This is a genomic window from Bibersteinia trehalosi USDA-ARS-USMARC-188 (assembly GCF_000521725.1).
Lineage (GTDB): Bacteria > Pseudomonadota > Gammaproteobacteria > Enterobacterales > Pasteurellaceae > Bibersteinia > Bibersteinia trehalosi.
Window position 1 is genome coordinate 346,029 of the sequence record NZ_CP006954.1, and the last position, 115,343, is coordinate 461,371.

A 115,343-nucleotide genomic window follows, 5' to 3' on the forward strand; every position below is an offset into this window, starting at 1 on the left:
TTTATCTCCGTCGGCACGGCAGCCGTTAGAAAAGACAGTTTCGCCACAAATTCCTCGTTTAAAACCGTGCGAGGTATAGCCTGGACGATAATTAAGATAGTGTGTCCATTTAAAATTATATTGTGGTAAATCCGTGTTAATTTCTAAAAAGGCATTCCAGCGGGCATCAAAGTTAAGCGCTGGTAGTACACCTCGCATAGCATTAAAATCATCATAACTTTGATCGTTGTAAATATAATAATCACCACGGGTCTGTGAGTCATCGCTAATACTGGTTTCTTCGCTACTTGAGCTGTTCAGATAACCAGTTAAGCTATTGGACTTAATTTTCTGTAAATTAAAACCCAGTTGATAGCTTAATTCTAGTGCGCCCCAACGTAGAGGTTGCATATTACGCAGCACAAAAGTGAGGCTGTTGGAGTGGTTTTCACCATCATTGCTCATTACGGTTGCTTTGACTGTTCTGCCATTTAGGGTTATTAGATCATTTTGATCGGTATAAGACATAAATTGTCTTTGCCCATGACGATAAACATATTTGGCACTAAAGAGCTGATCCCAAAATTGCATGCTAAAACCGAAGTTAGCCTCATCACTATATGGCGTTTTGAGATGGCGAATATTGTTATAACGTATCCAGCGATTGTAATTTAACAACTCATATTCTGTGTTGCCAGCTTTACGATAGTGCAATTCATCGGGTGGAATAGTAGAACGTAATGCATTGGCTAAAATATTTCCCGAGTAGTAGCGGTTTAAGCCTCCTGAAATGGTGAATTTTTTCTCACCGATGATATCCCAATTAAACATAAAGCGAGGCGCAATGTTGAGGTTTTTTAAGAATGAATCATAGGTGACATTCATCGCGGGGTGTAATTCCCAACCGCCAAAAGTCCATTCATCATCAAAATACAGGCTATAATTATTTACTAGTGCTTTGCCATAATATTGTGGATAACGAATTAACATGGTCTGGAATTGTTCGTTCGGTAAGCAATCGGTACAGTCTGAAGGCACTACAATCTTACCACTTTCCCAATCGCTACGAGAGATTCCTGCTTTAGGATCGGTATTATAGTAAAAACGCGCATCATGTGGGCGCGCGGAAGTCGCTCTTGCCAAGCTAGCCGACCAACCAAAATCTAGTTGATGCGTTCCCCATTGGGTTTCGATAGGGAGCATTTCGTAATCTTGTTTGAGTGTCCATGTTTTCGTTTCAGTATTTAGCTCTCCTAGGCCTCCTTCACGCGAGAATGCACAATATGGCATGCCATTTTTACGCAAAACAGAGGAACACCAATCCAGAGACGTATTTGGCATATTCCCGATCCAAATATAGCGAGGTGCATTGGTATCATATTTCACACGGTTACGCTGGTAGCTATAGTCTAGAGAGGTTTTGACTTGACCGAAATGATCAATAAATAATTCAGAGCTTAATGCTGCTCGATAACCGCCGCCTGAAGTGCTATAACGCCCATTTTTTATGTTATCCGCGTAATAGACATTTTTATGCGGAGAGTAGATAAAACTGGCGTTGAGCTTATGGCTATCTGATGCCCAATGCGTTGCCTTTAACATATAAGTTTCGGCAAGACGCTTTTCTTCCACCCGCTGTCCGAGCAACCAATGATTTTCTGGAATGAATGATTGTGTGCGATTGTAAGAAAACAATAGCGCAGTTTTATCACTTAACGGCTGATTTGCAGTTAGATTATAGATATGTTTACGAAATTCAGGCTGAATATTATTCAATGCATCGTTATAGGCAATTTGTTCAGATTCTTGAGGATTGAAATGGAAATAAGTCCAACGATCACGCGTAGTTCGATAGCTAATCCGCCCGCTAGCCTTTTGTGGATCGGCATCTTTGAGTTCGGCATCAACTACCCCGCCAGTGAAGTTGGTGTATTTGGCTGGCACATTACTATCATAAATACTGATTTTACGCAGCAGAGCGCTATCAATTTGAAAAGATTCGGGAGAACCTGGGGCAAGATATAAATTTGCACCGACTTCAAAGGAGTTTTCTACCGAATTATAGCCGCCGTTGCTATACCCTGGGTTGATAATATCGTTGTTAGATAAACCATCGATTAAAAATAAGTTGTTATAGTACGGCTCCCCATGAAAACTGACCAGTTCAGGTTCAATCTCTCCACCTTTCACGGAGTTATTACTATTATTAGAATAGTGAATCGCGCCGTTTTTTCGCAGTAAGCTGTTAATCGTACTATTGCCTTTGGGAGTTCGTTTGATTTCTGCTTCGCTCAATTGCTGTGGTTTATTATTGTGAGAATGAACTTCCGCGACAACCTCAATGGTATCAAGCATTTCAATGTCATTATTATCGGGGGCATTTTCATTTGCCAAGGTGCAAGTGGAATAACTTGCGAGTGCGGTGAGCACAAGATGATAAATCGGGGAATAGGTAAAACGCATAAGACTCTCCCAAAGATAAATAATAAGAAAGCATAATGAGAATAGTTTTTGGAATCAAGGGGATAGCAAATTGGGAACGTTTTTTGCAAAAAATTCCTAAAAACTAACCGCTTGTTTTGTGATCTTGTTCGCAAAATTTCTAGCCAGAAACAGTGGTTTCTCACATGCCAAAATGCCATTTGATTACGCAATAGTGGGAAGGCCGGCATTTTTTGCGTATAATATGCCTCATTATTTTTGACGAGAAGTACAGATGAATAGCAGAATTTTAGCGACTGGCAGTTACATGCCAGCTCAGATCCGCACTAATGCGGATTTAGAAAAAATGGTAGATACCAGTGATGAATGGATTTTTACTCGTTCGGGCATGCGTGAACGCCGTATCGCAGCAGATGATGAGACCGTTTCGAGTATAGGCTATTTAGCCGCAAAAAATGCCTTAGAAATGGCAAACATAGATCCACAAGAGATTGATTTAATTGTGGTAGCAACGACCAGCAATTCGCATGCTTATCCAAGCGCTGCTTGCCAAATTCAAGGTATGCTCGGTATTGATGATGCCATTGCTTTTGATGTTGCTGCTGCTTGTACCGGCTTTGTATATGCCCTTGGTATTGCAGATCAATTTGTGAAAACTGGCAAAGTGAAAAAAGCCTTGGTGGTTGGTGCTGATATTAACTCACGCAAATTAAACCCAGAAGATCGTACCACCCTTGTTTTGTTTGGTGATGGTGCAGGTGCCGTGATTTTAGAGGCAAGTGAGCAGGAAGGGATTTTATCGACTCATCTGCACTCATCTAGCGATAAAACTAGCGCTTTAGTGCTACCAAATGAAAATCGCCAAGATAATCAATCGGGTTATATTTCAATGCAGGGACAAGCAACATTTAAACTAGCCGTACGAGAATTAGCGAATGTTGTCGAAGAAACCTTGGCTGAAAATAATTTAGATAAATCCGAATTAGATTGGTTAATTCCACATCAAGCGAATATCCGTATTATTTCAGCGACCGCAGATAAACTCGGCATGGATATGTCACAAGTAGTGCTGACGGTAGAAAAATACGGTAATACCAGTGCAGCAACTGTGCCGGTGGCGCTGGATGAAGCTGTCCGCGATGGACGTATTAAACGTGGACAATTGCTCCTTCTTGAAGCTTTTGGTGGCGGTTGGACTTGGGGATCAGCGCTCGTTCGTTTTTAACAAGCGCTTGAAATTATTCAATATTTTACAAAATCACTTAACAATAGGCGGAAGAAATTCCGCCTCTCACATTTTATTTACTATGTCAGAAAAAATTACCTTTGCCGATAAAAAACGTAAAACCGTTGAGCAAGCTGAATTTACCGAAGATGGTCGCTATTTGCGCAAAGTACGTAGCTTTGTATTACGCACGGGGCGCTTGAGCGACTATCAACGCGATATGATGAACAACAACTGGGCAAATTTAGGCTTGGATTACCAAGCGACACCTTTTGATTTTAAAACGATTTTTGGCAACGAAAACCCTGTTATCTTAGAAATCGGTTTTGGTATGGGGAAAAGCTTGGTTGAAATGGCAGAGGCAAATCCCGATAAAAATTATATTGGTATTGAAGTTCATACACCGGGTGTCGGTGCATGTATTGCTTATGCCTTAGAAAAAGGGATAAAAAATTTGCGTGTGATTTGCCACGATGCGACTGAAATTTTACGAGATAGCATTGCCGATAATAGCTTAGGTGGTTTACAGCTCTTTTTCCCTGATCCTTGGCAAAAAGCGAAACACCATAAACGTCGCATAGTGCAGCCTGCCTTTGTTGAACGTGTCATTGAGAAATTAACGCCAAACGGCTTTGTGCATTTTGCAACAGATTGGGAAAACTATTCTGAACATATGTTGGAAGTATTACGCCAATTTCCACAGCTAAAAAATCAGTCGGCCACTAATGATTTTATCCCGCGTCCAGATTTTCGCCCGCTTACCAAATTTGAAGCGCGTGGGCATAAATTAGGACATGGCGTTTGGGATCTCTATTTTGTGAAGAAATAGTGTTAGAATAAATCTGAACTTAATTCCTATAGGAGAAGAAAAATGACTCAACCAATCCGTAATCGCAGACAGCGTAAAAAAATGCACTTAGCTGAATTCCAAGAATTAGGCTTTTTAGTTAAATTCCAATTTAAAGATGGCACAGGTATTGATCAAATTGATGCCACTGTTGATCGTTTTATTGATGAAGTCATCAAAGCGAACGGCTTAGCGTATGAAGGTAGTGGTTACTTACACTGGGAAGGCCTAGTTTGCCTAGAGAAATTGGGTAAATGCGATGAATCTCATCGCCAACTCGTGCAAAAATGGTTAGAAGATAACGGCTTAACTGAAATTGAAGTGAGTGCGTTATTTGATATTTGGTGGGATTTACCAATTAATGAGTAAAAGCAAAGCAAGGGGCTTTAAGGCCCCTTGTGCAATTATTTAGGAGTAGAATTTTGGAGTTTCTCGCCCCTATTCTTGCCCTTGTTATTGGGCTGTTTAATTTCATTTTAATTTTGCGAGCATGGTTACAATATTGTCGTGTTGATATTCGTTTGCCAATTTCACAGACTATTCTGCGTCTGACTTCACCCATTGTTGATCCTGTCAGTAAATTTATTCCAACAGTACGTCGCATTAATTTTGCCGCAATCTTTTTAGCCGGTGTTATTGTGACGATTCAATTTTTGATTTTAGGTATCGACCCAATGAGTGCAGGCATTATTGGTGTACTCAGTATTTTGAAAACTTTCGGGCAAATCCTGTTTTATACAACATTAATTCGGGCGCTAATGAGCTGGGTAACACAGGGAAATCATCCATTGGATTACCTCATTGCTCAAATCACCGAGCCGGTATTAGGGATAATCCGCAAAGTGCTACCGCGCACAGGGATGTTAGATTTTTCAGTGATGGTGCTTGGCTTCGGTTTGCTATTGCTTAATAATGCTATGCTTCGTGTATTTGGCGGACTTTGGGTATTAGCATAAGGAAAGCATATGCAAGCGGTCGAAATGTGTGAAAATCCGCAAGGTTTACGTTTACGGATTTTTTTACAACCCAAAGCCAGCCGAGATCAGATTATCGGTTTACACGATAGTGAACTCAAAGTTGCTATTACTGCGCCACCTGTTGATGGGGCGGCAAATGCACATTTATTGAAATATCTAAGCAAACTATTCAAAGTCCCTAAAAGCAGTATTAGGCTAGAAAAAGGCGAGTTGCAACGGCATAAACAGATTTTTATTCCGCAACCCAAACAAATCCCTACGGAAATTTTGCAAATTTTAGAGCAAAATTAAGCGCTTGCAGAATGGAAATCCAGCCGTCTAGATTGCAAGATGGCTAAATTTTGATTAGAATGCCAGCCGATTTTAGTAACTAGAGTAGGAAAAAGCATGGCAGATTGGAATGGTGAATATATCAGCCCCTATGCGGAGCATGGTAAAAAAAGCGAGCAGGTTAAAAAAATAACAGTTTCTATCCCGATTAAAGTGTTAGAAATTTTAACTAATGAACGCACCCGCCGTCAAATTCGTAATCTACGTCATGCAACAAACAGCGAGTTGTTATGTGAAGCTTTTTTGCACGCGTTTACGGGGCAACCATTGCCAACGGATGACGATTTAATGAAAGAGCGACATGATGAGATCCCAGAAGAAGCCAAAGCACAAATGCGAGAGCTTGGGATCAATCCAGATGAATGGGAATATTAGTCCCATGCCCAGCCCTGCATTTGCGGGGCTATTTTTTAACTAAAAGGAGGAATGCAGATGAATCATCCGCAAATCATCAAAGAAGCACGTTGGGCGTTATGGCTCACATTCTTATATATACTTGGCTGGCTTGCAGCTTATTTCTTACCAACACAGCGCGGGCTATTTGGTTTTCCGCTTTGGTTTGAGGCAGCGTGTATTTTTGTTCCTGTGATTTTCATTTTGTTGATTTCTATTGTCATCAAAAAATACTTTAAAGAAATTGATTTGGAGGAAACAGAATGAATAATGCTATGCTCTTACCTTTAGTCGTTTATTTGCTCTTTGTATTTGGCGTGGCATTCTATGCTTACCGCCAACGTCAAGGAAGTAGCTTTATGTCCGAATATTATGTTGGCGGGCGCTCAATGTCGGGATTTGTTCTAGCAATGACTACCGCGGCTACTTATGTCGGTGCAAGTTCTTTTATTGGCGGCCCTGGAGCGGCTTATAAATATGGCTTAGGTTGGGTCTTACTTGCTATGATCCAAGTTCCAGCAGTATTGCTTACTCTTGGCGTTATGGGGAAAAAGTTAGCCATTCTTGCCCGCAAAACCAATAGTGTGACAATTAATGATATTCTGATGGCGCGTTATCAAAATCGCTGGGTCGTTTGGGTCTCAAGTCTTGCGTTATTGCTCTCCTTCTTTGCGATGATGACAGTGCAATTTATTGGTGCAGGACGTTTGCTGGAAACTATTCTAGGGATCTCCTATCAAAGTGCGATTTTAATTTTTGCGCTGACTGTAGGGCTTTATACTTTTATTGGGGGCTTCCGAGCGGTGGTTCTTACAGATACTATTCAAGGCTTAGTCATGACGGTTGGTACATTATTATTGCTCGGTGGTGTCATTTATGCTGCGGGAGGTATCAGCAGCGCAGTAGATAGCCTTGAAGCAATTAATCCTCAGCTTATTACTCCTTATGGCATTGATGAACGCCCATTAGATTTTACTTTTATGACATCATTTTGGGTTTTAGTCTGTTTTGGTTTAATTGGCTTACCGCATTTAGTTGTGCGTAGCATGGCGTATAAAGATAGCAAAGCACTCCATCGCGCATTGATTATTGGTACTATTGTGGTGGCAATTTTAATGTTTGGTATGCATCTTGCAGGTAGCTTAGGGCGAGCGGTCTTACCAGAACTGAAGGTTGCTGACCAAGTTATTCCAAGCCTTATGCTCGCAGTATTGCCACCTGTCGTTGCAGGGATTTTCCTTGCAGCGCCTATGGCAGCGATAATGTCTTCGATTGATTCAATGCTTATTCAAGCATCATCAACTTTAATTAAAGATCTCTACCTAGCGGTGCGCCCACAAGCGGTTGAAAATGAGCAAAAAATTAAAAAATTCTCTACGCTGACGACGCTGGTCATTAGCATCCTACTCATTTTTGCCGCAATTAACCCGCCAGATATGCTAATTTGGCTAAACTTACTTTCATTAGGTGGGCTAGAAGCAACCTTCTTATGGGTAATTGTATTCGGTCTATTCTGGAAAAAAGCGAATGCGACAGGCGCAATTTGCTCAATGCTGGCAGGTTTGGCGAGCTATATTATCATGACAACATTTAAAATTTCTATTTTGAGCTTCCATGCGATTGTGCCAGCGTTATGCATAGGACTTATTGCCTTCTTGATTGGGAATAAATTAGGAACGGCTACTAGAAATTAAGCATTAAATAAAGGGCAGGGGAACTGATCAAACACTGCCCTTTTACTTAGCCTGAATTGTACTAGTTAGCTTTATATTTTAGGATACAAGCACGGATGTTTGTGCCATGGAGCTAATGTTTCAAGACTGTGAGCGAAGTATTATATCGTTGCATGACAATTATTCGCCCACCAAGTTGCACCAATTAAACCCGCGTCCTGTGCATAGTAAGCTGTTGTGATTTCAGGGCGATAAATTTCAGGCATTTGTGCCAGAAATTTTTGTACACAATCTAAATAACCTTCTGCTAAGCCAATACTCCCACCAATCGCAATGCGTTGAATATCAAGATTAATAGCCAAGTCAGCAATGAGATTTGCTATCGCTTTTGCAGATTTTTCGACTAATTCGACCGCTTGTTTATCACCTTGTCGGAAGCGGGTAAACACTTCAGGTGGTTCACAGGGGGAATGCCATTTACTTGCTTCTCGGGCAATGGCTCGACCAGAGGCGATAGCCTCTACACAGCCTCTTCGACCACAGCCACACATTTCACCATTTGGATCAGCAAGGCTATGCCCAATGTGTCCAGCGACACCATTTGTGCCTGTAAATAGTTGGCGATTTAAAATAACACCGCCGCCAACACCGGTAGAAACCGTAATAAAGGCAAAATTCTCTATATCGCTGTTATGTAGATATTCAGCACAGGCTGCCGCTTGGGCATCATTAAGTAAGTAGAGCGGTTTGTTAGTGTATTTTTTGAGGCTTTGTTCGAGTGGGAAAAAGGCGAGGTCACCGAGATTTTTAGGATTAAGCGCGGTAAGTATGCCATTTTGTATAATCCCAGTTGAAGCCACGGCGATGTGTGTGAAACGAGCCTCAAAATGTCTTAGGATTTGACAAAGTGCCTGTTCAAGAGCTTCTGCTGTGGGGGCTTGCGGTGTATGAATTTGAATGCGGTCTTGAATTTCACAATGTGTTGTATCTAAGTTGATCAATGCAGCTGCAATTTTAGTGCCACCAATATCAATGGCTAAACAAGCGGTCATTTTGGCTTCCTTTTTTGCAAATTAGTTTTGACGATTTTCAATGGCGCGGACAAACCAGCTGACAATGTGTTCTAAACGGGTAAGCGCTGATCCGACTGTGACTGCAAAAGCCCCATTTTCTATTGCAAGTTTTGCCAGTTCTGGTGTGTTATAGCGTCCTTCCGCCATCACGCGGCAACCTTGTGCAACAAGATCTTGTACAAGTTGTAGATCGGGTTCAACAGGAATCTTGCCACCAGTATAGCCAGACATTGTACTACCGATGAGATCCACGCCAAGTTGCTGGCAATATATGCCTTCTGCAAAATTAGAGCAATCAGCCATCGACATTATGCCTAATGCTTGAATGCGTTTAACACAAGCTTCAATACTTGTTGGGCGTATGCGATCTGTGCCATCGAAGGCAATAATATCTGCACCAGCGTGATAGAGATCGTCAATATCTTGTAGAAATGGCGTAATCCGTACAGGGCTATCGGGCAAATCGCGCTTAACAATGCCAATAATTGGAACATTAACGACTTTTCGAGCTGCTTTTAGGTTTTCAATGCCTTCAATGCGTAGCCCCGCAGCACCACCTGCCACTGAAGCAGCGGCCATTGCCGCTACAATTTCTGGTTTGTCCATCGGACCATTATCAACAGGCTGGCAGGAGGCAATAAGCCCATGTTGGATCTGGGCTAAAATCTGCTCTTTGGATAATCTTGACATAAAAACTCCAATATTTTTTATAAAAACAGAAATTTGCTCCAAAGATTAATCTTGTAGACGAGGAAAAACAATTGGATTAGGTAAAAATTGAGAAGTAGATCAAATTTCTCACTATAAAATGCTTCAAAATGGAAAAGTGGTAAGATTTTATAAAAATAAATTTGTATAATGCGGGAACTTTTTCACACCGGTTGTTCATAATCGGTTTTTTTATCACAAGAGGTATCTTATGGGTATGTTAAACAGCCTGCTAGGCATAGTAGCATTGTTAGCAATAGCTTTCCTGTTATCAAATAATAAAAAGGCAATCAATCTGAGAACCGTATTGGGAGCATTGGCAATTCAAATTTCAATTGGTGCCGTGATCCTATATTGGGAAGCAGGGCGTCATGCTTTAAAAGCAACAGCGGAAGCGGTCAGTAAAGTGATTAGCTACGGTAATGAAGGTATTAATTTTGTATTCGGTGGTTTACCAGGTACAGGCGGCGAAGGTTTTGTTTTTGCATTAGGTGTACTGGCTCCAATCGTTTTCTTCTCTTCTCTTATTTCCGTTCTCTACTATCTCGGCATCATGCAGATTGTTATCCGTATTCTTGGCGGGGCATTACAAAAAGTATTAGGTACTTCTAAACCAGAATCAATGTCTGCGGCAGCGAATATCTTTGTTGGTCAAACAGAGGCGCCATTAGTGGTCAAACCATTTATTAAATCCATGACAGATTCAGAGTTATTTGCCATTATGTGTGGCGGTTTAGCTTCTGTATCTGGTGCGGTAATGATCGGTTATGCTCAGATGGTTGGTGCAGCAATGCCAGATCAAAAAGAAGCATTCTTAGCGTATTTAATCGCTGCGGCATTTATGGCTGCGCCAGGCGGTTTACTATTTGCGAAAATTTTACATCCTCAAACTGAATCATTTAAAGATGAGTTAGAAGATGCAGATTATGATGAAAAACCAACGAATATTTTGGATGCGGCAGCAGCTGGTGCATCGTCTGGTATGCAATTAGCTATGAATGTTGGTGCAATGTTATTAGCATTCATTGCATTAATCGCTATGTTAAATGCCTTTATCGGCTGGATTGGTGCATTATTTGGCTTTGAGGGAGTGACCATGCAGTCACTACTTGGCTATATCTTCCAACCATTAGCGTGGGTAATTGGTGTACCATGGGGTGAAGAAGCGCAAATTGCAGGTTCATTAATTGGTTCAAAAATTATTGTCAATGAATTTGTGGCTTATGCTGATTTAGTGAAATATGTAGGCCCTGAAGCGACAGTACAATTAGGTGCGAAAACAATCGCAATTATCACCTTCGCACTGTGTGGTTTTGCAAATTTAAGCTCTGTGGCAATTTTAATCGGCGGCTTAGGCGGAATGGCGGCTAATCGTCGTGGTGACGTAGCAAGAATGGGCTTAAAAGCGGTTGCTGCCGGTACACTTTCTAACTTAATGAGTGCGACTATCGCAGGCCTGTTTATCGGGCTGGGTGGTTCCATCATGTAATTCATTCACTCACAACACCGCAGGCAACTGCGGTGTTGTCGTTTTTGCAGTAGTAAAACGATTGCGTAAGGAGTAAATAGTTATGAATTTAAAACAGTATGCAGAAAAAGCATTATCATTAATGGATTTAACTACGTTAAATGATGATGATACAGATGCGAAAGTGATTGCATTATGTCAAAATGCTAAGACTTCATTTGGCACACCTGCTGCCGTTTGTGTGTATCCTCGTTTTGTGCCGATTGCGCGTAAAACGTTAAAACAGCTTGGCATTGAGCAGGTAAAAATTGCGACAGTTACTAATTTCCCACATGGTAATGATGACATTGAAATAGCGCTTGCTGAAACGCAAGCCGCGATTGCCTATGGCGCAGATGAGGTTGATGTTGTATTTCCTTACCGTGCATTGATGGCGGGGGATGAACAAATCGGCTTTGAGTTAGTAAAACGTTGTAAAGCGGCATGTGCAGAAAATAATGTATTATTAAAAGTCATTATTGAATCAGGTGAGCTAAAAACCGAAGCGCTTATTCGTAAAGCGAGCGAGATTTCGATTCAGGCAGGGGCTGATTTTATTAAGACTTCCACCGGTAAAGTTGCCGTTAATGCTACACCAGAAAGTGCGAAAGTGATGTTAGAGACAATTCGTGATCTTGGTGTTGCCGACAAAGTTGGCTTTAAAGCTGCAGGTGGTGTGAAAACCACAGAAGAAGCAAAACTATATTTAGAGCTTGCTAGCGAGATTCTCGGCAAAACATGGGCAGATTCTGCACATTTCCGTTTTGGCGCATCAAGCTTATTGGCAAATTTATTAGCCACATTAAATGATCAAGAGGCCACAGAAGTTACTGGCTACTAATGAAGCGGTTTATTTTGGTAAAAAATTTGCAAATTTAAACCGCTTGAACTCGACAATTTAACAGTAAAACAAGAGGAACAAAAAATGACTCCACATATTAACGCACCTGCAGGTGCATTCGCTGATGTAGTATTAATGCCTGGCGACCCACTCCGTGCAAAATATATTGCTGAAACTTTCTTAGAAAATGCAGAACAAGTAACAAATGTACGTAACATGTTTGGTTACACAGGGACTTATAAAGGCCGCCGTATCTCGGTAATGGGTCATGGTATGGGGATTCCATCTTGCTCAATCTATGCAAAAGAGCTAATTACAGAGTATGGCGTGAAGAAAATTATCCGTGTAGGTTCTTGTGGCGCTGTGCGTGCTGACGTTAAATTACGTGAAGTTGTGATTGGTCTTGGTGCTTGTACTGATTCTAAAGTGAATCGTATTCGCTTTAAAGATAATGATTTTGCTGCAATTGCAGATTTTGAAATGACGCAAGCAGCAGTACAAGCCGCAAAACAAAAAGGAGTAAATGTCCGCGTTGGTAACCTATATTCAGCAGATTTATTCTATACACCAGATGTTGAAATGTTTGACGTAATGGAAAAATACGGCATTTTAGGTGTAGAAATGGAAGCAGCGGGTATCTATGGTGTTGCCGCGGAATTTGGTGCAAAAGCACTAACTATTTGCACAGTTTCAGATCACATTCGTACGCATGAGCAAACGACAGCAGAAGAACGCCAGCTGACGTTCAATGATATGATTGAAATTGCGTTAGAATCAGTATTAATTGGCGATCAAGCTTAGTTTTCTAAATGAAAGGCAGTGTAAGAACACTGCCTTTTTTCTACTCTAATACCGACAATCCAGGCAAAGTGTTGAAACTTTCTCGCTTTACTGTATGGTGAAAATCTTCAAAGTAAGCAGTATTTTGATCATTTTCACGAATGGCACCATACAGCGTACTATGTAACCCCTGTTCCGTGATTTTACGTGCAACGACATAGCCCCGTTCTAAATAGGGTTTTACTGCCCAATATGGTAAGGTGGCAATACCGCGTTTGCTTGCTACTAATTGAATAATTGCAATTGTTAGTTCACTGGTACGGCGGCTTGGATTAATTCCCGCAGGAAAGAGAACTTTACGTAATAAATCCAACATATCATCAGGCACAGGATAAGTGATAAGCGTTTCATCGCGGAAATCTTCAGCCAGCCAAACCTCTTTTTGTGCTAAAGGGTGATCTTTGGAGCAAATACCCACCATTTCGTAAGAGAAAAGAGGCTGGAAGATAATGCCTGCAGTTTCTTCAATCTCAGCAACAACAGCCCAATCCGCACGATGATTTAGGAGTAAGCCTACTGTATCGGTATGGAAACCGGAAACAATATCTAGCTCCACCTGCCCCCAGCTCTGACGGAATTTATCCATCGCTGGCATCAGCCAGTCGAAGCATGTATGGCATTCAACTGCAATACGTAGCTCACCCGCCTCACCTTGCTTAATTCGGGCTAAATCCAACTCTGCTTGAATGACTTTAGGCAAAATATCATAGCCAAGGCGAATCAATCGTTCTCCTGCTGGTGTAAAGCGAATAGGCATACTTTTACGCTCAAAAAGCTGCAAATCATATTGATCCTCAATTAATTTGATTTGGTGGGAAAGTGCGGATTGGGTTAAATGTACTTGCTTTGCGGCGAGAGAAATACTGCCACTTTCTTTTAAAGCAATCAGCGTTTTTAAATGGCGGAGTTCAAGGAAAGTCGGTTTCATATATTGTCTTTGTGATCAAGGACTCAAAAATGAAATTATGATACCGCTTTTTATTGAAGATAATAAGGCTTTTATTTACACTGCTGTGGATTTTTCTGCTACAACAAATGGCATAATGAATGCCGAAACAGTGGATGTCATTAATCTAAATGCCAATATAAGCGGTAATAGTTTTACTGGTTCTGCAAATTCAGCCTCCTTAAGCGGAACGGCTAAAGTAGAAGGTAAATTCTACGGTGAAAATGCAAAAGAGCTCGGAGGCATGTTTAAAGCGGCGGATTGGGTTGGTGCATTTGGCGCGAGCAAATAATTTCTTCGCCTAAACAAGCGGTTGGATTTTGGGATAATTTTGCAAAAAATTGTAAAAATCTGACCGCTTATATTTGATAAAACCTGCTAAAAATTCGCCTTTCCTACGGTTATCGTGTAAAATCTCCGCCTTTTCTGAACAGTTCCATCTAAGTAAATTTATGCAACAAAAACCTTTGCGTGGCTTTCTCTACGCATTACTCGCATCCATGACATGGGGAACCTTACCAATTGCCGTTCAGCCATTGCTTGCGACTATTGATGCGCAAACCTTGGTATGGTATCGATTTTGGGTTGCTGGGCTAGGTTTGGCGCTATTTTTTGTTTTAACTAAGCGATTGCCTAGTGCCAGAGCATTTAGTCCACGAGTGTTTAAGTTAATCTTTTTAGGTGTGTGTGGCTTGGCGGCAAATTTTTTCCTGTTCAGTGAAGCCTTAAATTATATTTCACCGACCACCAACCAAGTTTTATGGCAGCTCGCGCCTTTCACCATGATTTTGTGCGGGGTGGTGATTTTTAAAGAGAAATTTGGGCAACATCAGAAAATGGGTTTAATTCTGTTGCTTATTGGTTTAGCCGCATTTTTTAATGAACGAATGGGCGAAATTCTGCAATTTGGTGATTATGCAGTGGGAATTCTTATTTCAGCTTCTGCTGCTATCATTTGGGTTTGCTATGGCATTGCGCAAAAATTACTTTCGGCAACGTTTAGCTCACAGCAAATTTTGATGATTATTTATCTTGGTTGTGGCGTGGCAATTTCTCCCTTTGTATCACCAAGCCAACTATTTGAAATTAATGGCTTTTTAATAGGCTGTTTTTTATATTGTTGCTTAAATACTTTTATAGGCTATGGCGCTTATGCCGAAGCATTAAACTATTGGGATGCCACTAAGGTGAGCGTGGTAACCATTTTATTGCCGATTTTTACGATGATCTTTTCCCATTTAGGGCATTGGTTAATGCCTGATTTTGTCCCTGAGCTAACCATGAATTGGCTGAGCTATCTTGGTGCTTTTATTGTCGTGGCGGGGACCATTTTATCGGCGATTGGGCATAAGATTTTTAAATAATTTAACTCTCTTTCTATGGTATTCAGCGAAAGAAGTTACAGGAGAATAGAATAATGAAATTTATTGATGAAGCACTAATTCGTGTTGAAGCTGGCGATGGCGGTAATGGTTGTGTCAGTTTCCGCCGTGAAAAGTTTATCCCGAAAGGCGGGCCGGATGGCGGTGATGGCGGTGATGGCGGTGATGTGTATCTAGTTGCAGATGAGAATCTAAATACACTTATCGATTACCGTTTTACCAAGCGTTTTGCCGCTGGGCGTGGTGAAAATGGACGTAGCTCTGACTGTACTGGGCATCGTGGTAAAGATATCACTTTGCGTGTACCAGTTGGAACGCGCGCAATCGATAATGATACCCAAGAGGTGCTGGGCGATTTGACTAAGCACGGAATGAAAATGCTGGTGGCCAAAGGCGGCTATCACGGTTTAGGGAATACCCGTTTTAAATCTTCGGTAAATCGTGCACCACGTCAAAAAACCAATGGCACGCCCGGGGAAAAACGTGATTTACAGCTTGAGCTTATGCTGCTGGCTGATGTGGGGATGCTTGGGTTACCTAATGCAGGCAAATCAACCTTTATCCGTGCGGTTTCTGCGGCAAAACCGAAAGTTGCCGATTATCCATTTACTACACTTGTACCAAGTTTAGGTGTAGCTCGCGTAGGCTCTGATCGCAGTTTCGTGGTGGCGGATATTCCGGGATTGATCGAAGGCGCGGCGGACGGCGCTGGTTTAGGGATCCGTTTCCTAAAACACTTAGAGCGCTGCCGTGTATTAATTCACTTAGTGGATATCTTACCAATTGATGAAAGCGATCCTGCTCAAAATATCTCAATTATTGAAAGCGAACTCTTCCAATACAGTGAAAAGTTATCAGAAAAACCAACGTGGTTAGTCTTCAATAAAATTGATACGATTGGCGAAGAAGAAGCTCGTGAAATTGCAGACAAAATCTGTGAAGAAATTGGTTGGGAAGGTGATTATTACTTAATTTCTGCCGCAACAGGGCAAAATGTACAAGATTTAACTCGTGATATTATGGACTTCATTGAGGCTAATCCGCGTCTTGAGGCAGAAGAAAAAGCAACTGAAGAAGTTGCGTTCAAATGGGATGATTACCATCAACAAGCAATGCAAAATCCAATTACTGAAGATGATTGGGATGACTTAGACGACGATGGTTGGACAGAAGAGGATGACGAAGGGGTAGAGATTATCTACGAACGTCGTTAAGTGCATTGAGATAACACAAAAATTAACAGCACGTATTTGAGTCATTTTCAAGTACGTGCTGTTTTATTTTCAAGTCGCTTGATTTGCTTTTTCTATCTGCTTAGAAGCACGAGCTTTAAGGGCGTACTTGAAAAGGTTACTATTTAAGAAAATAGCGATAAGCGGGACTTTGGCTAACATTTTCATAAGTATAGCCTAATTTAGCTAAATCTTGCTCGAAGGTGGTTTGATCTTGCTCCGGCACAATAAATGCAGCCAAAATATCGCCATAATCTGCACCGTGAGCCCGGTAATGGAATAATGAAATATCCCAGTTGATTAAGGTTTCCAAGAATTTGCGTAGCGCGCCTTTTTGTTCTGGGAATTCGAAGTTATAGAGCTGCTCGCGTACAATACTTTGTGGTCTGCCTCCCACCATATAGCGAATATGTGTTTTGGCGATTTCGTCATCTGACATATCGGTAACATCATAACCATTGTGTTGGAGATCGGTAATAATTTCGGCAATTTCTGTTTTGCCTGAAACACGTACCCCAACAAAAATACACGCTTGAGTATCATCTGAATGGCGATAATTAAACTCTGTGACGGCTCGATTACCCAGTACTTCACTGAATTTTAAGAAACTGCCGTTTTGCTCAGGAATGGTTACAGCCAGTAAGGCTTCGTGTTTTTCACCAATTTCGCAGCGTTCAGAAACATAGCGTAGTGTGTGGAAATTGAGATTTGCTCCAGAAAGCACGCAGGCTAAATTTTTTCCTTGTAGATGATGTTGCTCAACATATTTTTTCAAACCAGCTAAGGAAGTTGCGCCGCTTGGTTCGGCAATTGCGCGTACGTTTTCAAAAATATCTTTTAGGGCAGCACAAATTTCATCGTTGTCTACTAGCACAATATCATCTACATATTGCTGGCAAAGACGGAAGGTTTCATCACCAATGCGTTTAACCGCAATCCCATCGGCAAATAATCCTACACGCTCAAGATCGCAAGGAGCCCCCTTTTTTAATGCATGATACAGGCAAGCAGAATCCTTACTTTCCACTCCGATAATTTTTATCTCAGGAGCTAGTTGTTTGATGAGTGTCGCAATCCCTGCAATTAGCCCACCGCCACCAACGGGAACAAATATCATATCCAGATCGGAATGTTGCTGTAGTAGCTCCATACCAATAGTACCTTGCCCTGCAATGACCAGAGGATGATCGAAAGGTGGAATAAAAGTCATACCAAGTTCTTGAGATAATTCAATCGCCTTGGCTTTAGCTTCATCAAAATTTGCACCAAATAATAATGCTTCACCACCGTATCCTCGCACTGCATCCACTTTAATTGAGGGCGTGTTTTGTGGCATGACAATTAATGCGCGTAGCCCAAGATGCTTTGCTGAAAGCGCTACACCCTGTGCATGATTGCCGGCTGAGGCGGTGATCACCCCCACATTTTTTTGGGCAGGCGAGAGATTCGAAATCATGGCATAAGCACCACGTAGCTTGAAGCTGTGTACTGGCTGTCGATCTTCCCGTTTAATGAAAATAGTATTTCCCAAACGCTCAGAAAGTTTTTCCATTTTTTGTAGGGGAGTATGTTGGGCAAGATCGTAGATTTTTGAACTGACAATAGCACGTAGATAATCCGTGCCGTTCATTTGCTGGTTATCACTCATTTTGTTTTCCTGTGTTTGTATAGCTGAATATATTTTCCCTTCTAAATTCACTGTTTCAATACAGTTGTTTTTGAGAAGAAACATATTTTGATTTCGTTCAGAGATAGAAATCAGCAGGGGAGTAAGCTATAAATTGTTTCGATTTTTCTATTTTTTTATTCTGATCAAAAAACGGGGGACAAAATCCCCCGTCATTGAATAAAAATTACTGTTTATTGCATTTTTCATCAGCTGTGTGATGATGGTGATGATGTTCATCACAGCATTCACCATTATGATGATGGTGATGATGCTCATCACAGCAGCCTTCATGAGCTTCTTCGTGATGATGACCTCCGCAGCCACAGCCATTGTGGTGATGATGGTGGTGGTGACCGCCGCAGCCACAGCCGTGACCTTCTTCATCGCTGTCATGCCCACCACAGCAGCCACCATGCTCGCCGTGAATATGACCGTGAGCAATCTCTTCGAGGGTTGCTTCACGGATTGAGACTACTTCCACAGAGAATAGCAACTCTTGGCCTGCTAACATGTGGTTACCGTCCACCACTACTTCATCGCCATCTACTTCAGTGATAACGACCGGTAATGGACCAATGTCTGTATCTGCAATAAAACGCATACCCACTTCTAATTCATCTACGCCCATAAATACATCTTTTGGCACACGTTGCACCATATTGTCGTTATATTCACCATAGCCTTCTTCAGGTTTTACACGCACTTCAAAAGTCTCACCCACGGCTTTACCTTCTAAAGCATTTTCTAAGCCCACCACAAGGTTATTATGACCGTGTAGATACTCTAACGGTTGTTCAACAGGTGCTTCATCGACTAATACGCCATCTTGAGTACGAACTTGGTAAGCGATGCTTGGCACAAGATTTTTTGCGATTTTCATTTTAAATTCCTTTCTTTAAGTGTAAAAGTTCAAGCATTGTAACGGTTTGTTGGGGATTTGCAAATTTTCCCCAAAAAAAGACCGCTTGTTGCATAATCTACAAGCGGTCCGGTTTTTACAATTTGCTGTTAATCTGTGATATCCGGGGTAACTGCATCTACCACGGTAACAGCAGTACTCACTGCTGCGCCAGCAACTGAGGCTGCTGCACCAACTACCGAGGTAACTAAGCAGCCGCTTAACAAGCAAGTTGAGGTAATAAGAAAAATCAATTTTTGCATATCGAGTTTTAAACAAGAAACCCCATCAGCGATGGGGTTACAATCAAAGTGAGATTATTTTTCTTCTGCAATGAAACGGTAAACCAATGCGCCAATTACCGCACCAACGATTGGTGCAACCCAGAATAACCATAATTGTTCAATAGCCCAGCTACCTTGGAAGAGTGCAACACCAGTAGAGCGTGCAGGGTTTACAGAGGTGTTGGTGACAGGAATACTGATCAAGTGGATTAAGGTTAAAGCCAAACCGATTGCAATTGGGGCAAAACCTGCCGGTGCACGTTTATCTGTTGCGCCCATAATGATGATTAAGAAGAAGGCGGTTAATACGATCTCAATTAATAGCGCAGCAACTAAGCTATAACCGTGTGGAGAGTGCTCTGCATAACCGTTGCTTGCAAAACCAGCAGTTGCATCAAAGCCTGTAGCGCCAGATGCGATAGTATAAAGCACAGCGGCTGCCGCGATTGCACCTAAAACTTGTGATGCAATGTATGGTAGTAAGTCTTTGCTGTTGAAACGACCACCGACTAATAAACCGATAGATACAGCAGGGTTGAAGTGACCACCAGAGATATGACCAACCGCATAAGCCATGGTTAATACGGTTAAACCGAAAGCCAATGAAACGCCAGCGTAGCCGATACCTAAATCAGGGATACCTGCTGCTAATACTGCGCTACCACAACCACCAAATACTAACCAGAATGTACCGAAAAATTCGGCAAAATATTTTTTCATGTTTAAGTTCCTTTTAAGGTAAATGTTCAATACGTTTTTGCGTATCGTCCGAGTGAATTGCCGACTATCGGCATTATTAGCAAAGCAGGCTCCGCCTACTTATCTAATTCTATTATTCAAAAACCACTTTACCAGAGGCTGTGGCGCTGATGAGCTGTTTGCCTGCTTCTAGTGGCAATTTGTTCTCTGTTGCCATTTTGGCGCTACTTAATGCGTACATTCTACTCTCATCATGTGGTGCATAGCCGTTTGGCGTATTTAATTGCACCTCTGTCAGTGTATATTTTTGGGCATTTAACCCTTTTTGAATGATTTCGGCTTTATGTTGAAACTGTTTGATAATTTCTAATGTCATCTCATCCTCTAAAGCCGCAGCTTTTTCTGGTGAAACGCTAAAATCAATAGCAGTGATAGCAATTTCCTCATCTAAATGGTCAAGGATATTGGCTATAGCATCAAAATTCTTACTGATTAAGCGAATTCGCCCTTCTGCCACCCAGCCTATTACCTTGCCTTTTTGATCATAATCCGCGTAGTTTGAAATGCCTTCGGCAATTAGCTCAATATCTGCATTTTGTTTGGCTTGTTCAAGCACTTTGTTTAAGTTCGCTGAGACTGCTTTTTTCAATTCTGGTAGTTTTTTACCGGCTTTACGACTGAATACTTCGGCAGTCATTAAATCTTTCTCAACCGTACGACTCACTTGGGTTGAAAATTGAAAGGTCGCGCCTTTTTCATGAGGGGCAGGCTGTGCATGAGCATGTAGCGCGAATCCGAGAGTCATCATTGCAAGCATCAGAGAATGTGTTAATTTCATGGTTTGTCTCCTTATCAAAATTGCCGAGCTTAGAGTGATTTGATTAAGCTAAGTTCCCTCAGTTACGCTCAAAACAATGGCTTTGCCGAAATTTTCAGCATCTATTTGCCATTTAATATTACAGCCTGCCAAACTCATACCATAAATTCGCTGACTGGCTTTACCTTGTTGATAAGCGGGGCGCGGGTCTTGTTCTAAAACCTCACGGATAAAGTTTAGCGGATTGGAAATTGAAAATTTTGCAAAATTTGAACAATTTTGCACCGCTTGCTGTGCTTCGGGGCTAAATTCTACGCTTAATGTTGCAGGTGGCTTTTGTTGTGCAAAGCCGGAAAGTGCATTTGGCTCATTGTCTGCATAGGCGATATAAGGCTTAATATCTAAAATAGGCGTACCATTGACTAAATCTACGCTACCTAAATGTAACAAAACTTCGCCGTTACTGATTTCAACCTTACGCAGTGCCACTTTTGACAATCCAATCGGGTTAGGACGATGAGTGGCTCGGCTTGCGAAAACGCCGATTCGCTCATTTCCACCTAAGCGAGGAGGACGTACGGTTGCATGCCAGCTACGCTCAGGAATTTGATGAAACTGAAAAATAAGCCAGAGATGGCTAAATTGCTCAATACTACGCACAGCATCTGCTTGATTAAACGGCGGTAGCAAACGCAAAATGCCGTGACCTTCCTGCACTAAATTCGGTTGCCGAGGCACGGCAAATTTTTCATCAAACGGGCTTTCCATCACACCGATTGGCTGGATGGTCAGACTTGTGAATGTACTCGGCATAAAGTGTTAATTTTCTGCTAAAAATCAAAAACAAAGTCGTTATTTTGTAATAATATGCTTCGCTTTGAAAGTAAAAGCGCAGAAATTTGTCGTAAACGGGATAACAATGAATAAAAATTCAACATTTTCAATTTGGTTTAGTACTGCACGCCCAAAAACATTGCCATTAGCATTGGCTTCTATTTTAGTCGGTTCGGCATTGGCATATTGGGCAGGGCATTTTGATTGGCTAACAACCCTGCTTGCCTTACTAACCACGACTTTATTACAAATTCTGTCTAATTTTGCCAATGATTATGGTGATCATATTAAGGGCTCGGATACGGCAGAGCGTATCGGGCCAAAGCGAGCAATTCAGCATGGGGCAATTAATGGTGAGCAGCTTAAAAAATCACTTTATATCGTTGGGGCACTGAGCTTTTTGTCTGGGGTATCGCTTATTGCTTATGCCTATCAATCATTGCAAGATTTAGTCGTTTTCTTGAGTCTCGGCATTATCGCAATTATTGCTGCTATTACTTATACGGTCGGGAAAAAACCCTATGGCTATTTGGGGTTAGGTGATATTTCTGTGCTGATTTTTTTTGGTTTTTTAGCGGTATTAGGCACATTCTATCTGCAAGCTCATAGTGTGCCATTGCTGATTTATTTGCCTGCGTTAGGTTGTGGTTTACTTTCCGTTGCCGTGTTAAATATCAATAATCTGCGGGATATTGAACAAGATCGTAAAGCGGGCAAAACGACCTTGATTGTGCGGATTGGCAGCCAGAATGGTCGTTGTTATCACCTTGTCTTACTGGTATTAGCGGTATTGTCTTATTTCATTTTTGGTTTGTTTGCTTTTCAACATTGGTATAGTTTTGTATTTTTACTTGCTGTGCCATTATTAGCCAAACACGGATATTTTGTGTATCAACATAAAGATCCTAGTGAATTACGGCCTATTTTAGGGCAGATGGCAGGCTTAGCGTTGCTCACAAATGTGTTATTTAGTATGGGGTTGGTCTTTTAACAAGCGGGGGATTTTGCAAAATTTTCTGCAAAATTAACCGCTTACATTTAAATAGGAGAACTCAATGAAAAAAGTTGCACTATCTTTTCTCGCACTCTTACTTTCAGGCTGCGTAAATACGGAATTATCAACAAGCCAAAGTCAGTACAGTGTTGAAAATCAGGCAAGGATTCGTTTGTTTGGACAAAATGGCAGGCCTACAGTTATGGAAGTTAATCTTGCGGGTCAAAAAGAGAAAATCAGCGTGGGTGGTGGAATGGGGCAAGCGCTCTCTTCACTCGTTGGGCTAAAAGGCAATGAAAGTCTTGGTATGCCTGAGACAATATTTAGCAAAAATCCAAGCCAATTCTCGGTTATTGGTTCAACCCCTTTCTTTAAGGAGTTTATTATTCCTGCTAATGCTGAAATTACAGTAAATAACTCAATTTCTACCCCACCACATAAATTTCAAGATGCCGTAGGAAATGTGATCATCAGCTATGCTTATTGTACTGGTAATAAAATAACTTTTACTGCGAAGGCTGGAAAGGATTATGAGGTCGTGCCAAGCCAATCTAGCCAAGAATGTGGTGTAACACTTTACGAATTAAATTAACGAAATGCCCTCAAAGGATAGTTTGAGGGCATTGTTTTAGAATAATTAAGCGAGATCTGCACCGTTTGAAGCGATCACTTTTTTATACCAGAAGAAGGAATCCTTGCGTAGGCGCTGGCGGCTACCGTTACCATCATCATCAATGTCTACATAGATAAAGCCGTAGCGTTTGGACATTTCAGAGGTAGACATACTCACCAGATCAATAGGCCCCCATTCCAAATAGCCCCAAAGTTCCACGCCATCGCTAATTGCTTCTTGCATTTGTTCGATATGCGCGCGTAGATAATCAATGCGATAGCTATCGTGAATTTTGCCATCTTCCACAACATCGTAAGCACCTAAACCGTTTTCAACGATAAATAGTGGTTTTTGATAGCGGTCGTACATTTCATTTAAAGTGAGACGTAAGCCAATCGGATCAATTTGCCAACCCCAATCGGAGGCTTGTAGGTAAGGATTTTTTACGCCCTCAATTAAGTTGCCCCCTACTTTTTCCCCTTGATCTTCGTGTTGGGTAACACAAACGGACATATAGTAACTAAACGAAATAAAATCGACTGGGTATTGTTTTAAAATGGCATCATCGCCCAAGGCTTTTTGAATATGTACATTATTTTCTTGCCAGTGGCGAAGCATATATTTTGGATATTCACCACGTGCATGTACATCTGTATAAAAGAGGTTTTGTTGATTGCCCCATTGAGCTTTGCGCTGGTCGATAGGATCGGCGGTCAAAGCATAGTGTAACATGCGTGCAAGCATACAGCCCATTTTAGCATCGGGAATAATTTCATGTAGCGCTTTGGTTGCAAGGCTGCTGGCAATAAATTGATGGTGCAGGGCTTGATATTTTGCATTTTCACGTTCTGCAGGCGGAATGCGATCTAATATTACTCCCGCACCGGTATATGGGCTGTGCATGGTCACCATATTAATTTCATTGAAGGTGAGCCAGTATTTCACTTTATCTTTATAGCGGTGGAAGACGGTTTCTGCATAGCGCACAAAATGCCCAACAACGGCTCTATCTAAAAAGCCATTATATTTTTGCACCAGACCAAGTGGGATTTCATAGTGACAGAGTGTCACCATTGGCTGAATGCCGTGTTTGAGCAATTCATCAAAAACTTGATCGTAGAAAGCTAATCCTTCCTCGTTTGGTTGTTCATCGTAGCCGTTCGGGAAAATTCGAGCCCAATGTAGTGAAATACGGAACATTTTAAAGCCCATTTCAGCTAAGAGTGCGATATCTTCTTTGTAAGTATGGTAAAAATCGATTCCCTCGCGTTTTGGAAAACGTGCTTGGAATTTGCCTGCAAGAATATCTTCAATGCGTTGTGATGAGACCTCTATAGATGCACTATGTGCCCCTCGTTCCGCTTTAGGGACATAGGCAACCATATCTGCACTGGAAAGCCCTTTACCGCCTAAATCAAAGCCTCCTTCAATTTGGTTAGCAGCAGTTGCGCCGCCCCAGAGAAAATGATTTGGAAATGGTTTTAAACTACTCATGTTTTACTCCTGTTTGTAAAATTTTGTTAAAAATTGACCGCTTGTCTTATGCATCGATCTTATGCTTTATTGGCAACTACCTTCATCAACGGTTCGCCGTGATAGATATGGGGCTCGGTCGTGGTGATGACATCCAGATAATCATCGCTATTGGCGATAATAATAGGGGTCATGAGTGAATAACCTGCTTGGCTGATTTTCTCAATATCAAAACGGCTAAGTAGTTGTCCTGTGCTAATTCGTTCGCCTTCTTTGACAAATACCTCAAAATGTTCTCCGTTTAGTTGGACAGTATCAATACCAACATGAATTAAGATTTCTAGCCCGTCGTCAGAGATTAAGTTAATCGCATGTTTGGTTGCAAAAATAGAACTGATTGTGCCGTTTATCGGGGCATGTAATTCTCCTTTTTCTGGCAAAATGGCTATACCTTTGCCCAGCGCCTCGGACGCAAATAGCGGGTCTGCAATGGTGCTGAGTTTATGCACTTCACCTGCAAGCGGGCTAATTAAGCTATATTTTTGCAAAGGAATGGTGGAAACAGGAGAAGTCGTGCTGGTTTTGTCCGCTTTCATTGTGTTGGCATTTTTGTTGGGTAGCATGGTATCGCTATATCCGAAGAGATAGGTGAGTACTCCTGCTGCGATAAATGCCGTTAGCATACCTAAGGTGTAAGTAATGATATTGCTACCTTCACCAATAATCACAGGGTAAAGCAGTAAACCTGAGAAACCAAAGGCAAACATTTTAGTTCCTCCCCAACCAATCAGCGCTCCACCAATAGCTCCACCAATCACGCCACAGATAAATGGTTTTTTAAAGCGTAGGGTTATACCGTAGATCAGCGGTTCGGTGATTCCGAGTACCCCACTAAAGGTGGTGGAACCGGCCAGTGATTTAATTTGTGGATCACGGCTTTTTAAAAATACAGCGAATGTTGCCCCTGCTTGACCAAGCACAGCCGCTGCGGTTAATGGACCGATTAAATCAAAGCCAACTACCGCCATGTTGTTGATCATTATTGGCACAATGCTCCAGTGAATTCCGAAGATCACTAATACTTGCCAAATAGCACCAACTACAATCCCAGTTGCAATAGGGCTTGCGTCATACAACCAAGCTAGTACGGTTGCAATGCCACTACCGATACCACTGCCTATCGGGCCGATCACTGCAAAAGTAAAAGGCACTATTACCAAGAGTGTGCAAGCCGGAGCGAAGAAATTTCGGACAGACTCATGCCAAATGCTTTCAAAGAAACGTTGTATGTAGGCTTGTACAGACACAGCGATTAAAATTGGAATAACGCTATAGGCGTAGTTCATCATTGCTAATTCGAAGCCCAGAAAATGTAGCCCTTCACCTTTCGCCGTGATTTCTACGATATTTGGATAAAGTAATGCACCAGCAACGGCTACCGCAATATAAGGGCTGGCTTTTACTTTATTTGCACAGGTAATCGCAAGTAAGATTGGCAAGAAATAGAAGGTGGAACTGGCTGCCGCATCAAGTACTGCGTAAGTGCCATCGCTTGTTTCGAGTAAGCCTGTAACCTGCAAAATTGCAATCAGACCTTTTAAGATACCAGCCCCTGCCATCACGCCAATTAGAGGAGTGAAAGAACCTGAGAGGAAATCAATCGCACGGTTAATTAAGCTTGGTTTTGGCAAGTCGGTTTCACCTCCTGCTTCAATCTGGGCAATTTGCATAATTTGTGCATAGACTTTTGGGACATTATTGCCGATGACAATCTGAAATTGTCCTCCACTTTCTACTACACTAATCACCCCTGCGGTTTGATTAAGTGCATCTTTATTTGCTTTGGCTTTATCTTTTAGCACAAAGCGTAGTCGAGTGGCACAGTGTACCAGTGAATGAATATTTTGTTCGCCGCCGACTAATTTGACAATCTCTGCGGCGAGTTTGCTGAAGTCTTTTGCCATAAAGAGCTCCTCTGCTTGAAAAGCAAAAAAGCCTAAATTCCGCTCGCAGTTTGACTGTGGAGTGGAATTTAGGCTTGCCGAATAAACGTAACACCCTAAATGTGTTTATGGAATTCAAGGTATAAAAAAAGCCTGAATGGTTTGAATATGTAATCTTATCCAAACCATTCAAGCCTTGCCCTTAAGGTTACAACCTTGACAGAAGGGAATTTAGGTGATTTTGATGTTTAATGCAACGTATAATGTTTTAAATTGTGATCTGCTTCACATTTTGCAGAAAAATAGCAAAAATTTACCGCTTGTCTCCGATGACACGCTGAATATGGATAATTAAATAGAGTTGTTCGTCATGATTAAGGGCTTTATTAAATTGATTTTGTAGGTAGCGAGCAATTTTTTCAACACAGCGAAAAGCCTCTGGGTAAGCAATTTGTGTTTGAGTATAGAGAAAATCATCATGGCTACTGTAAATGGTTTGGGGCTGGAACAGGCGAAAAGCAAAGTGCTGCAAATGCGTAATAAAACGGGTGTAGTCGTAGCTTTCTTCGTTAAGCTGTTGATGAAAATGGTGGCTCACAATGTTGAGAATATCTTTAATAATTTGTGTGGTACGGTAGGTTTCTTGCATATCAGCATCGGTTCTGGCATTAAAAATATGCAGGGCAATAAATGCGGCTTCATCTTCGTCCATTTGGATATCAAATTGCTGTTGGATCTGTGCTACCGCATCTAATCCTATCTGGTATTCAGTACGATATAGGCGACGAATTTCATAACTGAGCCCTTTGCCAAAGTTTTGCCCCTTCTGTGCTCGTTGTACCGCATGGAAGAGGTGATCGGTAAGACTGACATATATCATCTGGCTGAGTTGTGTGCCAAGGCGCTGGTTGGCTTGATTGACGATTTGATTGGTGAGACGAAAATAGTCGCTAGGGATTTCTTCAAGAATTTCAAGTAGCCGAATGGAGAATGGATTTTTAGTAATAGCGAAAGTCTTCTCAACCAGCTGTTCATCAGCATAATCGCCAACTTTCTTACCAAAAGCAATGCCTTTGCCTAGGACTACTAACTCTGTGCCGAGTAAATCCGAGTAAATCGATGGTTTGCAATGCATTATTATTGAAAATTTTAGTGATTTTTAGCATAGCGTTTTCTCCCTTGCAACACCTCTTGAAGTTTACGCCAGAAAATTGCGATTGTAAAAGCAAAACCCTGAGGGGAAATCTCAGGGTTTTGCTTTGGGTTATTGTTAATGCTATTTAATTAAAATCCAGCTTGTTTTTCTAGCTGTTCAACTAAGGCTGGTTCTAGATCGAGCGCATTTGCCAAATCGTTTAAGAAAACGATCTCTTGACGAGAAAGTTCTTGGCAAACTAAGCGCGCAGCAAGATAAGCTTGAGCTGCTAGTGCTGGGTTATTGCCAACATTTTGGGCAATTTCTTGTACGCTTGCAGGCTGAGAAACTAATTCAGCTAAGGCGGGGTTATCTGCGGCTTCTTTTTCTAAGATTGCTTGTTCGCTGTCGTCTAATTCACCGTCTGCATAGGCGGCTGCAATCATCGCTTGTAAAATTACAGCATTCCCGATGTCGGTGGTTTCTGCTGCAAAAGATTGTGCAACATCCTGTGATGGAGCAACAGATTGTGCTTTCTGATAATCTTGGTAAGCTTTGTATGCCATGCTACCTAATGCTGCTAATGAACCTAGCTTGGTGAGGTTCGCACCGCCATTTCTTCCCAACACCATTGATAAAATACCAACTAACGCTGTACCACCGCCTAATTTCGTAATGGCATCGGTATTGCCAGTTTTAGCTTGCCCTACTGTACCTAATACCGCATTTAAGATACCGCCTAAATCAGATTTACCTTGGTTTGCGCTACTGCCCACCGAGCCTAAAACTGAATTAAGGATATTGCCTAAATCGCTTTTTCCTTGTTGGTTTGAGCCGTTAGTTGCAGCACCTAACACGCCTTTTAAAATGTCGTTGAAATTCATAGTAATTTCCTTATTGTGAAAAATGACAGGATTTGAGACCATAATCTGCCAAAAAAATTCCGATTTTCTGCTAAGATAGCCGAAAATTTTTAGGTTATTTTTCTATGGCATTAATTGAATATCATCCGCCACAAGATCCGTGGCTAGACGTAGTGTATCAAGATAATCACATTCTCGTCATTAATAAACCAAGTGGTTTGCTGTCTGTTCCTGGCAATCGCCCAGAATATTTTGATAGTGCGATGACACGTGTGCAGCAAAAATATGGTTTTACCGAGCCGGCTCACCGCCTAGATATGGCAACCAGTGGCATTTTATTATTTGCGTTGAGTAAGGTGGCAGAGAAAGAATTAAAACGCCAATTTCGGGAACGTGAGCCGAAAAAGCACTATATCGCAATAGTTTGGGGTAAATTGGGTGAGAAAATTGGTGATTGTGGTGTAATGGATTTCCCGCTTATTTGCGATTGGGAAAACCGCCCACGGCAAAAAATTTGCTATGAAAGAGGCAAAAAAGCCCAGACACACTATGAAGTATTAGCCCACTATCCGAATAATACGACACGGGTAAAATTAACCCCCATTACTGGACGTTCACACCAGTTACGAGTACATTGTTTGGCGTTGGGGCATCCTATTCTAGGCGATAAGTTTTATGCAAATCCACTGGCAAAAAGCCTAGCCCCTCGGTTGTATTTGCATGCAGAAAGTTTGACGATTACGCACCCGATTACGCATGAGGCGATAACATTTAGCGCTCAGCCCACATTTTAACAGCTACGGCTAATTAACTAAATGAACAGCAGGTTCTAACAAGCGGTTGTTTTTCTTCAACATTTTACAAAAGAGTCACTATGAATCTTCAATGGCATCGTTATCCACAAAATACCAAAAATTTATTTAAGCTTGCTTTGCCGATCTTTATTTCGCAACTTGCTTCCTCGGGCATGGGATTTGCAGATATTGTGATGGCAGGTATGATTAGCGATAATGATGTCTCTGCTATTGCAGTGAGTAACTCAATTTATTTCCCGCTTTTGCTGTTTGTAATTGGCGTGTTAAATGCCATTACACCAACGGTTTCTTATTTGAATGGTTCAAATCAGCGTCATCTAATTTCCCACCAAGTTAAGCAAGGTTCTTGGATCGCATTGCTATTTAGTCTGCCGTTATTTACCGTTTATCTTGGCAGTGATTGGATTTTACAAAGTATGGATACGCCAGCGGCTTTTGCGCATAAAGCGGCGGATTATATGGCGATGTTATGTATCGGGCTTTTGCCTGCATTAATGGCAGTGAATTTGCGTTGTTTTAATGATGGACTGTCTAATCCACGTCCTGCTATGTTGATCACCTTCTTTGGGCTTTTGCTCAATATTCCGCTGAACTATATTTTTATGTTTGGTAAATTTGGTTTGCCAGCAATGGGGGCTGTGGGGTGTGGGCTTGCCACTTCAATTGTAAACTGGGTAATGTTTTTACTGATTTTGCACTATTGCTATCGTAGCTCGTCACAAAAGGATATTGGTTTATTTAATCGTTTTTGGGAAAAACCAAATCGGGTTACGCAAGTAAAATTATTAAAACTCGGTTTACCAATTGGTTTTGCTCTATTTACTGAGGTGATGCTTTTTGCTACCTCATCATTAATTTTATCGCCATTGGGCGCGCAAGTGGTAGCAAGCCATCAAGTGGCATTACAAACCAGTTCGTTATTTTTTATGATCCCTCTCTCAGTTAGCATGGCGACTACCATCATGGTAGGGCAGACATTGGGAGCAAAGGATGTACAAGGAGCAAAATACTTGACGTTCCATGCTATCTTTACCTGCATCTTAATTGCTTTTGCCATGGCAGTTGTGATTTTAAGTTTAAAAGATTGGATTCCGCATATTTTCACGAGCGATCCTACTTCAATTACGATAGCCTCCAGTTTATTGATTTTTTCTGCAATCTATCAAATTCCTGACTCGGTGCAATCGGTTTGTAACGGTATTTTACGTGGTTATAAATATACTCGACCAATTTTAGGTGTTACGCTCATTTGCTATTGGTTGATTGGTATGCCGCTTGGAATTGTCTTGGCAAGAACGGATTGGTTAGTAATGCCAATGGCTGCCAGTGGTTTCTGGTTGGTATTCTGCATTTGTTTAAGCATTGCTGCGATGTTCTTTTTTTACTATATGCGGAAAATCCAATGCTTGAGTGATGAGGATCTACTTGCCAGATTAGAACGGATAAAATAATCAATAAGCCTTTCTCCATACAGAGAAAGGCTTATTTTTACTGCTCTTGCCACATCATAAAGCCAACACGATAGCGAGAATGAATACGACGTTTTAGTCGGTAAATATGCCGTAAGCGACGTAAAGTATTATTGTTTCTCAATCGCTTGGCTTTTTGTTTCTGTTTGCGTTTCTTCAACATGATGTTCCCCTTCAAGAAGTACTGGAATGTTTGTTGTGGTAGTTTGTTCGTTATGCGTTTGTTCTGCCGATAATCTGGCATTTAACTCTTGCTCAATCCGTTGATGGTTGATAATGCTGTTGTAATAGCGCCGAATGTTTTCTACATATTGTAATGCCTCAAAACCGCGGGCATAGCCATATTTTAGCTTGCTATAGTAACGTTTTTCTGCCAATAGCGGTAAATTCTTTTTCACATCTAGCCATTCATCAGGATCGCCGCCGAGCTGTTTGGTTAGCCGGCGTAAATCAAGTAAATGCCCGTTGCCCATATTGTATGCGGCTAAACCAAACCAAATACGATCTTCTGATTTAATTGTTTGTGGCAGTTGGTTCATCAGTAAATGTAAATATTCTGAACCGCCACGGATACTTTGCTCAGCATCTGTGCGGTTGCTTACATGCATACGATCAGCCGTATCTTTGGTCAGCATCATCATGCCACGTACCCCTGTAGGAGAGGTTGCATTCGGATCCCAGTGAGATTCTTGATAAGCAATTGCGGCTAACATTTGCCATTCTAGGTCACCTTTATATTTTTCAAACAGTGATTGATATTTGGGCAGGATTTTCTCAATTGCTCTTAAATAGCTTTGTGAATCAACATAGTCAAAGCGTGAAAGATGGCTAAAATACTTCTCTTCAATACGAGAGATTAAGCCACTTTCATTTGCTTGATTCATAAATTCTAAGACGGTAGCTTGTAATTCGCTGTAAACACTGTTCTGTAAATACCATACTACGGGTTTTTCATCAGTCAGATCAAAGCCAATGGCAATATTCGGTTTAATATGCTGTGCCGCAGATACATCCACTGATACGGCAACAGTATAAGGGATAGTGCCATCGGCAACTTGGAAGAGTAACTCTTCTTGGGTAAATTGATCACTTATGCGCCATTTTAGATTAGGCTGGCGCTCTGCTAGTGATTGCAAAATTGGTAATACGCTAGAGCCGGCAGGAATAACGAGTTCTTCTTTTAAATCATCTAGGCTATATGGGCGTTGTGTCCCCTTTTTATAGACAACTTGCCATGAGGTAGAATAATAACCAGCACCAATTTGGTAGTGAGTTGCAAGCTCTGTTTGAAAAGGTAAGCCTGCGGCAGCGATATCAATTTGGTTGCTATCAAGTGCATGAAACAGTTGCGCACTATTTTCAAATGGCTTAATTTCTAACTGTACACCAATAAAATCAGCGAATGCTTTTGCTAGTTCATATTCAATGCCAGATGTGCCTTCTGCGGCAACAAAATAGGAAATAGGGTGGTTGATCATGCCTAACTGAACCACTTGGCGTTGTTGGATTTGACGATAGCGGTTTTCTTCGGCTTGCATGGTTCGTTGCCAAGGAAAAACCATATCCCAAGCCCAAAGTAATAATGCAAGCCCCGCAGCTAGGCGAATTGCTAATCCTTTCAAACTATTTTCTCATTAAAAAATAAAGCCGAAGTTTAGCAAACTTCGGCTGGGTTACAAAAGTAACAAGCGGTGATTTTTTGCACTTTTTCTGCAAAAGATGCCCGCTTGCAAAGATTATTCAGGCAAGAACCCACCACTTTGGTGTGCCCAGAGTTTGGCATACACACCGCCGAGTGCGAGTAGTTCATCGTGTGAGCCTTGTTCTACGATTTCGCCTTTATCGAGTACGATTAAGCGATCCATTGCCATAATGGTCGATAAGCGGTGGGCGATTGCCACAACGGTTTTGCCTTCCATTAACTCGGTTAGGTTTTCTTGAATTGCCACTTCCACTTCGGAATCCAACGCACTGGTTGCTTCATCGAGTAAGAGAATTGGAGCATCTTTGAGCATCACACGGGCAATCGCAATACGTTGGCGTTGTCCGCCAGAGAGTTTCACACCTCGTTCACCAACGTGAGCATCAAAGCCTGTTCTGCCTTTGGCATCTTGCAGATTTGGGATAAACTCTGCAGCTGCCGCACGCTCAACAGCCTTAAGCATTTCTTCTTCGGTGGCGTTAGGTCTGCCGTACATTAAGTTTTCACGCACAGAGCGGTGTAGTAATGAAGTATCTTGGGTTACTAAACCGATTTGTGAGCGTAGGCTTTCTTGGGTAATATCTGCCACGTCTTGTCCGTCAATCGAGATTTGCCCATTTTGCACATCGTAGAAACGCAAAAGTAGATTAGTGAGTGTCGATTTACCTGCCCCACTGCGACCCACTAGACCCACTTTTTCGCCAGCTTTAATGGTTAAGTTGAAATCTTTAAGTAACGGTTTTTTCGGATCATAAGCAAAATTGACGTGCTCAAATTTAATTTCACCTTTTTCTACGGATAACGGTGTTGCATCCGCTTTATCTACCACCGTATGTGGTTTGGATAAGGTGATCATGCCATCTTGTACTGTCCCTAGATTTTCAAATAAACGTGCAAATTCCCACATAATCCATTGTGATAAGCCTTTGATACGCAGTGCGAGTGCGGTGGAGGTTGCAATTGCTCCTGCGGTAACAATGCTTGCTCCCCACAGCCATAGCCCAATAGCCGCAGTGCTCACAATCAAGAAAATGCTATTGAAGTAGGTGAGTGTTTCGATAGTGGTGACTAAACGCATCTGTTTATGTACTGTAACCATAAACTCTTCCATTGATTCTTTGGCATAGCGAGATTCTCGGTTGCCGTGTGAAAATAATTTCACAGTAGCAATGTTAGAATAGGCATCAGTGATGCGCCCTGTCATCAGGCTTCTTGCATCAGATTGTTCCTGTGCGGCAGTCGCGAGTTTAGGTACATAAATACGGATAACAGTTGCAAGTACGACAATCCAAATAATAAAGGGTAAGAATAGCCAGCTATCTAGCTGAATTAGGATAACACTTGTGGTGGTAAGATAAACAACCGTGTACACCAACATATCGGCACAGGTCATAATGACATCACGCACAGCGAGAGCAGTTTGCATCACTTTAGCGGACACTCGCCCAGCAAATTCATCTTGATAGAATCCCATACTTTGTCCAAGCATTAGGCGGTGGAAGTTCCAGCGCAACCGCATGGGAAATACACCTTGTAATGTTTGGAAACGGAATGAACTGCCTAGAAAAACAAATACTACGCTAAGCAGTGCGACAATGCCCATCCAGATAATTGACCAGCCTTTTGTATCCCAGAGTTCAGTAGGGGAGTATTTATTTACCCAATCGACGAGTTCTCCCATATATTGGAAGAGTACACCCTCAATAATGCCAATTAAGGCAACGAGAACAACAACCAATGCAAGATATAAACGCATACCTTTGGTTGCTTCCCAAATAAAGGGGACTACGCCCGATTTTGGCGTACTTGGCATTTCATCGGGATAGGGATCGATACGGCTTTCGAACCACGAAAACAGTTTATTTAGGATATTCATAAGTTGCTTTCCAATAAAACAAATAAATAAAACCAATAAGCTATCTATTGGTTTGAGGGGACTCCCCGCTTTTATAAAGCGGGGCTAAAAATTATGGATTTAACAATTTCTCATCTAACGCTAAATCTTCATTGTGGTTAATGCCGATTGGTTGTTTTAGCACGTTACGGGCAATTTCATGGGCATCGGCTAACGAATGCTCTTTATAGGAACCGCATTGGTATTCATTGAGTTCTGGAATATGTGCTTCATCCGGCACTTTATTTAGTGCATCTTCCATCGATTTTTTCCACGCATCAGCCACTCGTTCTGCTGATGGTGAGCCGATTAACGACATATAGAACCCAGTACGGCACCCCATTGGCGAAATATCGATAATTTCTACATCGTCTGCATTTAAATGATCACGCATAAAACCAGCAAATAAATGTTCCATGGTGTGAATGCCACGAGGAGAAAGAATTTCCACATTTGGACGAACAAAACGAAGATCGTAAACCGTAATAATATCGCCTTTTGGCGTGGTCATCGTTTTAGCAACACGCACAGCTGGGGCATGCATTTTAGTATGATCAACTTTAAAACTATCTAATAAAGGCATTTTTTAACTCCAAAAATAAAAGTAATGTTAAGTTATTGTGCAATTCCTATATCCCAACCTAAAGCACCTTCAGGGGTTTTACGCTGTAATCGGAAATGACGATTGGCTTCGGCTTGTGGTTGCACCACTTTACCTGAAGGGGTAGAGAAACTAATACCGCCATTAAGCAACTGTGACATCGTACCGGAATTCATACTGATACCACTTAAACTCACGTCCATGGTATAACCTGAGGCTGCCCAAAATTGCGAGTTTTTCCGAACAAGATGTTTGTGTTTATTCTCAATAAGCAAATGAATAAATACTCTGTCGCCTAACTCGCTTAAACTTAAGCGTTGTACCATACCCACTTGCATACCACGATACAATACTGGTGCATCAGGTGTAATGCCATCGGCATCTGTGGTTTCTACAATAATTGGAAAACCGTTACCATATTGACTGGTTTTACTGTGGCTATCACTCAGCGGGAAATGCCACTGATGCTGCCCATTGCCTGCCTCTACGCTAATATAATTTTGTAATGCGGCATCAAGGTTTTTAAAACCTGTAGTATCTACTTCAGGCGAAATAGTACGGAATATACTGCCTGCTTTGGCAATAATGCTGTAGTATTCCTTTTCAATAAATGCACGGACATTAATCTGTTTATGGGCGTTATCTAAAAGTAGATTTTCAACTTGACCAACTGTTAGCCCCATGTATTTTATTGGCATTCCTTTACTCAGTTTTGATGCATCTTTAGCTGTTAAAGTAATATATGTTTTAGTTGCTGTTGCTTTCTGGTAGCTAGGATAGAGAGTTTTATCACTTTTTGTCCCACCATTATCAAAACTGATTGCGCCTTTTAGCGTTCGCATTAACGGGGCTGCTTGCACCGTTAGGCCATTGAGCGAGAGATCAACTTGTGCCGCGGGTTCAATCCAAAATCGGCTTTTTTCACTTAGCAGTTTGCGCTGTGTAGGCTCAATAAAGAGTGAGACTTCAAAATGATCTTTTTTAGGCTCTATTTTCAAGATTTCACCGATTTGGAAGTTACGGTAAAGCACCAATGAGCCTTTATCAATACCGGCTATTTCCTTCGCATTTAATGTTAGTGTCACATGTTTCTCAGTATTAAGAATACCAGCTTCTGCGCTCTCAATATCTTTATAGAGTGGATAGCTGCTTTTTGCAGCAGTGGTTGATTTACTTGGCAGTAGACGAATTCCGCCCTTTAACCACTCGCTTGGTGATCCTGCATGCACTTTTAATCCGTCTAAACTCAGTGACATATCCAGATTTGAGATTGCAATAAATCTGCTTTCCCCACTTACTAAATGACGATAAGGAGGAAAAATAATTGCTTGAAAGCTTACATTTTCTAAATTCAGCTGGCGCTTTAAAATTTCACCAATTTGTACATCGTTATAATAAATACCCTGCCCTTGATCGACACCATAAGACTGAGCCGCTTCTAGATTTAGCGCGAGAATATTTGGATGAGAGAGTAGATAATCAGACTCTTTTTGCACATTAAATTCAAATTTGGGTTCTCCTTCACCTGCGCTGAGATCAAAATAAAGCCCGCGGAAGAGCTCGCCAATTTTACTGATCTGCTCTTTGTTTAAATTAAAACGTGGTTCTTTAAGCAAAATACGCGTATTACTCCGAAGTAAATCAGTGTGATTTGGATCGATCAATAAGATGCCACGCAACATGCCTTTGGGAATATCACTCTGCTCTTTATTTGGCATTTGTAGGCGAATTAATGTCCCGATTTGTACATTTTCATGATAAACCGCCGTTTCATTCACCTTTAAATTTGCCACCATTGGCAATAATACTTTGACTTCTTGCCCTCGTTGTGCGGCTTTTAAGCTCTCGAACAGTTCGAATTTTTGCCCTTGCTCAACAGTCGGTGACTCATCTGGTGAATCAAATGCTACAGCACCTTGCACAACAGAAGCCAAACTTTCTACATTAACATTTAGGCCTTTACTAAAGCTTGCATCTACATTAATTCCGCTAATGTTCCAGAAGCGGCTGTCTTGCTTTACAAGATTGGCATATTTTTTCTCAATAACTAGATCAATTTCGACTTTTTTCTGATCTGGAGTAAAGCGATAGTCAGCAATAGTGCCTACGGGGACTTTGCGAAAATAAACGCTGGCCCCAACAGTTAATGAACCAAGATCATGTGAGACTAGTCGAATTAATAGATCACCATCCGTAACGCTGATCGCTGGTGGTTCATCTTCAGCAATAAATTCATGCTGGCTTTTGGCTTCGGGATCTTCCGTTGGCATGAGTGTAATATAGTTACCCGAAACGAGAGCATCTAGCCCTGAAACACCTGCGAGAGAAGCGGTTGGTTTAACCACCCAAAATTTGGTTCCTTCTTTTAAGATAGATTTGGCTTCTGGGTTAATTTCTGCTTCAACCTCGACTTTTTTCAAATTTTCGACAAAGTAAACTTTCTTCACTTGCCCAATTTGTAATCCTTGGTAGCGAATTAAAGTTTTACCGGCACTTAAGCCATCACCTTCATTAAAGCGAATTTTAATTTTCTCGCCTTGCTCTTGAAGGATTTGAAAAAAAAGTAATGCACCAATAAAAAACGCAACTATTGGTAAGAGCCAAAAGGGCGAAATTTTACGTGGTTGGCGGATTTTAGCTGGTAGGCTTTGTTCAATATTCTCAGACATATTTTGCAATTTACAGATACGCATAAGCGGTGGAATTTTGCAAATTTTTTGCAAAATTCCACCGCTTGGTTAAATCATACTGGAAATAAAAGGCAAAAATTATTTTTTGTCTTTCTCATCACAGTTATGGAGATCACTACATTTACCATAGAGATACAGGCTGTGATTAGTGAGTTCCATGCCGTGTTTTTGGCTGATCTCACGTTGGCGACGTTCAATTTCAGGATCACTAAACTCAAAAATTTTGCCGCAATCTGTACAGATAATATGATCGTGTTGGTGATTGAAATTGAGCTCATACACAGCTTTATTGGCATCAAAGTTGTGGCGAGTTAAGATATTCACTTCCTCAAATTGATTTAACACGCGATAAACTGTTGCTAAGCCAATTTCCGAATGGCGCTCTAAGAGCAGTTTATAAATATCTTCTGCAGAAAAATGTTGCATTTCATCTCGAGTATCCTGCATTAACTGAAGGATTGTCAAACGGGGTTCTGTAACTTTTAAACCGACGCTTTTTAATAGTTTGATGTTTTCTTCTGACATGGGATTTCCTCCAAATTAGGCAAGTTCCGAGAGGTACATTTCATCAAAAATTTGTTTGCACCAACGGCTTACGCGTTCTTCCGTTAACTCAGGTTGACGATCTTCGTCAATACATAAGCCGACGAATGTATTTTCATCGACTAAAGCTTGTGATGCTTCAAATGAATAGCCTTCCGTTGGCCATAAACCAACGATAGTACCACCGTTTGGCTCAACAACATCACGTACAGTGCCCATTGCATCACAGAAATATTCTGCGTAATCTTCTTGGTCACCGCAACCGAAAATACCAACAATTTTGTTGGTAAAATCAATTTCTTTTAAGGTTGGCATAAAGTCGTCCCAATCTGCTTGAGATTCTCCGTAATACCAAGTTGGAATACCAAATAGCAAAAAGTCATAAGCTTCAATATCTTCTTTACTGCTTTTTGCAATATCACGAATATCAACTAGTTCTGCACCGAGTTGTTTTTGAATCATTTTTGAGACGTTTTCTGTATTTCCGGTGTCACTGCCGTAAAATAGACCGACCACTGCTGCCATTTAAATTACCTTTCCTAATTAAAACTCAACGATTAATCGTTGAAATATTCAGTTAAAATACGTTCAATCAATTGCCCCCGCGAAACCCCTTTGGCGATCGCCTCTTTTTCTAAGGCTTCAACCATATCGGCATGTAGCTTTAGCTCCACCCGTTTTAAGCCTGATGAACGGTCGCGTCGTAACTGATTACGCTTATTGATGCGCACTTGTTGTTCACGGCTGAGAGGGTTGGTGCGAGGTCGCCCCACTTTAGGTACGAGAGCAAACAGATCTTCGGTTATACAATCTGTGTCCTGTTTTGCCATTTGAGTTCGTGGGTTTTGCTCTCTTAATGAGAATGAGAGCTAACGAAAAAAATTTTGCGAACTATACCATAAACATTATTTGTTGAGAATAGCAAGAATTGCTATCAAATCGATTTTACTCACCTATCTCGCAAAAATTTGCATTTAATAAAATCTTTAGATCTTGTGGGGAAAGTTCAATATCTAAGCCGCGTTTACCGCCTGAGACATAAATGCAGGCAAACTGCAAGGCGGAAGCATCAATGATGGTGGTTAAGCGTTTTTTTTGCCCTAAGGGGCTGATTCCTCCTAACAGATAGCCTGTTGTTTTTTGAGCAATTTCTTTGTCTGCCATTTCCACTTTTTTTACCGAGAGGGCGTAAGCCGCTTTTTTGAGATTGAGCATTTTTGCCACAGGTACAACCATCACGGCCAATTTTTTTTGATCGCCATTTTCAGCGACTAGTAAGGTTTTGAAAGTTTGTTCTGGTGAAATACCTAATTTTTCTACGGCTTCTTGGCCAAAATTCGTATTATTGGGATCATGTTCGTAGGGATGTAATTTAAAATCAATTTTTTGCTTTTTTAATAGATTCACAGCGGGTGTCATCGTTTTTCCTCAAAAATAGCGTAAAATATGCCTTTATTTTGACGAGAGAAAAGTATTATGGCAAATCTTCATTTAGCAATTGCAGCAGATTTTTTATTAGCAGAAAAATTATTGGAAGCATTAGAGCAGAGTGAATTAGATATAGAGCAGATTTCTGCAGTGGAATTAGAGAGTTTTGGTGAAGAGCATTCGCTGCGCTTTGGCGCAAGAGCTGTCCCTCAGCTTGCATTAGATGAAGTTGATTGGTCGCAATTTAGTCACGTTTTATTTGCGGGTAAAATGGAGCAGGCAGAGATTTTAGCAAAAGCCGTACAGGCAGGGTGTCTTGTATTGGATCTCTATGGCATCACTGCTTTAATCGCGAATGTGCCGGTAATTGTGCCGAGTATAAATGATGACATGGTTGCTGATATACGTGAGCGAAATATTGTCGCGTTGGCAAATCCGCAAATTAGCCAGCTGGTTTTAGCTTTAAGACCATTGCTTGACCAACCTATCCAGCAGATTTTTGTCAGTTCATTACTCCCTTCAGCCTATTTTGGCGATGAGAAAGTGCGAGAATTAGCTGGGCAAACAGCACAGTTGTTAAATGGCATTCCACTTGATGATGATAAACCAAGAGTGGCCTTTGACGCCGTCCCTGCGAATGTGCAGGGTGAGGAGAAAGCGTTGCCGTTTTCAAAAGCCTTTGAACTGCAATTTGCAAAAATTTTGCCGAATCTAGCCGCTTGTACCACATTCCACAGTGTGCAAGTACCCGTTTTTTATGGTATTTCGCAAATGGTCTCAGTGCAAACAGAGTATCCTCTTGATGTGGAAAATTTAAGCCAGCAATGGCAAAGTCAGGCGTGGCTGGACTTTCATGAAAATGCGGTGATTACCGCAGTACAAAATGGTGAAAATGAAGAGAGTAATGCTTTACAAATTAGCCAATTACTGCAAAAAAATGAGCATAGTGTGCAATTTTGGAGTGTGTCTGATGAGCAGAAGTTTAGTCTTGCGTTTTTAAGTGTACAGTTACTGATAAGTGCACTAGATTATTAATAGCTTATAACAATTAAAACAATAAAATTAATTGGATTTTCTTTATAAAATAGCTCCCCTATAATCTGACCCCGGTGACCCATCGGGGTTATTTTGTTTATAGCGAACCCATTTTGAAGGAAATTCTTATGAAAGAGATGAAAGTATCAGGCTGCCCAGTACACGGCAGTAACACCATTGAAGGTCAAAGCGTGATGGCGTGGTGGCCAAAAACTTTAAATTTAGACATTCTTCACCAACACGATAAAAAAGTGAACCCAATGGGTGAAGAGTTTAACTACGCAGAAGAATTAAAAAAATTAGACGTAGAAGCATTAAAAGCTGATATTCGTGCTTTATTACGTGATAGCCAAGAATGGTGGCCAGCAGACTATGGTTACTACGGCGGTTTAATGGCACGTATGGCGTGGCACGCAGCGGGTAGCTACCGTGCAATGGACGGTCGTGGTGGCGGTAACACTGGCAACCAACGTTTTGCGCCATTAAACAGCTGGCCCGATAACGCAAACTTAGATAAAGCTCGCCGTTTATTGTTCCCAATCAAACAAAAATACGGTAACAAAATCTCTTGGGCGGATTTAATCATCTTAGCTGGGACATTAGGCTATGAAGCAGCAGGCTTAAAAACCTTTGGTTTCGGCTTTGGTCGTGAAGATATTTGGCACCCAGAAAAAGATACTTACTGGGGCTCTGAAAAAGAGTGGTTAGCGGCAACAGGTTCAGAAGGCAACCGTTGGAGCGATGATCACCAAGAATTAGAAAATCCACTTGCCTCTGTAATGATGGGCTTAATCTATGTTAACCCAGAAGGGGTGGATGGTAATCCAGATCCTGTGAAAACAGCACGTGATATGCGTGTGACTTTTGCTCGTATGGGTATGAACGATGAAGAGACAGTGGCATTAACCGCAGGTGGTCATACCATCGGTAAAATGCACGGTAACGGTAATGCTGCGAAAGTGGGAGCCGATCCAGAAGCGGCTGATATTCACGAACAAGGTTTAGGTTGGAGCTATGAAAAACCAGGAATGGTTACCTCAGGTTTAGAAGGGGCTTGGACAACTAACCCAGACCGTTGGGATAACGAATTCTTCAAATTATTATTCAAATACGAAGATAAATTTGTCAATGTAAAATCACCTGCTGGCGCAAAACAGTGGGAACCGTCTGAAATGGACGAAGAAGATATGCCAGTGGATTCTTTTAATCCAAGCAAAAAACGCAAAATTGCGATGACTGATGCCGATATGGCGTTAATCAAAGATCCAATTTACCGTGAGATTTCATTACGTTTCTTAAACGATCAAGCGGCATTAGACGATGCCTTTGCTCGTGCGTGGTTTAAACTGACTCACCGTGATATGGGGCCAAAATCTCGTTATATCGGTCCAGATGTACCAGCAGAAGATTTAATTTGGCAAGATCCAATTCCTGCGCCAAAACATGTTCCAACTGAGGCAGAAGTAGAAAGCCTGAAAGCGAGAATTTTAGCAAGCGGTTTAACAACGGCTGAATTAGTCGCAACCGCTTGGGACAGTGCGCGTACTTTCCGTGGCTCAGACTATCGTGGTGGTGCAAACGGTGCTCGTATTCGTTTAGCGCCGCAAAAAGATTGGATCGGTAACGAACCTGAGCGTTTAGCGAAAGTCTTAGCGGTGTATGAAAATATCTCTGCTGAAACTAACGTCTCTATTGCAGATTTAATTGTATTAGGTGGTACTGCTGCTGTTGAGCAAGCGGCACGTGCGGCTGGTGTGAATATCACTGTGCCATTTGCCGCAGGTCGTGGTGATGCAACTCAAGAGCAAACAGATTTAGAGAGCTTTGAGTTCTTAAAACCAATTCACGATGGTTTCCGTAACTTCCAAGAAGCACACTATGCGCCACAACCAGAAGAGTTGTTATTAGATCGTGCACAATTATTAGGCTTAACCGCACCAGAGATGACGGTATTAGTCGGTGGTTTACGTGTGTTAGGTGCAAACTTCGGTGGGGATAAACGTGGTGTGTTCACCCAAAACGAAGGCGTATTAAGCACTGATTTCTTCCGTGTTCTCGTTGATATGAACTACAAGTGGGAGCCGACAGGTCGCAACAGCTACAACATTGTTGAACGTAAATCAGGTGAAACCAAATACACTGCAAGCCGTGTGGACTTAGTATTCGGTTCTAACTCTATCTTACGTGCATACACAGAGCTTTATGCCCAAGACGACAGCAAAGAGAAATTTGTGAAAGATTTTGTGAAAGCGTGGGTGAAAGTGATGAACGCAGATCGTTTTGATTTGAAAAAATAATTAACGAATAGCGAAATAAAGGAAAACCTGACTGTGTAAGCAGTCAGGTTTTTTTGCAAATTTGTTAAATTTTTTGACCGCTTGTATCGGCAAACGGTTGCTTTTTGGTTTTTGCTTCACTAGAATGCGGTTTTTAACAACCTTTGGAAATTTCAATGCTTGAAAAACTCTTCCGCCTTTCCGAAAAAGGCACAAATGTGAAAACCGAAATTATTGCGGGGATCACCACTTTCTTCACGATGGTTTACATCGTTTTCGTTAATCCTTCTATTCTTGGTGTGGCAGGTATGGATACTCAAGTCGTATTCGTGACTACCTGCTTAATTGCCGCATTTGGCACGATTGCAATGGGCTTATTTAGTAATCTACCTATTGCGCTTGCGCCAGCGATGGGCTTGAATGCATTTTTTGCTTTCGTTGTGGTGCAAAAGTTGGGGTTCTCTTGGCAAGTAGGCATGGGAACCATTTTTTGGGGTTCTGTTGGGCTGTTTATTTTAACCGTATTACAAGTGCGTTACTGGTTTATGTCTGCAATTCCATTAGGGTTACGTGTAGGGATTGGCGCTGGTATCGGTTTGTTTATCGCCCTTATCGGTTTTAAAAATATGGGCTTAGTGGTTGCCAATCCTGCTACTTTAGTAGCGCTTGGAGAGCTGCATGATCCTAAAGTATTAATGGGGATTTTAGGTTTCTTTATTATAGTGGTATTAGCCGCGAAAAACGTACATTCAGGTGTCTTAATTTCGATTGTTGCTGTAACTACATTAGCCCTCATTTTTGATCCAGATGTGAAATTTAGTGGTGTAATCTCTACGCCTCCGAGTCTTGAGGCTGTAGTTGGGCAAGTTGATATTGCTGGCGCTTTAGATACAGCACTGCTGGGAATTATTTTTTCCTTTATGTTGGTAAACCTGTTCGATTCATCCGGCACATTGATTGCCGTAACAGATAAAGCCGGTATTGCTGATAAACAAGGTAAATTCCCGAAAATGAAGCAAGCACTTTATGTGGATAGCGTCAGCGCTATGGCGGGTTCTTATATGGGAACATCAGCAATTTCTACTTATATCGAAAGTGGTTCGGGTGTTTCTGTTGGAGGTCGTACAGGCTTAACAGCCATTACTGTGGGGGTATTGTTCTTATTAACGATTTTCTTCTCGCCATTGGCTAGCGTTGTGCCTGCATATGCTACCGCAGGGGCATTAGTGTTTGTTGGTATTTTAATGGCATCAAGCTTAATTGAGGTGCAGTGGGATGATCTTACTGAAGCCACTCCAGCATTTATTACTACGGCAATGATGCCATTTACGTATTCAATTACAGAAGGAATTGCGTTTGGCTTTATCAGTTATTGTGTAATGAAAACCTTCACCGGTCGTCTGAAAGAAATTAATCCAGCGGTTGCGGTGGTTTCACTTTTATTTGTGATTAAATTTGTCTGGGTTGGCTAGGCTATTCCCCCTGTTTTCTCGCGTGGGAATAAATAGTTAAGCAAGCGGTCTTTTTCTGTTAAAATTTTGCAAATTTTGAGTGGAAAAAGACCGCTTGTCTTGTTTATGAAGGAGAAATAATGAGTGAACAATTAACAGAACAGCAAATTGACCATTTAATTGATACGGCTTACGATATTTTTCTAGAGATGGCTCCAGAGAATCTTGAGCCTGCGGATATTTTACTATTTAATCTGCAATTTGAAGAACGTGGTGCGGTAGAAATGGTGGAAACCGGTGAAGATTGGGATCAAGAAATAGGGGTGCTAATCGACCCTGAAGCATTTGCTGAAATTTGGGTTGGCTTGGTGAATGAACAAGATGTCATGGATGATGTATTCGCTCGTTTTCTCATTTCGCTCGATCAGGAAAATCCTGAATATCACGTAGTTTGGAAGGAGTAATATGCAACAGCAATTTCGAGATGCAATGGCGCATTTGGCCGCTGCGGTGAGTATTGTTACCAGTAAAGGTAAAGCAGGAAAAATTGGGATTACTGTTTCTTCGGTGACATCGGTCAGTGATAGCCCTGCAACATTGCTATTTTGTATCAATAAAAATAGTGATTTACATGATTTACTGATTGAAAACGGCGAAGTTTGTATAAATGTATTGGCAGCTGAGCAAGCAGAATTAGCTAAACATTTTGCCGCTATGTTAGGTAGTTCTATGGCAGAGCGCTTTAGTTGGGATATTTGGAAAGATGATATTAAGCTCAAGGATGCGGTAGCTAATTTATCAGGTAGAATTGTTGCTACTCATTCTGTGGCGACACATTCTATTTTCATTGTGGAGTTAAATGATATTGAGGTGAATCCAAAATCTGCGCTTACCTATTTTGCTCGTCAATTTAAATGCTTAGAAATTTGATGGATATCAACCGAGTGACAAAAAGCCGATCTTTTGATCGGTTTTTTATTGGCAGAATTTTCCAGAGCGCTAGAATTATCCTACTTTTTTACTCAACTATTAGGAATAAAAATGGAAAATCTTATTTGCTACAAACAAATGCCCGTTTGGACAAAAGCAACTTTGCCACAAATGTTTCAAGAACAACATAATACTAAAGTGGGAACTTGGGCAAAATTAACTATTCATAAAGGCGCACTAAAATATTATGAGCGGACAGAAAGTGGTGAAGTTCTTAGCGAAGCGGTATTTGATGTTGAGCATCAACCTCCCTTTGTTGAACCTCAAGTTTGGCATAATGTTGAAGCGCTATCAGATGATTTAGAATGTCAGCTAGCATTTTATTGCAAACCGGAAGATTATTATGCGAAAAAATATAACTTAACGACAACTCATTCTGAAGTTTTACATGCGCTCAATTATATTCAAGGGGGAAGAGCGTTAGATCTAGGCTGTGGGCGTGGGCGGAATGCGCTCTATTTAAATTTACGTGGTTTCGATGTGCAAGCGGTTGATCATAATGCAGAAAGTGTTCACTTTTTGGATATGATTATTGAAAAAGAGCAATTAACCCAGTTACAAACTGCGGTGTACGATATTAATCAGGCGGATATTCAAGGCGAGTTTGATTTGATCGTTTCGACCGTGGTGATGATGTTTTTAGAACGTTCTCGTATTCCTGCAATTATCCAAAATATGCAGCAAAATACCAAAGTTGGTGGTTATAATCTAATTGTGTGTGCGATGAATACTGAGGCGTACCCTTGCCCAATGCCATTCTCATTTACTTTCGCAGAAGGGGAGCTGGCTAATTATTATCAAGGTTGGGAATTGGTAAAATATAATGAAAATTTAGGCGAGCTGCATAAAACAGATGCAAACGGCAATCGAATTAAAATGAAATTTGCGACAATGCTAGCTAAGAAGCTTGCATAATAGAAAAAAGGCACTTTAGTGGTATCCTAAAGTGCCTTAATTTTAGGTTATTCTGTTTCTGTTTCTACGGGATCGAGCAATTCTGGTGAAAGGATAATCCCAGTTAAATCTGCATAAACATAATCTTCTGGTAAAAATGTTACGCCACCAAAATTAACAGGTGTATCAACTTCACCATGAGTATCATCCTCTGCACCTACAGGAATTGGAGCTAATGCCTGAATACCAATATCTAGGGTTTCCAGAACATCTAATTGTCGCACAGCACCATTTACAATAATACCCGCCCAACCATTATCTACGGCAAGTTGAGCCAGCTCTGCATCAATTAATGCACGGCGAACAGCACCACCGCCATCAACAAGCAGAACACGCCCTTCACCATTTTCTTCGAGTACTTCTGCAATTAAGCCGTTACTTTCGAAACATTTTACGGTTGTGATTTTACCAAAGAAAGAAGATACGCCACCAAAGCTAGAAAAAATGGGTTCGACAACATCCACTTGATCAGAATAAATATCGCAAAGCTCTGAAGTATCAACACGCATAATTATGCTCCTTGTTTTTGTTATTTCGGGCAAAAGTATAAACCTTTGCACAATTTTGTTCAAATTTAGCCGCTTGTATGGGATTGATTCTCACGATGAATCCGCCATAACATTCTCGCATCAAGATAACTTGATGAAATCATGGTTAAGAAAACGGCTGCACCGAAATAGAATGCCGCCTCTCCTACAGAAAAACTAATAATTTGTCCACGTTCAACTAATGACATCATTAAGGCTAACACAAATAAATCAAGCATCGACCAACGCCCGACAAAATGCACATAGTGAAGTAATTTCATCTGCCAATGTATAGGATGCTTCCAACGATAGTGAATCGCTAATAATAAATAGAAAATGACAGCGATTTTGCTAAAGGGTACCGCAATACTGGCAATAAACACGATAGCTGCAACCGCATAACTCCCCATCGATAAAAAAGTCATCACGCCGCTCATTAAGGTATCAGCAGACTCTACACCTGCCAATTCTACCGATGAAATTGGAAAAATGTTGGCAGGAATCATCATAATTGCACCTGCGATTAATGTTGCCCATACGCGCTGTAATTTAATGTTATCGCTAATATCTAAATTGCTTTCACAGCGAGGGCAACGCTGATGCCCTTTTTTATCAACAATGGTTTCATCAAAGCTATATTCACACTCTGGACATAAGCTTACTCGCCCGTTGTGATCATGGGGAAGTGAGTGATATTCGGGATAAAAATCAGCCCACCAGCGTTGTGGATCGATTTTAATAAAAAGCAGCGTCGTTAAGAGAGCGGTAAAAATAAATGCAATAATGTGAATATCAAATTCTAACGTGGCATATTCACGCACTTTATAAGCTGCAACCGCAAGTCCAACAAGATAAACATCTAGCATTACCCACGGTTTTGATTTGGTGAGTAGCAGCAGGGTATAGCGAGGGCGTTGCCCAATAAGCCGTTGTATCCAAATAAGCACGACCAGACTGGCAAAGGAAATAGGCATAATAATCGCACAAAAGAGAATCATAAATGCCGTATATTGGAAACCTGCAGTCGCCATTTTCCACGTTCCCCCCCAGACCGAGGCATAAATTTTGATGCCGAGCAAGTCAATGTTCATTAAGGGTAACATTAAAGCAAATGGTAATAAGATCAAAATTGCCATGGCAATAATCGCACAGCGTTTTAATGACCAACGCTCACCTGCCTGCAATACATCGCCACAATTTGGGCAACAAGCGTGTTGCAGTGTTAAAGATTTCTTAATTTGCACGATGCTATCGCACTCGCCACAGCGTTGCAGGTAAAATTCTTCCTTTTTCATAATCTTTTTGCTACAGGTGCAAAACTTTTACGATGAAATGGGGTAACCCCAAATTGTTCTAACATTTCAAAATGTAGTTTGGTTGGATAGCCTTTATGTTTGGCAAAACCGTATTCGGGATACTGTTGATCCAGTGCTAACATCTCTTGATCACGTGAGACTTTCGCAAGGATCGAGGCGGCACTAATCTCTGCAACGAGACTATCGCCTTTCACAACCGCTTGAGCAGGCATTGGTAATTGGGGAATACGATTACCATCGACTAAAACAAAATCAGGCTGAATACTTAGACCTGCCACAGCTCGTTGCATTGCCAACATGGTGGCATGCAGAATATTGAGTTCATCTATTTCTTCTACTTCTGCACGTCCGAGCGACCAAGCCAATGCCTTTGCTTTAATTTCCTCAGCAAGAACAAGTCGGCGTTTTTCTGAAAGTTTTTTTGAATCTGCTAAGCCTTCAATCGGATTATTCGGGTCTAAAATGACAGCGGCAGTCACCACCGCACCAACCAAAGGCCCTCGCCCGACTTCATCGACACCCGCAATCAGATTGGCAAGAGGATATTGAAATTCTGCCATTACGCTTCAACCTCATAAGGGAGCGGATAAATGCAAAGATGGGTTTCGCCTAAACGGAATTGGCTGTCTGCTTCCAGCTCACGGTTTAACACAACTTGTACCCACAATTTATTTTCCGCCACGACAAAACTTAAAATTGTCCCTGTGGCACGCCAATTTTCGCCCAGCTGCATTTCAATTGCCCCCCCGATTTCCGGCAATATGCTTGGATTCTCGCCTACAAGGGTAAACATCGCTCGCTTGTTTGCTCCACGATATTTTGCTCTTGCGACCGTTTCCTGCCCAATATAGCAGCCTTTGGTAAAAGAGATAGCTTGATCTAACATTTGCAGATTGGTTGCCTGTGGAATCAGCTCAAATTGGTTGGCTTTATAAAGCAGAGGAATGCCTTGTTGAATATCCAATAAATCCCATACCGAAGGCTCTGCATTGGTATCTATAGTTAAGTCTTCGCCCCAAATTAAATAACGTTTTGGCTCGGTTTCCAACGTACAAGCGGTCGTTTCTTGGCAAAATTTTGCAAAAATTTCACCGCTTGTCGTGCCATAAATTGGCGTATCTAATTCGCTAAAACTTACTTTTGAGAAAACGGCATATTTTTTTAATTGATCCAGCGCTTCGGGTAAGAGATCTTTAGCGATAATAGCAAAAAAATGCTCACTACTTGCTTTATATAAACGGAACAAAGCACTCATTTTTCCTTTGGGATCGCAATGAGCCGCGAGAGTTTGACTGCCATCAGCTAATTTTGCCACATCGCAAGTCAGTTGCCCTTGTAGATATTTTTGTGCATCAACACCGTTAATTTCAATTAAGCGGTATTGAGAAAGTTGAATGGTTAATTGCATCTGTTTTTCTCTGTGATAAAAAATGTTGCTCATCATACCGCTAAAATCGTTTTTTTGCATTGACTAACGAAAGCGAACCGCTACAATCAATGCGTTTTTTTGCATTTCCGATAGGATAATAAAATGAACTTATACAACATCAAACACCCCGAAGAGCAAGTAAATTTTGCTCAAGCTGTCCGTCAAGGTTTAGGTAAAGATCAAGGTTTGTTCTTTCCTGAAACTATCCCTTCTTTCAATGAACAAGAAATCGAAGAACTGTTAGCACTACCATTAGTTGAGCGTAGCCAAAAAATTCTTGGTGCGTTAATTGGCGAGGAAATTCCTGCTGAAACCTTAAATGCGATGGTAAAAAATGCCTTCACCTTCCCTGCCCCTGTAGCAAAAGTGAATGAGAATATCTATGCATTAGAGTTATTCCACGGCCCAACACTTGCTTTTAAAGATTTTGGTGGTCGTTTTATGGCACAAGCGTTAAGTGCAGTGCGTGGCGATGGAAAAATCACGATTTTAACGGCAACTTCAGGTGATACCGGTGCAGCGGTTGCTCATGCATTTTATGGCTTAGAAAATATCAATGTCGTGATTCTTTATCCAAAAGGTAAAATCAGCCCGTTACAAGAAAAATTATTTTGCACCCTTGGCGGTAACATTCGCACTGTCGCAATTGAATCCGATTTTGATGCGTGCCAAGCCTTAGTAAAACAAGCCTTTGATGATGCAGAACTTCGCCAAGCAATTGGCTTAAACTCGGCAAACTCAATCAATATCAGCCGTTTACTCGCTCAAATCTGTTACTATTTTGAAGCAGTCGCGCAACTGCCGAAAGAAAAACGTTCAGAAGTGGTAGTGTCTGTGCCGAGTGGTAACTTTGGTAACTTAACTGCAGGTTTAATTGCCAAAAGTTTAGGCTTACCAATTAAACGTTTCATCGCATCAACCAATGCGAATGATACTGTGCCTCGCTATTTAGCAACGGGTGAATGGCAACCAAATGCAACAGTAGCCACCCTTTCTAATGCCATGGATGTAAGCCGTCCGAATAACTGGCCACGTGTCGAAGAGCTATTCAAACGTAATGGTTGGGCATTGAGCGAATTAGGTTCAGGTGCATTAAGCGATGTTGAAACAGAATCGGCATTAAAAGCACAATATGCAGAAGGTTATTTATGTGAGCCGCATGGTGCGATTGCTTATGATGTATTAAAAAATCAACTGAACGAAGGAGAAACGGGTATTTTCCTTTGCACGGCTCACCCTGCTAAATTTAAAGAAAGTGTAGAGCGTATTCTTGAGCTTGAGTTGCCACTGCCTGAAGCGTTAGATAAGCATAATAAATTGCCTCTGCTTTCAGATACTATGGCGGCAGATTTTAATGCATTGCGCAATTATCTTTTAGCTAAATAATTTGGGCAAATAAAAAATGGTTGTGAACTGTTAGCAATAACGATTCACAACCATTTTATTTTTAGCTATTGGCTATAGCTCACTTTTTCAAGAGCGAGCTGTTATATCAATTATCTTGCACGGAAAATAATACGACCCTTGCTTAAATCGTATGGAGTCATTTCAACGGTAACTTTATCGCCTGTTAAAATACGGATATAGTTTTTACGCATTTTTCCTGAAATATGTGCTGTTACAACATGACCATTTTCCAGTTCAACGCGGAACATAGTGTTAGGTAAGGTTTCTAAAATTGTTCCTTGCATTTCAATGCAATCTTCTTTTGCCATTTCTTCCTCTTTTGTTTGAATAGCGAATAAAATAAAAAAACGGGCGATATTATACGCCCGTTTGTCTGAATTTCCAACTTTTGCCGCGTATATTGGCTATTTTCGCACGAAGGCTCGGCGACGAGAATGGAATCGCTGAGTTTGCTTTTTCTCTGTCGCTCGCTGTATTTTACGATTATGGTAGACAATATGGATATTTTTACGACGAAAAATATAGAAACAGCTAACAAATAATCCGCCGGCTAAAAAGAGTATTAGCAGTTCTCCATAAAGGAGATGAAAGAGCGCATTAATTTTATTGCGAGTCGTTTGTCCATATTCTGCGTTAAATGTTACGCGTAAAAAACCAGATAATTCTTGTTGAATAAATATCGGTTCAACAATTTGCTGGGTGGTATTAATTTGTGCGAGTTCAGAGGCTTTAAAGCTTAATGCGTTACTACTTTGTGCAATAAGTGTTCCATTAGTGCTGTATAAACTTGCATCAATGACAAAGTCTTCTTTAGCAAAATGCTCTAATGCTTCATTAATTTCCTCATGGCGGGCATTTTTCATTAGGATTAATGAAAACAGATTGGCTTGTTGGCGAACCAGTAGATGTGACAAATGTGACACTTGATTAACCGTAGCGAGCTGAGAGCCGGCTTTAAATTGATTAATTCCATTCAAAATCAATGCCACGATGGCAAAACAAAAGACAAAAACCAAACCAATTATGCTGAATTTAATGGTTTTTTCTCGGTTTATATACATAGATTCCCCCAGAGTAGGGGCATGATTGTAGCATATTCTGGTTAAAGGAGACGAATATAGACAGATAACGATTATTTTTTTATCATCTCATCACTGTTTTCTCTAGTTTATCTCATCTATGCAACCTATCTTTTTTCTTTATGCTAAAACGCTGACAAACCAACAAGCGGTTAATTTTGCTGAAAAAACTGCAAATCAATTACTGGGTTTGTGTCACTATCTTGATTATTCAATTGCCTTTTTTACAGGAGAACTCAACGAAGAGGCAGTGCAGCAGGCTAATCATTTGAGAGCCGACTATAGTTTGCTTGAAGTTATTCCAAGCCTTGAGCAACCTGGGCTGCTTGTGATGGATATGGATTCTACCGCAATAAAAATAGAGTGTATTGATGAAATTGCTAAACTGGCAGGAAGTGGCGAAAATGTTGCCGCTATTACTGCAGCAGCAATGCGGGGAGAATTGGACTTTGTGCAAAGTTTGCGTAAACGTGTTGGCACACTAGCAAATTCTCCTGAGGAGATTTTGCAAAAAGTACGTGAAAATCTACCGCTTATGGATGGTTTTGAAACGCTAATCGTAGAATTGAAAAAATATGGTTGGAAGATTGCAATTGCTTCAGGAGGCTTTGATTATTTTGCGGATTATTTAAAAGCCAACTATGGTTTAGATGAAGCAGTGGCCAATAAACTTGAAATTGTTGATGGCCAATTAACAGGGAATATTTTAGGTCAAGTGGTTCATGCGGAATATAAAGCAGAAACATTGCAACGCTTAGGGCACGAATTTTCGATTCCGAAGCAGCAATGGGTTGCAGTAGGTGATGGCGCAAATGATTTACTCATGTTGAAAATGGCAAGCCTCGGTGTTGCCTTACACGCCAAGCCAAAAGTACAGGAACAAGCTAAATTTGTGGTAAACTTTGGCGATTTGGGTGCGTTGGCTGTTTTGCTCAATGCAAGAAAATTATTTAATGAATTAAATTAGGAGAGAAAAATGCCTTCTTTTGATATTGTGTCTGAAATTACCATGCACGAGGTGCGTAATGCAGTAGAAAATGCGAATCGTGTATTAAGTACTCGTTATGATTTTCGTGGCGTAGAAGCTACGATTGAGTTAAATGAAAAGAGTGAGAGTATTAAAATCACAACGGAATCTGATTTCCAACTTGAGCAACTGGTTGAAGTATTGATTGGTGCTTGTATTAAGCGAGATATAGATAGTAGCTCATTAGATATTCCAACTGAAAGTGAGCATCACGGTAAGTTATACAGTAAAGAAATCAAGCTCAAGCAGGGAATTGAAACTGAGATGGCGAAAAAGATTACGAAATTGGTGAAAGATTCTAAAATTAAAGTACAAACTCAGATTCAAGGTGATCAAGTGCGTGTAACGGGTAAATCTCGGGATGATCTACAAGCTGTTATTCAATTGGTAAAAAATGCAGAACTTGGGCAGCCGTTCCAATTTAATAATTTTCGTGACTAAAAATATAAGAGCGAACAATAGTTCGCTCTTATATTTTGTACAAAGTGAAAGAAAATTAAACATATCGCCTACTAACTCGACAACCATTTATTTTTCATAAAAAAAAATTTGACATATTTTCAGAACCTAGTAATATGCACGCCACAGACACAGTGAGTGGTGAGATGGCCGAGCAGGCTGAAGGCGCTCCCCTGCTAAGGGAGTATAGGGTTAAAAAGCTCTATCGAGGGTTCGAATCCCTCTCTCACCGCCATTTACTTTATCACGCACCCGTAGCTCAGCTGGATAGAGTACTCGGCTACGAACCGAGCGGTCAGAGGTTCGAATCCTCTCGGGTGCGCCATTTTATTTGATACTCTAGAATAAAATGGTCGCTGATAAACTAAATTCTCACAATATTTCAAATACGCACCCGTAGCTCAGCTGGATAGAGTACTCGGCTACGAACCGAGCGGTCAGAGGTTCGAATCCTCTCGGGTGCGCCATTTCACTTAAGTTCTTATTTTCTTCAATATTTAGATTCAATTGGGCTTTTATGCTTACATTTGCTCATCAAGAACATTTTCGTACCTATTACTCAGAAACGCGTAATATCCATTTTACCCTACCAAGTTTAACTGAAAAAATAACTGCCGATGTTTGTATTATTGGTGCAGGTTTTCTTGGACTTTCAACCGCTTTAGAACTTGCAGAAAAAGGCAAAAGTGTTGTGGTTCTAGAAGGTGCGAGGGTTGGCTTTGGGGCTTCAGGTCGAAACGGTGGACAGGCGATTAACGGTTTTGAAGATGGTATTGATGAGTACATTGAGCAGGTCGGCTTCGAGCAAGCTCGTAAATTATGGGAGATGTCGCTTGAGGCGATAGCGATCATTGATGAGCGTGTCAATAAGTATAATATTCAATGTGATTGGAAAAAAGGTTATGCAACCTTGGCATTAAACCATCGTCGTATGGAAGACTTAGTTGCTATAGAGCGAGCAAGCCGAGAACACTTTGGCTATTCACATATGCAATTGTGGGATAAAGCCCAGTTACAACAATATCTTGGCAGTGAAATTTATGTGGGAGGGCTTTATGATAGTCAATCTGGTCATCTTCATCCATTAAACTACTGCTTAGGATTGGCACAAGCTTGTTTATCACTTGGAGTAAAAATTTATGAGCATAGCCCAGCGATTGATTTGAATAATCAGGCTCAACACACAATCATTTTTACGCCAGAAGGGCAAGTTAAAGCACAATCTATCGTGCTTGCTACCAATGCTTATATTGATGCTAAGCAAAATAAACGGATCAGTTTTAATTTACCTCGTAAGATCTTACCTGTAGAGAGCTTTATTATTGCCACGGAGCGTTTAGAGCCAAAACTTGCAGCAAGTTTGATTAATAATGGGATGTCGGTTTGTGACAATAATATTTTGCTGGATTATTATCGTTTAACTGCTGATAACCGTTTGCTGTTTGGCAGTGATTCAAGCAGCAATGTCGATATGGTTGCTAAAATGCGTCGTAATATGCTTGAAGTATTTCCACAGCTTGAAAAAGTTAAAATTGAATATGGCTGGGGAGGACCTATTGATATGACGCTAAATGCAGCCCCTCATTTTGGAGAAATTCAACCAAATATTTATTTTGCCCAAGGGTTTTCTGGACATGGCGTTGCTTTAACAGGGCTAGCAGGACGGATTATTGCGGAAGCCATTCAAGGTAATAAGGAGCGTCTTGCCGTTTTTGAGCAATTAAAAGTCCCTAGTTTTTTTGGTGGGCGTTTAGTAAAAAAAATGGCGGTTAGACTCGGTATTCAATATTATAAATTTTTGGATAAATATCGTTAATAAAGTACGAAGCATTGTGATGCTTCGTGCTTTATTATATAGATGAGTTAATTTTGTGGATAAAGATCAAGTTTGTTCATTAATAACTGATCACGATCTTCTTCTGGATTTTCTGTAGTGAGCAGCTTATCTCCATAAAAAATAGAATTTGCACCAGCCATAAAACAGAGTGCTTGCATGGCCTCTGGCATATCACTTCTTCCTGCAGATAGACGTACATAGCTTTTCGGCATTGTGATACGTGCAACCGCAATAGTACGAACAAATTCTGTCCAATCCAGTGTTTCCGCATTGGCTAGTGGCGTGCCTTCTACTTTAACTAATTGGTTAATGGGGACACTTTCAGGCTGTGGATCAAGATTAGCAAGACTAGCAATTAAACCTGCTCGTTCAGCACGGGTTTCATTCATGCCAATGATGCCGCCACAACAGACTTTTAGTCCAGCATTACGAACCTTACCAAGTGTATCCATGCGGTCATCGTGGTTACGAGTGTGGACAATTTTATGATAACGAGCAGGATCCGTGTCTAAATTGTGGTTATAGTAATCTAGCCCTGCGGCTTTCAAATCTTCTGCCATTCCTGCTTCTAGCATGCCAAATGTGCCACAGGTTTCTAACCCTAACGCTTTTACCGCAGTAATAATTTGAGAGACAGTTTCAATGTCCTTTGGCTTTGGCCCCCGCCATGCAGCCCCCATACAGAAGCGGTTTGCGCCCCGAGCTTTTGCTATTTTCGCTTTTTCAACAATCTCTTCAATACAAAGCATCGTTTGACGAGCCAATCCTGTGTCATAACGTGCGGATTGTGGACAGTATTCACAATCTTCAGGGCAACCACCGGTTTTAATTGAAAGTAGTGTAGAAAGTTGAATTTCTCGTGGATTAAAGTGTTCTCGGTGAATTTGTGCCGCTTTAAAGATGAGCTCCATAAAGGGCATGGAAAAGAGTTCTTCGACTTGGCATTTACGCCAATATTGTACGGTGGGGTGCTGTGTTAGCTCATTTTTAGCTTTAAGATGCAGATTAAAAATTGTCACAGTCTCTCCTTTTTGCATGTTGGCCGATAAATTAAAGTGGGCATATTTGCCCACTCTATTTTAGTAACTGTCGTGAATTCTCAGCGGCAGCTAAAATTAATTTACGCTTTTTATTATTATGCTTTGCGATATTTTGAATGTTGTTTCACTGCTTTGCGGATTTGTCTAGTACTGGTACGGCGTCGATTTCGCACATCCAGTTTCGTTTCTGTTTCGGGTTTCAAACCAACTAAATCACGCAGATAGTTTACTTGCTCTAATGGCATTTCTTCCCAACCACCTCGAGGTAGCGTTTTTTCTAATTTGATATTGCCATAGCGAATACGAATTAAGCGACTGACTTGAATACCTTGGCTTTCCCATAAGCGGCGTACTTCACGGTTGCGGCCTTCGGTTAGCGTGACGTCAAACCATTGATTCAAACCTGTTCCTCCCACAGCTTTAATTTGCTTGAAATTCGCTGGTCCATCTTCCAATTGCACGCCTTTGCGTAAGCGCTGTAACATGGCTTCATCCACTTCGCCAAACACTCGAACAGAGTATTCACGTTCTACTTCGCGGCTTGGATGCATTAAACGATTAGCAAGTTCACCATCAGTGGTAAAAAGTAATAGGCCAGAAGTATTGATATCTAAGCGCCCTACTGCAATCCATCTTGCACCGTTTAAACGTGGTAAGCGGTCGAAAACAGTTGCGCGACCTTCAGGGTCTGAGCGTGTACAAAGTTCACCTTCTGGCTTATAGTACATTAATACTCGGCAGATCTCTTTTTGTGTAGGAGTTAAGCTGACTAGATGCCCATCAATCCGAATTTTGGTATTGGCATTCACTTGGACACGGTCACCAAGCTGGGCAATTTTACCATCAACACTAACGCGTCCTGCGGCAATTACTTCTTCTAATTCACGGCGCGAACCCTTGCCGGCATTGGCGAGAATTTTTTGCAGTTTTTCACCAAGTACTTTCACCTTTTTGTTTTGTTCAACAGGTGATTTTTCTATTGGCTTTACCGTTTTTTTCGGAGCAAATGGACGCACAGGTTTTTGCATTTTTTTCTCAGAATCAGAGCGCTTGTTGCTGCCTGATTGGCTGGGTTTACGAAATGTTGTCATTTAAAGTTCCTTTGTCGCTTTCACAAGCGTCGAATAGCTGATGGCTGAGCTTGTCGAAGCCATCAATGTTAAAGAAGAGCGTTTAGACAAGCTCAACGACCTATAAATTTATTGAAAGGGTGAAGGATCCCCTGAGCCTTGACGAATAAGACGTGGATTGTCTTCGCTTAAATCAATCACAGTTGTAGGAGATTCCCCTAAATAACCACCATGAATAACCAATTCTACTTGATGAGCTAATAAATCGTGGATTTCATCAGGATCAGAAAGCGTACGATCTTCTACATTAGGTAACATTAATGAACAAGATAGAATGGGTTCACCCAATGTTTGGAGCAGTGATAATGCAATCGCATTATCAGGTACGCGTAACCCGATAGTTTTACGTTTCGTCATGAGGCGACGAGGTAGCTCTTTAGTCGCCGGAAGAATAAATGTATACGGATTTGGTACGTTATTTTTAATCAAACGATAGACTTGGTTATTTACCATCGCGTAGGTAGCAATTTCAGAGAGATCGCTACATACCAAGGTAAAATTATGATTCTCAGGCAACTTACGAATAGCTACAATTCGATCCATTGCATGCTTATCACCAATACCACAACCTAACGCATAGCCAGAATCTGTCGGATAAACAATTACACCACCTTTTCTAATAATTTCCACTGTTTGATTAATCAAACGAGGTTGTGGATTTTCTGGATGAATATAAAACAGCTGGGCTCGGCTCATAGCAATTTCCCTTTAATAAAATTGGCTTGGAATTATACGCTTAAACAGGCTTGGGCAAAAGGCAACAAGCGGTGCATTTTTGCAGAAAAATTGCAAAAACATACCGCTTGTGGTGAGTGATGGATTATTCGCAAAAAAACTCATGAAGTACGTGGAGCATTTTTTCAGCTCGAGGATCAGTAATGAAATAGAGCCGTTCTCGATGCTTAATTTCACAATCTACCAGCCCAGCTTCGCGTAAAATTGTCAGCTGATTCGACAAAGCGGCTTGCGGAATATTAAGTTTTTGGCTTAGCTCAGTCACGTTATAACGGCGTTCTAGCAATGAGCAGAGCACCATAAGTCGATTTGGGTTCGCTAATAATTTTAAGAATGTGGTGGCCTCACCACATTTTGAGAACATATCTTCCATTTTTTGTTTCCCACCATATAAAGAGCTATTTTATCATACTCCTTTGGCGGTTTTTTGTAAAAATTTAAGATATTTATAAAAAACAAATAGCGTCATTATGATCGCGAATAAACTTTCTAGCCAAGCTAATGCGGTTAAAAAGGCTGAATTGCCAAAGAGAGACAAACTTTCCCAAAGACTATTGGCGCTAATAATGAATGGAAACGTTAATGCAGCATAACTTGGAAAAAAGCCATTTTTTAAGAAGTGTGGTACTTGATTTAATACGATGAAAAAGAGTGCTTGAGAAAGTAATAAGGCTAGGCTCAAATATATTGTGGAGTGTGCTAATGGCAAGCGGATATAACCCACAATCAATATTGCCAATGGCGCGGTGTAGATAGCAAATACCGGCTTGGCTGGAAGTTCATCAACAGGCAATTTCCAGTAGCGTAGCGATATAAGCCCAAACATTACGATAAATGCAGCGGCAGAAAAATTAAATAATGCATAGCGCCAAGTTTCAAGCATCGGATAGTGTTCAGCAAGATGGTGTGAAGTCATCACTGGCACACAAAAACCAACAAAAGGAATAAAAAATGCGGCAAATACATTTTTTAGTTGAAAATGTAAAAGATATCTCCAGACAAACCAACTCACATAAACTAGTGTTGCAACGCAGGAGATGAGCCACAAACCAAGCGCTAATGTTGGATAAGACGATGATAGATAACTCGCATCAAGCATTATTGTAAAAGGGATCACTGGCACAACAGCTGCTTGAATTGGGTGATTTAAATTTGCTTTCGCCACTTGTGGAAAATAGTAAATTTTAAGTAAAGCAATTAGCAACACCGCAAAGCCAAGTATGCCAAATAATGGCATAGCCCAAAAGCCTTGACCTAATTCAGCAAATAGTCCGCCTAAAGCGGTTAAACCAAATGCAAGACCAGCAACGGGCAGAGGGGTATTTTTTAGGATATTTTCTATTCCTGTGCGCATATTTTTTCCCTTTATTTATAGCATTTCTAATGCCTAAATTTATGCTTGGGAACTACCCTAAGCGAAAGAAAATATGAGTTTGTGTGGGGAGGGCATTTTCTTTCAAGAGCAGTTCCCAAGCATAAATTCAGGCGAATTTATTGATTCCATGGCATTTTGTCTAGCAGCATAGCCATTCCACAAAAACCTGAAAGCCCAGCAAAAACCAATCCCGCGCCAACAAAGCTGGCAAGTAGATAAAAAAATGGGCTAATAGCAGCACCTAACAACATACTGAGTAATATGAGTGATCCTGCTGCAATTTGTACTTGCCGTGTTATTGGTAAGACGTTGCGATTGCGAATAACTGACAAGCCCGCACTTTTCCAGCCAATTAGTCCTCCTTCTAAGATATAAATATTGCATTTGTTATCTACATTTAGTCGTGCTAACTGATGGCAGAGGCTTTGAGTACGCCCGCCTGATTTGCAATAAAAAATCAGACAGTGATTTGATATTCTTTCTGGCAAATCTTGCTGTAGTTGATCAGAAGGCAGACAAATTGCGCCATTAATATGCTCTCGTTGAAATTCAGCATGCTCGCGAATATCAATCAAGATTGCCCCACTGGCGAGCTTTTGTTGTGCAATATTTGGTGGGATAAGGTTAATCGACATTTAATCTCCATAGGTGGGCGAATGCCCACCTGCTATTATTTTTGACAACTTTTACAGCTAGAAGACCAGCCTAATAATGTATAAACGAGTAGTGTACTTGCGATAAAACCAGCAAAATAGCTGAACATAAGAATAAAAAGATCAATTGGCGAACTTAGATCATTTATATCGGATTGTGAGCCTAGGAAGAGCATAATTAAGGTGAGAATCCCGCCTACAATACCTGCTCTTTTTGCCCACGTATAACGTTTAGTCATAAGTTGGCGCTCTTTGGCAATTAATGTACTAAACGTGACCGCTAGCAAAGCCAGTAATAACAAAACAGGGTAGAAAAAAGCACCAAATAATTCTTGCATGATCGCCCAAAGCATTGAAAATTCTAATTGATTCATATAATTTCCTCTTAATTAAGTTAAGCCAGCCCGCGTAACATCGTTAAATAAGTTGATTTTAAACCGATAGTTTCTATCAGCCAGCTTGCCCATTGCTCTTCCAATGGCGCGATAACACCAGGGAAAGAATGATAGAGGTTATTTTCATAATCAAACTCGACTAACATGGCTTTACCAATTTGCGTAATGAGTGGGCAAGAAGTATAGCCCCAATAGCGAGCATCACTCTGCTTATCTTGTAAATCTGCCAGCAAATGCTCCACTGCAACAGGCACTTGCCATTTCACGCTGGCGGCAGTTTTCCCTTTTGGAACGCCGGCAATATCACCTATGGCAAAGACATTGCGATAGCGAACATGTCTGAGCGTTGATTTATCAACTTCAACCCAGCCTTCATCTTGCCAAATCCCTTGCCGCCAAGAAAGTGCTGAATTTTTTACTGCATCCGGTGCGGTCATTGGGGGAATAACATTGATAAAGTCATAATGATAATCCACTCTGCCTTGTGCTTTATCAGCAAAAGTAGCTACGCGGTTATGTGGATCAATGGCAACTAATTGGCGATCATAGTGGGTGTCTATTCCCCGCTGTTTAAAGAGCATTCGTACTTTTTCTGAAACGATTGGCACACTAAACAACGCTTTGTTATTCGAGTTGTAAATTATTTTTGATTTATTGAGTGTGCCACGGCGCCGTAGTACATCGCGTGTGATAAGAGTGTATTTGAGGGGCGCTCCTGCACACTTCATTTCTGTATTGGGGCGCTGAAATATAGCAATCCCACCAGTCTGAGCAAATTGATCAAGCATTTGCCAGGTTTTAAATGCACCTTCTGGGCTATGGTAAATACTACCCAAGCCATTTTTCCCAATAAGGTTCTCATCCATACCAGCAATTGCGGCATAATCGAGTTTTAAGCCCGTAGCTACAAACAGGTAGTCATACGATATTTTTTCGCCTTTATTGGTGGTAACAGTATTGCTATCTGGATCAAATTCGGCGACATGCGCTTGAACCCATTTCACATTTGGAGGCAGATAATTAGCTGTTTGGCTGATAGTGTATTCTGCAGGCTTTAACCCAGCTGCAACTAAAGTGAAACCTGGTTGATAATAATGCTGAATGCGAGAGTCAATAATGATAATTTCTGCTTTTTCATCTAGCCGAGCGGCAAGGTGGGAAGCGATGCTTAAACCTGCTGCCCCTGCACCCGCAATCACAATTTTGGCGGGAATCGAGATCTTGGGCAATGCTGCTAAGGCATTAGGGGGCAGCAATAAACTACTGACAGAAGTTAAGCCACCTGCGCTGATGGTACATAAACCGCTTTGTAGCAATAACCGACGATTTTTATTAACAGAGCGGTGGGCAACATAGCTATTCATGGTGCATCCTTATTTTTTGGTTGAACAGGTATTAATTCCAAGCAGGCTGTATAAGGCACAACGAGAAAAAATGCCTGTTGCGAGTGGAATAACGCCCAGCCAACCCCACCAGCCAACCGTGTCTGTAAAGCTTAGTAAAATTAATATTGCTCCGAGTGTGATTCGGACAGCGCTATCTACGCTACCTACATTTTTGTTTATCATAGTTGTCTCCTTTTATATTTTAAAATATTAATGTTTAATTATTTTGATATTATGAAGTGATAATGTCAATATAAATTTTTATGATTTTGTGAAAAATGTTTCATTAGTGTAAAAAAATAAAGAGCTGAAAATAATCAGCCCTCTTGATGAATTGAGATGATGATTTAAGTGCTAAGATTTGTTGAAAAAACAAGCAGGTATTTTAGCTAGTGCTATGTGATTTAATTGATAATGAGCTAGTGTAGTACCACGAGAATCGCGGCAAGAACCACCAAAATCAGCCCAGCAAAATCTTGAATTTTTAATCGCTCTTTAAAGATAAAATACGAGATAGCAAGAATGAAAAATATTTCAACTTGCCCGAGCGTTTTTACAAAAGCAACGTGGTTTAAACTCATGGCATTAAACCAGCCGAATGAGCCAAGGAAAGAGAATAGGCTTGTGAGCATGCCAAGTTTAGGATAGCGGAAAAATTGGCGCAAGGTTTGTGGCTGACGAATTGCTAAATACAAGGTTAAGCCGACAGCTTCTAATGTAATCACCGCAAAGAGTACCCAAGCGGCTGAAATGAGATAATGGCTTTGTAGTTGAAGGCTCGCTTCTCGCACCCACAAAGACGTCAGTGCAAAACATAAACCGCTTGCCACGCCTAAATAGAGCGTTTTCCAAGACAATTGGCGGAGATTACCACTGCCTGTCATTAAGAAAATTGCAATACCACCAATGACCACACCAAGCCAACCGAGTATAGAGATTTTCACCCCAAAGAATAATACACCAAGAATAGCTGCAATTACTGCTTCACTTTTAGCAAGTCCAACACCTATGGCATAATTTTTGAGTTGGAATAACTGTACCATTAAAGCTGTGGCAAGAATTTGAGCAAAACTGGCTCCAAATACATAAATGAAAAAGTACAGTGAGAAATAAGGCAAGGGCTGAGATGGGGTTTGAATATAGAGAAAGAGCAGATAACCGGTAGCGAGGGGAACGGCATAAAAAAAGCGCGCAAGTGTCACGCCTAAAACGGGGACATTTACACTTAATTGTTTCTGAAACGCATTTCTGCCAGCTTGGGCGGTTGCAGCAAGCAGAGTAAACCAAATCCACATAAAAACTTTCCGAATATTAATTTATATAAATAGTACGCTTTTTAGCCGAGTTTGCAAGCGGTCTAAAAATGACTAAAATTTGCAAGTAGGTATGTTAAAGAATAGGGTGTATTGATGTGGCCTAAAATTTATATTGGTACAGGGGGATATGCAGACAGTGATCTAATGGGGACACTTTACCCGTTTGGGACGAAAAAAGAGGATTTTCTGACCGTTTATAGCCAGCATTACGACACGTTAGAAATCAATAGTACTTTCTACGCGCCACTTGGCGCAAAGGCTTTTGCAGGTATGTTGGCAAAACTTGCCGAGCCACTACAATTCTCAGTGAAATTACATCAAGATTTTAGCCATAATCGGGTTGCTACCCGTGAAAATGCGAAAGCGTTTTTAACTGCGTTACAGCCTTTAATTGAAGCAAATTGCCTTGCTAATCTGTTTTTGCAATTTCCGAGTCAATTTGAACGCACACTTGCTAACCGCCGTTATCTTGCCGATTTGCAAAATTGGTTTGAAAATCAACCGCTTGCGATTGAGTTTCGTCATTCAAGTTGGCATATTCCCCCTGTGTTTGACACCTTTGCGAAAAGTGAAAACTTGATTTGGTGCAATGTGGATTACCCCCAACATATTGGCTTACCTGCTTTTCATTTTTACGCCAATCAACGTCGTGTCTATTTAAGATTGCATGGACGTAATCCTAATTGGTGGAAAGGACAGAGTGCAGCCGAGCGACACGATTATCGTTATTCAGATAAAGAATTACAGGAGCTAGCGAAATTATTAGCCGCACACAGAAATGAATTTGATGTGCTCTATCTCTATTTTGAAAATACCACGAAAAGCCATTCGTTTTACAATATTGCCATGTTGAAAGCGTTTCTTACTGAGTTAGGTTTTCAAATTAAGCCAGAGCCTGAAACATTATCAGGGCAGCAGTCGTTATTTTAGCCAAGAAAAAAACCGAATTTGAGCACCAAATTCGGTTTGTGAGATTAAAGCTGTTTAAGCAAATTCACCATCTCAATGGCAACCATTGCACACTCTTCGCCTTTATTGCCTGCTTTGGTGCCTGAGCGTTCAATCGCTTGTTCTAGGTTTTCAACGGTTAAAACGCCATTTGCAATTGGCACACCTGCTTGAAGACTGGTCATCGCAATGCCTTTTGCCGATTCGTTTACCACCACGTCGTAGTGAGACGTTGCGCCACGCACCACTGCCCCTAAGCAGATAATGGCATCATATTTACCGCTTTCCGCCATTTTTTTCGCTGCAATTGCAATTTCTAATGCACCGGGTACCCATACCGTGTCAATATCATTTTCGTTCACACCATGACGGATAAGTTTGTCTTTTGCACCGTGTAACAGTTGGTCAATGAAGATTTTGTGCCAGTTAGTTGCCACGATACCGAATTTTAAGCCTGTTGCAACGTAGTTGCCTTGAATTGTTGCCATTTGTTTTTCCTTTTTTTAAATGTAAAAATTGAATTCTGAACCTATTCATCGCTTTCTTAATTATCTTCCCTACTTTTCTTTGCTTGTGCAAAGAAAAGTAGCAAAAGAAAGCACACCCCAGAAAAATTGCTTATCTGAACTTTGTTTGAATTTGCTTAACGGAAAAAATCCAAACTCGCTTGCTTCGCAAGCTCAAACAAGGATTTTTTCCTACAAATTCAACGTCGTTCAGGCAATTTTTAGGGGGAAACGGTGCGTTATTCACCATTCAGTATGAAAATCTATTTTGTAAAAAAATTGCTAAAAACTACTGCTTGTTTGCGACCGTTAGAGATTCCCTTCTGAACCGCCCGAGCGTGTTTTAATTTGTAGGAAAATGTCTCTTGAACGAAGTGAATAGAAATTTTCCGTTAAGCAAATTAAAACTAAGCTCGGATAAGCGGTGAAGTAGGGTCGCCTTTCTTTTGGTTACTTTTACTCGCTTTGCTCGCCCTTTGGGCTGTTGCCTTTGGCAACATTCAAACGCAAGCGTTTGTCTTTGGCGAAGCAAAGAAAAGTAACACTAGAAGTTAAACATATGTCTCATTTTGATTTGCTTGACTTTTAGGTATTCCAAATCGTGTTTATTTGGCTCAACCATAATCGGTTCTCTTGCCACGATATTTAAACCCACCTCTTGTAATCCTTCAATTTTCGCAGGATTGTTGGTGAGCAAGCGGATACTTTTTACGCCTAATTTGCGAAACATTTGTGCACCGATGTGGTATTCACGTTCGTCATCTTTAAAGCCTAGTGCGCGGTTGGCTTCCACCGTGTCCATTCCCTGATCTTGTAGTTCGTAGGCACGTAATTTGTTGAGTAAGCCAATCCCACGTCCTTCTTGACGAAGATAGAGGAGTACACCTCGTCCTTCTTGTTCAATTTGGCTCATTGCTGCGGCAAATTGTTGTCCACAATCGCAACGTTGTGAACCAAAAGCATCGCCAGTTAAGCATTCAGAATGGATACGGCATAACACATTTTCGCCATCGCCAATATCGCCTTTTACTAGTGCAACGTGTTCTTTGCCTGAAATCACTTCCACAAAGCTATGCGCAACAAATTCACCATATTTAGTTGGCATTTTCACCACAGAAACTTGTTTAACCAGATTATCGTGTTTACGGCGATATTCTTGTAATTGGGCAATGGTGATAAACGGTATATCATGTTTGGTGGCAAATTTTTGCAGATCAGGCATCGTCATCATTGTGCCGTCTTCTGCCATAATTTCGCAACAAAGCCCAGCAGGTTTTAAGCCTGCAAGACGAGCTAAATCGACGGTGGCTTCTGTATGACCATTACGCACTAATACACCGCCTTCTTTTGCCACCAATGGGAACATATGTCCCGGACGGCGGAAGTCATCGGCTTTGGCATTCTCATCTAACAGTTTTAACGCGGTGAGTGAACGTTCAAAGGCTGAAATGCCTGTGCCTGTTTCAATATGGTCAATTGCCACAGTAAAAGCGGTTTCGTGATTGTCGGTGTTTTTGGGCACCATTGGGTGTAGATGGAGTTTATCGGCAATGCTTTGGGCAATCGGCATACAGATTAAGCCTTTACCATGTGTTGCCATAAAATTGATATTTTCTGGGGTTGCAAATTCGCCAGCACAGATAAAATCGCCTTCGTTTTCACGATCTTCATCATCGGTTACTAAAATAATTTTGCCTTGACGGATTGCTTCAATGGCTTGTTCTACGGTTGAAAATTGGAACATAAGTTGTTTCTCTTTGTTGTTTTCCCCCTCTCCCTGATTTTCACTTCTAAACGAAGCGAAAATCTGTCCCTCCCCCCACTGGGGGGAGGGTGGAGAAAATCCGTAGGATTTTCGGAGGGAGAGGGGAGATAATATTTAGAAATTAAAATCCTGCTTTTCTTAAAAATTCTTCGCTGATATTGCTTTTTGGACTATCGCTTGTTGGTGTAAGCAATTTTTCCACATATTTGCCGATCACGTCATTCTCTAAATTGACGATTGAGCCGACTTTTTTACTGCCTAAATTTGTGTGAGCAATCGTATGTGGAATGATAGAAACACGGAATCCTTGTTCATCACAGTCCACTACCGTTAGGCTAATACCATCAATCGTGATAGAGCCTTTTTCAATAATGTAACGCATAATTTTTGGATTAGTGTTGATGCGATACCACACAGCATTATCCTCAGGGGTAATACTTGCCACTGTGCCTGTGCCGTCAATATGCCCAGAAACGATATGTCCGCCGAAACGCCCATTTGCCGCCATTGCACGCTCTAAATTGACTGGGCTACCTACTTGTACTTCGCTCAGTGAGGTGCGGTTTAAAGTTTCCGACATTACGTCAGCGGTGAAAAAGTCGTTGCCAAAGGTGGTAACGGTTAAACACACACCATTCACCGCAATGCTATCGCCCAGTTGAACATCTTCTAATACTTTTGAACCGTTAATGGTTAGTACCGCAAATTCGCCTTGCTTTTGGATTTTGGCGATTTTGCCAACTTCTTCAATAATGCCTGTGAACATTTTATTCTCCGCTATTTATGCGGACGCCAGCGTGGCGTCCCTACTGTTCTACTTCGTAATCGATTAAAATATCTTCGCCAATTTGTGAAATTTTCGGATTTGTTAATTTCACTGCATGGGCAATTTCTGCAATACCCGCCCCACCAATTGGCGTTTTAGCATTCATACCGCCCACTAATTTAGGTGCGATGTAGCAATGCACTCGGTTTACTAAGCCTTGTTCCAACACGCTGAAATTCAGTTGTGAACCGCCTTCAATCAAGAGGCTATCTATGCCCATTTCGCCTAATTTTTGCAAAAGATCGCTCAAATCTATCCGCTTGTCTTTTGCTTTTGTGCGTAAAATTTCCACGCCACAAGCGGTATATTTTTCGCATTTTTTTGCATCATCGCAAAGGGTGGCGATAATGGTACGATACTGTTTAGCGGTTTGGACTAACTGGCTTTCCAATGGCGTGCGTAGTTGACTATCGCACACAATCCGCACAGGTTGTTTGGCGTTTTCCATTCGGCTATTGAGCATAGGATCGTCTGCCAATACGGTTTCCACCCCAACCATAATCGCACTGTATTCGTGGCGAGTGCGTTGCACATTTTTTCTTGCTTGTTCGCCAGTAATCCATTTGGATTGTCCACCGCTGGTAGCGATTTTACCGTCTGCGGTCATTGCATATTTGAGCAAGACATAAGGGCGTTTGGTTTGAATATAGTGGAAAAAAATCGGGTTTAACGCATCGCATTCTTCTTTCAAAAAATCTTCCACGACTTCAATCCCTGCTTGGCGAAGTTGTTTAGCACCTTTGCCAGAGACCAGCGGATTGGGATCTCGTGAGCCAATCACCACTTTTTTGATACCACGCTCAATCAACAAATCGGAGCAAGGTGGCGTTTTACCGTGATGACAACAAGGTTCAAGGGTAACGTAGGCCGTCGCACCGCTCAGATCTGCTTGGGCTTTTAAAATCGCATTGCGTTCAGCGTGCCAACCGCCACAGCGTTCGTGATAACCTTCGGCAATAATTTCGCCATTTTTGACAATCACACAGCCGACAAGCGGATTCGGATTTGTCCAACCACGTGCTTTTTCTGCAAGCGTGATCGCACGACGCATATAATCAAAATCGTTCATTGGAAATTTTTAAATGGGTGGGGCAGAATGGAGGTTTCTCCCCGCTTCCTCCGAAAATCTTAACGGATTTTCTCCACCTTCACCCCGTGGGGAGAGGGACTTTTTGCTTTACTCAAAAGCAAAACAGGGAGAGGGAAATATAAAAAACGCCTTGAAATCAGTGATCTCAAGGCGTGCGAAAGCATAGAAAATGCGCGCAACATTGCACACATTCTTACTCTTCTCCTATCCAGACTATACTGTCGGTTTTGGAATTTCACCAAATCCTGCAACCTTTTTCGTTGCTCGCGGACTTTACCGCCGATCGGGAATTTCACCCTGCCCCGAAGATTAAAAAATTGTTACAAATTCTACCCCGAATTTGTAAAGTGTCAAGCTATCGAATTAAAAGGCTCCAACGATGCTAGAGCCTTTAATTTTATTAATGTGAGCTATTTTGTTGTTGCTCAATAAATTCTTGGTTAATTTCAATTTTGGCACGATCACGCAGATCTTGTACTACATTATTAAATAATAATACTTGTTCTGCTGCAGCAAATTGGCTGGCAACCGTATCAAATTGCGCTTTATCCCCATCTTCAATTTTATCTAATGCAATAATAAGCATATCACCATGGCTGTCACGTGCTATACGGTAGCTTGGCTTATCTGTAGGTTTTGGCATTGAAAACACAGTATCAGCAATTTCTGGTTGTTGAATTTGTGCCTGTGCAAAGATGATTTCCAATGAAGGGGCGAAAGTAGCACTATTGCTTTCGCCTGCTTGCAATGCTTTTAGTTCGTTTTCAACTTTTGTTTGTAGCGCGATATTGGCTTTCTCCAGTTTTACAGCTTCGCTTACGGCTGTTTTTGCCTCGTCTAAGCTTTGAGTTCTTTCCGCTTGATATTGGCTAACACGTAAAAACAAGGTTTTCGCTTCGCTACCATTACCTAATTCAATGCCTTCAGAAACTTGCCCATTACGACGTAAATCACTATTAAATAGCACTTTTAATACTTTTTCATCGTTTAAGGCTGTTGGTACATTGTCAGCAGTGAATTCTTCAGTGGTTTGAACTGTAGCTCCGCCTAATTTTGCAATATCTGCTAAAGAGCCGCTGTTGTCATAGGCAGTTTTTGCCATTTCACGAGCCGTATTGGCATATTCGCTTTGAACCAGTTCTTGGCGGATTGTGTCTGCAATTTGTTGTTTTACTTGCTCAAGCGGGATATTTTTTTCGCCTTTGTGATTGAGTAATTTGATAATGTGGTAAGCGTTATCAATTTTTACTGCTTGGCTAGTTTCTCCGACTTTTAATCCGCTTGCGGCAGCTTCGAATGCCGCAGGGTAGGTGCCAGCCTTCGCCCAACCTAAATCACCACCTTGAGCGGCTGAGCCTTTATCAAGCGATTTTTCTTGGGCTAATTTGGCAAAATCTTCACCATTTTTGAGCGCTTGTAACACGGCATTTGCATCTTGCTCATTGGCAACTTGGATATGCGCGAGCTGTGATTCTGCGCTAGAAACATAGTTGGCTTTGTTGGTTTGGTAGTAGGTTTCAATTTGAGTGTCTGAAACTTCTACTTTTGAAGCAACATCCTGCGGGCTGAATTCAATATACTCCACGGTGAATTTTTCAGGCGTTTTAAAGCTGTTTTGATGCTTTTGATAGAATGCTTGAATTTCTTCATCCGTCGCACTTTGCTTGGCGATTTCATTTGCAATTGGGTAAGTTGCAATGCGAATGTGGCGTTTTTGTAATAGTAATTTGGCTAACAATTCTTGTTGGGCTGGTACACTAAAATTACTGGTAATAATACCTTCTTGTAACTGCGACATTAACATACCTTGTGCGACAATGGCTGCATAATGTTCAGCGCTGATGCCGTTGTTGCGTAGGGTTTGTAGATAAAGCGCATTGTCAAATTTACCATTTTGCTGAAATGCTGGTGTGTGGACGATTTGCGATTTAACTTGTTCTGCGCTGATATTTAGCTTGAGATCGCTGGCATATTGACGTAACAATTCATCATTAATTAATTGATTGAATACATCATTATTAAATGCTTGCACATATGCAGGATCGTCTAATTTATCCCAGAATTTTTCACCTTCTTGAGCATTGCGTAAATTCTGTTCACGGTTTTTCGCTTGGATAAACTGTTGTTGAGAGATCTCTTCGCCATTAACTTTGACTGCAGAGTGATCTTGGAGCATTAATCCCCCACCAATTCCCCCCAGTACAAAAGAGAGCGAAACCAAAGCAAAAATAATTTTGAACAGAGGGCTGTTCGTCTTATCGTGCATTTTCTCGATCATTATTCTTTCCTAATTAAAATAAAAATTTCGCAGATTATACGTTAAAGCAACCAATTCTCAAATTCGAATTTTCATTAGTACATTTGCAAAATTTTTGGAAAAAACGAGCGCTTGTCGTGGGAAATTTTTGCTTTTATAAGGGATTTTTGTTTTAATTCTCACCGTTTGGTTATTCATTTATAAGGATTTTTTATGGGAATTTACGCCTATATCTGTTTTTTATCGGCGTTCTCAATTTTACTCGGTTTTGTTACCAGCAAAATCAGTGATAAGGTGCAATCGACCATTGCAATTACTGCCGCCGCGATGGTGAGTTCTTTGATTGTTTTGCTATTTGGTGCGTTTGGTTGGTTTAATATTGATACTGTCGCGAAAGAAGTGATGGAGCAGATCGATTTTAAAAGTTTCTTACTCAACGGGATTTTAGGATTCTTACTATTTGCTGGTTCGCTCGGGATAAAACTGCCTTTACTGAAAGACCAAAAATGGGAAATTGCTACTTTTGCACTCTTTTCTACCATTGCTTCTACTTTCTTTATTGGCTCAATGATTTATGGTTTTTGCCATTTAATTGGGCTCCCGATTGATTTTATCTATTGTGTTTTATTCGGTTCACTGATTTCACCAAACGACCCGATAGCCGTGATTGCCATTATAAAAAATTTGCGCGCTCCAAAACGAATTGCGATGCAGGTAGAGGGGGAATCGTTGTTTAATGATGGGGTAGGTTTAGTGGTCTTTGTTACCCTGTTAGCTGTTGCTTTTGGGGGGCAAGAAGCCAGCTTCTCAGGCATTATGGGGTTATTCTTACATGAAGCGATTGGTGGAATTCTGTTTGGTTTTGTGCTCGGTTTTATTGCACATATTTTAATTGCTAACACCGATGATGGAAGTTTAGAAATTTTATTGACTTTAACCATTCCTACAGCAGGTTTTATGTTTGCAACCAATGTATTGCATGTTTCTGGTGCGCTCGCGATGGTTGTTTCTGGCATTATGATTGGTAACTGGACACGCCGTTCAGGCTTTTCTGAACAGAGCCAGCGTTACCTTGATCACTTTTGGGAGATGATCGATCACTTCTTAAATGCGTTGTTATTCTTTCTCATTGGTTTTGCATTGTTGCTGATTGATTTTAATATCTACGGTATTATTTTGATGCTTGTTGCGGTGCCTGTTTGCTTGGCAGCGCGTTATGCAAGTCTTTGGATTCCTTTCCAATTACTTAAACGAGTGCGTACCTATAATCCTTATACTTTAAAAATTATGACATGGGGCGGGCTACGAGGAGGGTTAGCACTGGCGATGGCGCTTTCGATTCCATCAAAAACCGCTTTTGTGAATGGGATTGACGTGAAAGAGTTAGTGCTGGTAATGACGTATTCAGTCGTCATGTTCTCAATTTTAGTGCAAGGTTCAACGGTTGAGCCGATGATTCGAAAAGCTAAAGCCGTAGATCCTAATCGAGAAGAGTATTTAACACCGCAAAGTAAAAATCATTGATTTTTTATCCGCTTGCCGTATAATCCGCAGCTTCCGTGTCACAGCTGAATTAGAGATCGGCTGTTGATGAATTTAAACATACTTTTTAGGAGTAAAAAATGTCTCTAAGCGTAGAAGCAAAAGCAAAAATCGTTGCTGAATTTGGTCGTGATGCAAAAGATACTGGTTCTTCAGAAGTGCAAATCGCACTTTTAACTGCACAGATCAACCACTTACAAGCACACTTTGCAGTACATAAAAAAGATCACCATGGTCGTCGTGGTCTATTAAAAATGGTTTCACGTCGTCGTAAACTATTAGACTACTTAAAACGTACTGATCTTGCTAAATACTCAGAAACTATCGCACGTTTAGGTTTACGTCGCTAATTTCAGATTTTGAAAACCGAGCTTTGGCTCGGTTTTTTTATATCTCCGTCTTTCCCTGCAAATAAGAAGGAGATATTGCTGCAAAAACAAAGCCACCCGAAGGTGGCTTAATTAGAATAAGTTTAAATTACAGACTTTCTGTGAAAGTACGTGTAATGACATCACGTTGTTGCTCAGGTGTTAGCGAGTTAAAACGCACGGCATAGCCAGAAACACGAATGGTTAATTGTGGATATTTTTCTGGATTTTTCACTGCGTCTTCTAACGTTTCACGGCGTAAAACGTTTACGTTTAAGTGCTGACCACCTTCCACTTTAATTGTTGGGGCAACATTAACAGGGACTTCACGATAGCTAATTTGACCTAATTCGCTGATTGCCACAACTTGATCTTCTGCGTAATCAGCTTTAGCCGCTAGACAGCGTGCTTCGTTTTTCTCTTCATCTAATAACCAGAAAGAGTTAAGCAGATTTTTGTTATCAGAGGCAGTAATTTGAACACCTTTAATCATAGTAGAGCTCCTAATTTTAAAAAAGTTGAAAGTTTCAAAAATTGTTGAGCATTTTACACTGTTTAAAAAATAACGCTAGTATTTTTTGAACTTTTCAACAAAAGTTGAGGAATAAGATGAAAACTTGGAAAGACGCCATTGGTGAAGAAAAACAGCAACCCTACTTTCAACAGATCTTGCAATTTGTACATCATGAACGACTCTCGGGAAAAATGATTTTTCCGCCGCAGAGTGAAGTCTTTAGCGCCTTTGCGCTGACTGAATTTTCAGATGTCAAAGTGGTTATTTTAGGGCAAGATCCTTATCATGGATTGAATCAAGCACATGGTTTAGCATTTTCTGTTAAGCCCAGCATAGCGCCCCCCCCGTCATTAGTGAATATCTATAAAGAATTAGCACAAGATGTTGGTTTTCAAATACCGTCTCACGGTTATTTAGTCGAATGGGCAAAGCAAGGAGTATTGCTGCTCAATACTGTTTTAACCGTAGAGCAGGGGAAAGCGCATTCTCACGCAAACATTGGTTGGGAGCGTTTTACTGATAAAGTGATTGAGCAACTTAATTCGCATCGGGAAAAGTTAGTCTTCCTACTTTGGGGAAGCCACGCTCAGAAAAAGGGGCAATTTATTGATCGTCATCGTCATCATGTATTAACAGCCCCACATCCATCACCGCTTTCTGCACACCGTGGTTTTTTGGGGTGTCGCCATTTTTCTAAAGCGAACGCATATTTGAGCTCGCAGGGAATTCGCGAGATCAATTGGCAACTTCCATTATAAAAATGCCTTTCAAGGCGAGCAAATAACCGCTAGAATATACTATGTTTTTTTACAGTATTTAATTCGTAATGATTGATGACATTTGGCTTTATGTGGCGATAGCTGTTTTGGCTTTTATCGCCCTTTTTCTGTTTTTCTTCCATTCTCGTTCACAACGTGATGCTTTTGAGCTTCAGCAAGATCTCACACAGCTTCAAACACAGTTTGAGCAACTTTCGCTACGCCATGAACAACTTAGTGTTGAGAAAAATCAGTTGGAGCAGTTTGCCATACAGCAACAGACCCTTGCTCAAACTCAGCTTGAGCGTTTAGGTGAGCGAGAACAGAGTATCGCCAAATTACAGCAGAAAATCGAATTGGCACAAGAGCAAGAAAATCAGCTTGAACGCTATATTAATGAACTCAAAGAGCGAGTGGGTGCAGCCGTTGCAAAATCGGAAAGCTTAGATGAGCAGTTACAGGCGGCAACACAGAGCTTACAACATAAAGATAGAGAGAATGCGGAGTTATACAATCGCCTTAGTCATGTTCAGCAAGAACTTGTTGAGTTACGCACCTCTTTAAGTGAAAAACAGGCAAATTTTGAGAGCCAACAACGCCATTTTCTTGAGGTGCGTCAACAGCTCAATGTGGAATTTCAGCATCTTGCCCAGCAGATTTTGGAAGAGAAAAGCCAATCTTTTTCGCAAAGTAATCAAACTGCTTTAGATCTCTTATTGAAGCCATTTAAAGAACAGATTGACAGTTTTCAGAAGCGGGTAAATGAGGTGCATTCTGAGGCAATAAAAGGTAATGCGAATTTGGAAGCTGAGATTAAACGTGTGCTTGAAATCGGTTTGTCAATGTCGGCAGAAGCCCAGAATTTGACGACAGCTTTAAAAGGTAATAACAAGGTGGCAGGGAATTGGGGGGAAGTGCAGCTTGAAAGTGCATTACAATCTGCAGGCTTGTTGGCTGGAGAACATTATCTGGCACAAGAAAGTTATCGAGATGCCGAAGGTAACCGTTTTGCGCCTGATTTTGTGGTGAAGTTGCCAGATAATAAGCATTTGATCATTGATAGTAAAGTTTCTTTAGTCGCTTATGATCAAGCGGTGCGTTCGGAAGAAAATTTTGCAATTTCTCAGGCACTTGATGAGCATTGCCGTTCATTACGGGCTCATATTGATGGCTTATCAAAGAAAAACTATAGCAACCTGATCGGCATTAAAAGCCCTGATTTTGTTTTATTATTTGTGCCGATTGAGCCTGCCTATATTGAAGCGATGAAACACGATAGCCAGCTGTTTAACTATGGCTATGAGAAAAATGTGATCTTAGTTTCTCATACAACGCTAATGCCGATTTTACGTACAGTGGCGAATTTATGGCGGATTGAGCGAGGTAATGCAGAGGCTCGTGAAATTAGCGAAAAAGCAGGGGAAATTTACAATCAAGTTTGCACCATTGCCGAGCGTTTAGCCAAATTGGGGAATACACTGAATACTGCAAGCAATCAATATAATCTGACAGTGACTTCATTGGTGGGTAAGCAAGGGTTACTAGGAAAAGTAGAACGTTTTCAGCAACTTTCAGCAAAAGCGAGCCAAAGTGTGCCGCAGATCGAGCTACTTGAAAATGATTGGGATACAAGTCGCTTAGAACTGATTGTAGAAAAACCGCCAGAACATTTAGCCAACATGGAATTAGCGGAGTAAAGCAATGTTGCTCATTATCGATAATCACGATTCCTTCACCTTCAATTTAGTTGAGCTGGTTCGCAAAATAGGTGTAGAGATGGAAGTCGTTAATATAGAAGAACTGGATCTTGATAGGGTGGAGAAATTCAGCCATATTATGATCTCGCCCGGCCCAGACGTGCCAAGTGCTTATCCGAAATTATTTGCGATGTTGTCACGCTATTATCAATGTAAATCTATTTTAGGGGTATGCTTGGGGCATCAAACCATATGTGAATTTTTTGGTGGCAAACTCTATAATTTAAATATGGTTCGCCATGGACAGCAGCGCCCTCTGATTCAGTTACGCCCCAATTTACTATTTAACGATTTACCTGTGCAATTTAAGATTGGGCTGTACCATTCTTGGGGAATTTTGCAAAATTCTTTAGAAAACACACCGCTTGTGGTTACCAGTTTATGTGATCAAAATGTGGTGATGGCAACCCAGCACCAATGTTTGCCTATCTATACTGTACAATTTCATCCTGAATCTTTTATCACCGAATATGGTGAGCAAATGCTGAGAAATTGGTTAAATAGCTAAGAAAAGCAAACTATTTTTGTGATCTTGCTCCCAAAACTCGGTGTAAATTCTGCCTTTCTTTTCACAAACTGCTAGGCTCTCAATAAAAAGGAGAGCCTATGTTTTTTGCAAAATTGCCTCAATATTTAAGCGCTTGCTTGCTGATTTTTTTATTCAGCGGTTGCGTAAACCTACAAACGTCAGCTGATTTTGATAGAGATGAAGCACTAATAGCGCGAGCAAGCCTTGCTCTTGCTTATCTTGAACAGCAGGATTTCTCAAAAGCGAAAGAGAATATAGAGAAAGCCTTGAGCCACAATAGCCAACATTATTTGGCGCACCTTGTCGCCGCTTATTACTATCAGCAAATTAGCGATGTTCAGCATGCAGAGCAAAGTTATCAGGCAGCGATTCGTTTAAGTCATCAGATTAAGCAAAATTCACCATTGCCTGAGGTGCTCAATAACTATGGGACATTTTTATGCCAACAAGGTAAATTTGTTCAAGCTTATACGCAATTTGAGCAAGCACTTACAGGAGAAAAAGCTTATCTACGCCAAGGCGATACATTAGAAAATATGGTATTGTGTGCCAAGCAGGCTAACCAGTTAGAGAAAATGGCTCAGGCACTAGCGCGCTTAGCGCTATTAGATGCAGAACGGGCAGCAAAACTTGCAAAAATTGTCAAATAGCGGGACTCGGAGTACACTGCTTTCTTTTGGTAAGAGCTCGACTAGGGAGTGTTGATGTTACTCGAATCGCTGCAATTTAGTTTAAATGTAACATTACCGACTATCTTTATGATTTTACTCGGTATTTTTTTGCGTCGTCGCCGTTGGATTGATGATAATTTCTGCAATATGGCCTCTAAAGTCGTATTTAATTTTGCTTTACCTGCAACATTATTTCTCAATGTGGCTCGTAGTCCATCGGATTATTCAGGGCAGATAAATCTGATTTTGAGTGGGGCGATTGGTACACTATTGGTCTATTTGATCGCCGAATGGTGGGCTGGTAAATATATCCAAACACGTGGTTTACGCGCGATTTTTACACAAGGGACTTTCCGCTCTAATGCGGCGATTTTGGGTTTGGCTTTAGCCGTGAATGCTTATGGCTCAAGTGCTATGGGGAAAATTTCAGTATTTGTGGCTGTGTTAGTGATTATGTTTAATGTACTAGGGGTTGTGACATTACTAAAATCATTATCAGATAAGAAGATGAACCTAATGAATTTAACCCTTTCCATTTTGAAAAATCCATTGATTCTCGCGGTGATGTCGGGAATTATTGTGAGTGAATTTGAGCTATTTCCATTTATTCCAACAGCACTTAGCAAAACAGCGGATTACCTCGCGCATATTAGTTTACCGTTGGCATTAATTTGTACAGGGGCGAGTCTAAATTTCAAGCAATTAACCAAATTTAGCTCAACGGCAACCGTAGAAAACGAAGGAAGCCGAGTCGTATTTCTATCGGCTAGTGTACGGCTAATTATTGTGCCATTGTTGATGCTTGCGATTGGCAAATGGGGCTTTCACCTAGATCCAATTTCGCTAGGTATTCTCTTTTTGACGACTTCTAGTCCTGTAGCATCTGCGGTGTATGCGATGGTAAGACATTATGGCGGCGATGCAACTGTCACCGCTAATTTGATTGGCATTACGACTATCGGATCAATTTTTACCTCTAGTATCGGTTTATTTTTATTGCGTCAAATAGGTTGGGTATAAGCATTGTGGCAAATAATCTCACTAATTTGCTTTAAGCCATTTAAGCGGGTGCTGGTTAAATTTTTTGCAATATTTAGTTGATTAAAGACCGCTTGTAAATCCAATTTAGCTAATTCTTGCTTAGGAAGCTCATTAACGAATGTTATCACAATGGCGAGTATTCCCTGCATTAAGCGAGCATCACTATAGGCTTGAATTAGGCGTGGCTCTGCTTGGAACTTGAACCATAGCCTGCTTTCACAGCCGTAAATTTCAGGTAAGTTGGCAAGCTCGCTTTCCGTGTATTTGGGTAAACTGCGACTAAGTTGAATAAGCAAGCGGTATCTTTCTTCCCAAGATTTGCAAAGGCTAAATTGTTGCTCAATTTCGTTGAATGTCATAGGCATCCCCCTAAAAGTAAAAGGCGCATTGTACTTTTCCTGCTACTTTATGCAACCTCTAAAGTTTGTTAGAATTGCACGTTTTTCATTATATGTAAGGAACCAATATGTCAGTTATTCCTATGGTCGTTGAGCAGAGTGCGAAAGGTGAACGCGCTTACGACATCTATTCTCGCCTGCTTAAAGAGCGAATCATTTTTTTAAATGGTGGAGTAGAGGATGAGATGGCGAAATTAATCGTGGCACAACTTCTTTTCCTTGAAGCTGAAGATCCTGAAAAAGATATCTATATGTATATCAACTCTCCTGGTGGTGTAGTTACAGCTGGTATGGCAATTTATGACACCATGAATTTCATTAAGCCAGACGTGAGCACGCTTTGCATTGGACAGGCTTGTTCAATGGGTGCATTTTTATTATCTGGTGGTGCAAAGGGTAAACGTTTTGCTCTGCCACATGCACGCGTGATGATTCACCAACCGCTTGGTGGCTATCGTGGGCAGGCAACCGATATTGAAATTCATGCGGAAGAAATTTTAAAAATCAAACGTACATTAACGCAACGTATGGCAGAGCATTCTGGTAAGCCGTATGAGCAAGTGGCGAAAGATACTGAGCGCGATAATTTTATGTCGGCCCAAGAAGCGAAAGAATACGGTTTGATTGATGATGTAATTAGCCATAGAGAGCAAAAATAATGAGTAATTTTGAACAAGAGCCGCATTGCAGTTTTTGTGGTAGAAACCGCAAAGAAGTTGATGCACTAATTGAAGGCACAGAAGGTTATATTTGTAATGAATGCATCAATGAATCTTATGCATTATTAAATGGTGAGGAAGAGCCTTTAATTGATGAGGAAGATCGTGTAACGCCAAGTAATTTCTTTGAAAATGTGCCAACGCCACATGCCATTCATGCGCATTTAGATGATTATGTTATTGGGCAAGAGCATGCTAAAAAAGTGTTATCAGTGGCGGTGTATAATCACTATAAACGCCTACGCAGTGCCTTATCTGAGAATAAGGAAAGCGATGGTGTGGAATTAGGCAAAAGCAATATTTTGCTTATCGGCCCGACAGGTAGTGGCAAAACTTTGCTTGCTGAAACCCTTGCACGCCAACTAAAAGTGCCATTTGCTGTTTCTGATGCTACTACCTTAACTGAGGCGGGGTATGTAGGCGAAGATGCAGAAAATGTGATCCAAAAATTACTGATGAAATGTGATTTTGATATAGAGCAAGCAGAGCGTGGTATTATCTTTATTGATGAAATTGATAAATTGACGCGTAAATCTGAAAATCCATCGCTGACACGCGATGTTTCGGGTGAAGGGGTGCAACAAGCGCTATTGAAATTGGTGGAAGGTACGATTGCTAATATTAATCCGAAAGGGGCGAGAAAGCATCCTAAACAAGAAACCATTCAAGTGGATACGTCAAAAATTCTGTTTATCTGTGGCGGCGCTTTTGATGGTTTAGATAAAGTAGTAGAAAAACGTACTCATAAACAAGGTAGTATTGGTTTTGGGGCGGAATTAAAACAAAAACGCGATAAGGTTGAGCTGACAGAACTGTTCAAACAAGTTGAGCCAGAAGATTTAGTCAAATTTGGTTTAATTCCGGAGTTAATTGGACGTTTACCTGTTATCACACCGCTTTCAGAGCTAGATGAAAAAGCTTTAATTAAGATTTTAACCGAGCCGAAAAATGCGATTATCAAGCAGTATCAAGCGCTGTTTAAAATGGAAGGCACAGAGTTAGTATTCACCAAAGATGCACTGATTGCAATTGCTCAAAAGGCAATTTCACGTAAAACGGGAGCAAGGGGCTTACGTTCTATTGTTGAAAATCTCTTGCTAGATACTATGTACGATTTACCAACCCTGAAAGCAAAGAAAGTCACGATTGGTAAAGGCTGTGTGGAAAAAGGTGACAAACCAAAGATTGAATAAAATAGCTCTCCTATTAACATCGCGCGCGTTCCTTTTAAGGGCGCGCGTTTATGGCATCATACAGTATTGAGCAACGAGCAAAGGGAAAACAAGCGGTGGTTTTTCTGCTGAGTTTTACAAAATTCTCTCTTTACTCATTATCAGCGGCTCAGCGCTTAGGCAGAATTATATGAAAATCTGGCAATCCTTTAATTTTTTTACCATTCTACTTTTTCCATTCTCTTTATTATTTTGGCTACTGAGCCAATGTCGTAAGTGGTTGTATGCAAAACATATTTTATATAGCTATCGTGCGCCTGTACCTGTGCTAATCGTTGGCAATATTTCTGTTGGTGGCAATGGTAAAACACCTGTAGTGATTTGGCTTGTTGAACAATTGCAACAGCATGGGATAAAAGTCGGAGTGATTTCGCGAGGCTATGGTGGTGAGAATAAAATTTTCCCACAATTGATTAGCGCAACAAGTAGTTCTCAGCAAATGGGGGATGAGCCGGTATTGATTGCGCAGCGTACTGGCGTGCCTGTTGCAGTTGCGCCTAATCGTCGGCAGAGTATTGAATTATTGCTCAACCAATTTGAACTCGATTTAATTATCGCGGACGATGGTTTGCAACATTACGCTTTACAACGTGATATTGAGTGGGTTGTCATTGATGGTACACGCCGTTTTGGTAATGGCTTTCTGTTGCCTGCCGGTGGGTTACGCGAGTTACCAAGTCGTCTGCAAGATGTACAAGCGGTAATTTGTAACGGAAAAAATGCAAAAGCAGGTGAACATTTAATGCAGCTTGAAACTCATATGGCGGTAAATTTAAAAACAGGAGAACATCTTGCCCTACAGGAATTTAGCTATAAAAAAGTGGTGGCGATAGCTGGTATTGGGTATCCGCCACGTTTTTTTGCTATGCTGGAAAATTTAGGCGTGACACTTTGTCAGCGCCATGCTTTTGCAGATCACCAAGCTTATGATTTGGCTCGTTTACAGCCACTAACCAAATCAGATGAAATACTGCTAATGACGGAAAAAGATGCGGTGAAATGTCGCCATTTTGCACAAGATAATTGGTGGTATGTACCTGTTTCTGCACAATTTTCTGCAGAATCTACCGCTTGTTTACTTAAACCAATTCTAAATCTCGTGAGAAAAAATGATGAATGAAAAATTAGTTGAACAGCTTGCTTGCCCTATCTCTAATGGTAAATTGGAGTGGGATAAAGAACATAATCGCTTGATTAGTCGCACTGCTAATGTGGCTTATCCAATTGAAAATGGTATTCCAGTGATGCTGCCAGAAAAAGCGGAGCAATTAGCTTAATCGTGTTGTAGTAAAATGAGAAAGAAGATTACATGCGATTTTTTGATTGCCATACTCACTTAGATTACCTTGCGGAAAGCTTAAATGTATCTATCCCACAATTGCAGCAAAATGCACAACAGGCGCTGGTTGAACGCTTGCTTGTGGTAGCGGTTTTTGCAGAAAACTTTGCAAAAGTTAGCGCTTGTAGCCAAGCCTGCCCTGAGCATATTGTATATGGCTTAGGTTTACACCCTCTCTTTATTCGCCAACATCAGCGTGAACATCTTGATTTACTTGAAAAAAAACTGGCAGAGGTGGATCCTGCTTGTACCGCAGTGGCAGAAATTGGTTTGGAAAAAAACGTTGCTGAGCTTTGTACGCCTATATTATGGCAAAAGCAGTGTGAGTTTTTAGAAGCCCAATTAGCATTTGCCAAGCGTTTTCATCTGCCTGTTAATTTGCATTCTCGCAAAAGTCACGATGTGCTTGCATCATTTTTACGTAAGGCTCAGCTGGCACGAGCCGGAGTTGTGCACGGTTTTGCGGGGAGTTATGAGCAAGCGAAACGCTTTGTTGATTTAGGCTATAAGATTGGCGTGGGGGGAACAATTACCTACGTTCGAGCAAATAAAACTCGAGAAGCTATTCGGAAATTGCCATTAGACAGTTTGCTGTTAGAAACAGATTCTCCAGATATGCCGGTTTTTGGTTTCCAAGGGCAGCCTAATCGTCCAGAACGATTACAGATTACTTTTCGAACATTATGTGAACTGCGCCAAGAGCCCGCAGAGCAGATTGCAGAAACCATCTGGCAAAGTAGTGAACAGCTATTCTGGAAAAGCGCGAGCCAATAAGGCTGGCCTATTAACCGATGCCTAAGCTCGAGCTAATGTCCAAACTAAAATCTCACGCACGCCTTGTTTTTTTAATTCGGCACAAATAGCATTAAGTGTTGCGCCTGTTGTGACGACATCGTCGACGATTGCAACACATTGATAGGGTTTAATTGGAGCATAGCGAAAAGCAGCGCGTAGATTTTGCCGTCGTTCTCGCGCGGTCAATTTGCGTTGTGGTGTTGTAGCACGGATACGCTGCAAACTGTGTGTATCAAGTGGAATATTGAGCCATTTTGCTAATGGACGGGCGATTAGTTCTGCTTGGTTATAGCCTCGAAGCCACTGCCGCTGCCAGAACAGCGGGACTGGTAGAATGGCTTCAGGCAAGTGAAAGTAACACACTCGTCGTTGCGTGAGAATTTCTAATAGGAGCAAGCGAGCAAGTGCTTGATCTAGCCAATAATCTCCTCTGAATTTGAAACGTTGAATCCACTGGGTAAGCGGTGCTTTATAGGTGGAAATTTGCAAAATACGTTGCCATTTCGGTTCGTTTTGTAGGCAGATACCACAATAGGGTTGATATTCAGTTAATGTGGAACCGCAATGTAGGCAGTAAGGTTTTTTTTCTAGTAATTTTACGCACTGTGAGCAAAAACCATGTGAAGCGATTGCAATTGGCCCAGCACAATGTAAGCAACGAAAAGCGAATAAGTTCATCCTATTATTTCGTTATAACACTATATTTAGTATTTACTGTAGCAGTTTTTTGTGAGTAGATTTGATCTAATTTTGGGATCGAGATCGAAAAAATCGCTAAAATAAATGCTACGACAAGAGGAGTATTTATGCTACAGACACAACCTAAAATTGTTTTTTTTGATATTGATGAGACTCTTTATCTCAAAGCCGAAAAACGTATTCCAAATTCCATCATCGAACAAGTCATTCCTCGTTTGAAAGCGAAGGGAGTGATTCCCGCAATTGCAACAGGACGCTGTATTGGCGCATTTCCAGAAGCGCTCAAGCCATTATTAAATGAAGATGGCTTTGAACTATTAGTTAGTGTGAATGGACAATATAACTGCTATCAAAATCAAGTCATTAGCCAATATCCATTACCCTTTGAACGCATTGAACAGGCAATTGATAAATTAAATACATTAGGTATTGCGTATGCGTTGGTGAGTCATGATGAAATTGCTGTGTCATGTGCAACAGAAACGGTACATAATGCAATTTTTCCAATCAAAACCGACTATATTGTTGAGCCCAACCTGCACCATCAGCAAGCAGTTTATCAATTATTAGCCTTTTTTTCTGAATCACAGGAACAGCAAGTTATTGAAAGTGGTATTTTAGGTGAGGATTTGAAAATTGTTCGTTGGCATACAGACGGTGTTGATCTGCTAAGCAAACACAATTCAAAAGCTAAAGGAATTCAAGATGTTTTACGATACTTTGGCTTTAGCTTGGGACAAGCAATGGCATTTGGTGATGGCTTAAATGATCTGGAGATGTTGAGCCAGGTTGGTATCGGGATAGCGATGGGCAATGCTGAGCCGGCATTGAAGGCTCTCGCAGATTATGTCACATTGCCAATAGATCAAGATGGTATTTTACATGCACTTGAACATTATGGGGTGATTTAATACATCGCTAGTTTTCTATTAGCTAATTTTAAGCTAAACTATTCTCATTTTTAAGTGGTTATGGAGGAGGCCTTGTCATAACCGCTTATCTTTTTTATACGGTAATACTATGCAAAAATTATTCATTTCATCACTTTCCTTAACTCTTGCATGTACAGTTTTAGCAAATGAGCAGCAGAAAATTAACGATCGACTAGAGGATTCTCGCATTCAAACTGAGCAAAAAATGCCAGATTTCCCAACAGTAAAGAAAACAGCAGCACCGCAGCAAAGTACGGCTAATCATAGTATTAGTATGACCAAAGAACAGCTCGCCCAACATCCTGATTTAGTCATACGGGCTTTAGAGCCGGCTTTACTTTCTGGTAATGCCGATACCTTATCGCTGATTTTTCCTATCTATCAACAATTGCCAGAGCAATATCGCCACCCTTTAGCGACTAAATGGGCAATGGCGATCTTAGCGCGAGAACAAGAGAATTATAGGCAATCTATTCGACTTTACCGTGAAATCTTGGCAGAAGATGCGAATAATGAGGTAGTACGCTTGCAATTAGCCACGGTACTTTTTTCAAATAACGAATTAGAGGCAGCGGAAGATCAATTTAAAAAGCTACGTGCTGAGCCATTGCCACAAACAATTCAAGTATTAATTGATAATTATCTTGAAGCGATCACTCGTAAAGATCGTTGGACATTAAGCGGCGGGTTGACTTATCTAAATGATCCAAATATTAATAATGCGCCGAAATCAGGGACGACTTATGGTAACTGGAGCGCACCAAAGCGTGAAAGTGCAGAAGGTATAGGCTTTAATCTTGCGCTAGGTAAGAAATGGTCTTGGGGCAATGGTTTTTACAATGAATTGCGCTTAAATGGCAGTGGAAAATATTATTGGGATAACCGTAAATATAACGAAGTGACTGGACGTTCAAGTTTAGGGTTAGGTTTTCAAAATGCCAAAACAAACTTGGTGATTTTACCTTTTATGGAGCAAACGCTATATGCTGGTGGTAGCCGCCAAAGTGAAACGTTAAAACGTTTTTCTAAAGCAGCAGGTGGAACGCTTGAACTACAACATTGGTTAAATTCAAAATGGCAGTTTAATAGTTCTTATGAATATGCTGAACAACGTTATACCAGCCGTAAACATCTTAATGGCAATTATCATTATGTTTCCATGGGAGGGGTATATTTAGTGAATGCTAAACAGTATTGGTTTAGCAATGTGAATTATACCCGAATGTCCACTCGAGATGCGGATGACAGTTACTTCCGCCGTGGAGTTAATCTTGGCTGGCAACAAGAATGGAATTGGGGACTTTCCACCCGTTTTAGTGTTAGCCTAGCAGAAAAACGTTATAAAGCACCAATGCCAATCTTCCAAATTACGCAGCGAAATAAAGAATATGGGTTGCAAGGTTCAATCTGGCATCGCGCTATACACTATTGGGGAATTACACCAAGATTGACTTATAGTTTTACTCGAACAAGGAGCAATCACGCATTTTATAGCTATGATAAGCACCGTGTATTTATTGATTTTAGTCGCTCATTTTAAGTAATAACACCGAGTATCAATATCTTTTTACAAGCGGTCTAAATCTTGCAAATTTCTGCAAAATTTAGGCCGCTTGTTTTTTTAAGAGAATAAATATGTGAGCAAGATCACAAAATGGGAATGTTCCCATTGATGGTTTTTAATGCAAAATCTATAATTTTGTTGATTTTTTAACTTTGAGAGGGAAGAGCGATGGCAAAGGCAAAGTTAGATCCACAAAACGTGGATAAGTTGATTGAAATGGTCGGCGGCAAAGAAAATATCGCAACCGTCACGCATTGTATTACTCGCTTACGCTTTGTGTTAAATGATGAAAGTAAAATTGACAGCCATGGGATTGAAGCACTACCTATGGTGAAAGGAAATTTCTCGGTAGGCGGGCAGTATCAGGTAGTTATCGGGCAAGAAGTGGGCGATTACTACCAAGTTTTGCTTGAAAAAACGGGGTTAGCCAGTGTGGATAAAGAACAGGTGAAAGCCGTAGCACGAAAGAATCAGAAATGGTATGAAAGTGCTATTTCACATATGGCGGATATCTTTATTCCGCTATTGCCAGCATTAATTTCAGGCGGTTTGATTCTCGGCTTTCGCAATGTCATCGGCGATATCAAAATGTTTGAAGATGGCACAAAGACATTGGTAGACATCAGCGCTTTTTGGGCAAGTATGCACGCATTTTTATGGTTAATTGGTGAGGCGATATTTTTCTTCCTCCCAGTTGGAATCTGCTGGTCTATTGCTCGAAAAATGGGGACATCGCCTATTTTAGGTATTGTGCTGGGCATCACACTTGTTTCATCACAGCTAATGAATTCTTACGCATTGGGCTCACAAATTCCAGAAACATGGGATTTCGGTTGGTTTGCAATTGAGAAAGTAGGTTATCAGGCACAAGTTATTCCAGCTATCATGGCAGGCCTTACTCTCTCCTATATTGAGCGCTTTTTGACAAAAATCGTGCCAGATTTTTTAAATCTAATTATCGTCCCTGTTTGTTCCATCATTCTAGCTGTTTTCCTTGCTCACGCCATTATCGGTCCAATTGGGCGCGAAATTGGCAATGGGGTTGCCTTTGTGGTGAAAAGTGCAATGACCGGCGAGTTTGCCCCGATTGGCGCAGCATTATTTGGCTTTCTTTACGCACCATTAGTTGTAACCGGCGTACACCAAACCTCGCTTGCCATTGATATGCAAATGATTCAAAGCATTGGTGGCACTCCTGTGTGGCCATTGATCGCACTTTCTAATATTGCACAAGCCTCCGCGGTGGTTGCAATCTTGATTATGGCGAAAAAAGCAACGGTACGAGAAGTCGCAGTACCCGCTGCACTCTCTGCTTATCTTGGGGTTACCGAACCGGCAATGTACGGTATTAACCTTAAATACCGTTTCCCAATGCTATGTGCCATGATTGGTTCAGCTTGTGCTGCATTAGTTTGTGGTTTTGCTGGGGTTCTGGCAAGTAGTATCGGCGTAGGCGGATTACCTGGCATTCTCTCTATTCAACATCAATTCTGGGGAACTTTTGCGATTGCGATGCTAGTCGCAATTATCGTACCGATCGTGCTAACAATGGTTGTGTATAAGCGCAAGGCGATAAAAGGTGAAATTGAGTAGCATCTTATTTTATCGCTTCTCTTTTCGTTGAGATAAACAAGCGGTTACTTTTTCAATATTTTTTACAAGGATAAAAATGAATAATTCTCCATGGTGGAAAAATGGTGTGATTTACCAAATCTACCCCAAATCATTCCAAGATACTACGGGCTCTGGTACTGGCGATATTCAAGGTATTATTAAGCGCTTAGATTATTTGCAAACGCTAGGTGTTGAGGCTATTTGGATTACGCCAATGTATGTCTCCCCTCAAGTAGATAACGGCTACGATATTGCGGATTATCGTAATATTGACCCAAGCTACGGTACGATGGCTGATTTTGAACAACTGATCAGTGAAGCTCATCAACGCAATATCAAAATAGTGATGGACATGGTATTTAACCATAGTTCCACGTCGCATGAGTGGTTTAAGCAGGGCGAAGATCCACAAAGCGAATACCATGACTACTATATTTGGCGGGAGAATCCAACTAACTGGCAATCCAAGTTTGGAGGCTCTGCTTGGAAATGGTCGGATAAAGCACAAAAATATTATTTGCACCTTTTTGCACCAGAACAAGCAGACTTAAATTGGGAAAATCCTGCCTTACGTCAAGAGCTATTTGATATTTGCCGTTTTTGGGCAGAAAAAGGTGTTGATGGTTTACGCTTGGATGTGGTTAATCTGATTTCTAAACCTGAAACCTTTGAAGATGATTTGGAAGGAGATGGACGACGCTTTTATACGGACGGGTATAAAATCCATCAATATTTACAAGAACTCAATCAAAAAGCTTTATCCCCATACGGTTTAATGACGGTAGGCGAGATGTCTTCGACCCAGCTAGAACATTGCCAACAGTATGCAAATTTAGCGGGTAGTGAATTATCGATGACTTTCAATTTTCACCACTTAAAAGTGGATTATCCTAATGGGGAAAAATGGACACTCGCAAAACCCGATTATGTTGAGCTGAAGCGCATTTTTAACTATTGGCAACAGGGAATGTACGGCAAAGCGTGGAATGCACTATTTTGGTGTAATCATGACCAGCCAAGGATTGTCAGCCGCTTTGGCTCAGAAGGCGAACTGCGCACAAAATCAGCAAAAATGCTGGCGATGCTACTACATGGTATGCAAGGTACACCTTATATTTATCAAGGTGAAGAGATAGGAATGACAAACCCGAATTTTAGTCATATTGCGCAGTATAGAGACGTTGAAAGCTTAAATGCGTTTAATATTTTGCAGAAAAAAGGTGTAAATACACCGCTTGCATTACAAATTCTTGCTCAGAAATCGCGCGATAATAGTCGTACTCCTGTGCAGTGGGATTGTTCAAAGAATGCGGGATTTAGTACCGGAACACCGTGGATTGCGGTAGCTGAAAATTATCGTGAAATCAATGTAGAACAAGCATTGGCTGATAAAAATTCGGTATTCTATACCTATCAACACTTAATTCGTTTGCGTAAGGAATTAGCAATATTTACGGATGGAAATTATCGCGATCTTTTACCCGAACATCCGGCTGTTTGGGCATATCAGCGTAGTCATGCAGAACAAACGTTATGGGTTGTTGCAAACTTAAGTGCCACAACGCAATGTGTTGAACTAAATTTGGCTGGACAAGTGCTATTGAATAACGACTGTGAACTTTGTCTGCAAAATGGGCAAGTCACGTTGCAGCCTTATCAAGCGGTGTATCTGCTAAGCTAAATCAGTGTTTTATCATGGCTGAATGGTATTTATCCATATCAGCCTTTTTACATTGTGGGGCTTATGTAAGTCGTTATGCCATTTGCGTTGAACTGTTATGCTCCCCTAAAATACTGTAGCTAAAATGCCAATTTCCTTGAGCTATTTGTTGGCTGTAAAAATAGGGTAAATTGACATCTACCACGAATTCGCCTTCTCTTTCTTTGACTGGGGAAATATAAGAACAGATTTCCTGATTCTGCTGGTTTTTTAAGTACCAACGAACTTTATTAACATGACTTTTCTCTTTTAAGCTAAAACTCGCAGTGTTAATGCTAGAATCAATCATCCCAATATGAAAATATGGGAGCTTTTCAATATCGGACAGCGGATAATCTGGGAATACATGGCTATCAGGATCAAGCAGATAGTTATCATGAATTAATACGCTTTGTGCCACAGTGGGATATAGCGTACGTAAGAAATGCTGATCGATAGTTTTATTCAGAACTTTTAATTTGCGATAGAATTTTTCAGATAAATTTTCAATACTGCCGAAAATACCGCTATAACCCCCCCACATTCCGGCAAGGATTAATTCGGAATGTTCTAATGCATCACGCATAATATGAAACCATTTGCCTGAGCTAAGCCATTGCTCGACTGCTGCTTTCTCTTTATAAGAAAGCATTGAATCTGCATCTCGAATAATAAAACACTGCACTGATGGATCATCAAAAATAAAGAAACGCCAAAATAGCCCAGAGATTTTTTTCTGCGCGGGGGTGACTTTGATAATTTCAGCCCCCGCTTTTTCTAAGCGTAGCACAACCTCAGCTGGTACGCTTTCATCTAAATAAAAACGGCAAGTCCATTCTGGGTAGATTTTTTTGGCCAGTTCTACATTTAGCACGGACGTTTCGCAGTAGCGGGGGGAACTGCCAAACAAGGAAAAGCAGATGATATTTTTGCGTTTATCATGGCTTAACCCTGGTGCTTTTTCTGCGGGCAGCGGAAAAATCTCTGGCGGTTGTTGTACAAGAAGCTCTTTTTTACGTCTTAATGAAAGTTTGGCATAGTAGCGAGCTTCTTCAAAACGTTTCATACTAAAGCAGGTGCTTGTAAGAGAGTCATAAACTTCAGGATCAATGACTGTATTGTTATCTAATGCTTGCATCAAATAACGATATGCTTGTAATGGGTTATTCAGTTTCTTTTCACAGTAAGCGAGATCACTCAAGACAATTTGATGATTCGGTACGAGGTTTAGTGCTTGTGTTAAGAGAATGTGCTTTGCCGTCTCAAACTCATGTGAATCAAGTAACTTTCGCACTTGTTTAGCAATCTTTTCGAGCTGGGCATTCAAGCTAAGCACTTCTTCTTGCGTGTACTGTTTCGACATAATGATTATTCCGTTCTTGTTTGTGGGAGCATAGTTTGTTGATATTGATAGCCCTGCTCATTCGGTATAAATTCAAAAAGGTGAGTAATGCAATCAGGTGCATCTTGATCTTGGTGTGAGACAAACAGTAGTTGCGTCTGGCTATTTTGCACCAGTTGATCGATAAAATGTTTAACTAGCTTACGATTTAAGCCATCAAGCCCTTGTAGAGGTTCATCTAAAATCAAAATAGGTGGGTGTTTGACCATCGCTCGGGTGATGAGTAATAATCGCTGCTGCCCCCAAGAGAGTGAGCGAAATGGCTTGTGAGCTAGATGACTTAAATTAAGTCGTGCTAACCACTCATTGGCTTTGAGCTTTAGGGATTCAGGAATTTGTTGATAAATCCCGACAGAGTCAAAAAATCCTGAAATAATGACGTCTCGAGCCGAGCTATTTACGCGGTAGTCCATATGCAGTTGGCTGCTTACATAACCGATATTTCTTTTTATTTCCCATATGGTTTCACCGCTACCACGCTGTTTGCCAAATAATACGACGTGATTTGCATAGGCTTGAGGATGATCACCTGTAATTAGCGAAAGCAGCGTCGATTTGCCCGCCCCATTCGGACCTTTTATCCACCAATGCTGGTTAGGCTGTACTGTCCATGAAAGGTTATTCAGAATTTTTTGTTCACCATACTGCACGGTCACATTTTTTAGCTCAAATGGATTTTGATTTTCAGGTAAGTGAATAAGTGGAGTAGCGCTTTCTGGTAGTGGGATATTCATCGCATTTTCAGCATAAACTAACTGTTGATAGAGTGGATTGGTTTCAATATCTGCTTTTTCGCCTTGCATAATAAGCTTGAGATTATCAAGCAGAGCAAGGTGGCTTGCAAAAACAGGAATGTCATTCAATCGACTTAAAATCAACACTACGGCCATTTGTTGATTAAGTTCGGCAAGGAGTTCAAGCCATGCGGTGACGCTAGCTTTATCTAAACCTTCAAAGGCTTCGTCTAATATGAGCAAATCGGGTTGGCTGATAAGTAACTGGCAGAGCAGCACTTTACGGCTTTCGCCGGTAGAAAGCTGGATAAAAGGTCGATCCAGCAAGGTTGAAATGTGTAATTTTTCCGCATATTGTGCACAAAGTTGCTGATCTTCACTGCCGTTTAAGATCATTTCCCGAACGGTGATGCCAAAATCATCAGGGTTTACACAGTCGTTATTACGATCATGGAAGACTTTTTCAATAATTTTTTGCTGTTGTTCAAAACTTGAGATCGCAATTTTGCAAAAGTCTGTCGAAAATTGACCGCTTGTTAAGGGGATTTTGCCTGCGAGAGCTTGGGCAAAAGCACTTTTCCCCGAGCCATTGCCACCCACAATCACCCAAAAATCACGATTTGTAGCGCCAAAATGCTCAATTCTGAGTACTTTTTTTGCCAGCTGAAACTCGGCATTTTGAATGGATAACGCCATTTAGAAAATTCCCATCATACCTTCGTAAATAAGTTTTAAGCCAAATAAGATGAATACCACGCCGGCAGCATTATCTAAATAGCGGTTGTTTTTGGCGTAGAAACGGCGGATTTTATTTTGTGAAAAGAGAATAGCCACTGTCCAAAACCAGATTAATGTGCTGCCCATTAAAATGGCTAGAACGGCGAGAATATCTTTGAATGCCGAGATATTTGCCACATAGCCAGCGAGTACACTACTAAAAAAGACGACAACTTTAGGATTTGAAAGATTAATGGCTAACCCACCGAGAATTTCTTTCCATACAGGCGATTTTTCATCAGCCTGCGATTTGAGATTTTCATCAATTTCTACACTTTGGCGAACCTGTACCATTTTGATACCACAATAAGCAAGATAGCTGCCGCCTAATAGCATTAAATAGAATTGGAAATTGGGAATGGTACGATTTAAAAATGTCAGCCCAAATAATACGATGACCGCCCAAAAGCCAACACCTAATGCGATGCCTAATGCACCTAACATTGCATTACGGCGGCTATCTGCCATTGCTTTACGACAAACATAGAAAAAGTCAGGGCCGGGGCTGATTAAGCCGATGAGTTGTACAAAGAAAATAGTCCACATATTGCTTTCCTAAAATAGTAGTTAAAAAATCCAATAAACTAAATAAATGGCTAATAGGGCATAAATTGCAGCAAGAGTATCATCTAGCATAATACCTAAGCCTCCCTGTAAATGAGCGTCGATATTACGAATCGGGAAGGGTTTAATAATATCAAAGAGCCGAAAAGTAGCAAAGGTGAGCAGATAATAGAAAAGATCATGTTGTGGCAAACCTACAAAGATCAGAAAAATTGCCGCAATTTCGTCCCAGACAATACGACTATCATCGTGTACACCAAGCTCATGGCTCATTTTTTCACAAATATAGATGCCCGCGATAAAGGCAACAATGCTCAATAAAATAAAGAAAACCACGCTTTCGCTTATTTCCCATAAAAGAATAGAAAGCAGCAAGCCTGCAAGGCTCCCCCAAGTTCCAGGGGCTGGTTTGAGTAACCCAGAACCAAAGCCGAGAGCGAGAAAATGGAGTGGATTTTTTAAATTGATATTCATAATACTTATCCAAAGTGATCAAATCCTAAAGAGCTAGGTAAATGATAGGGTTTGTGGTGTTTAAGTAGCGAAATTTGTTCACGGGGTGCGGTAATCACGCCAATTTGCGTACAGGGGGTATGAAGTTGTTTTGCTAATAGTTTAACCTCTGCGATATTTTCTACAGGCACAGTAAAACACAGTTCATAATCTTCCCCACCTGTTAGCGCAAATTGTTCTGCTTGTTCCAACTTATAGCTGCGTGTTAGAGCGGAAGAGAGAGGTAAATTCTCTACATAAATCTCTGCTCCGCATTGGCTTGCTTTTAAGATATGACGGAGATCTGCGAGTAGCCCGTCAGAAATATCTAGAGCGCATTGAGAGTTAGTTAAGAGCGCTTGTCCGAGTGCAACACGTGGTGTTGGGCGTAAATGGCGGTGTAGGAGATATTGTTGATCAGTATTGTTGATACGTTGCTTCGCTAATAAGAGAGCCAAGCCGGCTGCGCTATCGCCTAGTGTGCCAGAGACAAAAATAGCATCACCTACTTTAGCTTTATGGCGAAATAGTCCTTTCCCAGTCGGCAAGAAACCTTGTGCAGTTAGGGTTAAGCTGAGAGGGCCTTTAGTTGTATCTCCCCCAATTAAAGCGGTCTGAAATTGCGATAATGTTGCAAAAAAGCTTTGGCTAAAACTTTCTAGCCAAACGGGATTAATAGTGGGTAAGGTTAAAGCTAGCGAGATCCATGCAGGTTTCGCCCCCTGTGCCGCCAAATCACTTAAATTGACGGCGAGGGATTTATAGGCAAGATCGCTGGGGTTTATTGTCTCAAGAAAATGCGTACCACAGACTAACGTATCGGTACTCATTGCCAATTGATGGCCTTTAGGCACGCAAGTTACTGCACAGTCATCGCCTACCGAATAAATGATATCTTCACGCAGGAGGTGTTTGTGTCGGCTAAAATAGTGTTCGATGAGATCAAATTCACCCATTGCAATTCGATAGGATTATTTGCGTTTTAATGCTGGAGCAAGCTGATCTAATACTCCATTAATATATTTATGGCTATCGTCAGAGCCGAATACTTTTGCAACTTCGATTCCTTCATTGATAACCACTTTGTATGGGACATCAAGTTCAAATTGTAATTCATAAGCGGAGAGACGCAACACAGAGCGTTCAATTGGATCCAATTCTTCTTCTTTACGATCTAAAAATGGGCGGAGTGAGCCATCTACAGCTTCAATATGTTCAACAACACCGCGTAACAGCTTACGGAAATAAGGCATATCTACGCCTTGCATATCTTGATCGGTAACAAAAGCGAGTTCAACTTGCTCAATGCTGTTTTGTGAAATATGCCAAGAGTAGATTGCTTGAACTGCACACTCTCTTGCTCTGCGGCGAGGGGATACTTTTTGCTGAGTTGTCATAAAACCTTCAATTTATTACAGGAAAATGGTTGCAGATTCTAACACAACAGGGCTTAAACTCTCAATTCTCAATTCTCTCCGATTTCACAATATAAGGGGTGACAAAAATGACTAATTCACGTTTAGCGATTTTATCGCGACTTTGGCTAAATAGGCGCTTGATCACTGGAATTGAACCTAAGATCGGTACGCGATCTTCACCTTTTGCGATGAGATGCTGGAAAATTCCACCTAAAACAATGGTTTCTCCATGTTTTGCAAATACCTGAGTATTAATTTCTTGTTTATCAATTGTTACCATATCACTGCCTATTGTCTGGCTATTGGGTGAATTTTGGCTCACGACTAAATCCAGCAGAATTTGGTTATTCTTAGAAAGATGAGGTGTCACTTCCAAGCCTAAAACCGCTTCCCGAAATTCGATATTTCTCAGTTCGTCTTTTTGACTATAGACTGCATAAGGGATCTCTGTGCCTTGTTTAATGTTGGCACTTTTTTTGTTCGTTGTAAGTAATCTTGGGCTGGCAATAATTTCAACGCTATTTTCTCGTTCAAGCGCGGTGAGCTCTAAATCTAAAACACGGCTATTGATACTTGCAACTTGAAGCACCATCGAAGCGGCATTATTAACAGGAAAATTGACATTTAAGTTATTCATTGGCAAACCACTACCTTCAAGATTTCCTGAGAATCTATGATGATGAGTATTAGGCGAAAACATTCCCCAACGAACGCCCAGTTCTTGTAAATTTTCACTATTGATGGTAACGATACGAGCTTCAATTGCAATTTGTTCTGTTGGTTGGTCAAGTTGTGCAATTAAAGCTCGAAGATTTTTAATTGATGTGGCGGTGTCTTTGATAATCACACTGTTACTGCGTTCATCAAAGTGAATATAGCCATTTTCAGCAAGCATTGTGCCACTACCTTGTGTGAGCGAATGAATGACTTCTGAAGCTTTAGCATAATGCAATTTAATCGTTTTAGTGATGAGTTTGGGCATTTTAGGAGTGATGCTAGTAATAGGATTTGCTTTCGCAGGTTCTAATGGTTTTTCACTAATATAATAAATGCCCTTTTCCTGTTTTAGTGAAAATTGATGTAATTTGGCTAAACTTTGCAGAATTTGCTCGAATGTGAAATTTTCTAATCTAAGTGATTTTGTGTCACTTAAATTATCCGATAGCACTACATTTTTGCCACTTTCTTCCGCTAGATAACTAATGATTTCTGCGGTAGGCGCATTTTTTAAATTTAAACTGATTGTTTGTGCCATAGTAAAGGAAATCATGGTGCTAAATAACAAAAGAATATAACGCATAGCGCCTCCTAAAATCGGAATGATTGAATAGTTGGATTTTCACAATGTTCCACTTTCTGCCAATAGATATAGCGAACCTGCTTCAAATTGATTTCTACTATTTCAATTTGTTCAGGCTCAACTAAATCACCAATTTTTAGATCGATAATTTGTCGTTGATTATCATGAAAGAGCGCGCGAAACTCATGCTTAATTTGGGCGATACCAATAAGTTTTAGTTCGTCAAAAGGTAAATTTAGATTTACGCGATTTAACGTATTTTGAGGCGTACAAGCGGATTGATTACTAAAATTTTTTGCAAAATTAGGTAAATTTGCAGAATATTGCTCAATTTCGTCCGCTTGCTTAGTTTCTAACTCATCAATATAAAAAGGATCCGCGACACTGTAGAATGAAATAAAAATGAAAAAGAGCGTTTGGTATTTCATATTTTTTCCTATTTCACGGTAATTTCAGCGCTAAGCTGAACCTGTTTTTTTTGATTTAATTTCAGCAGTGATAGCTGCTTAAAATGTAGCTGCTTAATCACGGTCATTTGCTCAATAAATGGAAAAATTGTTTGACTCTTCTGTTGCAAAACCAATTCAATCTGTTTGCCATGGCTAAAGCGCCATTGTAGGGTTTCTATTGTTGCTTGCTGTTGGCTGGCAAGGTTTTTTATTTGCTGGTTTATTGCTGCGATTTGGTTGTCTTTTTGATTATCTTGCTGATGAATTTGCTGTAAACCCTCTAATAATTTTGTTTGTTGAGCAAGATATTGCTGTTTTTCATTTTGCAAGGTTTGCCAATGTTGCTGTTGGTAAAAAGCTTGGCTTGTTATAAAAAGTGGGTAAGCTAATAAAATCGCTAAGCCAATTAGGCTAAGATATAGCCAATAGCAACGCGAGTTTTCTAATAGGCGATAGCCCCAATGTTCTGGTTTAAGGTAGATGGCTAACAGTGATTGCCACATTATTGTGTCTCCTGTTTTGGTTTAAGCCATAAACTTAAATTAAACGCTAACCCATGCGTTTCATTATTTTGTAAATGCTCAATTTGATAGTGATATTGTTCTTGCTTTAAATATTGCTCAAGTTGAGAGAAAACGGTAGAAGAAACCTTCCCTATCAGTACAATTTTAGCGGGTGATTCGGCTTCAATTTGTGCAAATTCTAGTCCGCCTTTTAAGGGTAATTGGCGCAAAATTTGCAAAAAATGGTGAATTTCAACCGCTTGTAAATGTGTTTTGTCATTCGTATTGTTATTATTCTTCAGTTGAGAAATAGCCTGCTCAGTTTGCTTGATATTCTGTTCTAATTGCCTTACTTGCTGTTGTAAGTTACGGTTTTTTATTTGAAGATTGCCAGCCCTTTGCCACATTCCCAATGCGATAATACTGCCTAAAGTTAAGCTAATAATTAGCGTTGCAAGGCTAGATAAACTTTGTGTAAGCCAAAGAGTGGCATATTGGTTATTTAGATTTATTCCTCGCCATTCCATAAACTTGCTCCAAGGGCTTTTAAATAAAGCATTTGTTCATCTTTACGATAGGAGTTATTCACAAAAGTGAGTAATTGGCTTTGTTCAGGAAGTGTTGTGAAAAATTGCACGCCACTGTTTTGCAAAGTAAAAAATTGTTGCTCAAAAGGGAAATAAAATTGCTCAATTTGTGCTGAATCCTGTTGGTTTAAATAGAGCAACGCACGAGCAATACAGTGCAGTTCACAATCAAAAATCACATCTTTAGATAAAATGAGTGGAAGTTGGGGATGATAATTTTTCCGCAATGCAAATAGCGCTATTCGCAAACTTTGCGCTATAGGTTGGATATAATAATCGAAACAAATTTCTTCTAAAGATAAAGGTAGCTCTTGTTTTAATAAACGTACAATTTTTGCATGTAAATTTTGTTTATTAAGGTGGGGAAGAAAAAAGATTTTCCGCCAAATATGTTGGTGGGGAAGCGCATAGATCACGCGGCATTTTATAGGTAAAAATTCCGCGAGCTGATGTTGTGTTTCAAACCATTGTGTGAGAGAAGGTGTTACACAGCAAGAGCAGTTCTCATTTAAGGCAATGCCATATTGGGTTGTTTGCATAGATGAGCGGAAACACATTACTTTACTCCTCGTAGAAAAACAGGGACAGGGTGGTACTTTTCGCTTATAATTGATTAATTTTGTATTTCAATGGTGGGCTTGTTCCTATCTATATTTTTAATTTATTTGTGGCATATTGACCGCAAATTTTTATTTCGTCATTCAGCAAAAGAGAATTTTTCGATGAAGATCGTAAAAATAATATTAAGTGCTTTACTTACACTTATTATTGTGGCAGGGATTGCTTTGGGGCTGTTGTATGTACAGGCAAGAGACAATTTGCCGAACGTGCGTGAGCTAAAAACAGTAGAATTAAGCCAGCCAATGCAGATTTTTACTGCAGATGGTAAGCTTATTGGCGAGGTGGGAGAACAGCGTCGTATTCCTGTGAAGCTGGCGGAAGTCCCCCCTCTCTTAATTGATGCATTTATTGCGACTGAAGATAGCCGTTTTTATGAGCATAAAGGGATCGACCCGAAAGGGATTTTACGCGCGATTGTACGTTCGGCACAGGGCGACACACAAGGCGCGAGTACCATCACTCAACAGCTAGCACGTAATTTTTACCTTTCGCCAGAACGCACTCTTCAACGTAAATTTAATGAAGTTGTATTGGCGTTAGAAATTGAAAATCAGCTTTCTAAAGATGAAATTCTAGAGCTCTATTTAAATAAAATTTTCTTGGGTTATCGGTCTTATGGCATTGCAGGGGCTGCAAAAACCTATTTTGGTAAAAATTTGGATGAGCTCACACTTTCTGAAATGGCGATTATTGCTGGTTTGCCGAAAGCACCTTCTACTATGAATCCACTCCATTCTATTAAGCGAGCGGAAGCTCGCCGTAATGTGGTACTTGGACGTATGTTGGAAATGGGGAAAATCAGCAAAGCACAGTATGAACAAGCTAAAGCAGAGCCTGTTGTTGCTCGCGCGCAGGGTGCTATTTTAGAATTTCGCGCTGATTACGTAAGTGAAATGATTCGCCAAGAGATGGTAAAACGTTATGGGGCAGATGATGCTTATACCAAAGGGTTTAAAGTCTATGCAACGGTGCTCTCTGCAGACCAAAAAGAAGCCGAAAAAGCTTTGCGAGATAATTTAATCAATTACGATCGCAAACATGGGTGGCGAGGTGCAGAAGTATTATGGCAGCCAAAAGAAAAAGCTTGGTCGGAAGAGGAAATTATTACACATTTAGCTACTTTACCTCACTCAGAGCCTTTTGTACCTGCCGCAGTGTTGAGTATTGCGAAAAACAGTGCCAAGGTGTTGTTGGCAGATGGCGAACAAGCAGAGTTAAAATTTGCAGGGATGAAATGGGCTCGGAAATTTATTAATGATTCTGCTCAGGGTAAAGCGCCAACAGCTGTGAAAGACGTGATCAACGTAGGGCAGCAAATTTGGGTAAGAAAAAATGCGCGAGGAGAATATGAGCTGGGGCAAATTCCTGAAGTAAACTCTGCTTTGGTGTCATTAGATAGCAATAATGGGGCGATAGAAGCAATTGTTGGTGGTTTTAGCTTTGAACAAAGTAAATTCAATCGTGCCACCCAATCCCTTGTACAAGTAGGCTCAACAATTAAACCGTTTATTTATGCAGCTGCCTTGAATAAGGGGGCAAGCTTAGCTACAACAATAAGTGACCAGCCAATCACTATTACGAAAAAAGGGCAGAAGCCATGGTCACCGAAGAACTCTCCAAATACCTATTCACCAACGCCGTTACGCTTAAAAGTGGGATTGGGACAATCAAAGAATATGGTGATGGTGCGTACCATGCAGATGGCGGGTATAGATTATGTTGCTGAATATTTAGAACGCTTTGGTTTTAAACGTTCGCAATATTTAGCGACTGAAGCATTAGCACTAGGTGCAGCCTCTTTTACGCCGCTTGAAATGGCAAGAGCTTATGCGGTTTTCGATAATGGAGGCTATTTAATTGAGCCTTATATTATTGAACGTATTTTGGATAGCCAAGGGAATGAGTTATTTAAAGCCAATCCTGCACGTGCTTGTTTAGAATGTGATGAACGTCCCGTTATCTATCCTGAACCAGTCTATTTTGATTTTGTGCAAGCACAAGATTATCGTGATTCGTTGGATAGCAAATTTGCGCAACTAGCATCAGAAAACAGCAAAGAGGAGAGTGATGAAAGCAATCCTGAATTGGATATTGCCACTAAAATTATAGAAGATGCTCCGAGTTTAATTAGTCGTTCTGATAAAGAGGTACGTTATGCGCCACGAGTGATCAGTGGTGAAATTGCTTTTCTAATGCGAAATGCGTTAAAAACGGCAATCTTTGGTGAACAAGGACAAGGCTGGCGAGGGACGAGTTGGCGCTTAGCAAATGAATTTAAACGTCAAGATATTGGGGGTAAAACAGGGACGACCAATAATTCAAAAGTAACTTGGTATGCTGGGTTTGGGGCGAATATAGTCACAACAGTTTATGTTGGCTTTGATGATAATAAACGTACTCTCGGTCGTGGTGAAGCTGGTGCTGAAACCGCAATGCCAGCATGGACAAAGTATATGAAAGTTGCTCTATCTGATAAACAAGTACGTAAGGATACGCCTCCAAGTAATATTATTGAAGTTAAAATTGATGCGGTAAGTGGTGGTTTAGGCAATGCATTAAATGAATATTTCATTAAAGGAACTGAGCCAACTAAAGCATTAAGCGTTGAAAGTGAAGTAAAAGCGGCTGAGAAAAAAGCGCATCCTGCATTGCAGCAGCGTTTGGGATTACCACCAGCGGGTGTGTTACAAATTAAAGGGCAAGAATTGTTCTAAATTATTCATGTTTTGAGGTTGAAAAACAGGGCTGTTTATTGCGATAATACAGCCCATTTTTATTTAGGCGATTTGCGGGTGAGCAACAAAGGTTTTACAACTTTTTGCATTTTTTCTTAAAAACAGACCGCTTGTAAGCATCAAGCGGTCTGTTTTTTCCATTTTTTCGCAAATCAGTGTATTCATTTTATTTTGCAAGAATAACAACATGGCAGAAAAACGTAACATTTTTCTAATCGGCCCGATGGGTGCCGGTAAAAGCACTATTGGGCGTCAATTGGCTCAAATGTTGAATATGGATTTTTTAGATTCTGACAGCGTAATTGAAGAAAGAGCTGGGGCTGATATTGATTGGATTTTCGATATTGAAGGGGAAGAAGGATTCCGTAAACGTGAAGAGCGTGTTTTAAATGAACTGACACAGTCTCAAGGTTTAGTGCTTTCCACTGGGGGTGGTTCGATTATTTCTAAAGATAACCGTAATGTGTTATCTGCACGCGGTATTGTGGTTTATCTGGAAACAACGGTTGATAAGCAATTTGAACGTACCCAGCGTGATAAAAAACGTCCACTATTGCAAACAGAAGATCCGTATCAAACTTTAGTTGAGTTAGCTAAGGTGCGTAACCCGCTTTATGAAGAAATTGCCGATATTACGATTAAAACCGATGAGCAGAGCGCTAAAGTCGTTGCTAATCAGATTATCGACATGATGGACAATTTACAATAATCAAAACACAAGGAATAGCCTATGTTGCAAGTCAATGTGGAATTAAAAGAGCGAGCATATCCAATCTCTATCGGTAGTGGTTTATTAAAAGATCCTAATAGTTATCGTCCATTAAAAGCGGGCGATAAAGTGATGATTGTGACTAACCCAACTATCGCTCCACATTATCTTGCAACAGTTGAACAAGCTTTAGCTAAATTGGGTTGTAGCGTAGATAGTGTACAAATCCCAGATGGTGAAAAATATAAAACACTGGAATCGCTCAACTTAATTTTTACTGCGTTACTTGAAAAAAATCATAATCGTGATAGCACTGTGATTGCTTTAGGTGGTGGTGTGATTGGTGATGTTGCTGGTTATGCCGCCGCCAGTTATCAGCGTGGTGTGCGCTTTATGCAAATTCCAACGACACTGCTTGCGCAAGTTGATTCTTCCGTGGGGGGAAAAACGGGCGTGAACCATGCTTTAGGCAAAAATATGATTGGGGCTTTTAAACAGCCTGTATCGGTAATTATTGATACTGATACTTTGCACACATTGGCAAAGCGTGAAGTCAGTGCAGGCTTAGCGGAGGTGATCAAATATGGTGCAATTTTTGATATTGATTTCTTCCAATGGCTAGAGCGTAATATTGAGTGTTTAGTCGCTTTAGAGCAAGGGGCATTAGAATATTGTATTCAACGCTGTTGTCAACTCAAGGCGGATGTTGTTGCTCGAGATGAAACCGAGAAAGGTGATCGCGCATTACTAAATTTAGGGCATACTTTTGGGCATGCAATTGAAGCTCATCTAGGTTATGGTAATTGGTTACACGGCGAAGCGGTTGCTGTTGGTATGTTAGAGGCGGCAGCTCTTTCTGAGATTTTAGGTGATTTAACAGCTGAAGATGTTGCGCGTTTAGAGCGATTGATTGCTCGGGCCGTATTACCTACAGTTTCGCCGGACGGTATGCAAGCCCAAGAATATTTGCCATACATGTGGCGTGATAAAAAAGTGTTAGCTGGTCAATTGCGCCTTATTTTGTTAAAAAAATTAGGGCAAGCCTATGTCACCTCGGCCGCGACAGAAACACAAGTACTTGATGCAATTGAGCGTTTTACTCAAGCATAATTCTCCCTTATGAAACAGCGAGCCTTTTTGAAATGGGCAGGCGGAAAATTCCGCTTAACCGATGAAATTTCCCGCTATTTGCCGAAAAAGGCTTGCTTAGTTGAGCCTTTTGTGGGCGCTGGTTCGGTGTTTCTTAATACTGATTTTGAGCGCTATATTTTGGCAGATGTCAATCCTGATTTAATTAACTTATTTAATACGGTTAAGCAGGATGTGGATGCTTATATTCAACATTCATTAGCACTTTTTTTAGCACCTAACGCGAATACTCGGGAATTTTATAATGCTCAGCGTGAGCGATTTAACCATTCCTCAGATCCTTTCACCCGATCGGTTATTTTTCTCTATTTGAATCGTTTTGGCTTTAATGGGTTATGCCGTTATAACAAAAAACAGCAATATAATGTGCCATTCGGGCGTTATAAAAAACACTATTTCCCAGAAAAAGAGCTACGTTTTTTTGCAGAAAAAGCACAAAAAGCGACATTTATTTGTGCTGATTTTCAGCAAACATTTGATCTCTTGCTGGAGAATAGCGATGACTATGTCGTTTACTGTGATCCGCCTTATGCTCCCATTCAGCAAGAGACAAATTTTACTCATTATGCAGGAGGCGGGTTTAGTTTAGAGCAACAGCAGGCGTTAGCAGAACGAGCTAAACAAGCAAATATGCCGGTGTTGATCTCCAATCATGATACGCCATTTACCCGCCAAATTTATGCTGGAGCCAAATTGCATAGTTTGAAAGTGCAACGCAGTATTGGGAAATCAGCCGAGACCCGAGTGAAGATTGATGAATTGCTTGCATTATTTAAATAATGGACTTTTCTCGTAAAATTATTCATATTGATATGGATTGCTTTTACGCTGCCGTAGAAATGCGTGAAAATCCAAGCCTACAGGGCAAGCCTGTTGCTGTTGGCGGCAGCCCACAGCAACGAGGTGTGCTCGCCACTTGCAATTATGAGGCAAGAAAATTTGGTTTGCACAGTGCGATGGCGTCAGCACAAGCGGTTAAGCTTTGCCCTAATCTTATCTTGATTCCTCCTAACTTTCCATTGTATAAATCGGTCTCTGCTCAAATTCATCAGATATTTAAACGCTATACCGATATTATTGAACCTCTTTCACTTGACGAAGCTTATCTCGATGTGACGGATTGCCCGCAGTGTTTTGGTTCGGCAACTTGGATTGCTCAAGAAATTCGTCAAGCAATTTGGCAAGAGTTAAAACTCACTGCATCAGCTGGCGTGGCTCCGCTAAAATTTTTGGCAAAGTTGGCTTCTGAACAGAATAAACCTAATGGGCAGTTTGTGATCCGCCCTGAAGATGTGCAAAATTTTATTAAAAATCTACCGCTTGGTAAGATCCATGGCGTTGGTAAAGTGACGGAGCAGAAACTTGCAAAGCTAGGGTTAAAGACTTGCTTTGATGTACAGCAGACAGAACAAAGTATGATTTATCAACACTTTGGTAAGTTTGGTAAACGGCTTTGGGAATTTTGCCATGGTATTGATACTCGCCAGATTGAAAGTAATCGCCCACGTAAATCAATTGCGGTTGAAAATACATTATTAGAAGACATTGATGAACTTGCCCAAGCGGAAAGATTCGTGAAAACGCTTTATCAGAAATTAGTTTTTCGTATTCAGCGCAATACAGATTTACCTTTAAATGAATTTAAGAAAATTGGGGTGAAATTAAAATTTGAGGATTTTACACAAACAACATTAGAGCGAACGGATAACTCTTTTAGTGAAATCAGCTTTTTAGATCTATTACAACAAATTTGGCCTCGTAGGGAAGGGCGGAAAATTCGCTTAATTGGAATTAACGCTCATTTCCCTGAAGCTAAGCATTCAACACAACAACTTTCATTATGGGAAGATAGCCAAACATGATTTATGGATTGATGGTGGCATTTGTGCCGCTTTTTTTAGGGTATTTATTTCAAATAAGCCACCCAATAATTACACAGCTTGTGAATAAAACCGTGACGGTTTGCCTATACTTAATTTTATTCATTATGGGGATTTCGCTTGGGCAGTTAGATGATCTTACGACCAAATTACCACAAATTGCACTAACTGCATTTGGGCTAAGTGCAATTTTACACCTTGGCAATATCATTGCTTTAGGATTATTTGATAAGCTCTATCCGATGCAACGTGAAGCACAAACAATGGAAACGCTACCATCTCGTTGGAAAGCCTTATCAGAAAGCCTTGTATTATGTGGCACAGTTGTTATGGGAGCTGTATTTGGTTACGTTTCTAAAGGATTGTTGAATTTCCCATTAACATCAAGCACTTATGTTTTGGTTGTGATGATTTTTTGCGTTGGTATTCAGCTACGTAACAGTGGCATTCCTGTACGGGAAGTTTTTTTAAACAAGCGGGGGATTTATACATCACTCATTTTTATCGTAAGCGGTTTACTTAGTGGTGTGGTGGCAGCCTTTATTTTGGACTTAACTTTGCCACAAGCACTGACTTTTGCTTCAGGGTTTGGTTGGTATTCATTATCGAGCGTATTGGTAAATGACGCTTGGGGGGCAATGTATGGCAGCATTGCTTTTTTCAACGATCTCTCACGTGAAATTCTCTGCTTGTTTACAATTCCATTTTTTATGCGCCATTTGCCTTCAACAGCCGTAGGGCTAGGTGGGGCAACAGCGCTAGATTGTACCTTGCCAATTATCCAGAAGTCAGGAGGTATTCAAATGGTACCCCTAGCAATTAGCTTTGGTTTTATTATTAATCTTGCAGTGCCATTCTTATTAGCATTTTTTATTGGATTAGCATAGTGAAGTCTTTACATTTGGGCTAATTCCTAGCAAGCGGCACAAATTTTGTAAATTTTTGCAAATTGTGCCGTTTTTATCGTTATCTTTATTTGAGAGTGATTATAATCTTTGCCCGATTCATTCCCTTCGGGAAACGTGAGGTGAGTCTTTTCGCCTTGATAGCATTGCGCCATGTATTAGTTAGACGACTTTAGCTGTTTCGATTCCATCGTAGGGGTTGTAATAGTTTTTAGGCAGGATTAACTATGAACAAGCAATGTTTCCGCGTTATTTTCAGTAAAACACGCCAACGTTTAGTGGTGGTCTCTGAACTCGCAAAATCAGAAGGTAAATCTAGCGAACCATCCTCTTTTTCTGTTTTGCCACTTTTTGCCAAAATTCGACCGCTTACCTTTAGCTTATTTTGTGCGCTAGGTTTTGTCACGTTTTCGGATGCAGCATTGGGCGAGACATTAATTATTCGAGCCGATAAATCCGCCCCGAAAAACCAGCAACCCATTATCCTTTCGACCGCCAACGGCATTCCGCAAATCAATATTCAAACCCCAAACGATAAAGGACTTTCCCATAATAAGTATTCGCAATTTGATGTCGCGGAAAAAGGGGCAATTTTAAATAATAGCCGAACAAATACCCAAACTCAGCTTGCGGGGCAGGTGGCGGGTAATCCTTATCTGGCACGCGGTGAGGCGAAGGTGATTTTAAACGAAGTCAATTCTAGCAAGCCTTCGGTCATGAAAGGCTATGTGGAAGTGGCGGGCAAAAAGGCAGAGGTGATTATTGCTAACCCAAGCGGTTTACATTGTGAAGGCTGTGGGATTATCAATTCAGACCGCACCACCTTGACCACGGGCAAACCGCAAATTAAGCAGGGAAATCTGGATAGTTTTGTGGTGGAAAAAGGCAAGGTGAAGGTCTCGGGCAAGGGGCTGGATAATAGCCGTGTGGATTATACGGAGATTATCAGCCGTCATGTGGAAGCCAATGCGGGCATTTGGTCGAAAAAAGAGACCAAGGTCATTACAGGGAAGAATACCGTCAAGCGGTCAGATTCTGACAAAAATTTGCAAATTATTCACACAAAGCAAGCGCTTGCAGGGGAGTCAAAACCGCAGGTGGCAATTGATGTGGGCGAGCTGGGCGGTATGTACTCGGGCAAAATCCACCTGATTGGCACGGAACAGGGCGTGGGCGTGCGTAATGCGGGGCATATTGGGGCAAGCGCTGAGACGCTCACCATCGACAGTCAAGGGCGGATTGTGAATCGCGGCACGCTCAATGCGCAAAAGCCCGTGCAACTGACGGCGCAAAACGGCATTGATAACCAAGGTAAAATTGAAAATAAACAGGGCGATATTCAGCTTAACTCGAAAGCCGATATTCAAAATAGCGGTTCAATTGTGGCGTGTGGTGGCAATATTCAAAAAACCGTCAAAATGCAAATTCAGCAAAGCGGTGAAACGGTGGCAAAAGGCAATATCACCTACACCGCCCGCCAAATCCACGCCGATAAAAATTCACTGATTGCCGCGGGGGTAGAGGTAACCGACACTGCACAAGGCGAAGTGCGGAAGCTGGAAACCCAATCTGCGGCAGGAAAAACCATTCAGCTCACTGCCACCGAAAAAGCCACGGTGCAGGGCAAAAATCTGGCTTCGGGTAAACTAAAGGTTTCGGCGGCTGAGATTGATGCTAATCAGAGCCAAAATAATGCCCATACCATTGAATACACCGCCAAATCGGGCGATATTCAGGCGAATAGTGCCTATTTCACGGCAGAACAACTCACTCTAACCACGCCAAACTTACTTTCTACACAAGGTAGTTTTTTAACGGCAAAAGCAATAAATACCTCACAAACAGTCTTAAATGCACAAAATGCCGTCTGGAAACAAACGGGTGAGCAAGATTTGCAGTTAAACGGAGAGAGAATAAATACACAAAATGGCGAATTTAGCACACAGGGTGATTTTTTCGTAAATGCTCGGCAATTAGACAATAAACAAGGCACGCTAAGCAGTGGAAAATCACTTTATTTGAATTTAAACGGCAATTTAAATTCGGCTGATGGAACATTATTTGCAGGTGAAAATCTCACACTTAATAGCCAACACTTAAATAATGACAATGGTTTAATTTATGCGAAACAAAAAGCTGGCATTACGGTTAACAATGGCTTGGTAAGTAATAAAAATACTAACGCAGAAGATAAAGGTATTATTGCCGGTGAGGAAGTGTTATTAGATAGCCAAACGCTGGACAATACAAACGGGAAAATTATCAGTAAAAATAGTCGTTTCACCACTTCTCAAATAAATAATCAGGAAGGGGTTATTCGTTCTGAACATAATGCAGAGATTAATGCCGATATATTGTTAAATAATAAAGGCATTATTTCTTCGGCTCAAAAAGCGAATTTAACGGTGAGTGAAATTAGTCAGCAAAATGGGACTATTGAGGCTCAAGTATTACAGTTAAATTCAAATCGTCTTGCTTCAACAGAAAATAGTCTTATTTTTGCAGAACAGCTTAATATTACGACTAAAGGCGAACTGAATAATCAAGACAGCCGTATTGTTGCGAAAAAAGGGGCTTATTTAACGACAAACGGAAATGTCAATAATACTAATGGCACTATAGGTAGCCAAACGGCGGATTTATATTTCAATACGAATCAGCAGCAATTAAATAATACAGAAGGTAAAATTGTTGCCGCTCAACAATTGAATGTAAAAAGTGGCTCATTATCTAATGAGCAGGGTCTTATCACAGCAAATAATATTAGCCTAGATACGGGTAACGGAACATTAAATAATCAAAATACGCTGACGAGCAAAAAAGATAAAGGCATTATCGCTCAGCAAAATTTAGCATTAAATACAAAAGTGCTAGATAACCAGAGGGGTAATATTATCAGCTTTAATAATGCTCAACTCAATACAGCCGAAATAACCAATGATAGCGGGCAAATTCGTATCAGCGGTGATCTTGATATTCAAGCGAAAAATTTATCACAACAAAATGGATTGATTACCGCAGGTAAAGCAACGCTTGCTTTATCAGAGCTTAATTCAAGCCAAAATAGTGAAATTAGTGCGAATGAAATCGTACTAAATGCCGATAAGGTTACGAATGAACATAGCCGTTTACAAGCCAATAAGGCATTCACTCTAAATGTTAAACAAGGCATTATTAACCATAATGGCATTATTGCCAGTAAAACAGCTTCTCTTGCTATTAATACCCACCAATCAACGTTGGATAATGCCAATGGCACATTGTTTGCCAACCAATCTTTAAATATTCAGAGCGGTAAGATAGATAACCGAGCCGGGTTAATTTCTGCCAAACAAACGGAAATTAATACGCAGCAACATCAAATTGATAACCGTAATACGCAAGCTGAAAATAAAGGGATTATCGGTGTAGATAAACTCTCTCTAAATAACCTTTCATCATTGAATAATGAACAAGGGTTTATCCATTCAAATAAACAGCTAGACGTTTCTGTGGCTTCAAATATCAATAACCAACAAGGCATTTTAAATAGTAACGAAGGTTTAACGCTCAATGCTGCACAAATTGACAATAAAGCTGGCTCAATTACCGCGAAAACGGCAGAAGTGAATGCAAAAGCGATAGATAACACTGCCATGAGTGATAAAGGCTCATTGATTTTAGGCACAACTCAGCTTGTGTTAAATGCAGAGCAACTAGATAACCAAAACACGAAAAGAAAAACCGCAGATAACGCCCCAACACAAGGTATTCAAGCAGGGGAATTAACGCTCAATGCCAACAGACTGTCTAATCAGCAAGGTGGGATTTATATTGCCGATCTAGCAACAATGACCGTCAATCAAACCTTGAATAATCAACAAGGTGAGATGCTTTCAGATAACGGGCTGATTATCAAAGATAACGGTAATTTAAGCCTTAACAACCAAGATGGCTTAATTCAAGCCAAAAATCAAGTTCACTTAACGGCAAAAACGTTGGAGCAGGAAGGTACAATTAAAACGCAAGGGGATTTAACCGTTCGTTTAAAAGATAGCTTTACCTTAAATAATGCCTTTGAGGTTGGGAATGATCTCGATTTTAGTACGTAAGGCAATTTGACTAATAATGTTGCGTTATTAATTGGGAATAGTGCAGCTCTTTCAGCCAATCAAATTATTAATACTGCAAGCGGTGAAATTTCCTCAAAAAACAGCAAATTAACCGCCAATGAAATAACCAATAGAGGCTTAATTGACGGCGAGAAAACCCTGCTAAATGCTACCCAGATTAATAATATTGGCTCGGGGCGGATTTATGGTGATCATCTGTCACTTAAAGCAAAAAACATAAACAACCTTGCCGAAACGATTGATGGAAAAACCAATTCTGCCACGATAGCTGCGAGAGCACGTTTAGATGTTGGCGTGGGCACGCTAACAAATCGTGATCACTCTCTTATTCTCAGTTTAGGTGAAATGGCTGTTGGCGGGGATTTAGATAATGAAAACTATGCTACAGGGAAGGCTGATTTTATTGATAATGGTAGTGCAACGATTGAGGTTTTAGGCGAGGGGAATATCAATACGGCTCGATTATTGAATCATGATATTCATCTCAAATTAGGCGTTGAAAAAACAACAGAAAATATAGAAGAAGCCGCTTTAGAATCTAAACCGACAGAGCGTTATCGCATCGGTACAGAAGCGTATTATAACTGGTCAGGAAGAAACGCATGGATTGCCTTTTATGATAAAAGTAGGCCAACGCTTTATGAAAAACAGTTATATATTTGGAAATATAACAGGGATACCTATACTCCTTATATTGAGAAACAAGATAGTGCAAAAATCAGTATAGGGGGAAATTTACATCTCAACGGGGATGATCTACATAATAAATATAGCCAATTATTAGTTGGAGGCAAATTATTCTTAGGCGATCAAATATTTGATAAGTATTTTGATAATACCTCTTTAGTCTCTGGTACGACAACGCTAAGAAATGAAGATTTAAATAAGATCATCAACGTAGAAGAATATAATGGGGAGGCTCAATTCTTACAACATTATAGAAGTCATGGCAGAAATGGGCACAGGCATATCCCAATCGGTAAGATGGATCCGAGAAGTTACGATATTACAGACACCTTTAATGTGGTTAAAAACATCATTGGTAGCCCTATTTCATCGAATGCCACGGTGGATGAACAAACCAAAGCCAAAAACGTGTCCCTAGAAACCGTCAGTATTACAGGGGCTGATACCAACCCAAACAGCGGTACGGTAAATATCAAACTTACGCCAACGATTAGCGAGCAAGATAAAAACAAAATCGTTGATTCAGGGCAGGTTGTGGGCAAATTAGACACGACGGTGGAGAATTTTGATGCGAATAAGCTCGGCGAGTTAGAAATGCCAACCATCAAAACCCATTTAGCCGACATCAATTTACCGCAGGCGAGTTTATACAAAATCAACCCCGAGGCGACCAACGGCTACATCGTGGAAACCGACCCGAAATTTACCGACCGCAAACAATGGCTCAGTTCAGACTATATGTTTGAACAGCTTCGTTATAACCACGACAATGTGCATAAACGCTTGGGCGATGGTTTTTATGAACAGCGTTTGATTAACGAACAAATCAATCAACTCACCGGCAGACGCTTTATTGAGGGCTATACGAGCGATTTAGCGCAATACCAAGCCTTGATGAACAGCGGGATAAAATATGCCAAACAGTTTAATCTTGCCGTTGGCGTAGGTTTAACGGCAAAACAGATGTCGGAACTGACTACCGATATGGTTTGGCTGGTCAATAAAGAAATTACCCTTGCTGACGGGCGAAAAGTAACCGCCCTTGTGCCACAAGTTTATTTAGTGGCTCGTAATAGTGATATCACCTCTCGAGGAGCGGTGATTTCGGCAAATCAAATCATCGGCAGTGCGGATAAGATAGAGAACAGCGGGGTGATAGCAGGGTTAGATTTAACCCGTTTACACAGCAACCAGCTAGAGAATCGAGGGGCAGTGCTAGGTAAGAATGTGGATTTATCGGCACAACAAACCTTAATTAACTTAGGCGGTACGATAGAAGCGGTGGATTTTCTTTCCCTTTATGGTGGTAAAGGGGTAGAGATTGCCAGCACCCTAAGTCATTCAGAAAATACAGAGAACAGCTTTATCCGTACGCAATTAGACCGGCTTGCCAGTGTGAAGGTCACTGGTGATAAAGGCAGGTTAAACATTCAAAGCGAAAATGATGTGACGGTAAAAGCCGCTTCGCTGAATAGTGCCGGCTCAATAAATATTGGTGCCGAAAAATCCCTCAATATCACGACCCTAAAAACGCAAAACCGAGAGCATTACAACGGCAATGCGGATAACTACTACCGCTTAGACCAAACACAAGAGGTTGGCAATACGATTTCGGCAAAAGGCAATATCCGTGCAGTTAGTGGTGGCGATATGGTGGTTCGCCAATCCGACATCAGCAGTGAATCGGGCAAAGTGTTGCTCGGCTCACGCCAAGGAGATGTGCGGATTGAGGCAGGCAGAGCAGAAGAGCGATTGGAAACTGCCAGAAAATCGACCAATCGAGGCATGTTCAGTAAAACCACCGACACCAGCCGCTATGTTCATCATATAGATAATGCTGTTGTTAGCCGTGTTGATGGTTTAGATGTAAATATTATTGCACAACAAGGTAATGTCTCGTTAATAGGTACACAAGCGACAGCTAAGCAAGACATTAATGTCACAGCTGGGAAATCGGTATTATTAGATGTAGCGGTGAATTATTCGGAAAGCGAATCTTTCCACGAAAGCAAAAAATCAGGCATTACAGCCAGTGTATCGAAAGGTATGGCATCAATAGGTTATGCTCGCAATAAGAGCCAAATAGATGATGACAATCAACATACCTCTGTGGTGACTTCGATATTAAATGCAGCAACAGGGGATTTAAACATTGTTGCCTTGGAGGGGGATGTGACTGCCAATGCCGCACAGTTGCAATCCGGTAACGATGTGCATGTACAAGGCAAAAATGTTTATCTCAATGCCTTAACGGAAAATGAGAGCCGTCATGTTAGCCAATATGCGCGCAGTGCTGGCATTGGGGTAAATATGGCGTATAACCCAAAACAAGTGTTTAAAGATAACTTTGGTGAACAAGCTAATCAAGGTTCAGCGGTTGGGATTGTGGGTAAGATTTTCACCACGGCTGAAGCTACGGCCAAAACCACAAACCAAGTGTTTACGCCGGGTGGTGTTTATGGGCATTCTCAGCGCAGCCGGCTGGAGAAAGAGGGCACACAAAGCAATGCGGTGGTGAGTACAGTCGATGCGGGCGGGAATTTAAGTATTATCGCAACTCAAGGCGATATTCAAAGCCAAGGTGCACAGTTTTCTGCCAAAGGTAATGGTGAATTTTGGGCGCAAGAAAACGTCAATTTAGACGTTGCGGTTTCAACAAGCGGTCAAAACTCGCAAGAAAAACGCAAAGGGGCGGAGTTCAATTTGGGGAAAGACAGTGCAGGTGTATATGCTGAACGTGCACTGGGCGATGGCGAGAGCCGAACCGAACAGGCTTCGGTGCTCTCTTTTGGCGAAAACCTCAGCCTTCATGCAGAGAAAGGAAATGTCACTCTAAAAGGCACACAAGCGGTTGCTGAAGGGAATGTTAGCGTAAATGCCGGCAAAGATGTGCGGATAACCACAGCCACCACTCGTACAGCGACGGACGAAAACCGAAGCAGACATGGCATAGGCGAGGCAGTCATTTCAGAAACCGAACGCTTTAATGGCTACCATCGTCAGTTAAGCAGTGAAAACGGAGAGCAAGTGAGTCATCAACAGGCACTGATAGCCAGTTTAAACGACAGCGTCTCTATCAATGCGGGTAATCAAATGCATTCGACAAGCGGTCAGATTTTGGCAAAAAACCGCATAGATGTCAGTGCTGAAGAAGTGACCTTTGACACCGCGCACAATATTGGCAACAGCCAAAGCCATAGTAGTGATTTAAAGATAGGGCAGTTTGCTCGGGTGAGTTCACCAATCATTGATTTAATTCAAACCGTGGAACAGGCGGTGAACAACAAAGATGCCAGCGACCGAGTGAAAGCGGCACAAGCACTGGGTGCAGCAGCGAAAGCGTATAGCACAGCGGCTAACCTCGCCAACGGAGGTGCACTTTTCCGCGTGGAAACGGGCAGTGGTTTTTCGCACAGCCGAGAGCGTAATGAAATAAGCAGCCGAGAAAGTGTCGGCAACCAATTGAATGCGCAACATATCAACATTACCAGCCGAAGTGGAGACATCACGGCAACGCACACCGCCTTTACCTCAAAAGACGCCCAAGGCAATCGTTTAAAAGACAGTTCTATCACATTCGACAGTGCGAAAGACCTCAATCTGAATGCAGGGCAAAGCGAATATCAAATGCAAGGCAAACAACAAAGCAGTGGGGTTGAAATAGGCACTGGTGTGGCAGTGGGGGCGCAGACGGGCTGGTATGTTTATGCACAGGCGGGCTTTAGCAATGGTAAACAGTCAGAACATCATTTAACGCATCAAAACAGCCAAATTGACACAGAAACCTTAAATATCAACACGCAAGGTAACGCTACCCTGAAAGGGGCGACAGCCAAAGCGAACCGAATTAATGCCGAGATTAAAGGCAATTTGACTATTGAGAGTCTGCAAGACAGTCACCAATCCGAAAGCAACAGCGCAGGCTTCGGTGGACGATTGCAAGGCGCGATAGGTTCGGCATGGGGAGGCAGTGCTTACGGCAATCTGGCGAGAGGGGAGGCAAACCGTAAACAAGTCACCCAACAATCGGGATTATTTGCGGAGGAAGGGGGTTATCATATCAATGCTAACAATGTCGATTTAGTTGCCAGCGTGATAGCCTCAACCAACTCAGAAAATAGCGAATTGACAACCAATAATCTCACTTTCCGAGACATTGAAAATTATAGCAGCAGCCACGCAGTGAGTGCAGGTGTAAGCGCCAGCGCCAACCTAAACAAAGCCGCAGGCACAGAGGCGAAAACCGAGGCACAGGCAGAACAACAAGCCCAAACCGCTAAACTCACCGGCACGCCACAAAGCAATGGTATTACCCCAAGCATTCCAATGTTTAACAGCAGCGAAGACCGCAGCATCACCAAAGCGACGCTAACGGAAGGGAAAATCACGCTGAATAAAGACAGCAATCCAACCCAAACCACAGCCAAAGCGCTGGGCATTAATACGGATTTAAGCCAAGCGAACCGAGAAGTGGCAGGGTTGAAAGACATCAATCAAACACTCAGGGAGCAACAGATACTTAGCCAAGCGGCAGGAAATGTGGCAGAAGCAGTGATGACTTATGCGGAAAACCAAAAAGCTGAACTTCAACAAGCGGAACAAAATGCCAGAAAATCCGCAGAACAGGCAGCAAATGCAGGTGATAGCGCAACAGCACGAGCCAAACTGCAAGAAGCCGAACAGTTAAAAGCAGAAGTGGAACGTTGGGAAACCGGCGGCGACCACAAACGAAAAGCGACAGCAGTTGCAGCGGCATTGAGCCTCGCAGTGGCAGGTAAACCGGCGGAGGCGATAGCGGCAGGCGCAGCTTCGCCTTACCTCAACGAAGCGATTAAACATATTACGGAAAACACCGATAACAAAGCCCTAGAAGCTTTGAATGTTCCGCTACATATTTTATGGGGAGCAGTGGAAGCCGAACTTGCAGGTGGTAGTGCCACAGTAGGCGCGGTTGCAGCAGGCGTGGGCGAACTCGGGGCAAAAGTGCTGGCTGAAACGGTTTACGGTAAGCAACCGAGTGAGCTGAATGAAGAGGAAAAACAGAACCTACTTAATGCAAGCAAAGCATTGGCAGGGATTGCGAGCGGAGTGGTAAGTGGAGGTAATGGAGCTGAGACTTTAGCGAATGCAAGTGTTGGAATGGTTGTGGCTGAGAATGCGGTGGAGAATAATTTCTTTGAT

110 protein-coding genes, 3 tRNA genes and 1 riboswitch (2 of these 114 cut by a window edge) are annotated in these 115,343 nt (G+C 41.1%); of the genes, 56 read left to right on the forward strand and 57 right to left on the reverse strand.

Annotation, left to right across the window (positions count from 1 at the left end; genetic code table 11):
• Positions 1–2,442 carry the 5' portion of a TonB-dependent receptor gene (locus F542_RS01650; RefSeq protein ID WP_015433328.1) on the reverse strand. Its footprint begins 243 nt before the window's first position, so 2,442 of the gene's 2,685 nt are visible here — the first part of the coding sequence; its start codon is at positions 2,440–2,442; the stop codon falls past the left edge of the window.
• A gap of 253 nt (positions 2,443–2,695) precedes the next feature.
• Here F542_RS01650 and F542_RS01655 point away from each other — a divergent pair, with 253 nt between their 5' ends.
• From F542_RS01655 to panF, 8 genes are all read left to right on the forward strand, one after another.
• Positions 2,696–3,646 carry a beta-ketoacyl-ACP synthase III gene (locus tag F542_RS01655; RefSeq protein WP_025266753.1) on the forward strand — a complete coding sequence of 317 codons (951 nt, stop codon included), beginning with the start codon at positions 2,696–2,698 and terminating at the stop codon, positions 3,644–3,646.
• An 82-nt stretch (positions 3,647–3,728) separates the two neighbouring features.
• Complete coding sequence (gene trmB, locus F542_RS01660) at positions 3,729–4,475, forward strand: tRNA (guanosine(46)-N7)-methyltransferase TrmB (protein WP_015433326.1); 747 nt, start codon at positions 3,729–3,731, stop codon at positions 4,473–4,475.
• A gap of 42 nt (positions 4,476–4,517) precedes the next feature.
• A complete protein-coding gene (locus F542_RS01665) occupies positions 4,518–4,862 on the forward strand; it encodes a YggL family protein (protein WP_025266754.1) in 345 nt (114 codons plus the stop codon).
• Between the two features lie 53 nt (positions 4,863–4,915).
• Complete coding sequence (locus F542_RS01670) at positions 4,916–5,449, forward strand: YggT family protein (protein ID WP_015433324.1); 534 nt, start codon at positions 4,916–4,918, stop codon at positions 5,447–5,449.
• 9 nt (positions 5,450–5,458) lie between these two features.
• Entirely contained in the window at positions 5,459–5,761 is a 303-nt protein-coding gene (gene yggU, locus F542_RS01675) for a DUF167 family protein YggU (RefSeq protein ID WP_015433323.1), read from the forward strand.
• Between the two features lie 96 nt (positions 5,762–5,857).
• Positions 5,858–6,175 (forward strand): met regulon transcriptional regulator MetJ, encoded by a 318-nt coding sequence (gene metJ, locus F542_RS01680; protein WP_015433322.1) that lies wholly within the window; start codon positions 5,858–5,860, stop codon positions 6,173–6,175.
• Between the two features lie 51 nt (positions 6,176–6,226).
• Entirely contained in the window at positions 6,227–6,460 is a 234-nt protein-coding gene (locus tag F542_RS01685) for a YhdT family protein (protein WP_407636811.1), read from the forward strand.
• On the forward strand, positions 6,457–7,887 hold the full coding sequence (panF, locus tag F542_RS01690) for a sodium/pantothenate symporter (RefSeq protein WP_015433320.1): 1,431 nt from the start codon (positions 6,457–6,459) through the stop codon (positions 7,885–7,887). Before F542_RS01685 ends, panF begins: the two co-directional genes overlap by 4 nt.
• A gap of 140 nt (positions 7,888–8,027) precedes the next feature.
• On the opposite strand, the gene F542_RS01695 is transcribed toward panF, so the two are convergent.
• Positions 8,028–8,918, reverse strand: a complete 891-nt coding sequence (locus F542_RS01695) for an N-acetylmannosamine kinase (protein ID WP_025266755.1) — start codon at positions 8,916–8,918, stop codon at positions 8,028–8,030.
• Between the two features lie 21 nt (positions 8,919–8,939).
• Positions 8,940–9,629 carry an N-acetylmannosamine-6-phosphate 2-epimerase gene (locus F542_RS01700; RefSeq protein ID WP_025266756.1) on the reverse strand — a complete coding sequence of 230 codons (690 nt, stop codon included), beginning with the start codon at positions 9,627–9,629 and terminating at the stop codon, positions 8,940–8,942.
• A 229-nt stretch (positions 9,630–9,858) separates the two neighbouring features.
• Here F542_RS01700 and F542_RS01705 point away from each other — a divergent pair, with 229 nt between their 5' ends.
• The 3 genes from F542_RS01705 (at position 9,859) to deoD (ending at position 12,796) form a co-directional block, all read left to right on the forward strand.
• The gene (locus F542_RS01705) at positions 9,859–11,136 is read left to right on the forward strand and encodes a NupC/NupG family nucleoside CNT transporter (RefSeq protein WP_015433317.1); all 1,278 of its coding nucleotides are present in this window, start codon (positions 9,859–9,861) and stop codon (positions 11,134–11,136) included.
• Positions 11,137–11,218: 82 nt separating this feature from the next.
• Positions 11,219–11,995, forward strand: a complete 777-nt coding sequence (gene deoC, locus F542_RS01710; RefSeq protein ID WP_015433316.1) for a deoxyribose-phosphate aldolase — start codon at positions 11,219–11,221, stop codon at positions 11,993–11,995.
• 84 nt (positions 11,996–12,079) lie between these two features.
• Positions 12,080–12,796, forward strand: coding sequence for a purine-nucleoside phosphorylase (gene deoD / locus F542_RS01715; protein ID WP_015433315.1), 717 nt, complete (start codon positions 12,080–12,082; stop codon positions 12,794–12,796).
• A gap of 40 nt (positions 12,797–12,836) precedes the next feature.
• On the opposite strand, the gene F542_RS01720 is transcribed toward deoD, so the two are convergent.
• Positions 12,837–13,763: a LysR family transcriptional regulator gene (locus F542_RS01720; protein ID WP_015433314.1), complete on the reverse strand. Its 927-nt coding sequence runs from the start codon at positions 13,761–13,763 to the stop codon at positions 12,837–12,839.
• 37 nt (positions 13,764–13,800) lie between these two features.
• On the opposite strand from F542_RS01720, the gene F542_RS01725 reads away from it, so the two are divergent.
• From F542_RS01725 to cgtA, 3 genes are all read left to right on the forward strand, one after another.
• The gene (locus tag F542_RS01725; protein ID WP_015433313.1) at positions 13,801–14,073 is read left to right on the forward strand and encodes a transferrin-binding protein-like solute binding protein; all 273 of its coding nucleotides are present in this window, start codon (positions 13,801–13,803) and stop codon (positions 14,071–14,073) included.
• Between the two features lie 160 nt (positions 14,074–14,233).
• Positions 14,234–15,145: a DMT family transporter gene (locus tag F542_RS01730; RefSeq protein ID WP_015433312.1), complete on the forward strand. Its 912-nt coding sequence runs from the start codon at positions 14,234–14,236 to the stop codon at positions 15,143–15,145.
• 53 nt (positions 15,146–15,198) lie between these two features.
• Complete coding sequence (gene cgtA, locus F542_RS01735) at positions 15,199–16,377, forward strand: Obg family GTPase CgtA (RefSeq protein ID WP_015433311.1); 1,179 nt, start codon at positions 15,199–15,201, stop codon at positions 16,375–16,377.
• A gap of 139 nt (positions 16,378–16,516) precedes the next feature.
• Here the strand turns inward: cgtA and ilvA are convergent, their stop codons facing one another.
• The 6 genes from ilvA to tsaA all read right to left on the reverse strand — a co-directional run bounded on the left by ilvA (position 16,517) and on the right by tsaA (position 21,575).
• The gene (gene ilvA / locus F542_RS01740; protein ID WP_025266757.1) at positions 16,517–18,043 is read right to left on the reverse strand and encodes a threonine ammonia-lyase, biosynthetic; all 1,527 of its coding nucleotides are present in this window, start codon (positions 18,041–18,043) and stop codon (positions 16,517–16,519) included.
• Between the two features lie 205 nt (positions 18,044–18,248).
• Positions 18,249–18,944 carry a peptidylprolyl isomerase gene (slyD, locus tag F542_RS01745; protein ID WP_015433308.1) on the reverse strand — a complete coding sequence of 232 codons (696 nt, stop codon included), beginning with the start codon at positions 18,942–18,944 and terminating at the stop codon, positions 18,249–18,251.
• 128 nt (positions 18,945–19,072) lie between these two features.
• Positions 19,073–19,225 carry a hypothetical protein gene (locus tag F542_RS11040; protein WP_015433307.1) on the reverse strand — a complete coding sequence of 51 codons (153 nt, stop codon included), beginning with the start codon at positions 19,223–19,225 and terminating at the stop codon, positions 19,073–19,075.
• 54 nt (positions 19,226–19,279) lie between these two features.
• Positions 19,280–19,966, reverse strand: a complete 687-nt coding sequence (gene aqpZ, locus F542_RS01750) for an aquaporin Z (RefSeq protein WP_015433306.1) — start codon at positions 19,964–19,966, stop codon at positions 19,280–19,282.
• A gap of 112 nt (positions 19,967–20,078) precedes the next feature.
• A complete protein-coding gene (locus F542_RS01755) occupies positions 20,079–20,783 on the reverse strand; it encodes an SIMPL domain-containing protein (protein ID WP_025266758.1) in 705 nt (234 codons plus the stop codon).
• A gap of 48 nt (positions 20,784–20,831) precedes the next feature.
• Positions 20,832–21,575 (reverse strand): tRNA (N6-threonylcarbamoyladenosine(37)-N6)-methyltransferase TrmO, encoded by a 744-nt coding sequence (tsaA, locus tag F542_RS01760; RefSeq protein WP_025266759.1) that lies wholly within the window; start codon positions 21,573–21,575, stop codon positions 20,832–20,834.
• A 106-nt stretch (positions 21,576–21,681) separates the two neighbouring features.
• On the opposite strand from tsaA, the gene F542_RS01765 reads away from it, so the two are divergent.
• On the forward strand, positions 21,682–22,587 hold the full coding sequence (locus tag F542_RS01765) for a 1,4-dihydroxy-2-naphthoate polyprenyltransferase (protein WP_025266760.1): 906 nt from the start codon (positions 21,682–21,684) through the stop codon (positions 22,585–22,587).
• Positions 22,588–22,651: 64 nt separating this feature from the next.
• On the forward strand, positions 22,652–23,182 hold the full coding sequence (locus tag F542_RS01770) for a hypothetical protein (protein ID WP_015433302.1): 531 nt from the start codon (positions 22,652–22,654) through the stop codon (positions 23,180–23,182).
• Positions 23,183–23,227: 45 nt separating this feature from the next.
• Here the strand turns inward: F542_RS01770 and F542_RS01775 are convergent, their stop codons facing one another.
• From F542_RS01775 to F542_RS01790, 4 genes are all read right to left on the reverse strand, one after another.
• Entirely contained in the window at positions 23,228–24,697 is a 1,470-nt protein-coding gene (locus F542_RS01775) for a glycoside hydrolase family 1 protein (protein WP_015433301.1), read from the reverse strand.
• Between the two features lie 59 nt (positions 24,698–24,756).
• A complete protein-coding gene (locus F542_RS01780) occupies positions 24,757–26,640 on the reverse strand; it encodes a beta-glucoside-specific PTS transporter subunit IIABC (protein ID WP_015433300.1) in 1,884 nt (627 codons plus the stop codon).
• Between the two features lie 292 nt (positions 26,641–26,932).
• Positions 26,933–27,754: a PRD domain-containing protein gene (locus tag F542_RS01785; protein WP_235118807.1), complete on the reverse strand. Its 822-nt coding sequence runs from the start codon at positions 27,752–27,754 to the stop codon at positions 26,933–26,935.
• Between the two features lie 149 nt (positions 27,755–27,903).
• On the reverse strand, positions 27,904–28,638 hold the full coding sequence (locus F542_RS01790; RefSeq protein WP_015433297.1) for a tellurite resistance TerB family protein: 735 nt from the start codon (positions 28,636–28,638) through the stop codon (positions 27,904–27,906).
• Positions 28,639–28,742: 104 nt separating this feature from the next.
• Between F542_RS01790 and rluA the strand changes: the two genes are divergently transcribed.
• The gene (rluA, locus tag F542_RS01795) at positions 28,743–29,411 is read left to right on the forward strand and encodes a bifunctional tRNA pseudouridine(32) synthase/23S rRNA pseudouridine(746) synthase RluA (RefSeq protein ID WP_015433296.1); all 669 of its coding nucleotides are present in this window, start codon (positions 28,743–28,745) and stop codon (positions 29,409–29,411) included.
• Between the two features lie 80 nt (positions 29,412–29,491).
• Positions 29,492–30,883 (forward strand): MATE family efflux transporter, encoded by a 1,392-nt coding sequence (locus F542_RS01800; protein WP_015433295.1) that lies wholly within the window; start codon positions 29,492–29,494, stop codon positions 30,881–30,883.
• A 128-nt stretch (positions 30,884–31,011) separates the two neighbouring features.
• On the opposite strand, the gene mltF is transcribed toward F542_RS01800, so the two are convergent.
• The 8 genes from mltF to ybaK all read right to left on the reverse strand — a co-directional run bounded on the left by mltF (position 31,012) and on the right by ybaK (position 39,750).
• A complete protein-coding gene (mltF, locus tag F542_RS01805; protein WP_015433294.1) occupies positions 31,012–32,523 on the reverse strand; it encodes a membrane-bound lytic murein transglycosylase MltF in 1,512 nt (503 codons plus the stop codon).
• A 114-nt stretch (positions 32,524–32,637) separates the two neighbouring features.
• Complete coding sequence (locus F542_RS01810) at positions 32,638–34,473, reverse strand: ABC transporter ATP-binding protein (protein WP_025266761.1); 1,836 nt, start codon at positions 34,471–34,473, stop codon at positions 32,638–32,640.
• Positions 34,474–34,570: 97 nt separating this feature from the next.
• Positions 34,571–35,080, reverse strand: coding sequence for an S-ribosylhomocysteine lyase (gene luxS, locus F542_RS01815; RefSeq protein WP_015433291.1), 510 nt, complete (start codon positions 35,078–35,080; stop codon positions 34,571–34,573).
• 32 nt (positions 35,081–35,112) lie between these two features.
• Positions 35,113–37,767 (reverse strand): MlaD family protein, encoded by a 2,655-nt coding sequence (locus F542_RS01820; RefSeq protein ID WP_025266762.1) that lies wholly within the window; start codon positions 37,765–37,767, stop codon positions 35,113–35,115.
• A gap of 99 nt (positions 37,768–37,866) precedes the next feature.
• Entirely contained in the window at positions 37,867–38,313 is a 447-nt protein-coding gene (gene fur, locus F542_RS01825; protein ID WP_025266763.1) for a ferric iron uptake transcriptional regulator, read from the reverse strand.
• A gap of 15 nt (positions 38,314–38,328) precedes the next feature.
• Positions 38,329–38,856 carry a flavodoxin FldA gene (gene fldA, locus F542_RS01830; protein WP_015433288.1) on the reverse strand — a complete coding sequence of 176 codons (528 nt, stop codon included), beginning with the start codon at positions 38,854–38,856 and terminating at the stop codon, positions 38,329–38,331.
• Positions 38,857–38,888: 32 nt separating this feature from the next.
• Positions 38,889–39,161 carry a LexA regulated protein gene (gene ybfE, locus F542_RS01835; RefSeq protein ID WP_038442990.1) on the reverse strand — a complete coding sequence of 91 codons (273 nt, stop codon included), beginning with the start codon at positions 39,159–39,161 and terminating at the stop codon, positions 38,889–38,891.
• Positions 39,162–39,276: 115 nt separating this feature from the next.
• Positions 39,277–39,750 carry a Cys-tRNA(Pro)/Cys-tRNA(Cys) deacylase YbaK gene (gene ybaK / locus F542_RS01840; protein ID WP_025266764.1) on the reverse strand — a complete coding sequence of 158 codons (474 nt, stop codon included), beginning with the start codon at positions 39,748–39,750 and terminating at the stop codon, positions 39,277–39,279.
• Positions 39,751–39,807: 57 nt separating this feature from the next.
• Here ybaK and F542_RS01845 point away from each other — a divergent pair, with 57 nt between their 5' ends.
• From F542_RS01845 to tehB, 6 genes are all read left to right on the forward strand, one after another.
• The gene (locus tag F542_RS01845; RefSeq protein WP_015433285.1) at positions 39,808–40,794 is read left to right on the forward strand and encodes an oxidoreductase; all 987 of its coding nucleotides are present in this window, start codon (positions 39,808–39,810) and stop codon (positions 40,792–40,794) included.
• Between the two features lie 128 nt (positions 40,795–40,922).
• Positions 40,923–43,091: a catalase/peroxidase HPI gene (gene katG, locus F542_RS01850; RefSeq protein WP_025266765.1), complete on the forward strand. Its 2,169-nt coding sequence runs from the start codon at positions 40,923–40,925 to the stop codon at positions 43,089–43,091.
• Between the two features lie 155 nt (positions 43,092–43,246).
• The gene (locus F542_RS01855) at positions 43,247–44,542 is read left to right on the forward strand and encodes an NCS2 family permease (protein ID WP_025266766.1); all 1,296 of its coding nucleotides are present in this window, start codon (positions 43,247–43,249) and stop codon (positions 44,540–44,542) included.
• Between the two features lie 119 nt (positions 44,543–44,661).
• The gene (locus F542_RS01860; protein WP_015433281.1) at positions 44,662–44,985 is read left to right on the forward strand and encodes an HI1450 family dsDNA-mimic protein; all 324 of its coding nucleotides are present in this window, start codon (positions 44,662–44,664) and stop codon (positions 44,983–44,985) included.
• 1 nt (position 44,986) lies between these two features.
• Positions 44,987–45,451: a 4-hydroxyphenylacetate 3-monooxygenase, reductase component gene (gene hpaC, locus F542_RS01865; RefSeq protein WP_015433280.1), complete on the forward strand. Its 465-nt coding sequence runs from the start codon at positions 44,987–44,989 to the stop codon at positions 45,449–45,451.
• Positions 45,452–45,562: 111 nt separating this feature from the next.
• Positions 45,563–46,426, forward strand: coding sequence for an SAM-dependent methyltransferase TehB (tehB, locus tag F542_RS01870; protein WP_025266767.1), 864 nt, complete (start codon positions 45,563–45,565; stop codon positions 46,424–46,426).
• 47 nt (positions 46,427–46,473) lie between these two features.
• On the opposite strand, the gene rraA is transcribed toward tehB, so the two are convergent.
• From rraA to ygfZ, 4 genes are all read right to left on the reverse strand, one after another.
• Entirely contained in the window at positions 46,474–46,974 is a 501-nt protein-coding gene (gene rraA, locus F542_RS01875) for a ribonuclease E activity regulator RraA (RefSeq protein ID WP_015433278.1), read from the reverse strand.
• A gap of 65 nt (positions 46,975–47,039) precedes the next feature.
• Positions 47,040–48,287, reverse strand: a complete 1,248-nt coding sequence (locus F542_RS01880; protein ID WP_015433277.1) for a paraquat-inducible protein A — start codon at positions 48,285–48,287, stop codon at positions 47,040–47,042.
• Positions 48,284–48,868, reverse strand: coding sequence for a ribonuclease HII (gene rnhB, locus F542_RS01885; protein WP_015433276.1), 585 nt, complete (start codon positions 48,866–48,868; stop codon positions 48,284–48,286). The genes F542_RS01880 and rnhB overlap by 4 nt, the downstream gene beginning before the upstream one ends.
• Entirely contained in the window at positions 48,868–49,752 is an 885-nt protein-coding gene (ygfZ, locus tag F542_RS01890) for a CAF17-like 4Fe-4S cluster assembly/insertion protein YgfZ (protein WP_042365763.1), read from the reverse strand. The genes rnhB and ygfZ overlap by 1 nt, the downstream gene beginning before the upstream one ends.
• 87 nt (positions 49,753–49,839) lie before the next feature.
• Between ygfZ and thrC the strand changes: the two genes are divergently transcribed.
• Positions 49,840–51,123 (forward strand): threonine synthase, encoded by a 1,284-nt coding sequence (gene thrC / locus F542_RS01895; protein ID WP_025266769.1) that lies wholly within the window; start codon positions 49,840–49,842, stop codon positions 51,121–51,123.
• Between the two features lie 110 nt (positions 51,124–51,233).
• Here thrC and infA read toward each other — a convergent pair whose 3' ends face one another.
• Both infA and F542_RS01905 read right to left on the reverse strand, forming a co-directional pair.
• Complete coding sequence (gene infA / locus F542_RS01900; protein ID WP_005712424.1) at positions 51,234–51,452, reverse strand: translation initiation factor IF-1; 219 nt, start codon at positions 51,450–51,452, stop codon at positions 51,234–51,236.
• A gap of 96 nt (positions 51,453–51,548) precedes the next feature.
• Positions 51,549–52,205 (reverse strand): YtjB family periplasmic protein, encoded by a 657-nt coding sequence (locus F542_RS01905; RefSeq protein ID WP_025266770.1) that lies wholly within the window; start codon positions 52,203–52,205, stop codon positions 51,549–51,551.
• Between the two features lie 118 nt (positions 52,206–52,323).
• Between F542_RS01905 and serB the strand changes: the two genes are divergently transcribed.
• The 6 genes from serB (at position 52,324) to F542_RS01935 (ending at position 55,525) form a co-directional block, all read left to right on the forward strand.
• Complete coding sequence (gene serB / locus F542_RS01910) at positions 52,324–53,190, forward strand: phosphoserine phosphatase SerB (RefSeq protein WP_025266771.1); 867 nt, start codon at positions 52,324–52,326, stop codon at positions 53,188–53,190.
• Between the two features lie 9 nt (positions 53,191–53,199).
• Complete coding sequence (locus F542_RS01915) at positions 53,200–53,691, forward strand: YajQ family cyclic di-GMP-binding protein (RefSeq protein WP_025266772.1); 492 nt, start codon at positions 53,200–53,202, stop codon at positions 53,689–53,691.
• 158 nt (positions 53,692–53,849) lie between these two features.
• Positions 53,850–53,944 (forward strand) — tRNA-Ser (locus F542_RS01920).
• Between the two features lie 13 nt (positions 53,945–53,957).
• A tRNA-Arg gene (locus tag F542_RS01925) sits at positions 53,958–54,034 on the forward strand.
• A 65-nt stretch (positions 54,035–54,099) separates the two neighbouring features.
• Positions 54,100–54,176 (forward strand) — tRNA-Arg (locus tag F542_RS01930).
• Between the two features lie 50 nt (positions 54,177–54,226).
• A complete protein-coding gene (locus F542_RS01935; RefSeq protein WP_025266773.1) occupies positions 54,227–55,525 on the forward strand; it encodes an NAD(P)/FAD-dependent oxidoreductase in 1,299 nt (432 codons plus the stop codon).
• A 47-nt stretch (positions 55,526–55,572) separates the two neighbouring features.
• Here the strand turns inward: F542_RS01935 and bioB are convergent, their stop codons facing one another.
• The 10 genes from bioB to F542_RS01985 form a co-directional block, all read right to left on the reverse strand.
• Positions 55,573–56,565, reverse strand: coding sequence for a biotin synthase BioB (bioB, locus tag F542_RS01940; RefSeq protein ID WP_025266774.1), 993 nt, complete (start codon positions 56,563–56,565; stop codon positions 55,573–55,575).
• A gap of 116 nt (positions 56,566–56,681) precedes the next feature.
• Complete coding sequence (gene rluB, locus F542_RS01945) at positions 56,682–57,677, reverse strand: 23S rRNA pseudouridine(2605) synthase RluB (RefSeq protein ID WP_025266775.1); 996 nt, start codon at positions 57,675–57,677, stop codon at positions 56,682–56,684.
• A gap of 108 nt (positions 57,678–57,785) precedes the next feature.
• Positions 57,786–58,412 carry an L-threonylcarbamoyladenylate synthase gene (locus tag F542_RS01950; RefSeq protein WP_025266776.1) on the reverse strand — a complete coding sequence of 209 codons (627 nt, stop codon included), beginning with the start codon at positions 58,410–58,412 and terminating at the stop codon, positions 57,786–57,788.
• A gap of 124 nt (positions 58,413–58,536) precedes the next feature.
• Positions 58,537–58,824, reverse strand: coding sequence for an ArsR/SmtB family transcription factor (locus F542_RS01955; protein WP_015433265.1), 288 nt, complete (start codon positions 58,822–58,824; stop codon positions 58,537–58,539).
• A 33-nt stretch (positions 58,825–58,857) separates the two neighbouring features.
• Positions 58,858–59,805 carry an SLAC1 family transporter gene (locus tag F542_RS01960; protein WP_025266777.1) on the reverse strand — a complete coding sequence of 316 codons (948 nt, stop codon included), beginning with the start codon at positions 59,803–59,805 and terminating at the stop codon, positions 58,858–58,860.
• Positions 59,806–59,942: 137 nt separating this feature from the next.
• Positions 59,943–60,461 (reverse strand): rhodanese family protein, encoded by a 519-nt coding sequence (locus F542_RS01965; protein ID WP_015433263.1) that lies wholly within the window; start codon positions 60,459–60,461, stop codon positions 59,943–59,945.
• A 35-nt stretch (positions 60,462–60,496) separates the two neighbouring features.
• Complete coding sequence (locus tag F542_RS01970) at positions 60,497–60,853, reverse strand: DUF5368 domain-containing protein (RefSeq protein ID WP_025266778.1); 357 nt, start codon at positions 60,851–60,853, stop codon at positions 60,497–60,499.
• 20 nt (positions 60,854–60,873) lie between these two features.
• Entirely contained in the window at positions 60,874–62,238 is a 1,365-nt protein-coding gene (locus tag F542_RS01975; protein ID WP_025266779.1) for an NAD(P)/FAD-dependent oxidoreductase, read from the reverse strand.
• Positions 62,239–62,247: 9 nt separating this feature from the next.
• The gene (locus F542_RS01980; protein ID WP_038442986.1) at positions 62,248–62,442 is read right to left on the reverse strand and encodes a YgaP family membrane protein; all 195 of its coding nucleotides are present in this window, start codon (positions 62,440–62,442) and stop codon (positions 62,248–62,250) included.
• Between the two features lie 236 nt (positions 62,443–62,678).
• A complete protein-coding gene (locus tag F542_RS01985; protein ID WP_025266781.1) occupies positions 62,679–63,554 on the reverse strand; it encodes a DMT family transporter in 876 nt (291 codons plus the stop codon).
• 114 nt (positions 63,555–63,668) lie between these two features.
• Here F542_RS01985 and F542_RS01990 point away from each other — a divergent pair, with 114 nt between their 5' ends.
• Positions 63,669–64,505 carry a DUF72 domain-containing protein gene (locus F542_RS01990; RefSeq protein WP_025266782.1) on the forward strand — a complete coding sequence of 279 codons (837 nt, stop codon included), beginning with the start codon at positions 63,669–63,671 and terminating at the stop codon, positions 64,503–64,505.
• A gap of 44 nt (positions 64,506–64,549) precedes the next feature.
• Here F542_RS01990 and ribH read toward each other — a convergent pair whose 3' ends face one another.
• From ribH to F542_RS02015, 5 genes are all read right to left on the reverse strand, one after another.
• The gene (gene ribH, locus F542_RS01995; RefSeq protein ID WP_025266783.1) at positions 64,550–65,011 is read right to left on the reverse strand and encodes a 6,7-dimethyl-8-ribityllumazine synthase; all 462 of its coding nucleotides are present in this window, start codon (positions 65,009–65,011) and stop codon (positions 64,550–64,552) included.
• Between the two features lie 562 nt (positions 65,012–65,573).
• On the reverse strand, positions 65,574–66,773 hold the full coding sequence (locus tag F542_RS02000) for a bifunctional 3,4-dihydroxy-2-butanone-4-phosphate synthase/GTP cyclohydrolase II (protein WP_025266784.1): 1,200 nt from the start codon (positions 66,771–66,773) through the stop codon (positions 65,574–65,576).
• A 142-nt stretch (positions 66,774–66,915) separates the two neighbouring features.
• A complete protein-coding gene (locus F542_RS02005; protein ID WP_025266785.1) occupies positions 66,916–67,560 on the reverse strand; it encodes a riboflavin synthase in 645 nt (214 codons plus the stop codon).
• Positions 67,561–67,600: 40 nt separating this feature from the next.
• The gene (gene ribD, locus F542_RS02010) at positions 67,601–68,689 is read right to left on the reverse strand and encodes a bifunctional diaminohydroxyphosphoribosylaminopyrimidine deaminase/5-amino-6-(5-phosphoribosylamino)uracil reductase RibD (RefSeq protein ID WP_025266786.1); all 1,089 of its coding nucleotides are present in this window, start codon (positions 68,687–68,689) and stop codon (positions 67,601–67,603) included.
• A gap of 213 nt (positions 68,690–68,902) precedes the next feature.
• A riboswitch (FMN riboswitch) is annotated at positions 68,903–69,024 on the reverse strand.
• Between the two features lie 86 nt (positions 69,025–69,110).
• Entirely contained in the window at positions 69,111–70,988 is a 1,878-nt protein-coding gene (locus F542_RS02015; RefSeq protein WP_025266787.1) for a SurA N-terminal domain-containing protein, read from the reverse strand.
• 192 nt (positions 70,989–71,180) lie between these two features.
• Here F542_RS02015 and F542_RS02020 point away from each other — a divergent pair, with 192 nt between their 5' ends.
• Both F542_RS02020 and rpsO read left to right on the forward strand, forming a co-directional pair.
• Positions 71,181–72,491: a cation:proton antiporter gene (locus tag F542_RS02020; protein WP_025266788.1), complete on the forward strand. Its 1,311-nt coding sequence runs from the start codon at positions 71,181–71,183 to the stop codon at positions 72,489–72,491.
• Between the two features lie 98 nt (positions 72,492–72,589).
• A complete protein-coding gene (gene rpsO, locus F542_RS02025; RefSeq protein WP_015433249.1) occupies positions 72,590–72,859 on the forward strand; it encodes a 30S ribosomal protein S15 in 270 nt (89 codons plus the stop codon).
• Between the two features lie 127 nt (positions 72,860–72,986).
• Here rpsO and grcA read toward each other — a convergent pair whose 3' ends face one another.
• Positions 72,987–73,370, reverse strand: a complete 384-nt coding sequence (gene grcA / locus F542_RS02030; protein ID WP_015433248.1) for an autonomous glycyl radical cofactor GrcA — start codon at positions 73,368–73,370, stop codon at positions 72,987–72,989.
• A 116-nt stretch (positions 73,371–73,486) separates the two neighbouring features.
• On the opposite strand from grcA, the gene ung reads away from it, so the two are divergent.
• From ung to F542_RS02055, 5 genes are all read left to right on the forward strand, one after another.
• A complete protein-coding gene (gene ung / locus F542_RS02035) occupies positions 73,487–74,149 on the forward strand; it encodes a uracil-DNA glycosylase (protein ID WP_015433247.1) in 663 nt (220 codons plus the stop codon).
• Between the two features lie 68 nt (positions 74,150–74,217).
• A complete protein-coding gene (gene rmuC, locus F542_RS02040; RefSeq protein ID WP_025266789.1) occupies positions 74,218–75,846 on the forward strand; it encodes a DNA recombination protein RmuC in 1,629 nt (542 codons plus the stop codon).
• 4 nt (positions 75,847–75,850) lie between these two features.
• Complete coding sequence (locus F542_RS02045) at positions 75,851–76,414, forward strand: anthranilate synthase component II (protein WP_025266790.1); 564 nt, start codon at positions 75,851–75,853, stop codon at positions 76,412–76,414.
• Between the two features lie 98 nt (positions 76,415–76,512).
• The gene (locus F542_RS02050) at positions 76,513–77,085 is read left to right on the forward strand and encodes a tetratricopeptide repeat protein (RefSeq protein ID WP_025266791.1); all 573 of its coding nucleotides are present in this window, start codon (positions 76,513–76,515) and stop codon (positions 77,083–77,085) included.
• 54 nt (positions 77,086–77,139) lie between these two features.
• Entirely contained in the window at positions 77,140–78,126 is a 987-nt protein-coding gene (locus F542_RS02055) for an AEC family transporter (protein WP_025266792.1), read from the forward strand.
• On the opposite strand, the gene F542_RS02060 is transcribed toward F542_RS02055, so the two are convergent.
• Positions 78,108–78,506, reverse strand: coding sequence for a SufE family protein (locus F542_RS02060; protein WP_015433242.1), 399 nt, complete (start codon positions 78,504–78,506; stop codon positions 78,108–78,110). The two genes, F542_RS02055 and F542_RS02060, sit on opposite strands and share 19 nt — an antisense overlap.
• A 107-nt stretch (positions 78,507–78,613) precedes the next feature.
• On the opposite strand from F542_RS02060, the gene clpP reads away from it, so the two are divergent.
• From clpP to F542_RS02085, 5 genes are all read left to right on the forward strand, one after another.
• A complete protein-coding gene (gene clpP, locus F542_RS02065; RefSeq protein ID WP_025266793.1) occupies positions 78,614–79,204 on the forward strand; it encodes an ATP-dependent Clp endopeptidase proteolytic subunit ClpP in 591 nt (196 codons plus the stop codon).
• Positions 79,204–80,457, forward strand: a complete 1,254-nt coding sequence (clpX, locus tag F542_RS02070) for an ATP-dependent protease ATP-binding subunit ClpX (RefSeq protein WP_025266794.1) — start codon at positions 79,204–79,206, stop codon at positions 80,455–80,457. The genes clpP and clpX overlap by 1 nt, the downstream gene beginning before the upstream one ends.
• Positions 80,458–80,626: 169 nt before the next feature.
• Complete coding sequence (gene lpxK / locus F542_RS02075) at positions 80,627–81,616, forward strand: tetraacyldisaccharide 4'-kinase (RefSeq protein ID WP_025266795.1); 990 nt, start codon at positions 80,627–80,629, stop codon at positions 81,614–81,616.
• Entirely contained in the window at positions 81,609–81,773 is a 165-nt protein-coding gene (locus tag F542_RS02080; protein ID WP_015433237.1) for a Trm112 family protein, read from the forward strand. The genes lpxK and F542_RS02080 overlap by 8 nt, the downstream gene beginning before the upstream one ends.
• 32 nt (positions 81,774–81,805) lie before the next feature.
• Complete coding sequence (locus F542_RS02085; protein ID WP_025266796.1) at positions 81,806–82,609, forward strand: TatD family hydrolase; 804 nt, start codon at positions 81,806–81,808, stop codon at positions 82,607–82,609.
• Positions 82,610–82,630: 21 nt separating this feature from the next.
• Here the strand turns inward: F542_RS02085 and F542_RS02090 are convergent, their stop codons facing one another.
• The gene (locus F542_RS02090) at positions 82,631–83,308 is read right to left on the reverse strand and encodes a ComF family protein (RefSeq protein ID WP_015433235.1); all 678 of its coding nucleotides are present in this window, start codon (positions 83,306–83,308) and stop codon (positions 82,631–82,633) included.
• Positions 83,309–83,436: 128 nt separating this feature from the next.
• Between F542_RS02090 and F542_RS02095 the strand changes: the two genes are divergently transcribed.
• From F542_RS02095 to treC, 4 genes are all read left to right on the forward strand, one after another.
• A complete protein-coding gene (locus tag F542_RS02095; RefSeq protein WP_025266797.1) occupies positions 83,437–84,240 on the forward strand; it encodes a Cof-type HAD-IIB family hydrolase in 804 nt (267 codons plus the stop codon).
• A 109-nt stretch (positions 84,241–84,349) separates the two neighbouring features.
• Positions 84,350–85,801, forward strand: coding sequence for a porin family protein (locus F542_RS02100; RefSeq protein WP_025266798.1), 1,452 nt, complete (start codon positions 84,350–84,352; stop codon positions 85,799–85,801).
• A 192-nt stretch (positions 85,802–85,993) separates the two neighbouring features.
• Positions 85,994–87,418, forward strand: coding sequence for a PTS trehalose transporter subunit IIBC (treB, locus tag F542_RS02105; RefSeq protein WP_025266799.1), 1,425 nt, complete (start codon positions 85,994–85,996; stop codon positions 87,416–87,418).
• Positions 87,419–87,494: 76 nt separating this feature from the next.
• Positions 87,495–89,120: an alpha,alpha-phosphotrehalase gene (gene treC / locus F542_RS02110; protein ID WP_025266800.1), complete on the forward strand. Its 1,626-nt coding sequence runs from the start codon at positions 87,495–87,497 to the stop codon at positions 89,118–89,120.
• A 73-nt stretch (positions 89,121–89,193) separates the two neighbouring features.
• Here the strand turns inward: treC and F542_RS02115 are convergent, their stop codons facing one another.
• From F542_RS02115 to F542_RS02165, 11 genes are all read right to left on the reverse strand, one after another.
• Complete coding sequence (locus F542_RS02115; protein WP_015433230.1) at positions 89,194–90,501, reverse strand: tetratricopeptide repeat protein; 1,308 nt, start codon at positions 90,499–90,501, stop codon at positions 89,194–89,196.
• Positions 90,502–90,506: 5 nt separating this feature from the next.
• Positions 90,507–91,970 carry a molybdate ABC transporter ATP-binding protein ModF gene (gene modF / locus F542_RS02120; RefSeq protein WP_025266801.1) on the reverse strand — a complete coding sequence of 488 codons (1,464 nt, stop codon included), beginning with the start codon at positions 91,968–91,970 and terminating at the stop codon, positions 90,507–90,509.
• Entirely contained in the window at positions 91,971–92,597 is a 627-nt protein-coding gene (locus F542_RS02125) for a LysE family transporter (protein ID WP_025266802.1), read from the reverse strand. It lies immediately after the preceding gene.
• Positions 92,598–92,618: 21 nt separating this feature from the next.
• Positions 92,619–93,092: a phosphatidylglycerophosphatase A family protein gene (locus F542_RS02130; RefSeq protein WP_025266803.1), complete on the reverse strand. Its 474-nt coding sequence runs from the start codon at positions 93,090–93,092 to the stop codon at positions 92,619–92,621.
• Positions 93,093–93,094: 2 nt separating this feature from the next.
• Entirely contained in the window at positions 93,095–94,063 is a 969-nt protein-coding gene (thiL, locus tag F542_RS02135; RefSeq protein ID WP_025266804.1) for a thiamine-phosphate kinase, read from the reverse strand.
• Between the two features lie 15 nt (positions 94,064–94,078).
• On the reverse strand, positions 94,079–94,504 hold the full coding sequence (nusB, locus tag F542_RS02140) for a transcription antitermination factor NusB (protein WP_015433225.1): 426 nt from the start codon (positions 94,502–94,504) through the stop codon (positions 94,079–94,081).
• Between the two features lie 61 nt (positions 94,505–94,565).
• Positions 94,566–95,825, reverse strand: coding sequence for a type IV pilus secretin PilQ (pilQ, locus tag F542_RS02145; protein ID WP_025266805.1), 1,260 nt, complete (start codon positions 95,823–95,825; stop codon positions 94,566–94,568).
• A gap of 8 nt (positions 95,826–95,833) precedes the next feature.
• The gene (locus F542_RS02150) at positions 95,834–96,253 is read right to left on the reverse strand and encodes a hypothetical protein (RefSeq protein ID WP_025266806.1); all 420 of its coding nucleotides are present in this window, start codon (positions 96,251–96,253) and stop codon (positions 95,834–95,836) included.
• Positions 96,254–96,261: 8 nt separating this feature from the next.
• A complete protein-coding gene (locus F542_RS02155) occupies positions 96,262–96,777 on the reverse strand; it encodes a hypothetical protein (RefSeq protein WP_015433222.1) in 516 nt (171 codons plus the stop codon).
• Positions 96,777–97,304 (reverse strand): hypothetical protein, encoded by a 528-nt coding sequence (locus F542_RS10735; RefSeq protein ID WP_015433221.1) that lies wholly within the window; start codon positions 97,302–97,304, stop codon positions 96,777–96,779. The genes F542_RS02155 and F542_RS10735 overlap by 1 nt, the downstream gene beginning before the upstream one ends.
• Complete coding sequence (locus F542_RS02165) at positions 97,286–97,921, reverse strand: hypothetical protein (RefSeq protein ID WP_025266807.1); 636 nt, start codon at positions 97,919–97,921, stop codon at positions 97,286–97,288. The genes F542_RS10735 and F542_RS02165 overlap by 19 nt, the downstream gene beginning before the upstream one ends.
• A 165-nt stretch (positions 97,922–98,086) precedes the next feature.
• Between F542_RS02165 and F542_RS02170 the strand changes: the two genes are divergently transcribed.
• The 8 genes from F542_RS02170 to F542_RS10745 form a co-directional block, all read left to right on the forward strand.
• Positions 98,087–100,699 (forward strand): penicillin-binding protein 1A, encoded by a 2,613-nt coding sequence (locus tag F542_RS02170; RefSeq protein ID WP_025266808.1) that lies wholly within the window; start codon positions 98,087–98,089, stop codon positions 100,697–100,699.
• A 208-nt stretch (positions 100,700–100,907) separates the two neighbouring features.
• Positions 100,908–101,429 carry a shikimate kinase AroK gene (aroK, locus tag F542_RS02175; RefSeq protein WP_025266809.1) on the forward strand — a complete coding sequence of 174 codons (522 nt, stop codon included), beginning with the start codon at positions 100,908–100,910 and terminating at the stop codon, positions 101,427–101,429.
• Between the two features lie 21 nt (positions 101,430–101,450).
• The gene (aroB, locus tag F542_RS02180) at positions 101,451–102,539 is read left to right on the forward strand and encodes a 3-dehydroquinate synthase (protein WP_015433216.1); all 1,089 of its coding nucleotides are present in this window, start codon (positions 101,451–101,453) and stop codon (positions 102,537–102,539) included.
• Between the two features lie 9 nt (positions 102,540–102,548).
• The gene (locus F542_RS02185) at positions 102,549–103,358 is read left to right on the forward strand and encodes a Dam family site-specific DNA-(adenine-N6)-methyltransferase (protein WP_015433215.1); all 810 of its coding nucleotides are present in this window, start codon (positions 102,549–102,551) and stop codon (positions 103,356–103,358) included.
• Entirely contained in the window at positions 103,358–104,440 is a 1,083-nt protein-coding gene (dinB, locus tag F542_RS02190) for a DNA polymerase IV (protein WP_015433214.1), read from the forward strand. The genes F542_RS02185 and dinB overlap by 1 nt, the downstream gene beginning before the upstream one ends.
• The gene (locus F542_RS02195) at positions 104,437–105,345 is read left to right on the forward strand and encodes a lysine exporter LysO family protein (RefSeq protein ID WP_015433213.1); all 909 of its coding nucleotides are present in this window, start codon (positions 104,437–104,439) and stop codon (positions 105,343–105,345) included. The genes dinB and F542_RS02195 overlap by 4 nt, the downstream gene beginning before the upstream one ends.
• Before the next feature lie 245 nt (positions 105,346–105,590).
• Complete coding sequence (locus tag F542_RS10740; RefSeq protein ID WP_025266810.1) at positions 105,591–109,454, forward strand: two-partner secretion domain-containing protein; 3,864 nt, start codon at positions 105,591–105,593, stop codon at positions 109,452–109,454.
• A gap of 6 nt (positions 109,455–109,460) precedes the next feature.
• Positions 109,461–115,343, forward strand: partial view of a hemagglutinin repeat-containing protein gene (locus tag F542_RS10745; protein ID WP_015433211.1) — the 5' portion only. 927 nt of this gene lie beyond the right edge of the window; the window shows 5,883 of its 6,810 coding nt (coding positions 1–5,883); its start codon is at positions 109,461–109,463; its stop codon lies off the right edge, out of view.

Excerpts from the sequence above, each read along its gene's own strand:
- F542_RS01655 (WP_025266753.1), top strand. The coding sequence starts at position 2,696 with ATGAATAGCAGAATTTTAGCGACTGGCAGTTACATGCCAGCTCAGATC.
- trmB (WP_015433326.1), top strand. The coding sequence starts at position 3,729 with ATGTCAGAAAAAATTACCTTTGCCGATAAAAAACGTAAAACCGTTGAG.
- F542_RS01665 (WP_025266754.1), top strand. The coding sequence starts at position 4,518 with ATGACTCAACCAATCCGTAATCGCAGACAGCGTAAAAAAATGCACTTA.
- yggU (WP_015433323.1), top strand. The coding sequence starts at position 5,459 with ATGCAAGCGGTCGAAATGTGTGAAAATCCGCAAGGTTTACGTTTACGG.
- metJ (WP_015433322.1), top strand. The coding sequence starts at position 5,858 with ATGGCAGATTGGAATGGTGAATATATCAGCCCCTATGCGGAGCATGGT.
- F542_RS01685 (WP_407636811.1), top strand. The coding sequence starts at position 6,227 with ATGCAGATGAATCATCCGCAAATCATCAAAGAAGCACGTTGGGCGTTA.
- panF (WP_015433320.1), top strand. The coding sequence starts at position 6,457 with ATGAATAATGCTATGCTCTTACCTTTAGTCGTTTATTTGCTCTTTGTA.
- F542_RS01695 (WP_025266755.1), bottom strand. The coding sequence starts at position 8,918 with ATGACCGCTTGTTTAGCCATTGATATTGGTGGCACTAAAATTGCAGCT.
- F542_RS01700 (WP_025266756.1), bottom strand. The coding sequence starts at position 9,629 with ATGTCAAGATTATCCAAAGAGCAGATTTTAGCCCAGATCCAACATGGG.
- F542_RS01705 (WP_015433317.1), top strand. The coding sequence starts at position 9,859 with ATGGGTATGTTAAACAGCCTGCTAGGCATAGTAGCATTGTTAGCAATA.
- deoC (WP_015433316.1), top strand. The coding sequence starts at position 11,219 with ATGAATTTAAAACAGTATGCAGAAAAAGCATTATCATTAATGGATTTA.
- deoD (WP_015433315.1), top strand. The coding sequence starts at position 12,080 with ATGACTCCACATATTAACGCACCTGCAGGTGCATTCGCTGATGTAGTA.
- F542_RS01720 (WP_015433314.1), bottom strand. The coding sequence starts at position 13,763 with ATGAAACCGACTTTCCTTGAACTCCGCCATTTAAAAACGCTGATTGCT.
- F542_RS01725 (WP_015433313.1), top strand. The coding sequence starts at position 13,801 with ATGATACCGCTTTTTATTGAAGATAATAAGGCTTTTATTTACACTGCT.
- F542_RS01730 (WP_015433312.1), top strand. The coding sequence starts at position 14,234 with ATGCAACAAAAACCTTTGCGTGGCTTTCTCTACGCATTACTCGCATCC.
- cgtA (WP_015433311.1), top strand. The coding sequence starts at position 15,199 with ATGAAATTTATTGATGAAGCACTAATTCGTGTTGAAGCTGGCGATGGC.
- ilvA (WP_025266757.1), bottom strand. The coding sequence starts at position 18,043 with ATGAGTGATAACCAGCAAATGAACGGCACGGATTATCTACGTGCTATT.
- slyD (WP_015433308.1), bottom strand. The coding sequence starts at position 18,944 with ATGAAAATCGCAAAAAATCTTGTGCCAAGCATCGCTTACCAAGTTCGT.
- F542_RS11040 (WP_015433307.1), bottom strand. The coding sequence starts at position 19,225 with ATGCAAAAATTGATTTTTCTTATTACCTCAACTTGCTTGTTAAGCGGC.
- aqpZ (WP_015433306.1), bottom strand. The coding sequence starts at position 19,966 with ATGAAAAAATATTTTGCCGAATTTTTCGGTACATTCTGGTTAGTATTT.
- F542_RS01755 (WP_025266758.1), bottom strand. The coding sequence starts at position 20,783 with ATGAAATTAACACATTCTCTGATGCTTGCAATGATGACTCTCGGATTC.
- tsaA (WP_025266759.1), bottom strand. The coding sequence starts at position 21,575 with ATGCCGAGTACATTCACAAGTCTGACCATCCAGCCAATCGGTGTGATG.
- F542_RS01765 (WP_025266760.1), top strand. The coding sequence starts at position 21,682 with ATGAATAAAAATTCAACATTTTCAATTTGGTTTAGTACTGCACGCCCA.
- F542_RS01770 (WP_015433302.1), top strand. The coding sequence starts at position 22,652 with ATGAAAAAAGTTGCACTATCTTTTCTCGCACTCTTACTTTCAGGCTGC.
- F542_RS01775 (WP_015433301.1), bottom strand. The coding sequence starts at position 24,697 with ATGAGTAGTTTAAAACCATTTCCAAATCATTTTCTCTGGGGCGGCGCA.
- F542_RS01780 (WP_015433300.1), bottom strand. The coding sequence starts at position 26,640 with ATGGCAAAAGACTTCAGCAAACTCGCCGCAGAGATTGTCAAATTAGTC.
- F542_RS01785 (WP_235118807.1), bottom strand. The coding sequence starts at position 27,754 with ATGCATTGCAAACCATCGATTTACTCGGATTTACTCGGCACAGAGTTA.
- F542_RS01790 (WP_015433297.1), bottom strand. The coding sequence starts at position 28,638 with ATGAATTTCAACGACATTTTAAAAGGCGTGTTAGGTGCTGCAACTAAC.
- rluA (WP_015433296.1), top strand. The coding sequence starts at position 28,743 with ATGGCATTAATTGAATATCATCCGCCACAAGATCCGTGGCTAGACGTA.
- F542_RS01800 (WP_015433295.1), top strand. The coding sequence starts at position 29,492 with ATGAATCTTCAATGGCATCGTTATCCACAAAATACCAAAAATTTATTT.
- luxS (WP_015433291.1), bottom strand. The coding sequence starts at position 35,080 with ATGCCTTTATTAGATAGTTTTAAAGTTGATCATACTAAAATGCATGCC.
- F542_RS01820 (WP_025266762.1), bottom strand. The coding sequence starts at position 37,767 with ATGTCTGAGAATATTGAACAAAGCCTACCAGCTAAAATCCGCCAACCA.
- fur (WP_025266763.1), bottom strand. The coding sequence starts at position 38,313 with ATGTCAGAAGAAAACATCAAACTATTAAAAAGCGTCGGTTTAAAAGTT.
- fldA (WP_015433288.1), bottom strand. The coding sequence starts at position 38,856 with ATGGCAGCAGTGGTCGGTCTATTTTACGGCAGTGACACCGGAAATACA.
- ybfE (WP_038442990.1), bottom strand. The coding sequence starts at position 39,161 with ATGGCAAAACAGGACACAGATTGTATAACCGAAGATCTGTTTGCTCTC.
- ybaK (WP_025266764.1), bottom strand. The coding sequence starts at position 39,750 with ATGACACCCGCTGTGAATCTATTAAAAAAGCAAAAAATTGATTTTAAA.
- F542_RS01845 (WP_015433285.1), top strand. The coding sequence starts at position 39,808 with ATGGCAAATCTTCATTTAGCAATTGCAGCAGATTTTTTATTAGCAGAA.
- katG (WP_025266765.1), top strand. The coding sequence starts at position 40,923 with ATGAAAGAGATGAAAGTATCAGGCTGCCCAGTACACGGCAGTAACACC.
- F542_RS01855 (WP_025266766.1), top strand. The coding sequence starts at position 43,247 with ATGCTTGAAAAACTCTTCCGCCTTTCCGAAAAAGGCACAAATGTGAAA.
- F542_RS01860 (WP_015433281.1), top strand. The coding sequence starts at position 44,662 with ATGAGTGAACAATTAACAGAACAGCAAATTGACCATTTAATTGATACG.
- hpaC (WP_015433280.1), top strand. The coding sequence starts at position 44,987 with ATGCAACAGCAATTTCGAGATGCAATGGCGCATTTGGCCGCTGCGGTG.
- tehB (WP_025266767.1), top strand. The coding sequence starts at position 45,563 with ATGGAAAATCTTATTTGCTACAAACAAATGCCCGTTTGGACAAAAGCA.
- rraA (WP_015433278.1), bottom strand. The coding sequence starts at position 46,974 with ATGCGTGTTGATACTTCAGAGCTTTGCGATATTTATTCTGATCAAGTG.
- F542_RS01880 (WP_015433277.1), bottom strand. The coding sequence starts at position 48,287 with ATGAAAAAGGAAGAATTTTACCTGCAACGCTGTGGCGAGTGCGATAGC.
- rnhB (WP_015433276.1), bottom strand. The coding sequence starts at position 48,868 with ATGGCAGAATTTCAATATCCTCTTGCCAATCTGATTGCGGGTGTCGAT.
- ygfZ (WP_042365763.1), bottom strand. The coding sequence starts at position 49,752 with ATGATGAGCAACATTTTTTATCACAGAGAAAAACAGATGCAATTAACC.
- thrC (WP_025266769.1), top strand. The coding sequence starts at position 49,840 with ATGAACTTATACAACATCAAACACCCCGAAGAGCAAGTAAATTTTGCT.
- infA (WP_005712424.1), bottom strand. The coding sequence starts at position 51,452 with ATGGCAAAAGAAGATTGCATTGAAATGCAAGGAACAATTTTAGAAACC.
- F542_RS01905 (WP_025266770.1), bottom strand. The coding sequence starts at position 52,205 with ATGTATATAAACCGAGAAAAAACCATTAAATTCAGCATAATTGGTTTG.
- serB (WP_025266771.1), top strand. The coding sequence starts at position 52,324 with ATGCAACCTATCTTTTTTCTTTATGCTAAAACGCTGACAAACCAACAA.
- F542_RS01915 (WP_025266772.1), top strand. The coding sequence starts at position 53,200 with ATGCCTTCTTTTGATATTGTGTCTGAAATTACCATGCACGAGGTGCGT.
- F542_RS01935 (WP_025266773.1), top strand. The coding sequence starts at position 54,227 with ATGCTTACATTTGCTCATCAAGAACATTTTCGTACCTATTACTCAGAA.
- rluB (WP_025266775.1), bottom strand. The coding sequence starts at position 57,677 with ATGACAACATTTCGTAAACCCAGCCAATCAGGCAGCAACAAGCGCTCT.
- F542_RS01950 (WP_025266776.1), bottom strand. The coding sequence starts at position 58,412 with ATGAGCCGAGCCCAGCTGTTTTATATTCATCCAGAAAATCCACAACCT.
- F542_RS01955 (WP_015433265.1), bottom strand. The coding sequence starts at position 58,824 with ATGGAAGATATGTTCTCAAAATGTGGTGAGGCCACCACATTCTTAAAA.
- F542_RS01960 (WP_025266777.1), bottom strand. The coding sequence starts at position 59,805 with ATGCGCACAGGAATAGAAAATATCCTAAAAAATACCCCTCTGCCCGTT.
- F542_RS01965 (WP_015433263.1), bottom strand. The coding sequence starts at position 60,461 with ATGTCGATTAACCTTATCCCACCAAATATTGCACAACAAAAGCTCGCC.
- F542_RS01970 (WP_025266778.1), bottom strand. The coding sequence starts at position 60,853 with ATGAATCAATTAGAATTTTCAATGCTTTGGGCGATCATGCAAGAATTA.
- F542_RS01975 (WP_025266779.1), bottom strand. The coding sequence starts at position 62,238 with ATGAATAGCTATGTTGCCCACCGCTCTGTTAATAAAAATCGTCGGTTA.
- F542_RS01980 (WP_038442986.1), bottom strand. The coding sequence starts at position 62,442 with ATGATAAACAAAAATGTAGGTAGCGTAGATAGCGCTGTCCGAATCACA.
- F542_RS01985 (WP_025266781.1), bottom strand. The coding sequence starts at position 63,554 with ATGTGGATTTGGTTTACTCTGCTTGCTGCAACCGCCCAAGCTGGCAGA.
- F542_RS01990 (WP_025266782.1), top strand. The coding sequence starts at position 63,669 with ATGTGGCCTAAAATTTATATTGGTACAGGGGGATATGCAGACAGTGAT.
- ribH (WP_025266783.1), bottom strand. The coding sequence starts at position 65,011 with ATGGCAACAATTCAAGGCAACTACGTTGCAACAGGCTTAAAATTCGGT.
- F542_RS02000 (WP_025266784.1), bottom strand. The coding sequence starts at position 66,773 with ATGTTCCAATTTTCAACCGTAGAACAAGCCATTGAAGCAATCCGTCAA.
- F542_RS02005 (WP_025266785.1), bottom strand. The coding sequence starts at position 67,560 with ATGTTCACAGGCATTATTGAAGAAGTTGGCAAAATCGCCAAAATCCAA.
- ribD (WP_025266786.1), bottom strand. The coding sequence starts at position 68,689 with ATGAACGATTTTGATTATATGCGTCGTGCGATCACGCTTGCAGAAAAA.
- F542_RS02015 (WP_025266787.1), bottom strand. The coding sequence starts at position 70,988 with ATGATCGAGAAAATGCACGATAAGACGAACAGCCCTCTGTTCAAAATT.
- F542_RS02020 (WP_025266788.1), top strand. The coding sequence starts at position 71,181 with ATGGGAATTTACGCCTATATCTGTTTTTTATCGGCGTTCTCAATTTTA.
- rpsO (WP_015433249.1), top strand. The coding sequence starts at position 72,590 with ATGTCTCTAAGCGTAGAAGCAAAAGCAAAAATCGTTGCTGAATTTGGT.
- grcA (WP_015433248.1), bottom strand. The coding sequence starts at position 73,370 with ATGATTAAAGGTGTTCAAATTACTGCCTCTGATAACAAAAATCTGCTT.
- ung (WP_015433247.1), top strand. The coding sequence starts at position 73,487 with ATGAAAACTTGGAAAGACGCCATTGGTGAAGAAAAACAGCAACCCTAC.
- rmuC (WP_025266789.1), top strand. The coding sequence starts at position 74,218 with ATGATTGATGACATTTGGCTTTATGTGGCGATAGCTGTTTTGGCTTTT.
- F542_RS02045 (WP_025266790.1), top strand. The coding sequence starts at position 75,851 with ATGTTGCTCATTATCGATAATCACGATTCCTTCACCTTCAATTTAGTT.
- F542_RS02050 (WP_025266791.1), top strand. The coding sequence starts at position 76,513 with ATGTTTTTTGCAAAATTGCCTCAATATTTAAGCGCTTGCTTGCTGATT.
- F542_RS02055 (WP_025266792.1), top strand. The coding sequence starts at position 77,140 with ATGTTACTCGAATCGCTGCAATTTAGTTTAAATGTAACATTACCGACT.
- F542_RS02060 (WP_015433242.1), bottom strand. The coding sequence starts at position 78,506 with ATGACATTCAACGAAATTGAGCAACAATTTAGCCTTTGCAAATCTTGG.
- clpP (WP_025266793.1), top strand. The coding sequence starts at position 78,614 with ATGTCAGTTATTCCTATGGTCGTTGAGCAGAGTGCGAAAGGTGAACGC.
- clpX (WP_025266794.1), top strand. The coding sequence starts at position 79,204 with ATGAGTAATTTTGAACAAGAGCCGCATTGCAGTTTTTGTGGTAGAAAC.
- lpxK (WP_025266795.1), top strand. The coding sequence starts at position 80,627 with ATGAAAATCTGGCAATCCTTTAATTTTTTTACCATTCTACTTTTTCCA.
- F542_RS02080 (WP_015433237.1), top strand. The coding sequence starts at position 81,609 with ATGAATGAAAAATTAGTTGAACAGCTTGCTTGCCCTATCTCTAATGGT.
- F542_RS02085 (WP_025266796.1), top strand. The coding sequence starts at position 81,806 with ATGCGATTTTTTGATTGCCATACTCACTTAGATTACCTTGCGGAAAGC.
- F542_RS02090 (WP_015433235.1), bottom strand. The coding sequence starts at position 83,308 with ATGAACTTATTCGCTTTTCGTTGCTTACATTGTGCTGGGCCAATTGCA.
- F542_RS02095 (WP_025266797.1), top strand. The coding sequence starts at position 83,437 with ATGCTACAGACACAACCTAAAATTGTTTTTTTTGATATTGATGAGACT.
- F542_RS02100 (WP_025266798.1), top strand. The coding sequence starts at position 84,350 with ATGCAAAAATTATTCATTTCATCACTTTCCTTAACTCTTGCATGTACA.
- treB (WP_025266799.1), top strand. The coding sequence starts at position 85,994 with ATGGCAAAGGCAAAGTTAGATCCACAAAACGTGGATAAGTTGATTGAA.
- treC (WP_025266800.1), top strand. The coding sequence starts at position 87,495 with ATGAATAATTCTCCATGGTGGAAAAATGGTGTGATTTACCAAATCTAC.
- F542_RS02115 (WP_015433230.1), bottom strand. The coding sequence starts at position 90,501 with ATGTCGAAACAGTACACGCAAGAAGAAGTGCTTAGCTTGAATGCCCAG.
- modF (WP_025266801.1), bottom strand. The coding sequence starts at position 91,970 with ATGGCGTTATCCATTCAAAATGCCGAGTTTCAGCTGGCAAAAAAAGTA.
- F542_RS02125 (WP_025266802.1), bottom strand. The coding sequence starts at position 92,597 with ATGTGGACTATTTTCTTTGTACAACTCATCGGCTTAATCAGCCCCGGC.
- thiL (WP_025266804.1), bottom strand. The coding sequence starts at position 94,063 with ATGGGTGAATTTGATCTCATCGAACACTATTTTAGCCGACACAAACAC.
- nusB (WP_015433225.1), bottom strand. The coding sequence starts at position 94,504 with ATGACAACTCAGCAAAAAGTATCCCCTCGCCGCAGAGCAAGAGAGTGT.
- pilQ (WP_025266805.1), bottom strand. The coding sequence starts at position 95,825 with ATGCGTTATATTCTTTTGTTATTTAGCACCATGATTTCCTTTACTATG.
- F542_RS02150 (WP_025266806.1), bottom strand. The coding sequence starts at position 96,253 with ATGAAATACCAAACGCTCTTTTTCATTTTTATTTCATTCTACAGTGTC.
- F542_RS02155 (WP_015433222.1), bottom strand. The coding sequence starts at position 96,777 with ATGTGGCAATCACTGTTAGCCATCTACCTTAAACCAGAACATTGGGGC.
- F542_RS10735 (WP_015433221.1), bottom strand. The coding sequence starts at position 97,304 with ATGGAATGGCGAGGAATAAATCTAAATAACCAATATGCCACTCTTTGG.
- F542_RS02165 (WP_025266807.1), bottom strand. The coding sequence starts at position 97,921 with ATGTGTTTCCGCTCATCTATGCAAACAACCCAATATGGCATTGCCTTA.
- F542_RS02170 (WP_025266808.1), top strand. The coding sequence starts at position 98,087 with ATGAAGATCGTAAAAATAATATTAAGTGCTTTACTTACACTTATTATT.
- aroK (WP_025266809.1), top strand. The coding sequence starts at position 100,908 with ATGGCAGAAAAACGTAACATTTTTCTAATCGGCCCGATGGGTGCCGGT.
- aroB (WP_015433216.1), top strand. The coding sequence starts at position 101,451 with ATGTTGCAAGTCAATGTGGAATTAAAAGAGCGAGCATATCCAATCTCT.
- F542_RS02185 (WP_015433215.1), top strand. The coding sequence starts at position 102,549 with ATGAAACAGCGAGCCTTTTTGAAATGGGCAGGCGGAAAATTCCGCTTA.
- dinB (WP_015433214.1), top strand. The coding sequence starts at position 103,358 with ATGGACTTTTCTCGTAAAATTATTCATATTGATATGGATTGCTTTTAC.
- F542_RS02195 (WP_015433213.1), top strand. The coding sequence starts at position 104,437 with ATGATTTATGGATTGATGGTGGCATTTGTGCCGCTTTTTTTAGGGTAT.
- F542_RS10740 (WP_025266810.1), top strand. The coding sequence starts at position 105,591 with ATGAACAAGCAATGTTTCCGCGTTATTTTCAGTAAAACACGCCAACGT.